General features: G+C 49.2%; 63 protein-coding genes and 4 pseudogenes. 15 read left to right on the top strand and 52 right to left on the bottom strand.

All coding sequences use genetic code 11. The features are described 5' to 3' along the window. Positions 1 to 235 precede the first annotated feature (235 nt). From FYJ45_RS16180 to FYJ45_RS16200, 5 genes and pseudogenes are all read right to left on the bottom strand, one after another. The gene (locus FYJ45_RS16180) at positions 236 to 2581 is read right to left on the bottom strand and encodes a helix-turn-helix transcriptional regulator (RefSeq protein ID WP_154465759.1); all 2346 of its coding nucleotides are present in this window, start codon (positions 2579 to 2581) and stop codon (positions 236 to 238) included. A gap of 395 nt (positions 2582 to 2976) precedes the next feature. Continuing rightward, positions 2977 to 3222 (bottom strand): glycoside hydrolase family 95-like protein, encoded by a 246-nt coding sequence (locus FYJ45_RS33210; RefSeq protein ID WP_408609505.1) that lies wholly within the window; start codon positions 3220 to 3222, stop codon positions 2977 to 2979. A 6-nt stretch (positions 3223 to 3228) separates the two neighbouring features. After that, positions 3229 to 5117: pseudogene (locus FYJ45_RS33215) on the bottom strand (glycoside hydrolase family 95 protein); the annotation flags it as partial. An 88-nt stretch (positions 5118 to 5205) separates the two neighbouring features. Beyond that, positions 5206 to 7575 carry a glycoside hydrolase family 31 protein gene (locus FYJ45_RS16195; protein WP_154465765.1) on the bottom strand — a complete coding sequence of 790 codons (2370 nt, stop codon included), beginning with the start codon at positions 7573 to 7575 and terminating at the stop codon, positions 5206 to 5208. A 411-nt stretch (positions 7576 to 7986) separates the two neighbouring features. Continuing rightward, on the bottom strand, positions 7987 to 9243 hold the full coding sequence (locus FYJ45_RS16200; RefSeq protein ID WP_154465767.1) for a uroporphyrinogen decarboxylase/cobalamine-independent methonine synthase family protein: 1257 nt from the start codon (positions 9241 to 9243) through the stop codon (positions 7987 to 7989). A gap of 151 nt (positions 9244 to 9394) precedes the next feature. Between FYJ45_RS16200 and FYJ45_RS16205 the strand changes: the two genes are divergently transcribed. Further along, the gene (locus tag FYJ45_RS16205; protein WP_154465769.1) at positions 9395 to 10318 is read left to right on the top strand and encodes an AraC family transcriptional regulator; all 924 of its coding nucleotides are present in this window, start codon (positions 9395 to 9397) and stop codon (positions 10316 to 10318) included. A gap of 694 nt (positions 10319 to 11012) precedes the next feature. On the opposite strand, the gene FYJ45_RS16210 is transcribed toward FYJ45_RS16205, so the two are convergent. The 16 genes from FYJ45_RS16210 to FYJ45_RS16285 form a co-directional block, all read right to left on the bottom strand. Then, positions 11013 to 12524, bottom strand: a complete 1512-nt coding sequence (locus tag FYJ45_RS16210) for a GH39 family glycosyl hydrolase (protein ID WP_154465771.1) — start codon at positions 12522 to 12524, stop codon at positions 11013 to 11015. A gap of 36 nt (positions 12525 to 12560) precedes the next feature. Next, positions 12561 to 13733, bottom strand: a complete 1173-nt coding sequence (locus FYJ45_RS16215) for a serine hydrolase domain-containing protein (RefSeq protein WP_154465773.1) — start codon at positions 13731 to 13733, stop codon at positions 12561 to 12563. A 23-nt stretch (positions 13734 to 13756) separates the two neighbouring features. After that, a complete protein-coding gene (locus tag FYJ45_RS16220) occupies positions 13757 to 15577 on the bottom strand; it encodes a family 43 glycosylhydrolase (RefSeq protein WP_154465775.1) in 1821 nt (606 codons plus the stop codon). 50 nt (positions 15578 to 15627) lie between these two features. Continuing rightward, complete coding sequence (locus tag FYJ45_RS16225; protein WP_320620680.1) at positions 15628 to 16425, bottom strand: glycoside hydrolase family 31 protein; 798 nt, start codon at positions 16423 to 16425, stop codon at positions 15628 to 15630. Between the two features lie 160 nt (positions 16426 to 16585). Then, entirely contained in the window at positions 16586 to 18073 is a 1488-nt protein-coding gene (locus FYJ45_RS16230) for a carboxylesterase/lipase family protein (RefSeq protein ID WP_154465777.1), read from the bottom strand. A 4-nt stretch (positions 18074 to 18077) separates the two neighbouring features. Continuing rightward, the gene (locus FYJ45_RS16235; RefSeq protein ID WP_276892726.1) at positions 18078 to 19595 is read right to left on the bottom strand and encodes an alpha-N-arabinofuranosidase; all 1518 of its coding nucleotides are present in this window, start codon (positions 19593 to 19595) and stop codon (positions 18078 to 18080) included. A gap of 123 nt (positions 19596 to 19718) precedes the next feature. Next, positions 19719 to 20783 (bottom strand): beta-xylosidase family glycoside hydrolase, encoded by a 1065-nt coding sequence (locus FYJ45_RS16240; RefSeq protein WP_154465781.1) that lies wholly within the window; start codon positions 20781 to 20783, stop codon positions 19719 to 19721. Between the two features lie 9 nt (positions 20784 to 20792). Continuing rightward, a complete protein-coding gene (locus tag FYJ45_RS16245; protein ID WP_235930838.1) occupies positions 20793 to 23783 on the bottom strand; it encodes an endo-1,4-beta-xylanase in 2991 nt (996 codons plus the stop codon). Positions 23784 to 23981: 198 nt separating this feature from the next. After that, positions 23982 to 25784 carry an extracellular solute-binding protein gene (locus FYJ45_RS16250; RefSeq protein ID WP_154465783.1) on the bottom strand — a complete coding sequence of 601 codons (1803 nt, stop codon included), beginning with the start codon at positions 25782 to 25784 and terminating at the stop codon, positions 23982 to 23984. A 161-nt stretch (positions 25785 to 25945) separates the two neighbouring features. Next, positions 25946 to 26869: a carbohydrate ABC transporter permease gene (locus FYJ45_RS16255; RefSeq protein WP_154465785.1), complete on the bottom strand. Its 924-nt coding sequence runs from the start codon at positions 26867 to 26869 to the stop codon at positions 25946 to 25948. An 18-nt stretch (positions 26870 to 26887) separates the two neighbouring features. Beyond that, the gene (locus tag FYJ45_RS16260) at positions 26888 to 27808 is read right to left on the bottom strand and encodes an ABC transporter permease subunit (RefSeq protein ID WP_154465867.1); all 921 of its coding nucleotides are present in this window, start codon (positions 27806 to 27808) and stop codon (positions 26888 to 26890) included. Positions 27809 to 28368: 560 nt separating this feature from the next. Beyond that, a complete protein-coding gene (locus FYJ45_RS16265) occupies positions 28369 to 29421 on the bottom strand; it encodes a LacI family DNA-binding transcriptional regulator (RefSeq protein ID WP_154465787.1) in 1053 nt (350 codons plus the stop codon). A 256-nt stretch (positions 29422 to 29677) separates the two neighbouring features. Then, a complete protein-coding gene (locus tag FYJ45_RS16270) occupies positions 29678 to 30760 on the bottom strand; it encodes an SGNH/GDSL hydrolase family protein (protein ID WP_195841843.1) in 1083 nt (360 codons plus the stop codon). Positions 30761 to 30840: 80 nt separating this feature from the next. Beyond that, positions 30841 to 32256: a family 43 glycosylhydrolase gene (locus FYJ45_RS16275; protein WP_154465791.1), complete on the bottom strand. Its 1416-nt coding sequence runs from the start codon at positions 32254 to 32256 to the stop codon at positions 30841 to 30843. A 200-nt stretch (positions 32257 to 32456) separates the two neighbouring features. After that, entirely contained in the window at positions 32457 to 33347 is an 891-nt protein-coding gene (locus FYJ45_RS16280) for a sugar phosphate isomerase/epimerase family protein (protein WP_154465793.1), read from the bottom strand. Positions 33348 to 33639: 292 nt separating this feature from the next. After that, a complete protein-coding gene (locus FYJ45_RS16285; RefSeq protein ID WP_154465795.1) occupies positions 33640 to 33843 on the bottom strand; it encodes a hypothetical protein in 204 nt (67 codons plus the stop codon). 408 nt (positions 33844 to 34251) lie between these two features. On the opposite strand from FYJ45_RS16285, the gene FYJ45_RS16290 reads away from it, so the two are divergent. From FYJ45_RS16290 to FYJ45_RS16315, 6 genes are all read left to right on the top strand, one after another. After that, positions 34252 to 36054 carry a sensor histidine kinase gene (locus FYJ45_RS16290; protein ID WP_154465797.1) on the top strand — a complete coding sequence of 601 codons (1803 nt, stop codon included), beginning with the start codon at positions 34252 to 34254 and terminating at the stop codon, positions 36052 to 36054. Between the two features lie 51 nt (positions 36055 to 36105). Then, positions 36106 to 37728: a response regulator transcription factor gene (locus FYJ45_RS16295; RefSeq protein ID WP_154465799.1), complete on the top strand. Its 1623-nt coding sequence runs from the start codon at positions 36106 to 36108 to the stop codon at positions 37726 to 37728. 361 nt (positions 37729 to 38089) lie between these two features. Then, the gene (locus FYJ45_RS16300; protein ID WP_154465801.1) at positions 38090 to 39808 is read left to right on the top strand and encodes a type 2 periplasmic-binding domain-containing protein; all 1719 of its coding nucleotides are present in this window, start codon (positions 38090 to 38092) and stop codon (positions 39806 to 39808) included. A gap of 80 nt (positions 39809 to 39888) precedes the next feature. Continuing rightward, complete coding sequence (locus FYJ45_RS16305; RefSeq protein WP_021638505.1) at positions 39889 to 40833, top strand: ABC transporter permease; 945 nt, start codon at positions 39889 to 39891, stop codon at positions 40831 to 40833. Between the two features lie 16 nt (positions 40834 to 40849). Continuing rightward, on the top strand, positions 40850 to 41773 hold the full coding sequence (locus tag FYJ45_RS16310; protein WP_330588710.1) for a carbohydrate ABC transporter permease: 924 nt from the start codon (positions 40850 to 40852) through the stop codon (positions 41771 to 41773). A gap of 131 nt (positions 41774 to 41904) precedes the next feature. Next, on the top strand, positions 41905 to 43077 hold the full coding sequence (locus FYJ45_RS16315; RefSeq protein ID WP_154465803.1) for a glycosyl hydrolase family 8: 1173 nt from the start codon (positions 41905 to 41907) through the stop codon (positions 43075 to 43077). A gap of 200 nt (positions 43078 to 43277) precedes the next feature. Here the strand turns inward: FYJ45_RS16315 and FYJ45_RS16320 are convergent, their stop codons facing one another. Then, positions 43278 to 44048: a nucleoside phosphorylase gene (locus FYJ45_RS16320; protein ID WP_154465805.1), complete on the bottom strand. Its 771-nt coding sequence runs from the start codon at positions 44046 to 44048 to the stop codon at positions 43278 to 43280. A 635-nt stretch (positions 44049 to 44683) separates the two neighbouring features. Here FYJ45_RS16320 and FYJ45_RS16325 point away from each other — a divergent pair. Further along, positions 44684 to 45187 (top strand): glycoside hydrolase family protein, encoded by a 504-nt coding sequence (locus tag FYJ45_RS16325; RefSeq protein WP_154465807.1) that lies wholly within the window; start codon positions 44684 to 44686, stop codon positions 45185 to 45187. A gap of 133 nt (positions 45188 to 45320) precedes the next feature. Here FYJ45_RS16325 and FYJ45_RS16330 read toward each other — a convergent pair whose 3' ends face one another. Beyond that, positions 45321 to 45530: a glutaminase domain-containing protein gene (locus FYJ45_RS16330; RefSeq protein WP_154465809.1), complete on the bottom strand. Its 210-nt coding sequence runs from the start codon at positions 45528 to 45530 to the stop codon at positions 45321 to 45323. 110 nt (positions 45531 to 45640) lie between these two features. Here FYJ45_RS16330 and FYJ45_RS16335 point away from each other — a divergent pair, with 110 nt between their 5' ends. Next, positions 45641 to 46780: a hypothetical protein gene (locus FYJ45_RS16335; protein ID WP_154465811.1), complete on the top strand. Its 1140-nt coding sequence runs from the start codon at positions 45641 to 45643 to the stop codon at positions 46778 to 46780. 557 nt (positions 46781 to 47337) lie between these two features. Beyond that, a complete protein-coding gene (msrB, locus tag FYJ45_RS16340; RefSeq protein WP_235930844.1) occupies positions 47338 to 48336 on the top strand; it encodes a peptide-methionine (R)-S-oxide reductase MsrB in 999 nt (332 codons plus the stop codon). A 727-nt stretch (positions 48337 to 49063) separates the two neighbouring features. Here msrB and FYJ45_RS16345 read toward each other — a convergent pair. Together FYJ45_RS16345 and FYJ45_RS16350 are read right to left on the bottom strand one after the other, a co-directional pair. Next, a complete protein-coding gene (locus FYJ45_RS16345) occupies positions 49064 to 49384 on the bottom strand; it encodes a hypothetical protein (protein WP_235930839.1) in 321 nt (106 codons plus the stop codon). A gap of 66 nt (positions 49385 to 49450) precedes the next feature. Beyond that, positions 49451 to 49618 (bottom strand): hypothetical protein, encoded by a 168-nt coding sequence (locus FYJ45_RS16350; RefSeq protein ID WP_235930840.1) that lies wholly within the window; start codon positions 49616 to 49618, stop codon positions 49451 to 49453. A gap of 120 nt (positions 49619 to 49738) precedes the next feature. Between FYJ45_RS16350 and FYJ45_RS33220 the strand changes: the two are divergent. After that, positions 49739 to 49975: pseudogene (locus FYJ45_RS33220) on the top strand (NUDIX domain-containing protein); the annotation flags it as partial. A gap of 66 nt (positions 49976 to 50041) precedes the next feature. Here FYJ45_RS33220 and FYJ45_RS32730 read toward each other — a convergent pair. The 17 genes and pseudogenes from FYJ45_RS32730 to FYJ45_RS32735 form a co-directional block, all read right to left on the bottom strand. Then, positions 50042 to 50895 (bottom strand): annotated as a pseudogene (locus tag FYJ45_RS32730) (ABC transporter ATP-binding protein). A gap of 77 nt (positions 50896 to 50972) precedes the next feature. Then, positions 50973 to 51812, bottom strand: a complete 840-nt coding sequence (locus FYJ45_RS16360) for a carbohydrate ABC transporter permease (RefSeq protein ID WP_154465815.1) — start codon at positions 51810 to 51812, stop codon at positions 50973 to 50975. A gap of 63 nt (positions 51813 to 51875) precedes the next feature. Next, positions 51876 to 52736: a carbohydrate ABC transporter permease gene (locus tag FYJ45_RS16365; RefSeq protein WP_154465817.1), complete on the bottom strand. Its 861-nt coding sequence runs from the start codon at positions 52734 to 52736 to the stop codon at positions 51876 to 51878. After that, a complete protein-coding gene (locus FYJ45_RS16370; protein WP_154465819.1) occupies positions 52714 to 53961 on the bottom strand; it encodes a hypothetical protein in 1248 nt (415 codons plus the stop codon). Before FYJ45_RS16370 ends, FYJ45_RS16365 begins: the two co-directional genes overlap by 23 nt. Then, positions 53951 to 55942, bottom strand: coding sequence for a biotin/lipoyl-binding protein (locus tag FYJ45_RS16375; RefSeq protein ID WP_154465821.1), 1992 nt, complete (start codon positions 55940 to 55942; stop codon positions 53951 to 53953). Before FYJ45_RS16375 ends, FYJ45_RS16370 begins: the two co-directional genes overlap by 11 nt. Before the next feature lie 22 nt (positions 55943 to 55964). Then, entirely contained in the window at positions 55965 to 56621 is a 657-nt protein-coding gene (locus FYJ45_RS16380; protein ID WP_154465823.1) for a hypothetical protein, read from the bottom strand. Positions 56622 to 56641: 20 nt separating this feature from the next. Beyond that, positions 56642 to 58753: an extracellular solute-binding protein gene (locus FYJ45_RS16385; protein WP_276892876.1), complete on the bottom strand. Its 2112-nt coding sequence runs from the start codon at positions 58751 to 58753 to the stop codon at positions 56642 to 56644. Positions 58754 to 58887: 134 nt separating this feature from the next. Then, positions 58888 to 60033: a sensor histidine kinase gene (locus FYJ45_RS16390; protein WP_154465825.1), complete on the bottom strand. Its 1146-nt coding sequence runs from the start codon at positions 60031 to 60033 to the stop codon at positions 58888 to 58890. Next, positions 60020 to 60727: a VanR-ABDEGLN family response regulator transcription factor gene (gene vanR, locus FYJ45_RS16395; RefSeq protein ID WP_154465827.1), complete on the bottom strand. Its 708-nt coding sequence runs from the start codon at positions 60725 to 60727 to the stop codon at positions 60020 to 60022. Before vanR ends, FYJ45_RS16390 begins: the two co-directional genes overlap by 14 nt. Positions 60728 to 60871: 144 nt before the next feature. Then, on the bottom strand, positions 60872 to 61384 hold the full coding sequence (locus tag FYJ45_RS16400) for a GNAT family N-acetyltransferase (protein ID WP_154465829.1): 513 nt from the start codon (positions 61382 to 61384) through the stop codon (positions 60872 to 60874). Between the two features lie 27 nt (positions 61385 to 61411). Beyond that, positions 61412 to 62110 (bottom strand): DUF1266 domain-containing protein, encoded by a 699-nt coding sequence (locus tag FYJ45_RS16405; protein ID WP_195841846.1) that lies wholly within the window; start codon positions 62108 to 62110, stop codon positions 61412 to 61414. Further along, positions 62034 to 62585 (bottom strand): hypothetical protein, encoded by a 552-nt coding sequence (locus FYJ45_RS16410; protein WP_408609504.1) that lies wholly within the window; start codon positions 62583 to 62585, stop codon positions 62034 to 62036. Before FYJ45_RS16410 ends, FYJ45_RS16405 begins: the two co-directional genes overlap by 77 nt. A 507-nt stretch (positions 62586 to 63092) precedes the next feature. Beyond that, a complete protein-coding gene (locus FYJ45_RS31820) occupies positions 63093 to 65297 on the bottom strand; it encodes an AraC family transcriptional regulator (RefSeq protein WP_195841847.1) in 2205 nt (734 codons plus the stop codon). Between the two features lie 159 nt (positions 65298 to 65456). Beyond that, positions 65457 to 67124, bottom strand: coding sequence for an extracellular solute-binding protein (locus FYJ45_RS16420; protein ID WP_195841848.1), 1668 nt, complete (start codon positions 67122 to 67124; stop codon positions 65457 to 65459). A 66-nt stretch (positions 67125 to 67190) separates the two neighbouring features. Then, positions 67191 to 68108, bottom strand: a complete 918-nt coding sequence (locus FYJ45_RS16425; protein WP_154465837.1) for a carbohydrate ABC transporter permease — start codon at positions 68106 to 68108, stop codon at positions 67191 to 67193. Between the two features lie 25 nt (positions 68109 to 68133). Beyond that, the gene (locus tag FYJ45_RS16430; protein WP_276892864.1) at positions 68134 to 69075 is read right to left on the bottom strand and encodes an ABC transporter permease; all 942 of its coding nucleotides are present in this window, start codon (positions 69073 to 69075) and stop codon (positions 68134 to 68136) included. Positions 69076 to 69377: 302 nt separating this feature from the next. Then, positions 69378 to 69826, bottom strand: a pseudogene (locus tag FYJ45_RS32735) (response regulator); the annotation flags it as partial. 96 nt (positions 69827 to 69922) lie between these two features. Between FYJ45_RS32735 and FYJ45_RS16440 the strand changes: the two are divergent. Next, positions 69923 to 70459, top strand: coding sequence for a response regulator transcription factor (locus FYJ45_RS16440; protein ID WP_154465841.1), 537 nt, complete (start codon positions 69923 to 69925; stop codon positions 70457 to 70459). Next, positions 70456 to 70971 carry an ATP-binding protein gene (locus FYJ45_RS16445; RefSeq protein WP_235930841.1) on the top strand — a complete coding sequence of 172 codons (516 nt, stop codon included), beginning with the start codon at positions 70456 to 70458 and terminating at the stop codon, positions 70969 to 70971. Before FYJ45_RS16440 ends, FYJ45_RS16445 begins: the two co-directional genes overlap by 4 nt. A 75-nt stretch (positions 70972 to 71046) precedes the next feature. On the opposite strand, the gene FYJ45_RS16450 is transcribed toward FYJ45_RS16445, so the two are convergent. The 6 genes from FYJ45_RS16450 to FYJ45_RS16475 all read right to left on the bottom strand — a co-directional run bounded on the left by FYJ45_RS16450 (position 71047) and on the right by FYJ45_RS16475 (position 77953). Then, a complete protein-coding gene (locus tag FYJ45_RS16450) occupies positions 71047 to 71487 on the bottom strand; it encodes a hypothetical protein (protein ID WP_154465843.1) in 441 nt (146 codons plus the stop codon). A 46-nt stretch (positions 71488 to 71533) separates the two neighbouring features. After that, positions 71534 to 72370 (bottom strand): carbohydrate ABC transporter permease, encoded by an 837-nt coding sequence (locus FYJ45_RS16455; protein ID WP_154465845.1) that lies wholly within the window; start codon positions 72368 to 72370, stop codon positions 71534 to 71536. Beyond that, positions 72367 to 73251, bottom strand: coding sequence for a carbohydrate ABC transporter permease (locus FYJ45_RS16460; protein WP_025489284.1), 885 nt, complete (start codon positions 73249 to 73251; stop codon positions 72367 to 72369). The genes FYJ45_RS16455 and FYJ45_RS16460 overlap by 4 nt, the downstream gene beginning before the upstream one ends. Positions 73252 to 73324: 73 nt before the next feature. Then, positions 73325 to 74686 (bottom strand): ABC transporter substrate-binding protein, encoded by a 1362-nt coding sequence (locus tag FYJ45_RS16465; RefSeq protein WP_154465847.1) that lies wholly within the window; start codon positions 74684 to 74686, stop codon positions 73325 to 73327. 173 nt (positions 74687 to 74859) lie between these two features. Next, positions 74860 to 76170 (bottom strand): response regulator transcription factor, encoded by a 1311-nt coding sequence (locus FYJ45_RS16470; RefSeq protein WP_154465849.1) that lies wholly within the window; start codon positions 76168 to 76170, stop codon positions 74860 to 74862. Next, entirely contained in the window at positions 76148 to 77953 is a 1806-nt protein-coding gene (locus tag FYJ45_RS16475; protein WP_154465851.1) for a cache domain-containing sensor histidine kinase, read from the bottom strand. Before FYJ45_RS16475 ends, FYJ45_RS16470 begins: the two co-directional genes overlap by 23 nt. Positions 77954 to 78510: 557 nt before the next feature. On the opposite strand from FYJ45_RS16475, the gene FYJ45_RS29650 reads away from it, so the two are divergent. Together FYJ45_RS29650 and FYJ45_RS29655 are read left to right on the top strand one after the other, a co-directional pair. Next, complete coding sequence (locus FYJ45_RS29650; RefSeq protein WP_195841849.1) at positions 78511 to 79152, top strand: hypothetical protein; 642 nt, start codon at positions 78511 to 78513, stop codon at positions 79150 to 79152. 129 nt (positions 79153 to 79281) lie between these two features. Further along, on the top strand, positions 79282 to 79545 hold the full coding sequence (locus tag FYJ45_RS29655) for a hypothetical protein (RefSeq protein ID WP_195841850.1): 264 nt from the start codon (positions 79282 to 79284) through the stop codon (positions 79543 to 79545). Between the two features lie 220 nt (positions 79546 to 79765). On the opposite strand, the gene FYJ45_RS16500 is transcribed toward FYJ45_RS29655, so the two are convergent. The 4 genes from FYJ45_RS16500 to FYJ45_RS16515 form a co-directional block, all read right to left on the bottom strand. Continuing rightward, positions 79766 to 80542 carry a DUF2971 domain-containing protein gene (locus tag FYJ45_RS16500; RefSeq protein ID WP_195841851.1) on the bottom strand — a complete coding sequence of 259 codons (777 nt, stop codon included), beginning with the start codon at positions 80540 to 80542 and terminating at the stop codon, positions 79766 to 79768. Positions 80543 to 80961: 419 nt separating this feature from the next. Next, positions 80962 to 81216, bottom strand: coding sequence for a glycosyltransferase family A protein (locus FYJ45_RS16505; RefSeq protein ID WP_330588719.1), 255 nt, complete (start codon positions 81214 to 81216; stop codon positions 80962 to 80964). A gap of 19 nt (positions 81217 to 81235) precedes the next feature. Then, the gene (locus FYJ45_RS33225) at positions 81236 to 81706 is read right to left on the bottom strand and encodes a dTDP-4-dehydrorhamnose 3,5-epimerase family protein (RefSeq protein ID WP_154465861.1); all 471 of its coding nucleotides are present in this window, start codon (positions 81704 to 81706) and stop codon (positions 81236 to 81238) included. 103 nt (positions 81707 to 81809) lie between these two features. Beyond that, positions 81810 to 83819: a right-handed parallel beta-helix repeat-containing protein gene (locus tag FYJ45_RS16515; protein WP_154465863.1), complete on the bottom strand. Its 2010-nt coding sequence runs from the start codon at positions 83817 to 83819 to the stop codon at positions 81810 to 81812. Positions 83820 to 84156 lie beyond the last annotated feature (337 nt).

An 84156-nucleotide genomic window follows, 5' to 3' on the forward strand; every position in this document is an offset into this window, starting at 1 on the left:
ATTTGAATTACATTTTAAAATCCCATGGCAATGGGTTTATTAAGGTTACCCTTTTTTACATCAGCTGCTTGAAAAAAACTTTGTAAACATTTTTCATTTTACCTATTGACATTTCTTAGCTGGACTTTGCCTTTCGTTGGCCCAATTATGTTTTATATCCGTTGAAAAGTCCATATACAATCCTTTTTCTCTTTTATACAATTCTTAAGACTGCCCGTTTTATGCGGGTTTCCGGCTATTTCTTCCGGTATTCGGAGGCACTTAAGCCGGTCACCCTTTTAAACGCACGGCAGAAAGAATTTACTGAACCATACCCTACCAACTGCGCAATATCCCCAACGGACAATGCGGTTGTTTTCAGGAAATCCTTTGCCTTGTCGATTCTGATTACCTCAACATAGGTGGAGAAATTAATTCCCTGCGTCTGTTTGAAAATGCTGGACAGATAAGGCTCGCTGATGCCAAACTGATCCGCCACGCTTGTCAGCGACAGACAACAGTCTCCGTAATTCGTATCTATATAGGAAACAATTGCCGACGCCACTACCTCGGAATCCTGAAGCTGTTTCTGCCTGCCCACATAATCACATACCTGTTTGTATAAATTCAGCGTAGTGGTAATCTGGGTGATCAATGCCGCATTGTGATTTTCTTCCAGCCCCGTATAATATTTCCGGTATTCCTCCTCTTCCATGCCTACGCGCCCCAAAATCCGGAAAAGTACTATCTGCAGCTCGTTTAAGAGCATGTGCTGTAAATACACAGAAAGATTATTTTCAATAATATATTTCTTCATGATATCTTCAAGCAAATCATGCAGGCCGTCCCCATCTCCCGCCGTAACGTAATGAGTCAGCTTTACAGACAAATCCTGAGGCGGATAAACAGGGATGCTTCCGGCGGCCTCCCGATACCAGATTACCGCGTTTTCTATCTGTCCGCTCTCGTTATTGAACATGTATGCAGCATTATGGAAAGAATCATAGATTTGATCCAGCCTATCCACCTCATTTCCGCCATAGGCAAACAGCTTTTCCGAAATATTGGAAGGCATGGCTTCCTTAATCGAAAGAATCATTTGTTCTGCATTTTGCCTGAAATACAGCTTCTCCTTCTCCGGCATATTAAGAAGCAGAACAACCTGTTCATCCCCCAAATTTGTATACAGGCTTCCGGGCAGTTCCCTTTCAATCACCTCCAGCAGGGAAAAAACACAGGAACTCATCAGCTGCAGATTTTCTTCCCTGATGCTTTCCGATATCAGATGGAACCGGAAAATAATAATTCCATATACTCTGCCCGCGCAGGGAAATCCTATATGCTCCGCAATCTTGTCAGCTTCCTCCTCTTTAATAAAGCTCCCGAAAATCAATCTGTTAATAAAGGCATTTCTGATATAAGGTTTCTGGCTCTCTATCGCATCCGCCAGCCTGGAATTGGTGGAAACCAGATAATTAAAGGTGGTTTTCAGGCTGGAAAAAACATTCTGATGTCCTTCAAACCGTTCCGTGACCTGGGATACCTGATTTAAAATATCATTTATCGGCGTCGCGCTCTTTACCGACATATGGTAGCTGAGCAGGAGGCCTACCGTCACCCCAAGCAATATAAACAGGCTCAGGATCATAATACTGGACATCATTCTGTCATTAATTACCTTCTGGGGAAGCAGCATGGAATAGATAAGACCGGATTTGCCGGAAGAATAGCTCAGCATCATATACTTTTCCCCCATAAAACGCACCTCTTGCTGCCAGCTACCGGTTTCGGGTGTTTTTACCCCCCCCCCTAAAAAATCATGCATTTCTTCCGCCGTCCATGGCTTCTCCGGATTTCCATTCCGCAGATAAAGCAGCCTCCCGGAAGCATCCGTAATAAATTGTATGCTGTTATCAGCGATGGCCGGCATTAATGTTTCCATTACTGACTCTTCCAGATAAATATGTATTCTGCCGTTCCCTGCCCCATCCGGCATCATAAGCGGCCTGGTATAATCAAGCATATTGATCGACTGCTCTTTTTTATAGAGATACTCTTCCATCGGCATCAAGCCGAATGAGCAATCATCATTTTTTATATGCTCGTACCACTCCTCATAGCTTCCGTACTTCTTCTCATGCAGATACAGGTGGTAAAAATCCTCGTAGGTATATGCAATCGTCTTATTAATCACCGTCTCGCTTCTGTCAAAAAAAATAAAATAGTCAAATACCGACTGATTTATCAGGTATAAATCTGGCAGTGATTTTCTCAGTTCATATACTTTATAGGTATTGGCATAACCGAATACTTCCTTTGTCCGTTTAAAGGAATTGACCTGCAGATTGGCCGCCAGGGAATCTCCCAGGTATTCAAATTCATTTAGTACGGTATCCACCAATACCGCCGCATGTTCCAGTTCACTTTCTCTTGCCTTACTATCGTCTTCACTCAAAAGGGAAAGCATCCGGATATAATATAGGCTGCAAATCAGCAACGGTATAAACAGAACCGTAAAATAAGTCAGAAAATAATGCTGAAGCACCGTACTTTGTCTGTTGTCCTTCCTGCGTTTATGTTTCTTGTTTCTGCTGTTTACCATATCCGTATCTCCTGTTTTTTATTGACAGCCACATATATTTAGCTATACTATTCTCATTTTATTTCATCATCCCAAATGCTGGCTGAAATGTATATATTCTACTTTTAACATGGATTATTCAATTCTTAAGATATCTGGAAAGTTCCCGGTTTTCCGGGATTTTTCACTGTCTGTTGCAGCAAAAAACCGGACTTCCCATACTGCCGGAAGCGCCGGTTTTTTTTCACAAAAATGAATTTTTATCTGATTTTGTCTGTTGTAAGATACAGCAGCATATAGCTCTAATCTGGTTATTCTTGTCTTTCCGAGTCGCTTTCATACGGGCAGGGCAAAGCGTTGGTCTGTCCGGTTAAATCCACTGCCTTACGGAACATTTCCCCTGACGTTTTCCTTCCTCAATACGTTCTCTCCAGACTCTCCCCCGCTGCCAAAGCTATGGATTCTTCCGTCCCATTCACCTCAAGTTGCGCCTTAAACTCGTCCTTTGCATCCAGCTTCAGCCAGGTTACCCTGCCCTCATGCCAGCGCATGGAAAGGCTGGCGCCGCCCTTCAGGCAGATCCCGCAGACACTTCCGCCGTTCAGCTTTTCCGGCAGCGCAGGCAGGAGAACCACACGCCCCTGTTGGCTTAACACCAGCATTTCCAATACGGCTGCGGCAGCTCCCAGGTTACCGTCAATCTGGAATACAAAGCCGTCTCCCATGGGGTGATTATCCATCAGGTTCGGGAAGGTCCCTTTTGCCAGCAGCGCCTGCAAATTCTCGTACACCTTTTCCCCTTCCCCGAAATGCGCCCATAAACCGATGATCCAGGCCCGGGACCATCCGGTGTGCCCGCCGCCGTTTTCCAGCCTGCGATCCAGGGAACGTCTTGCCGCCCTCATCAGCTCCGGCGTTTCCTGCCAGGTCAGGGTGGTTCCCGGATAAACGCCGTAAAGATGGGAGATATGGCGATGTCCCGGTTCCGGCTCCTCATAATCCTCCATCCATTCCAGCAGCTGGCCGTAACGTCCGGTTTTTAATTTCGGGAATCTGGAACATACCTCCTGGGCCTTCCTGATCCGCGCTTCTTCCTTGCCCAGCACGCCGCAGGCCCCGATATAGCACAGGAACAGCTCCTGGAGAATTTCCACATCCATGGTTGCGCCTTCGCAAAGATGCCCTTCCTTTCCGTCTTTTGTACGGTATGTATTTTCCGGGGAAATGGTAGGCGAGGTCACAAGCGTACCATCCGGCCCCTCCGTCAGGAAATCGTAAAAGAAGCTGACGCTCTGCTCCAGGATATCGAAATGCTTTTCCAGAAAATCTTTATCTTTGGTATACAGGTAATGCTCCCATACATGTGTAGCCAGCCAGGCTTCTCCCATAACCCAGAAGGTGGAGGTAATACATAAATCCTGAGGCGCGGTGTCCGCATAGATATCCGTATTGTGATGGGCTACGGATCCCCGGCAGCCATACATGCGGCGCGCGGTTTCCTTTCCGTTTTCCTTTATCCTTTCCAGCAATTCAAACAGGGGAAGATGGCATTCCGCCAGGTTTCCGCTTTCTGCAATCCAGTAATTCATTTCCGTATTGATATTTATGGTAAATTTGCTGTCCCAGGGGGGCGTCAGGCTTTCATTCCAGATCCCCTGCAGGTTTGCCGGCAGGCTTCCTTCCCGGCTGGAAGCGATCAGCAGATATCTTCCATATTGGAAATAGAGTGAAACCAGGCCGATATCCTCTTTGCCTTCCTTTACTGCCTGCAGACGTTCATCCACAGGCAATGCCTCCAGCCCGGGATCTTCCTGCGCAAAGGCCAGCTCCAGACGTCCGAAAAGCTTCCGGTAATCACGGCAATGGGCGCTTCGGATTTCTTCATAGTTTTTTTCCCACACCCGATCCAGCCTGTCCCTGCATGCCCTGACAAAATCCTCATGCCGGAAGGAGGTTTCCACCGCAAGGTAGATTTCCGCATTCCGGGCATTTTCAACCGTCAGCGTCTGCCCGATGATTCCCACAGTTCCTCCCGATATGCGCACACGGGCTGCGACGCAGAAGGATATCCCTCCTTCCCCGCAGCCGGAGGTAAACCAGATCGTATCTCCTTCCCTTCCCATTTCGTCCGTCCAGTTATGGCACCTGCCAAGACGGCAGTCAAAGGAAATGCCTTCCCTGCCCTCCGCCTCCAGTCGGACGGCAACCCTGCCGGCTGATAGGCTCTCTGGGAATCCGGCACCCCGGAGAGGGCGCACATGGCCAGTCTTTCCGCTTCCTCTATCTGCCCGTCATGCAGCATTTCCCTGATTTTCTGCAAATTTTCCAACGCATCCGGATTGATTCTGTCCAGCGCTTTTCCGCTCCAGATGCTGTCCTCATTCAGCTTGATTAGCTCGTGAGCACATCCTCCGTACACCATACCTCCCAATCTGCCGTTTCCCACCGGCAGAGCCTCGCACCATTGCCGTGCAGGACTTGAATACCATAGCTTCATTTTTTTCCCCTTTCTTTTAACATTCCATCCGGTTCCAGAATAGCAAACTTTATGGAACATGTATCTGTTCGATTCTTAATGATCCCTGTTCTTTTCTTAAGAAATGCTGCCGCCGATAAGTGACGGAACCCCTGCTGAATGCTTACTCTTATCCAACAATCTCCACCCTGAATTCACCTCTCCTGAACTCAGTCCTTCCTTCCGTCTTCCATTCCACTTTCCGTTCCTTATCACAATAGGTAATCTGTGTCACGCAGTATTCCCCCTTCTCGTAGCCGTAACCGTCCCCGGCGTCTTCATACAGGGTAAAGCTTCCGTCCGCTCCGGCATAGGCCTGAAGGAGAATCTCCTCCTGCATATCCGCCGTGCTGCTGCCGGGCTTGGCCAGGGGCAGGATGGAACCGGCTTTTACGAATACGGGAATGCTGTCCAGATCAGCGGCTGCCGTTATCGTCTGTCCGCCTTCGTATTTTTTCCCGCTGCGAAGATCATACCAGGAGGTACCTGCGGGCAGGTATACTTCCCGGCTTTTTTCCGTTTTATCAAGGACTGCGCCGCCCGCCTCATAATACATGGGCTGCGTTACCGGGCAGACCAGCAGGGACGGACCGAACATGTACTCGTCCGCAATGTCCAAAGCCCTCTTATCCTGCGGGAAATCAAAGGCCAGAAGGCGCATCATGGTTCCGTCCTCCCGCCATACCTGTCCGGCCAGCGAATAAATATACGGCAGCAGGCGGTAACGAAGATGGATCGACGCAAGGATTGCATCATAAAACGGCTCGCCCTTTTTCCCGAAATTCCAGGGCTCCCTTCTGCAGTCCGTACCGTGGCTGCGGAATATGGGCAGGAATGCGCCGTACTGGAACCATCTGACATACAGCTCCCGGTATCCGGGATCCGCGCAGCCTTCTTCATAATCTCCGTTCCAGAACCAGGGTTCCCCCTTCTTTACAAAAAAAGCACCGATATCAAGCGTCCAGTAAGGCAGGCCGCTGGCACAGAAATGCAGGCCCGCCGCAATCTGCTTTTTCAGGGTATCCCAGCTGGCATAAATATCACCCGACCACAGAATCGTTCCGTATTTCTGGCTTCCGGCATAGCCGTTCCTGGTCAGGTTAACCACCCTTTTTTTCTCTGTACAGGAGCGCTGCCCTTCATAGAGCGCGCGGGCGTGATACAGTCCGTAGGCGTTGCTTTTCTGGAGGGGCATGCAGCTGCCGGCAGCCTCCACGAATTCCCGGTACATTTCTCCCGGCTCCGGTTTGCACCGTCTTCCCCATTCCGGTGTGACCGGCTCGCTGGAATCGCACCACCAGGCGTCCACTCCATGTCGGAACAGCCCTCGTTCCGCCTGCTCCCAGTACAGCCGGCGGCCTTCCTCGGAAAAGGCATCGTAGATTTCGCTGGCGGGCAGAAGCAGGCCTTTTTCCAAAAATTCCTGGTAGTTATCGCTCAGTTCACTCATATTCGGCCAGATGGAAATCATAAAATGCACCTTCTGTTCATGCAGCTTTTGTATCATGTCCGCCGGATCCGGGAAACGTTCCCCGTCAAAGGTTTTCTGTCCCCACAGATTCCCCTTCCAGGACATCCAGTCAAGGACAAGGGCGTCCAGCGGGATTTCCTCCTGCCGGAACCGTTTTGCCGTTTCCACAAGCTCTACGGCGCTTTCATATCTTTCCTGGGACTGGATATAGCCGAAGGCCCAGCGGGGAAGCATGGCGGCCTTCTCGGTAAGCAGTCGGAAGCCTCCTGTCACCTCATCCGCACACTCTCCTGCCAGGAAGTAATAATCCAGATATTCATCCGCTTCTGTATACAGATAAGTACCGTACTGTGTATCGTTAAATATGGCAGGGCTCTGGGTAGACAAAAGGATGCCGTAGCCTTTATCGGAAAGCAGCATGGGAACGGCGATTTTCAAATTGGCCTGGTGCAGATACTGGGTGGTGTGGCGCAGGTTCCATACGCCCTCCTCCGCCTGTCCCAGTCCGTAAAGATGTTCCTCCGGTGCAAAATCAAGGTGCAGCCTGGTGTGATAGAGTTTTTTATCAAAAACGCGGTCAGCCTCCCGGATCCTGCGTTTGATGCCGTCCGGCGTCTGTATCTCTTCTATCTGTGTATTTTCATTCACCACCATGCGGTAGGAATCGAACGCCTCCACGCATTTGCTTTCCCTGTCCCGTTCGGCAAGCAGCAGGCTGCCGTCCGCCCTTTCATAAGAAATGGAACCGGTGCCGCGGGCAATCCTCATCCGCAGAAATCCGGTGTCCACCCGGATTTCCTTTTCTTCTTCCTTCCAACTCCAGAAGCTGCCGCCTTCCAGGGACAAATCGGCCAGCTGCGCCCCCTGTTCCGACGCAAAACCGCCGTTTTCCGTATAGGAAACCCGGATAATCCTGTCCGTCTGCGGCAGGATGCGGATAAGCCCTGATTCCTGTTCCAGATACAGCGCCTTCCCTTCCTGATATACTCTGTTTATTTTTCTTCCTTTTCTGTGCTGTACTTCCAGCATATGCATATCCTCCCCTAATCTTTTTTCTGCCTGCCGGGCATCCTTCCCGGCAGGATATCAAAGTAAGCCTTAAAACTATAGGAATATTTTTTCATACACGCCCTGGCCCTGCTGCCTGAAATATCAAAAAACAGATGCCGTACGGTACTTCACAATTTCCGTAAACCATACCTTCATTATAAAGAATATGCGCAGATTTCTTTATAGAGAAATACGACAGCTTTTCACCGCTGATGTCGCATTAACACATATTTGAAGCTGCCGGCAGCGCTTCTGTCTGAAGGGCTTTTGTTTTACAGGACATGCTTACCAAAAAACAAAAAAATGCTCTTTGCAGCCGCTTACAATTGCGACTGCAAAGAGCATCTTGCTGAGGCGTGTCTGAGAATTCATTCCTGCCGCCTGCAAACACTAACCCTTCCAGTGATTCTCAATTTCTTCTTTAATAATATCTACATACCGTTTTGCCTTGCCCACATCATGATTGATGGTATAAACATCCCTCTGTGTAATTTCCAGCTTACAGCCCTGCGCCGCCTTCAGCGTCTTGCGCATGGCGGCCCTGAGCGCGTCCTCATCCAGAACGGTGCCCAGCCCCAGAATGTTGGGCGAAGGCTTTCTGTGGAAAATTATTTTGCTGCCTGCCAGGCGTTCTCCCATATACTCTTCATTGCACCAGGGTGAAATGGAAACCTTTCTCAAATTATCCAGCTTGCTGATACAGGACTCCCAAATCGGATCCACCGGCTCACAGCAGCCGTAAGAAAGCAGCCCGTACTGTCCTGCAATTTTTTGATAACAGGGGAAAATAAATTCTTCATACATGGCAGGCGACAGTCCAACCGTCTCCTGGGAATCCATAAATCCCCACACATCTTTCGTGGTAAAGGGACGTTTCCCATGTTCCTCCCAGCCAGGCAGTTCATGGTTATAGCACCAGCTGCCCTGCCCCAGCGATTCTCCTGCAACGGTGGGAAGAATGAGCCTCTTTTCCTCCAAAAAGCGGTAATACTCCAGTGTATCCTCGGCAATCCTGTCCATCATTTCCTGAAACAGCTCCGGATAGTCGTAAATATTGTACATCATCTGTTCCATCTTCATGATATGTACAATCATCTGCGTGGGCACACTGTAAAGGCACCCCATGCTCATGCGCACCGGAAGAATATCTCCAAAAGCCTCCTCCAGCGCAACGCGTCTCTTTTCTGTCTTTTCCAGATCCACGCCGTAGGTGGATTTCTTCAGCTTACCATAATCCTCCTCCAGCTCCTCTATCACCGGTTCAAACTCATGGCCCACAGAACCCTTCAGGTGGTGAATACGAACCGGAATATCAAACAGGGTAAACCAGGTATCATACGATATCGGGAAATAATCCGGCGTCACTCTGTCATCATCAAACAACTCCTGATTCAGAAAATTGCTGTATAAATCCTTTTCGATTTTCCTGGCAAATTCTCCTTCGCATCTGAGCCTGTCGGGAATGATTTCCTGTTCAAAGGTACCAAGCTCCAGATGGATCATAGGCCTCTTTCCCTGCAGTGAATTGTGCTCGTACCATTCCCCGATACGCTTCTGATTCTTCTCCGCCTGGGAAAATTCCAGCTGCTTCTTCGCAAGCTCTCTGAGAATTTCACGATCCCCCGGGCTAATATAAAATTCATCCATTTCCTTATCCCCTTTTCCTGATATGATACTCTTTACAATTTCATTATAACCGCATAGAATAAAATTACATCGAATGAAATTGCCCTAAAATATCAGAAAATTGCTCAATATAATTCAGGCCTGCAACGGCCCACCGGAAAGGAAGCTTCTCATGAAAAACATAAGGCAGAACAAATTCATGGAAAAGGGCCTCACCTCCTGGAGCGCAGATTCCTGGTCGCTCTTTTCCAATCCCAGCCAGACCGCCCAGAGCATCTTTTTCTATATGCAGGAAACCGGTTGTTTTCATACCTTTTACCCCTACTATACCGAGCGGGAAAACCTGAACTCCTTTTTGATTCTGCATACTATTTCCGGCCGCGGCATCCTGTGCTGTCAGGGGCAGGAATACGAACTGGGCCCGGGGTCAAGCTTTTTTATCAACTGCATGGATTACCATAAATATTTTACGCCCGAAGGCTCCCACTGGGACTTTTTATGGCTGCATTTTAACGGAAGCAATGCCCTTGGCTATTTTATGGAATTTACAAAAAACGGCTTCGGCATCCTGGAAAAACAGGAGGGCGCGGCTCCCTCGCGGATAGAAAGCGGTATCCGGCAGATCATGGAGCTTTATTCAAAAAAAAATATCACTACCGAGGTACTTTCTGCCCAGCTGATCACTTCGATTCTGACGGAGTTCCTCCTGCGCCGCAGCGCCGGCACAGGAAGCGCTTCCGCCGCAGATGCCCATTCCCCCGACGATATCCTGATCCCGCCCGGCATCCGGGAGGCGGAACGCTATATCAACAGGCATTTTCAGGAGCCGCTGCTTCTGGATGATCTGGCCCGGCAGCTTCATGTGAGCAAATACCACTTTATCAGGGAGTTTTCCCGGTATGTGGGCAGTTCTCCTCATGAATACCAGATTGAGCTGCGTCTCTCCTATGCCAAGGAGCTTTTGAAATATACGGATTTGCCGGTAAATGAAATTGCAGAACGCTGCGGGATCAACCAGGCATCCCATTTTATTAATCTTTTTAAATCAAGGGAGCATATTACCCCGCTGCAGTTTAGGAAAAGCTGGAAACCATGAAGAAGAGGGAACTAATGATTTGCATGAAGGGAAAAATATTATATAAAGAGCTAATTCGTAGTTAGTATGGAATTACGTTTATGGATATTAAAATACTCTATCATTTTGTTGTATTTATTTTTTGTTATGTTAGAATATTTACGTATAATTGAATAGAAGTCAGAGGATAGTCTGTTGGTTTTCCTTCGGAAATAAATGAAGGAGGAAATGTGGTATGAATACTCTTGAAGTATTGACGCTGGTGCTGGTGATTTTCGCCGCCCTCGCCTACATAGATAACCATCAGGACAAAAAATAGCTATCCTCTACGCCCATAGAGGATAGCCGGTAACTATAAATTACTACGATATCCGAAGCGCAATCATCAGACACGCAACAGTCTTTTGATAACTTCTAAATAAATTATACACTGGGGACTTGAATATTTCAAGTCCCTTTTTTATCTTGTTTGCAGGCCATATTATAGCTATATATTGATATCATTCAGCCGTTTTACAGTTATTACCCAAATCCATCTTTAATCACTTTCGACGACGAATTTTAGCACTCCTGCATCACTTTCTTACAATCTGCGCAGTAAATGCGCTGGCCTGTTTGAATCGTCACCTATATCATCGACTTTTTTATAAGGCCGCAACAGCACAGGCAGAAAGTAACTGGTGCACAGATTTCCGTATTGGATCAGCCTTCCTGTTTATTTACCAATCACTCTTTTATAGCAATACCCTCTGTCGCTCTTATTCTCCACAGCCTTAACCTCAAAATACACCACGCCGTTTTCACGCGCGGTAATATTTACCTGCGCACAGCCATCCTGAACCGCGGCTCTGTCCGCTTCCACAAAGGGCTTTGCAGCTTCCTTCAGCAGCTTCTTCTGCTCCTCTGAAAGGCTGGAGGGTTCGCCCATGGCATGCCACAGCTTCAGGGGATTGCAGGTAGCCTCATCCACAGTTTTGGTCAGGATAAAGCATTCCTTTCCTTCGATGGGCAGCTGGTAGGTATGGCATATATCCTCGCCGGTTCCTTCCAGGGTCATATTCCACACAATTCCCCTGTAGCTTCCGTCCTCCCGTTTCACGATAACAGCCTCATCCGAACGGTACACGCAGGTTCCCTGCAAATCCTTGAAGAATTTAAAGGTCCAGAACGTGGGCTTGGGAATCCCGCCGTTTGCCACCAGTCCGAAGCCGCCGTGGAAGGGTGTAAAAGGAACTCCCAGCTCCTCAAAAATATCTCCGAAGGTCCAGTAGGAATAGGATTCGTTCACATCCCCCAGACGGGACAGCTGTCTTGCAATATAGGCGGCGTTCCTATTGGTATCATGCAGCGGGCAGTTGGGAATATAGGAAGTGTTGAACTCTGTAATATGAATCTCCATTCCCTTAAATTCCTCAAAGCTGTCAACAATATCCCTGGTCGTCTGCAGATTGGCAAAGCCTTCCTCCGGCTCCCTCAGCTTTGCATAGCCGTAATGGCCGTCCTTCTCCGGCAGCTCGGTGGTATAATGATGGCGGGTTACAAAATCCACCGGGATGCTTTCCCTCCGGCAGAATTCCATAAACATGCGTATCCACTTTTCATCCTCCACGCCGCAGATGGCGGGACCGCCCACGCGGAACCGGGCATCCACTTCCTTTATGGCCGCAAAGGTACGGGCGAACAGCTTAAAATACTCCTCCATGTCCGCATCCTTCCAGAAGCCCGGCAGGTTCGGCTCATTCCAGACCTCGATGGGCCAGGTTACCACCTCTTCCTCCCCGTAACGCTCCATCAGATGACGGAGGGTTGCCTGCACCAGCGCGCACCATGCGTCATAGCTTGCCGGCGGCGTCACATTCCCCTTCCAGTAAAACACGGTCTGCTCTCCCGAAGCCATCTTGTCCGGCATAAAGCCCAGCTCCAGAAAAGGCCTGATATTCAGCTTCAGGTAGCTGTCCATCACCAGATCCAGATAGGTAAAATTATATTCCGCATGCTTCTTCCCGTTTTCGTCCGTGTACTCCTGATAGATGGCCATATCGTCGGAAAACAGGCCGTGGCCGCGGATATGGGAAAATCCGATCTCCTCCTGCACCAGGGCCAGCTGTTCCTGATATTCCTTCTGCAGCGCCAGCCCCATGCGGCCTGTGCCGATGCAGTAATCTACTTTGTTGTTAAAAGGGATTTGCGCATCCTTTTCAATCCTGAAACATTTTGTACTATCCATTTTTTTGTCTCTCCTTATATTTGTTTTTTATACTTTTTATAACCCTGACCAGATAATATTGCTCACATTCCAGAGCCCCTCTGCATACCATTCCCCGGGCCGAAATGGTACAAACCATGCCGCAGCAAGCTGTTCCTGGGGATCGATTACCAGCGAGCAGGAACCGTAGCCTTCATGCATATAGGTCCCTTTGGAATAATGAAATCCCGGGCCTTCCCTCCGGTCAAAGCCTATCGCATATTTTCGATCCGGCTCATTGGCTCCCCAGCAATAATCAGGCACCTGGAAAAGAGAAGAGGCCGTCATTTTTTCCACCGTTTTTCTTCCCAGTATCCGAACCCCGTTCCAGGTCCCCATGCCAAGCATCATATTGGCAAATCGAATCAGATCACAGGGAGTGGAGAAAAGACCGCCGCCGGTTTGGGGAATCTGTTCCCAAACTGTAGGAATCTGACTGCTGCTGTCTGCCGATCTTTCTATCTCCTCCTTCTCTTCTTCCGCAAGAAGGTTTATCCTTTTTATTTTATCCGCCTTGGCCGGTAAGAAAAAGGTATCCTGCAGTCCCAGCGGTTTTAAGATATTCTCATCTATATAGTTTTCCGCCTTCATCCCGCTTACTTTTCCTATTACCGCCCCAAGGACCGCAAACCCAAAACTGCAGTATTGCCATTCCTTTCCCGGTTCTCTTCTCATTCCGCAGGACAGGGCCGGCGTAAGCCAGTCAAATTTTTCGCCCGCTTTCCAATTTTTTGCCGCTTCCTCAATATATGCCCATGGGGAGGGGGAATGCTCCTCCGGGAAGCATCCCCCGTCAGGCTGAAGCCCTGAGGTATGTGTCAATAAATGAAATAGCGTAATCTGGTCAAAAGGCGCTGCAGCAAACTGCGGCAGGATATCCCCGACCCTCATATCCAGCCTTATCAGGCCGTCTTCTGCCAGCTTCATCACCGCAGCCGCGGTAAAGGTCTTGCTAATGGATGCGATTCCATGAACCGTATCCGGCCGCATGTCTCCGGGGCCATCAAAATAATGGGCAGTTCCCATACTATTGCAGGCAATGATTTTCCCTCTGCGGGATATGCAGTATGCCGCCCCTTCTATCTCCTTCTTTTCCATCATGCGCAGGAAGTGGCCGTTCAGTACGGCAATGCGTCCCGAATCATAGCCAGCCTCCTCCGGAATACAGTCTGCAGTTCCTTTGATTATCATTTCCCCTCTCCCTTCTGCAGCCCTCAGCCCACAATCACTTCCATCTCCACCTGCGAAAGCGCCGGATCCAAATCCCGTTTTGCAGACAGATCAAAGACCGGTTCCCCATGGATGTTAAAGTGCACTCTGTGGATTCCATCGCAGCGAAGATGATGCTCCAGCGCGTCCTCCGCATGATAGGCTATCATCAGATTTCCCTGTGCGTCCGTGAAAAAGGAATTGTGGCCGGGGCCGTAGATTCCTTCCACCGAATAATAGGAAAGAACAGGCGTACACCGTTTCTTCCATACGGAAATATCCAGCAAATCATCCTTTGCATCCGCGGTCAGCAGGCCCAGCGCATAGGTGTAGCCGTCCGCCGCACCGCCTGAATACGTCAGGTACACTTTTCCGTCCGCAATAAATGCATAAGGGCCTTCATTATTGATGGTATGGTTCACATTCTCCCAGCCATAAAGCGGCCTGGTAAGCAGCACCGGTTCGCTGGAAAGCTGCCAGGGCTGCTTCTCATCCACTTCTGCAATATACAGCATGGAACCCGTATCATATGGTGTGCCGATATTCCTGCGGTAAGACCAGACCACATAGGAGCGCTCCCCTGCTTTCAGGTATGTCATATCCAGTGTGATGCCGTCCTCCGTCAGAAAACTGCCGTCCTTTTTACGTATCCTCACTGGCTCTTCCCAGCTTTCCGGATCGATCAGGCTTCCGCCCTTTTTCAGCTTCATCAGATGGCACTGCGGCCCCCACTTTTTGCCGCTTATGGCAAACAGGATATACAGCTCTCCGCCGATTACATGAAATTCCGGCGCCCAGAAGGTCTGGACAAACCCGCGTTCTTCATCCAGGCCCAGTATCAGATGCTGCTGCGTATCCTCCCGGAACAGTCCTGCCACATCCTCCGACTCCCTCACATAAAAGCCCACATCATTCAGGTTGTCGTTGGTGGCAATAAAATAATAACGGCCTTCCCATGGGAAAATAACAGGATCCCCGAAGCCGCAGGCCAGCGGGAACTGATACTGCTCATTCTGCACGGTCCCGCGGGTGCGGAAGGTTCCCTGATGCTGGAAATCCAATCCGTCCAGCTCCCATTTTACCTGTTTTTGTACGGAAGAGCCATCCGAATACAGCACGGATGCCCGTACTTTTTCGACCTCTGAAGCAGTGCGGGCCCAAATACGTTTTGGCACCTGCACTTTTACAGAATACAGCCTATTCCAGTAAAGCGCCGTTTCATCACACAGCTGTGCGCTTATCTCCACGGAATTTCCTTTTTCGGCTCCCTCCGGCGCCTGTCCCGGAAGCTCCTCCGTATAAACGCCCGGATGCGCCGGGGATATGCCGGTTAAGCTGCAGATATCCTTCACTTCATTTTGATAGCTGTTTCCCAGATCATCCTGCCACAGGATGCAGTACCCTCCCGTATTTTTATCATACCTGCACTGCGCCCGCTCCACATATGCGTCCCCATGAAGGGGCAGGAAACCGATTTTCTTAAATTCCTTAAAGTCAGCGGTTGTCCAGAGCAAAACGCTCCCTCTGCTGTCTTCATCCGCGCTGCCGTCCTCATTGACCCTGACGGCAACAATGCCAAAGCCGCCCTCCGGCATTACAAAAATCCGGGGATTCTTTACCCCCTTTGCATGAATGATATCCGCATCATCCACCGCCGCTTCCGCAAACAGGATGCCATAATTATTGTTCAGCGCCTCATAATATTTCCCGTCCCTGCTGCAGGCCAGATGGATGCTGCGGGAAAGCCCTGCGGGATATTGTGCAGCGTCCGTTTCCCTGGTATATACCATGATCCGGGCTTTCGTTTTCGTATAATTTTCTGCCATGCTGTCTTTCCTTTCCGCGTAAAATTATCCTTTTTCTATTGCGATGCGTTTTAAATCCTTCCTATCCATTCCGAATGGCTGTGTCCGCGCAGGAATACGGGAATCCGACTGATATCCGCAGGCACGGTCACGCTTGTGCCTCCCTCATACTCCGTTCCGTCGTAAATCAAGGTCCACATGGCGCCTTTTGGCAGATAAACCTGGCGTTCCCAGGTATTCTCATAAACAATCGGCGCAACAAGCACATCCGGGCCGAACATATACTGATCCTTCAGCTCCCAGCATGCCTTATCCTCCGGGAATTCATAAAACATGGTCCGGATTACAGGGCTTCCTTCCTCATGCGCTTCTTTCATCAGTTCACGTGTGTACGGCCGCATCCCTTCCCTGAAACGGATATACTTTTCCAGAATCGGCGTGTTTTCGTCACCGAAGCTCCAGATCTCGTTGTCCGCCCCTGTGGGCATGGTGGGCGAACCGTCGCTATGGGTTAACGGCGTCTGGGGCACTCTGTCTCCGTGAAGCCGCATCACCGGGCAAAACGTCCCCCACTGGAACCAGCGTACCAGCAGCTGCCGGAATGCAGGATCATCCGGGTTTCCGCCGGAAAAGCCGCCGATATCGGTAGTCCACCAGGGAATTCCCGCGATACCCATATTCAGTCCGGCGCAAAGCTGTTTCCTGAATGTCTCCCAGTCACTGTGAATGTCCCCCGACCAGACAAGAGCACCGTATCTCTGGCTGCCTGCCCATGCGCAGCGGATAAGGTTCACGGCAGTTTCCATCCCGGCCTTCCTCTGTCCCTCGTAAAAGGTTCTGGCATAAAGCTGGGGGTAAATATTTCCGATTTTAGTTGCCGCCCCATAAAATAACGGTAGTTATCATAATCGTAAACAGAAAATTCCGGCTCCGCCTCATCCAGCCAGAACACCTTAATTTCGCATTATTTTCCATTCTGATGTAATCCATCTGTTTTCCTCCTGCCGCATCCGTGCAGCTTATCTTTTCCTATTTTGTCAGGAAAGCCATGATTTCCCCTTCCGGCTTCTTTTCCGCCGCCGGCTTTTCGAAGAAGGTCATCATTTCGCAATCCTCCCGGGAAAACGCCTCCCAGCGCTCCATCTGTGTGCCGTCCGCGTCCGCGCCGTTGGGGTCTCCCTTTTTAATGAACTCCGCCCAGTAGTTACACATCTGCCGGGCCAGATCATAATGCTTTCCGGTGAAGGGCCGCCAGCATTTTGCCAGGGTTTCAAAGAAGAACCACAGGTCGGAGGAATGGAAGGCTCCCGGCTGATCCCATCCGGGGATCTCGGGGCCAAACTCATACACATAGCATGGCTGCACGGCTCCTGCCGCCCTGCGGACCTCGCACATTCTGCGGATTCCCATCTCAACAGAATTGACCAGGCAGTTTTCCTTTGCCGCCTTCAGGCCGTCCTCCGCCTTAATAAGGGAAAGAAACTCTCCCGCCCTGTCCCCAAACTTTTCCTGCGCTTCTTTTTTCAGCGCCTCCATCGTTTCCGCCTGGGGCATGGTCAGAAATTCGTTGTTGGTAAAGCCTGTCATCATCGGCACATCCAGGAATTTCCCTGCCGCCATGTTGTTCCAGTAGGTATCGGTCTGATATACGCCGTCGGGAATGGTTCCCCAGAACGCGCCGAAGGCATCGTTTTTATCCCGGATATACTCCGCGGGAAGCGCCCTTGCTTCCTCAATGGTCTTTACACCCAGGAAATCCAGGAAGCGTCTTCCCTGATCCAGAGCCTCTTCTCTGGAAAGCTTCATGCGAGCCACGAAAGGATCATGAAAAATACCGCTCTCCACGATGGCCTTCTGTATGTAGCCTTCATTTTGCAGGCAGTTCAGCTGGGTCAGGACGCTTCCGCCGCCCGCCGACTGTCCGCCGATGGTAATATTCTCCGGATCCCCGCCGAACGCCGCAATATTCCGCTTCGTCCAGAACAGGCCGTACTGCTGATCCAGATTTCCGAAATTAGCGGGCGCCTGGGGCGATTCCTCCCACAGCTGCGGGTGCGCCAGAAAGCCGAACACATTCAGCCGGTAATTTACCGTCACCACCACAATGCCGCGGCGTGCCAGCCGCTCTCCGTCAAACTCCATTTCCGCAGGGTTTCCCCACTGCAGCCCGCCGCCAAAATACCATACATACACGGGCAGCTTATCCGTTTCGCTCACAGCGGGTGTCCACACATTCAGGTACAGGCAGTCTTCATTCATGGGAATGGTGGGATCCACATTCCATTCCCTTGTATAAATATTTTCTTCATTCAGCCCCGGGATGCTCTGCATGGAAATGGGCGCAAATTCCAGGCAGTCCCTGACTCCTTCCCAGTCTTTGGCAGGCTGCGGCGCCCTCCACCGCAGCTCTCCCACCGGCGGGGCGGCAAAGGGAATTCCCTTAAAGGAAATCACCCGGGGATCCGCCGCAGGGATGCCGCGCACATATCCGTTTTCCGTTTTTACTGTTTTAAGCATTAATTCACCCCTCCATTTCCACTCTGAACATAAGCACGCTGCAGGCCGGGATGGTAAAGGTAAGCCCTCTGTCCGTCAGGCGGAAATCAGTAAAGTCTTCCTCGGTTACCCGCTCCGGCTCCTCAAAGCTATTATAAGCCTGCATCTTCCCATGTACAATACGGGCGCTTACATGCGCAGGTTTCTTTTTGGTCAGCACCAGTTCTATTTCCTTTTCCGCCTCCGTGCACAGGTTGTTTAAGGTGACGGTCAGCACGCCGTTTTCATCCACAGAAACGGATTCCTGTACCTCCGGCACCATTTCCGTCTCCTTCACGCCGGTTTTGCCTGCTCCCTCCAGCCAGCTTTCCACAAGATCCGCATCCTGATGATACTTATACATATGGAATACATGGTAGGTAGGGGTGAGCAGCATTTTCTTCCCTTCCGTCAGGATTACGGACTGAAGCACGTTTACAATCTGTGCGATGCAGGCCATTTTAATCCGGTCGCAGTGCTTATTGAAAATATTCAGGGAAACGCCTGCAGTGAGCGCATCCCGCATGGTGTTCTGCTGATACAGAAAGCCCGGATTTGTGCCCGGCTCCACATCATGCCAGCAGCCCCATTCATCCACCATCATGCCGATCTTTTTCTCCGGATCATAGTGATCCATGATAGCGCTGTGGCGCGTGAGCACTTCTTCAATTCCGTAAGCCCTGGACAGGGTATTGAACCAGGCTTCTTCGCCAAACTCTGTGGCGCTTCCCTTATGCAGTCCCTTTTCCACGCCCGCATAATAGTGTACGGACAGGCCGTCCATAAAACCGTGGGCCTCCGCAGGGGCAGGGCTTCTGAAGCACTCCCGCAGCACCGTATCCGTCCATTCATAATCGTCCGCGTTGGCCCCGCCGCAGATTTTGAAAATGGAGGCCGTCCGGTCATAGCAGCGGATATAGGTCTGGTATCTGCGGTACAGCTGGGCATAATAGTCCGGCGTCATGTTTCCGCCGCAGCCCCAGTTTTCATTGCCCACGCCGAAATAATCCACCCTCCAGGGCTTTTCCCTGCCGTTTTCCCGGCGCCAGTCCGCCATGGGGGACACGCCGTCCAGGGTCATGTATTCCACCCATTCGCTCATCTCCTGTACAGAGCCGCTTCCCACGTTTCCGTTCACATAGGTTTTGCAGCCCAGCTGTTCGCACAGCTCAAAAAATTCATGGGTGCCGAAGCTGTTATCCTCGGTGACGCCGCCCCAGTTGGTGTTCACCATTTTCTTCCGTTTTTCCTTCGGGCCCACGCCGTCCTTCCAGTGGTATTCATCCGCAAAACAGCCGCCCGGCCAGCGCAGTACCGGAACCTTCATTTCCCTTAACGCCTCCACCACGTCAGTGCGCATGCCGTTCACATTGGGGATTTCGGAATTTTCTCCCACATAAAGCCCTTCATAGATGCATCTACCCAGATGCTCGCTGAAATGTCCATAGATTTCCGGGTTGATGTGTCCCAGTTTTTTATTCTCGTTAATATATAATGTAATCACTTTCCTGCCTCTCCTTTTTCCTTCTGTCATTTTCCTTGTTCCGCCGGGCGCTCCTTTGCGGCCGCTCCAAAGCGCCGCCCGCAAAAGGCGCTGCCCGGTACGGATATGTCCCTTGCCGGACCGTCACAGCCCTTTTACCGAAAAGTCCCTGAAATCTCCATGCCCTCCCGTACTTTTCAGGGCATAACAGAAAATTCCGATCCGGTATCCTACAAACATATCCAGTGTAAAAACCATATCCAGCGGACTTCCCACCGTCTCCCAGTCACCCGGCGCCTGACGGAAGGCAAAATATGCCTTATCCGCGCGTTCTCTGTAATCAAATACTATCTGCAGCTCAACAACCGCCTCTTCTATCGGTTTCCTGTATTCCAGAATGCCGCCGTCTGCAGCTTTCTGCAGATACAGCAGTTTTTTCTTCCCGTTTTCCACGGCAATTCCTATCTGCCCGTACCGCCCCTGCAGCGCGCACAGTCCGGCATAATCCCCTTCCTTCAGGCCGGAGGAATCCAGTGTCACCTGGCAGCCGCAGCCCGGCTCCAGTGTCCGCTGGGTCAGGGTATTCCTGGCGTCAGTCAGTCCGGCGGCCACATGGCCTGTTGTCAGCCGCAGCCATCCGGGCCGGGCCGTAAACGACCAGCAGGACGGGATGAGATTATGGTTCCACTGCCAGGGAACGCAGTCATCATCCATCAGCACCCGGCGCATTCCGCCTTCCCTGACGCCGCTCAGATCCGGCTCCAGTTCCACGATGCAGATTTTTCCGTTCCCATACACCAGATAGGGGATCCCCTCCCAGAACAGGAAGGACATATCGTGGAACACCTCCCCGATTTCCGCCCTGTCCCAGCCGCTCTTTTCTATATCATCCGTAGAAAAAATATAGGTTTTCCTGCAATCATGGCTGACAAAACAGGCGTAAAAGCGTCCATTGTGCCTGGTAAGGCTGGTGGCCCACTGCCCTTTTCCATAGGCGTTCCTGCCGTTTTCCAAACGGTAAATCCCGTTGTCTTCCAGCGTTTCAAACACATAGGAAACGATTTCCCAGTGACACAGATCCTTCGAACGAAGGATCGGCGCTCCGGGAGTGTAAAACATGGTAGTGGATACCATATAGTAGGTGTCCCCTATCCGGAGCAGATCAGGGTCCGGCATATCCGCTCCGATAATCGGATTTCTGACTTCCATAATGACTCCTTACTTTCTGTATTTTCTTGGGTCAAGCTCATATACTTTCCCTTCTTCCAGCTTTGCAAAAGGCCCGGGCACCCGGCAATCCCCATAATATGGACCGTAAAAATCATCCGCGGTTTCCATGGAAGCAGCCACCGGAAGCACCTCCTCCGGCTTTGTCACATATTTCTGTCTTCCGGTCCCGTGATGCCTCATCTCCGGCAGGCTGTCCGCCCCGGCAAATTCCAGAGTCAGCTTTTCGGTATCCACATTGACGTTAAACCAGCCCTCCTGCCCTTCCCTGTCAAAACCGTAAAATTCCCTCCAGGCATCCAAATCCAGACAGTTTTCCGGCGCGGGATACAGAATCCGCAGATAACCGCCCGGCATTTTCACATACAGATTGCCCTGGGAATCGTTGTCCCTGGTCGGGAATTTGATTGCCGCCTCCCCGCAGTCATAGAACAGGTTGTTCATAATCCTGGCATCCCTGGAGGTTCCGCCCCTGCCGTTTCCGGCAATGCGGAAGGCCACCGGCTTGACAAAATATCCCGCGCTGCGGCATCTTCCGATCAGATTGTTCACCACATGCAGACGGTCCGTTCCTTCCCCGTAAACCGCATATCCGTTGATAACTCCCTTTTCCTCCATCTTGTACCAGCCCGTGGAGCCCGGCTCTGCCGGCACATCATCCGGACGGAACCTGCCTTCCACATTCCAGAAAATATTGTTGTCTATCAGGTTGATCCCGTCCCTGGAGCATTCTATGAAAATCGCTTCCCGCTGTTCCAGTCCGTCCAGGAACAGGTTCCGGGTGATTCTGTTATTTTCATTTCCCACATCCATCCACAGATGGTCGGCACGGAAGGTCTTGGTAAAAATATTGCGTCGGATCAGGCTGTTGACGCTGTTATGTACTTTGATGCCCCCTGCTTCCCAGGAAAGCTCCATTTTCTGCCAGCCGGTTCCTTCTATATGATTGTCTTCAATCAGCAGATCCGTGGCAAACATGCCCGCGATGCCGCAAACTCCCACATCCTTTATTTCACAGCCTCTGATCACCGTATGGCCGATCACCTGATCCGGATCATAGGTGTGGTGCCAGCATTCATTTCCGATATCGATCCCCACGCCGTTGGACCAGTCAATTTTACAGTTCTCAATGATCCAGTGGTGTCCCCGGTAACAGGATATGGCTCCCCGCTGGGGAACCGGGGCGCCGGTGGCCGCGTGGGCGCAGGTCAGCCCCTTCACCCGGATATAAGAAAGGAACGGCACCTCGGGAGCAAAGCACTGCTCCCTGCAGGTAAGCTCTATCAGATGCTCCGCCGGATCCCCGTCATCCTCCAGACGGAAATGCACGGTCTGTCCGTTGGCCTCCACCCAATAGGAACCGGGCGTCTCTCCCAGCTGATAATACAGCGCCACCTGCTTTAACGGTTTCCCATCGCAGAATACCATGCCTCTGCGGTTTAAATAGGTGGTCATGTCCGTTTTTTCATATTCGATAAAAAGGCGGTCATGTAGGATGTTAACTGCGCAGAAGGGGTTATAGCCCTTAAACTCCTCCGGATTCAGCCTGGTTTCCCAGATCCGCATTCCCTCCGGCAGTTTTTTTCCCAGGCCGGGGATGCGCAGATTCCAGCCTTCGCTTACGCTGAAAGTATCCGCAATTACAGAAGCTTTGATAATTGCCTCGCCGTCCCCGAAGGCTTCAAAGCTCACCATTTCCTTCGGGCCGTTCCCGCCTCTGACAGGCCGGACGCATTCCCGGTAGACGCCGCCGTGTATCCAGACCCTCGTTCCCGGCCCGGCCAGATTGGCCGCCGCCTGAATAGTGGCAAAGGGATGCTCCGGGCTGCCGTCATTTTCATCACCGGCCTGAGGGTGCGGCGGGTTCACATGATATTCCTTGGTAAAAACCGGCGTTTTTTCCCAGAAAGCAAACCGCTCCCCGCCCGGCAGGCGGTCCTGTCCGTCCTCCTCCACTCTTCCGGGCACGCTCAGCACCGCCTGATAAGCGCTTTTGGGGCGAAAGCCGTCAGCGAACAGAAGAGGATAGCTTCTTACCTTGCGAAAGCCGGTCAGCCAGCTGTCTTCATCCTGCATTCCCCAGAAGGTGACTCCGGTGATGTCCGCAAGGCCTTCCTTTTTTGCCCGGGTGAGTATGGTGAACACCTCCCTGTAGCGTGCAGCCAGCGCTTCCATGGATGGACGGGACGGATCCGGATTATGGATGTCCAGCTCCGTAACCTGCACCTGGAGCCCCAGCGCGCCGAATACGGAAACTGCCTTCTCATATTCTCTTAAAGAGGGCGTCTGCATGGTCATATGCGACTGCATGCCGATGCCGTCCACAAGCCCTTCCGCCATCAGCGGCTTTAAAATCAGCTCACAGATAACGTCCCTCTTCCAGGGCACAAAGGTATCATAATCATTATAAAATAAATCCACTCCCGGGGCGCAATATTTCCTGGCAAACCGGAAAGCCTGCAGGATGAAATCCTCTCCCACGGTTTCCGTCCACCAGGATCTGCGCAGCGCCCCGTCTTCCACAGCTTCATTCACCACATCCCAGGCATAGATGATTCCCGGATACTCCTCCTGGACAAAGCAAAGCACGCTGCGGATATACCCTTCCAGCCTGGCCAGCATGGTTTCCCGGTCCACAAGGGGCGCATCCTCTCTGTCGCTGTAGCTTTCTGTAAAAAACCAACGGGGCGTCTGGTTATGCCATACCAGCGTATGTCCCCGCATTTTCATGCCGTTTTCCCTGGCAAAATCCAATGCCCCGCGTATTCCCTGAAAGCTGACTGCGGGACAGCGGTCATGCGCCGCGGGGTTTCTCCTGTTTTCTTCTTCATCTAACAGATGCTGCGGCTTCATTTCATTTTCACATGTAAAGGAATCGTACTGGCAAAGAAGCGCTTCCTGAGTCCTTGCGTCGGAAAAAGCCTTTGCGGGCACTGCCGCGCCTATTTTGAAATAGGGACGGTACACTGTTTTCAGGCTCATTTTTTCTTCCTCCTGTATATCGCGGATCTGCCTGCGATACTTCCATGAATCAATTCTCCTGTCCGCGGGCCAAAACACAGATTTAAACCTCTAACAGGAACTGTTACGGAAAAAAGGGGCCGGCAACCGCCAGCCCCCACTATTTTCGCCATTTTAATGATGCTTATGCCTTATTTTATGCTTCAAAGTCCATGCTGCTTATTCTGCTGCTTTTCTTGCATCAATGACAGCCTGATATTTCTCAGTGTCAAAGGCAACCAGGTCGTTCCAGCCGAAGCCTTCCAGCTGTGTGCACATATCGTCCCACATCTGATCGAACTGTGCTTCGTCCGCTGCAAATACCATACGCCAGGAAGCGTCACATACTACGCTCTTGCACTGGCTTCTTACCAGGGCGATATCCGTGCTGTCGCTTCCAAGAGGAATATTTACGTTGGCGACCATACCAAGCTGGTCTTTATTTCTCATATATTCCACTTCATTTTTTGCTCCGAATTTCTCGGACCACTCATTGATGGTTGCAGTCTGGTTCATTTCAATGGTAGAGGACCACAGATTGGGCTCGAAATATTCTCCGGTAACCGGGTTCTTTTCTGCGCTTCCTACAATCCACTGATTGATCTGGTTGTTGCCGTCGCTCCAGGTGCCGCCGCCCAATTCTTCGGGAACCTGAAGATCTCCGGTAAAACGATCCTGTCCTTCTTTCGTCAGTGTATAGGTGCCGTCGTCATTTACCGTATAAATGAAGCCTTCCAGGCTGTTGTGCTGATAGGTCAGTCCTTCAGGGGATGCCAGCCAGTCAAGCAGTTCCATAATTCTTAACTTCTTCTCTTCATCAACCTGGGAACCAACACCCCATACACGGCCATCGCCGTAATAAGAATCGGCTGTCTGGAAGAAATTCAGTTCTTCTACCGGTACGTACATATAGTTTTCACGGTTCTGTCCATGCTCAGGTGTATTCCAGAAGCCATTCTGCCAGTTATACCAGAACAGGTAAACTCTCTTCTGCTTCATCTTGCTGTCGCAGGCGGTGGTCCAGTCCTGTGTGGCAGCGTCAGAATCTACCAAGCCCATCTGGTTTGCTTTAAAGAAGAACTTGAGGGCTTTATAGTAGCCGCCGTTTTTGTCTGTCAGAGGCATGATTGTATTGTCATTTCCAAGCAGTACGGATTCCTTTACCTGCTGCCCGAACCAGTTGGTCAGAAGGTTTGCATTTTCAATGCTCGTGCCGTCCCAGTCCTTCCACATGGTAATGGCAAACGCCTTGTCCCCGGCCGCATTGGTGGGATACTTATCCTGCATATCCTTCAGCATGTTCAGCAGGTCGTCCGTAGTCTTCAGTTCCGGGCAGCCAAGGCCTTCGTACAGATCCCACGGAACCCTGGGGGCACTTGTCACTTCTGTCCCTACAAACGCTGTAGGTCCGTTGCTGTTCATATTACAGGGAATTGCATATACGCTTCCCGCTTCCACACCGTTCATGGTGCCATTGAACAGGTCAATCTGCTCTTTGTACTTTGTCAGATTTTCATAACTGCCGATGATATCGCCGATATCCATGATCAGGCCGGCTTCCACACAGTCCTGCATTTCGGAATTGTCAATGATAACGATATCTCCCAGATTGCCTGACGCACTGCGCGTCTGATAAAGGGAGTTGGCGTCTCCGGATACCTGAGGTGCGATGATGTTCAGCTGGATATTGAATTTGTCCTTAAGCACCTTGCCGAACCAGCCTGCCTGGATTCCCTGATAGTTGGCCGCCTTATCGTAGATTTCAATGGTCATCTCCGTATCGTGGGATACTACAGGAGCAGCTCCCTGGGCAGCTGCGGCTTCCGTACCGGCTTCTGTCCCGCTTTCCGTGCCTGCTGCTGCCGGCTCCGTGCCGCTGCTTGCCGGCGCCTGTGTTGTTTCCCCCTGTCCGCAGCCTGCAAAAACGACAGATGCTGTCATAACAGCTGCAAGCGCCAGGGATGCTAAACGTTTCCTTCTCATATAAAAACCCTCCTTTTGAGTCTATGTATAACGGAAGGTCTGCCCTGCGTAAAAGGTCCGCCTTCCGTTATTTACTTTTTCTGTAACTGTCCATTTTTTCACAGTTACCTTTTTAAACCGCCCGTTTCCTTCCTTACAAAATTCCTTTATGGCAGCGGTGTTCAGCCCTTTACGGCTCCAATCATGATACCCTTTACGAAATATCTCTGGAAAATCGGATATACCAGGATAATCGGTATTACTACAATAATCGTTACTGTCATACGCACGCTGGTGGGTGTCTGGCTGGTAGCCACCGCCGCCGCCATGGACGCGCTGTTATTGGTATTGGCAAGGCCGGCCAGCGAGCTTGCCTGGTTCAGATACTGATACAGGATGAACTGCAGCGGATAGAGCTTGGTATCCGTTACCAGAAGCAGGGTATCCTGGAAGGAGTTCCACTGGTTGACCGCGGAAAAAATAGCTACGGTAGCCATAATGGGCTTGATAACCGGCAGCATGACGCGGAAGAAAATTTTCATAATTCCTGCGCCGTCAATCTGGGCCGCTTCCTGCAGCTCCTTGGGCACCGACTCCACAAAGGTCTTGGTCAGGATAATATAAAACGGTGAAACAACAGCCGGAAATATATAACCCCAGAAATTATTGGTCAGGTGCAGGTTTCTCATGGTCAGGTACCATGGAATGATTCCTGCGTTAAAATACATGGTAGCCACCACCAGCCTGTACCACAGCTTCCTGTGCCACATATTGTCCTGGGTGAACATAAATCCCAGAAACGCGGAAGCCCCTACCGTGCCTACCGTACCGACAATCGTCCTCAGCACGGATATCTTGGCGGCCTGGAAAAGGCCGTCAATCCGGAGCGCACTGATATAGTTCTGGAAATGGATTCCTTTGGGCCAGAAGAGAATCACACCCCGCGCGCTTAAATCATTGGCGCTTATGGTGTTGATGAAAATATAGTAAAAGGGATAAATACAAACCAGGGCGCAAAGGGCGAATATGATGTAACAGACAACGCCCAGCATGTTATCGCCGAAGCTGTGATGCATTTTCGTTTTGCGAACCGTTTCTTTGCTCATCTTTTCTCCTCCTCTCCCTTACAGAAAGCTTTCGCCGCGGATCAGCTTGGACATTCCGTTTGCAAAGAACAAAAGGATGACGCTGACTACGCTCTTAAGCATACTGATTGCAACGGATACGGAATAGCTGCCGCTTCCCATTGCCGTATTGTACACATACAGGTCAAGCACCTGGATGGTTTCTTTGTTGAAAGCATTCTGGAACACGTAGTACTGCTCCATACCGTTGGAAAGGAAGTTGGCAATGTTGAGCATCAGCAATACGAAATAGGTGGGAAGGAGGCTGGGAATGGTGATGTACCAAATCATCTGCATTCTTGATGCGCCGTCCACCTTGGCCGCCTGGTACATTTCATCATCAATTCCTGAAATCGCCGCTATGTACATGATGGCCGACCAGCCCAGGTTCTTCCATGTGAGCCACAGCCACATCGTCAGCCATACATGCTCCGAGGACTGGAGGAAAAGGACTGGCTCCGTGGTAATCCCCAGTGTCTGCAGCAGGGTGTTTGCCATGCCCGTGCTGTTGAAAAGGCTGTACGCTACGGAATAAACGAGAACCCAGCTGATGAAGTTGGGAAGCGTGGTAACCGTCTGTACAAACTTCCGGAAGGGCACGCACCGCAGCTCGTTCATAAATACTGCAAACAGCATGGGCAGCCAGGAGGTTGTCAGCGTAATGCCGCTCATGGCGAAGGTATTTTTAAGGACCTGCAGGAGCTGCTGGATTTTAATCGGGTTTTCCACCAGGGATTTAAACCATTTCAGGCCTACAAAATCATGGATAGAAAAGGGCTTGGGCGGCTTATAATCAAAAAAGGCGTATACCCAGCCGTATAACGGATAATATGAAAAAACCAGTACCAGTGCAATAAAAGGCAGAACGTAAAGGAACATTTTAAAAGAGTTCCATTTTTTCTTGTTTTGGAAAAACTTCATTTTCACTCTTCCCCTCTCCTGAAAGTTTCATTTTTTGTTTATCGTTAAACCTATTGTTTAGTTGGATTATAGATCATTATTCTTGTAATTGTCAATAAGACTTTTTATATTCTGTATTTTTTATAAATTATATACATTTTAACATAGGTTCTGCAGACATACAAAACGATATTTTTGTTCAAATTGTATATAGTGTTGTCTGTTATGCAATAGTACAACGTTAAACACCATCACACATTTAATTTAACCGCCCGCTTTAAACAGGCCGGCAACCGCCTGCTGCTTCTTCCACCGGCATATTCACCCAATTCCCTGCCCTGTTGCCAGGAAAACCCGAAAAAAAGCCGCTTTCGCTCCGGTTATATCCGGTCAAAGCGACATAAAAAAAGATTGCGGAGTTTTCCATCCGCAATCCCTCAGGTTCGGTTTTTCAGTATTTCTTATCAACAGGCGCTTTCAATCAACATTATCTCCGGGTCATTTTTACCAGGACAGCTTCCCCGGTGCACTGTCTTTGGCGCCCGCAAAGCTTTTTCGGCGCGCCGGCTGACCGGCCGGCTTCAGGCCTCTATTTTCCCCACCGATTTTCTGACCACTAGAGTACAGGGAACCCCGATTTCCACCGGCATTCCTCCGGAAGCAGCCTTCCACTCCCCATCAATTTCCTTCAGCAGAATTTCCGCGGATTTGTGCCCTATTTCGGACAGCGGCAGCGCCATCGTCGTCAGCGCGGGACGGAAATATTCCGCCACATCCTGATTGTCAAAGCCCGCCACGGACACATCCACTCCCGCTTTCAGGCCGCATTCCTCCAGATAGTCATATACGCCTCCCGCCATACGGTCCGCCATGCAGAAAATAGCAGTCACTCCCGCGTCAATCAACGGCTTTGCCATCTCATAACCGGAATCCCTGTCCCATGCGCCGTACCTGACCCAGTCGGGATTATACAGCACCTGTGCCTCAAACATGGCCTTCTGAGCGCCCAGAAGCCTTTTCTTGGTATGTATATTGTCAGCACGGCCGCCGATAATTCCTATCCTGCGGTGTCCCATGGACAATACATACTTCATGATATCATAACCGCCCTGCTCGTCTTCAATCACTACCGCAGGCACCGCCGGAGAATCCGTATAAGCATATGCCATGACCGCAGGCATGGAAAGATCCTCTTTGAAAAAATGGATGATCCTCGCATGTCCGGCCACATAAATCAGCCCGTCCACCTTAATGGAACGCAGCTCCTGCAGAGCCGGCTCCAATACGGATCTGTAGGCCTCCTCGTTGTTGAACCAGGACTCCTGCCATCTGGCATAAAGACGCAAGTTCTGCACAATTGTCCGGTATCCCTTTTCTTCGCAGAACGCCATAATGCTTTCTATCATCCCGGGCGTACTGAACTGCGCAATATCCTCCGCAATGATTCCTATCGTCCTGGTTTTCTGATTTCTTAGGCCCTGGGCAATATAATTGGGCTGGTAGCCCCTTCTTTTTACAACATCAAGAACCTTCAGCCGGGTTTCCTCGCTCACCTTGGGCTTCCCATTGAGTATATTTGAAACCGTGGTAGCGGAAACATTGCATTCCTGTGCAATTTCCTTTAACGTAACCATAACCTTGCATGTACCTTCTTTCTCTAAATTAACACGAGTAAGTTTAACGATAAACACAGCCGAATTCCATTAACAGTCAGTCCTCCAGCCCCACATTGCTAATTTTTAAAGGAATTATAGCATTGCTACCGTCATAACGCAAGGATCATTCACTTTTTCGCTTTGTTTTCTGTAAACCAAATGAATTTCATGTTTACAGAAAAACCGGAAAAATACAGGTTATTGCCTAAAATTTCACAGCTTTCCATCTTCGCAGTCAGGGCTTTAATACCGTATCCAATACCTGTCCCTGTATTCTGGCAAGATAATCATTGGGGTGATTTAATAAATTTCCCGTAATATCAATATACCTTTTTCTTTTCATCAGCTCCTTCTGCACTCCCTGTACATCTGCCACAACCACACCGGCGCCGGCAAGTGGGTACAGGCTCTGTGCATATTCCTCCTGATGGGCGCTGAAATACATAGGCGCCGTATGTGCCAGCGGATTGGGAAGAGTGGTAGCGATAAGCACATATTCCGTATCCGGACATTCCCCGGCGATTTTTTTCAGAAGACGTTCTGTTTTCTCCCGATACTCTCCGCCCGGACACCTGTCGTTCATTCCAAAGCCCAGCAAAACCAGATCCGGCTGATGGGAAATCGCTCTTTCCCCGGCATTTTCCAATGCCCATTCCGAATCCGTCCCGCCCACGGAGGTATTGATAAATTCCACGCTCCCGCCATAATAATCCCGCAGGCTGTCAATCAACAGTTCGGACCACTGCGGCTGTCCCGGTTCCAGCCCATAAAGTCCGCTGCAGTCACAGCCGCAGGATATGCTGTCACCGTAAAGGACAATTTTTACAGGCTCCTTCCGTTTCAGCCTGCCGTACAGCCGGGGCAGCCGTTCAATACCGGATACGGGCCGGAAGCCCTGCCATTGCTTCTGTGTGGTATAGGTAACGGCCAGCTGCCAGCGGGTAATATACTCCGGATTGCCCACGGCGCTCAGATTCAGGAACTTACCGTCCGTCGTCTTGACCGGTCCGAAATCCGGCCCCGGCTTCCCATCACAGGAAGGCGTCTCCTGTGATGTATAAAAAGTCTCCCAGCCCGTCTGCGGGATCCGGCTGTCCCGGGTAAGGAACAGCCTTCCATCCTTTACAAAACAATCCCGTCCTAGTTCATAGACGTTTTTTCCGTCATAGCTTTCTATCCTGATTATTTTCTCAGGGCTGTAAAGAAACGGGGCGCTGCGCTGTCCGTTTTCTTCAATCATGGCAAAGGTTTCCCGCCAGATGGTTCCCCCTTCCCATACCGGCGCAAGCAGCGGGCTGCTGTCTCCTGTCATTCCCATATCCATCCTCCCCCTTTATTCCGGCATCTTTTCCGATGTCATTTTAAAGCGCATCATTTAAGCATTTTATTCCAGGCATTTTATTCCAGCGTAAAGGAAGCCAGGCTTGCCCCGCCCTCTCCCTGATATACAAAGTAGAGCGCCTGCACGCCGTCCGGAATGCTGATGTCCGCACTGTATTCTTTCCATACATTGGAAAATCCCACAGGAATCCATCCAAGCACAAGATCGTCCCATGCAGTTTTCACGCCGAATGCCCCTTTGCAGTAGCCGCGCACCCGGATTGATACCCGGCTGATGCCTTCACAGGCAAAATATTTGAAGCCGGCGTGGGCGCCGTCCCGCATATTGGCAATATATCCGGTTTCCTCGTCTCCGTCCCTGCCGTCCTGGGTAATCTTCGGGAAACGGCAGTCCATCCATTCACCCGGCGCTCCTGTGGTAAAGGCTTCCTCCTTTGTGAAAAGATGGCAGGCCAGATAAGCCGGATATTCCCCTTTTCCCAAAAGCGGCCCTCCATTGGCGCCGCAGGAAGTGATCTCCGCCTGTATAATGCTGCCGTCCTCCCGGAAGGTAATCGGCTCGATGCAGCCCTGTCTGCTGAAATTCGTGCCGTCCGTGTGCCTGTGATAGAAAATATACCATTTTCCATAGATTTCCACGATACTGCCGTGGTTGTTTCCGCCATAGCACATGGGTTTCCCCGCCGGCTTATAAGAATCGATATGCATATCGTTATTGCTTACAATCACGCCTCCGTAAACAAAATCCTTCATGGGATGCCTGCTGGTTGCATAGCACAGCTCATGCATGGCAATAGAGGAATAAATAAAATAATAAGTATCTCCCTTTTTACGGATGGAAGGTGCTTCAAAGAACTCGTGTCCCTCAAAGCTGCTGCCTTTACTGTATGGCTGGCTTGGCGCAATATTTACCGGTCCCTCCAGTATGGTAAGCATGTCAGGCCCCAGAACCGTGCCCATCGGGCCTGTCCTGGAGGTATCCCCGATGGCGCAGAAGCCCGTATACAGCCAGGTTTTGTCCCCTTCCGTCATCACGCCCGGATCAAACTGAGGCTCATCCCCTTCTTTTTCTCCCAGACGCACGCCGTCCTGATAATGCACATAGCCGTAAAATTCATAAGCGCCGGCCGGCGTATCGCACACCGCCACGGAAACCACCGGCACCTTGTCCAGCACATAGTACAGATAATACCTGCCGTCCGGACCCACGGTGACATCCGGCGCGTACAGGCACATATGGCCGTCCGGATTCAGCGGATCCTGGGTTTTCTTATAAATCACGCCCTCATACCGCCAGTTTCCCAGATCATCCTCCGGGGCCGACCAGCATACATAGTCGTTAAGACAGTAGGCATGGCCGCGGAAACGATCATGGGATCCATACACATATACTCTTCCGTCGAATACATAAGGTTCGCCGTCGGGGATATACTCCCAGGACGGCAGATAAGGATTAAATGCCTGTTTTTTCATTGCTGTTCCCTCCGTACACTGTTGTGAGCAACTTTCACATTTTCTTTTTCTGCACTTTTCCGGCCAAAGGGCGGATGCTCCGGCCGGGAAAACTGTTTTCCAACTGTTTTCTGCAGCCTGCTGCCTCTATTCTTTCACAGACATTTTTCCAAAGCAATGATATATTCTAAGAAAAAATTGATTTATTCTTATATTGCCTGTTAAGCCAGCACCTTTTTCCCCGCTTCATACGCACGCTTCAGATAATCCATTGTGTCCTCGCCTGACGGTTTCACAACCTCCATCACCCAGGGTTTTTCATACGCTGACTGATTCAGCACCGCCATCAGCGCTTTCCAGTCTATGCCGCATTCCCCGGGAAGCATGTGCGCATCGCCATGACCTTTTCCCTCACCCCATCCAAAATTGTCATGGATATGGACAGAATACAGGCGATCCCTGAAGCGATCCGCAAATTTTGTAATAAATTCATTTCCCCATACCAGGTTCGCATGTCCGGTATCCAGGCACAGCCCTAAAAATTCCGCCGGATAACGCGCAAACAATGTGTCAAACTGCTCAAGCTGCATCTCTCCCGGCGCTTCAAATAAATTTTCAATACAAATGCGCACCTTTTTCTCCAGGCAGAAGGGCTGCAGTTCATCCAGCGACTTATATGCCTGTCCGTAAAAAATTTCCTTTGTCTCCGGTTTTTCCTCAAAATCAAGATATGGCAGATACATATGCAGTACAATTTCCGTGGTTCCCAATATATGCGCAAGCTCCACACGGTTTTTGATAAGCTCTACCCCGGCAACCCGGTTATACTCTATCGTGGAAGTGTAATCCTTGCGGTAATGCACATCCATGCGGCCGTTGCCGACTCCCCGGCTTCCCTTGCTGGAATGCAGGGATTTTGCCTTAAGGCCGTACTTATCCATCCACCCCCTGATCTGTTCCATCTCCGAACGGGAATAAATATAATCGCCGTCCCACTCGTAACACCAATGCATGTGGGAAAACCCTGCCGCCGCAATCCTGCGGATGCTTTCCTCAATCTCTTCAATTTTTACGTATTCCGCTTCGTAATCCGTGTTGATTCCAAGTTCCATGTTGTTCTCCTTTTTACCTTTTTATTTTTTGAGTGCATATGAGTGCGCTTTTAACAATATAAAATGTCAGAACGAAAACGCCAGTTAGCAGCACAATAAAACATTCATATAATATTTGTATAATGTCTATAACCTGACATTTCCGAACCGCTTTTTTTACAGGCGGCACAGGATATGAACCTGCCGGCTGAACAGTTATATTTTACCATTATTTTCAGCGACAGGACAGTATAACATTTATTGTGTTCATGTTTTATATTTTCTTAAATCAAATTATTCCGTTCCATCTGTTTTACCACAGCAGACAACTATGGACGCAGCACCTTTCTGTTTTCGCCGCCCGGATTTCCACTTTCACCATCCTGCAGCCATCTTCTGTCACACGCACTGCCGCCAGGAAAAACGCATCAGCGCAGGCGCCGTCCTCCCGCCGTCCAAGGCTGGGGCAGCCGGCCGTCTTTCTTCCCGGAGGGGATGGGGGTGTTGGCTGATCCATACGAAAAAACGGCGGATATTTCTTACTGTCCCGGGGAACCAAAATTATGCCGCCCTTAGCAGCCTGTCTGACGAACGCAGCAGACGCAAGTCGCTGCGAGAGGAGTTTTGGCTGCGTTGGCAGAATTTTGGTTCCCCGGGACAGTTAGAAATACCCCGTTTTTGAAACCGGATCAGCCAACACCCCCATCCCCTCCGGGAAGAAAGACGGCCGGCTGCCCCAGCCTTGGACCGCGGGAAGGACGGCGCCTGCGCTGATGCGTTTTTCCGCCCCACTTCCACGCCCCCGGGAGGCCAGGCTTGTCTCACGCTGGTGAATATGTTACAATTTGTTGAACGTTTTACGAAAACAGTCCGGCCTGCAAAACCGCTGCCGTTTTGCATCTGCATCATCCGGGGAGGGGAATACATGGAAAATAAAATAAAACTTTTCTTCCAAAAAGTGCCGGAGCGCTTTCATCCGGGGAAAATCCTGGACAATCTTCCGCTGACCAGAAAACTGATGCTGTTGTATCTCTGCTGTGTCCTTCTGCCGCTGATACTCACGGACAGCATTATTTTTTCCCTGGTAATCAAGGCGGAGCAAAGCTCCAGCCAGCATGAAATGGAAAATATCGCCGAGGCCATCCACTATACCCTGAGTAACAGGATGGACAACGCAGCCAATCTGTCGCTGAACATCTACAGTAACAAATACATCAATGAATTCATGGATGCAGAATACGCTTCGCCCCTTGATTATTATGAAAGCTACCGGGATTTCCTCAAGGATTCCCTGTACGAAGCCAGCGTGGGCACAAGCAATTACAATATCGTCATGTATGCTGACAACCCCGGTATCGTAAACGGCGGCAGCTTCTGGAATCTGGACAGCGCAAAGGATAAGCAGTGGTACCGGGACTTCGTGGAATCCGGCCGCGACATCCTGGCCTATCCATATTATGAAAACACCGCCACCTCCACCCAGAGGAAAATTTCCATCATCCGCCGCATGGATTATTACCACAAAGGAAGCTGTCCCAATCTGATGAAAATGGACATGGATTACAGCGGCATGTCCCAGAGCATCATCAATTCCAAATACCGTTTTCTCGTATATATCTGCGACGGCGATACCATCCTTTTTTCCAATGACGGGCACGGCGGCATGGGAAAGCCCTATGAAACCTTTTTGCCGTCCATGAACAGACGGGTGGGCTATTCCAGGGATATGAACGTATACGGCAGGGTCTGGAGCATTTATGTTATGAAGGAGGAACTGAACGTCCTCTCCATCATCCGCAACAATTTCGCACTCCTGCTGTTTCTGATACTGGTGAACCTGCTGCTTCCCGCGCTTTTAATGAAGGGCATCAACCACTCCTTCACCTCCCGTATCAGGGAACTGGGCGCTGCTTTTGATAAAGGGGATATCCATGAACTGACCCAGCTACCCGCTGTCAGGGGGAAAGATGAGATCGGGGTGCTCATGGCCAGCTATAACCACATGGCCGGACGTATCAACGATCTGATCCAAACCGTTTACAAGGACAGGCTGAAGGAGCAGGAAATGGACATTGCAAGGCAGAATGCGGAGCTTCTGGCCCTCCACAGCCAGATCAACCCACATTTTCTCTTTAATGCCCTGGAAAGCATCCGGATGCACAGCCTGATTAAAAATGAAGAGGAAACGGCAGGCATGGTAGAGCGCCTGGCCCTCATGGAACGCCAGTATGTGGACTGGGGTACGGACACTATCAGCATCCGGGAGGAGTTTCAGTTTGTGGAGGCCTATCTGGAGCTGCAGAAATACAGGTTTGGCGACCGCCTCTCCTACAAAATTGAAGCGGAACCCGACTGTCTTCGTTATTGCGTGCCCAGGCTGACCCTGGTTACCTTTGTGGAAAATGCCTGTGTACACGGGCTGGAAAACAAAACGGCTCCCGGCTGGATTTTCGTCAGATGCTGCTGCCGGGACGGCCATCTTTACATGGAAATCGAGGATACGGGACACGGGATGGATTCCGGGCTTCTCCTTACGCTGCAGGAAAAAATGGAAAATGCAAGCATGCAGCTTCTGAAGGAAAACGAACGGGTCGGGATTCTTAACGCCTGCCTGCGCCTGCATATGGCAACGGACAACACGGTAAAATTCCAGCTGGAAAGCGAAGAGGACTCCGGAACCATCGTAACCATCAGCATTCCGGAAGAAAAATTGCGCATCAACACCTGAAAACAGGATTCCAAGCGATTCTGTTTCCGGTTCAAAAAGGGAGGGACAAGAATGCTTCAGGTTTTATTAGTAGATGACGAACCTTTTATACTGCAGGGTCTGGCCATGCTGATTGATTGGGAAAAAGAGGGCTTTACGCTTGCAGGAACGGCGGCGAACGGTCTGGAAGCCATTGCATTTCTGGAAAAAACACAGGTGGATCTGATTATCGCCGACATCAAAATGCCTGCCATGACGGGCATAGAGCTTCTGGAAAAAATAAGGGCGGAACACATTTCCGACGCCTATTTTATCATCCTCAGCGGCTACAGTGATTTCGAATATGCCAGAAAGGCCATCCAGTACAGCTGCATGGATTATATTCTCAAGCCGGTCCGCCAGGCGGAGCTTCTGAGCGTGCTTAACAAGGTCAAGGCCGACAGCACCAAATCCCTGCAGCGCCGGGAAGAGGTCGCCCTTCAGGAAAAAGCTTATTTTGCCAGAAATCTGATCGCCCTGATCTGCGGAAAATTCGATCAGCTGAACCTGGAACATGTGAAAAGCAAAATGCGCACAGAGGGCGGCATCCGGTATATCGATATTGAAATCGATGATCGCCCGGAGGATGAATCCGGAAAGCTTTTACTGAAATCAGAGGAAGAAAAAAGACAGCAGCAGCGCCTTTTATACCAATACTGCCTGGATTTCCTCAAGCAGGACGGCTGGCACTGTATCTTCGATGTGTCCAGCAATGAAAAGGATTATGATATCGGCCTTGTTTACTGTGACTATATGGCACAGGAGGCGGGCATGGACGAGCAGGGATATCTGGATTATTTTCTGCAAAGCATCCAGCAAAGGATGAAGCAGCCTGTAGTCATGTTTGTAGGAAACCGGGTGGACGATATTTCCCTTCTGTCCGAATCTTACCGAACGGCCAACATCGCCCGTTCCTTCCAGAACTTCCATGTGGAGGGCATGACCCAGCGCATCTCCTGGTATGAGGAGCAGGAATGCGCGGAGGAAAGGACGCTTCTGTGCAAGTCCAGCCTGGACGAACTGATAAAGGCCGTGGAACAGAATGAAAAGGAACGCATCCCCGAGCTGGTTGACAGCCTGTATGAGGAGATCAACCGCAACAGCCTGGATGCCAAGCTGGTCAGCATGAATATAGACTATCTCCTGTTCCAGCTGGTGCATGCGGCCCAGGCCCAGGATATCAATGTAAACCAGGAGGAAATCCTGGAATTTATCAACAGGAACGCCTTTGATTCCGGCACCATGCGCGGCAGCCGGATGCATCTGAAGCGCTTTGCCGAGGAATACGCGGACTATCTCTCACAGCTGCGCGGCAAAAATATCCGCGGCAGCGTCATGAGCGACGTGGAACAGTATATCAGGGAGCACTACGCACAGAATCTGACGCTTAAGGATCTGGGACTGAAATACTATATCAACAGCGCTTACCTGGGCCAGCTCTTCAGGAAAACCTACGGAGTATCCTTCAAGGATTACCTGAACAATTACCGCATTGAAATGGCCGCCGCCCTCCTGCTGCACACGGATTTGAAAAATTACGAGATAATGGAGAAGGTCGGCTATCATGACCTGGATTATTTCATCAACAAATTTATAGCCCTGAAAGGCTGCACTCCCGCCAGATTCCGCAAAAAAAGCCGGGAGTCCAATACCTAGGGACAGGCGGCTGAATATGCAGCACTGCCGGCTGTTACAAGCATTTATTTCAAAAAATCCGGACAAATTAGAGTTTTTTTGTGCAACTATAATTTGCCCGGGTTTTTTATGTATTTTATCCGGTTGTTGTTTTGTTCAATTAGTATAGAATCAATATATAAGCAGTTACCCGGGTATACATATTAACAACTACAAATCAAATACCCCGCTGCAAGCAACAAGGCATTAAACTTGCAGCGGGCAGAGCAGCGGGGTATTTGACCCTCGCGGCAGTCGCCAAATATCCATGCAAGCATGGCTACTTGGCTCGTTGCCCGCGGAAATAAAGCAACAGGAATGAATAAAATCAGGAGGATCAAACATGAAAAAGAATCAACTGACAGCGCTTCTTTTAACTGCCGCCATGTCCCTCTCCCTTTTGGCAGGCTGCGGGAACAGCGCGGATACCAGCACTCCGCCCGCAGGCACCGCTTCCGGGACAGAAGGCTCTGCCGCAGCGGCAGACGACGGAACCATAAAGGAATTTACTGCATTTTTTGCAGTTCCGGGTACGGAAATCAACGATGACAACGAAATACAGGCTGAAATTGCCAAAATCACAGGCGCTAAAGTCAAAGAAACCTGGCTGACAGGCCAGACCGCACAGGAAGCTGTGGGGACCATGATTGCCGGCGGTGAATACCCTGACTTCATAGACGGCAGCGACGGACAGATTCAGCTGTATGAGGCAGGCGCCCTGGTTGCCCTGGATGATTACCTGGATAAATATCCCAACATCAAGAATTTCTACTCCGATGCGGAATGGGATAAGGTACGCCAGGACGACGGTAAGATTTACTGGATTCCCCAGTTCGGAAACGTCTGGGAAAAGGACATGAGCGCCGTACACGGCGATGAAGCTTTCTGGATTCAGACCCGTGTCCTGAAATGGGCGGATTATCCTGAAATCAAGACCATGGATCAGTATTTTGACCTGATTGAGCGTTACAATGAAGCCAATCCCACCATGGAAGACGGTACGGCAAATATCCCTTATACCATCCTCTGCGATGACTGGAGATATTTCTGCCTTGAAAACGCGCCCCAGTTCCTGGACGGCCATCCCAATGACGGATCCGTTATCGTAGATACAGAAACCATGAAAATTGTGGACTATAACACCACTCCTACCGCAAAAAGATACTTCCAGAAGCTGAATGAAGAATTCCAGAAGGGCATCGTGGATCCGGAATCCTTTACCCAGACCTATGATGAATATATTGCAAAGCTTTCCACCGGCCGTGTGCTGGGTATGATTGACCAGTGGTGGAACTTCGCTTACTCCGTTAATGATTCCTTAAAACAGCAGGGACTTGACAAGCAGGGCTGTGACTACGTTCCGCTGCCCATCACCATTTCCGAAGATATTAAAAACATGTGGCATACCTCCGACGGCGCATTAAATGTGGCAAACGGCCTTGGCATAACCACAAGCTGCAAGGATGTGGAAGGCGCGCTGCAGTTCATCAATGACCTGCTCAGCCCTGAAGTCCTTACCCTGCGCAACTGGGGTATGGAAGGCGCAGACTATAACGTAGATGAAAACGGCCTGTTTTACAAAACAGAGGAAATGCGCGTTAACGCATCTGACCCTGCTTACAAAGCATCCCACTTATGTACTTATTCCTACTTCCCCAACTACAGCGGCATGAGCCAGGACGGCATCAACGCTGCAACTCCTTCCGAACAGCCCCAGGAATTCCTGGACGGCTTACAGGCGGATGTGAGGGAATGCCTGGAGGCCTATGGCTGCTCCACTTATGTGGAAATGATTGGAACCAACACGTCTCCCGGACCCTGGTATCCTATGTACTCTTACAGCAATACAATGACCACTTCCACCCCCGGCGGCACAGCCTGGACGAAGATGGGCGAAATCAAGCACGAATACCTTCCCAAGGTAGTTATGGCTTCCGATTTTGAAAGCGCCTGGGAAGAATATCTGAAGGTTTACTCCGACTGCAAGCCCGAAGATTTCCTTTCGGAAATGCAGACTGAGCTGGACAGAAGAATCCAGCTGGCAAAGGACAACGGAGAATAATAAATATCAGGCAACTGCCTGCAGGCAGCGGCGGTTACGTCAAGTGATTGCGGCTGCCTGCCGCATGTAAAGGAGTTAAAATGGCAGCAAAGGGAATAAGAAAAAACAAGAAGAAAACACAGATTACATGGAAAGAAATAAATCGGCAGAAGGTCCTGATTTTCTGGGCCGCAGTTTTCGTAATATACGGCTTTATCTTCTGCTATCTGCCTCTGGGCGGCTGGCTGATGGCTTTTCAGAATTATAAACCAAAGGACGGCCTTCTGCATTCCCAGTTTGTAGGGCTGGCAAAGTTCCAGCAGCTTTTTTCAGATGCCACCTTCCTGCGGGTCATCCGGAACACCCTGGCCATGGGAATCATCAACCTGGTCTTTACCTTTGTTATGGCAATTGTCTTTGCCATTTTACTCAATGAGGTCAGATCTCGTTCCGGCAAAAAAGTGGTTCAGACGATCTCCTACCTGCCCCATTTTCTTTCCTGGATTATCGTTACGGGCATTCTCCACGACGCCCTTTCAGGAACCGGCATCGTAAACGAGCTGCTGTTAAAATTCCACATTCTGGACCAGCCGCTGAATTTCTTTGCCTACCCAAAATACTTCTGGTGGATCGTCGCCTTCGCCAACGTGTGGAAGGAAACCGGATGGAACGCCATCATCTACTTATCCGCCATTACGGCCATCGATCCTTCGCTTTATGAAGCCGCTTCCATCGACGGCGCCGGACGCTGGGCCAAAATCAGGCATATCACCTTCCCCGGAATCAAGCCGACCATCATGATACTTCTTCTGATGAATGTGGGAAATGTGCTCAATGCCGGATTTGAAGTTCAGTACCTGCTGGGCAACGGGCTTGTGCAGAGCGTATCCCAGACCATTGATATCTACGTGCTCAAGTGGGGCATCAGCCAGGGCGACTATGCGATTGGTACCGCAGCCGGTATTTTCAAGAGCGTGGTCAGTATCATACTGATTGTAGTTGCAAACCAGATAGCGAAGCATACCGGCGAAGAGCGGCTGTTCTAGGGGGGTGAAGGAAAAAATGGCAAAACTAAAAGAATACGAATCCAAAAGTGTAAAATATAATACCTTGGTATCTGATAAGATTTTTACCGTAATCAATACCCTGTTTATGATCGCATTTGTAGTCATCACCCTGTATCCGGTGCTGAACACCCTGGCAATCTCGTTAAATGACGGCACCGATGCCCTGCGCGGCGGAATTTATCTGTTCCCCAGGAAGTGGACCCTGCAGAATTACAAAACGGTTATCCATAAAAACAACCTGATAAACGGCGCCGTTGTTTCCGTTGCCCGTACCTTTATCGGTACGCTGACGTCCCTGGCCGCCAACGCTCTCCTGGCCTTCATCGTCAGCCGGAAGCGTTTCCTGTTCAAAAGCCAGCTTTCCCTGTTCTGGGTGGTTACCATGTATGTTAACGGCGGCCTGATTCCTGTGTTCCTGCTTTATAAGGGACTGAACCTGACCAACAGCTTCTGGGTATATATCGTGCCCGGTATGCTCAGCGCTTTCAACATGCTGGTTATCCGAACCTACATGACAGGAATTCCGGACAGCCTGGAGGAATCCGCCCAGCTGGACGGCGCAGGCTACATGACTATTTTCATAAAAATCGTTTCACCGCTGTGCAAGCCGGTATACGCCACTGTCGCGCTGTTTGTGGCGGTAGGCCAGTGGAACTCCTGGTTCGACGCCATGCTGTACAACAGAATGAGCGACCAGTACACCACCCTCCAGTATGAGCTGATGAAGCTGCTCTCCTCCGTAACCAACCAGGGGGCAAGCGCCGAATCCATGAAAAACGCCACAGCGGCAAGCGCTGTAACCCCTACCTCGGTACGTGCGGCAGCCACCATACTTACCATGCTCCCCATTGTCTGCCTGTATCCCTTTTTACAAAGATATTTTATTACGGGGCTTACCATCGGCGGCGTAAAGGAGTAAAATAGCTTATGTTGTAGTTTACAGTATGGACTCACATTTTACCGCAAAACAAGGAGGAAATTCCTCTGCTCGTCAGAGGACAAATTTCTAAAGAAATTGCATTTTGCTCCGCAAAACTAGGAGGAATTATTATGTCGGGCGCATTTGAAACAGGAATCTACAGAAATGTATTTGCTGAATGCGGACTGCCGGAGGAGGAAATTGAGAAAAGGGTCAGGGATTCTTTCCGGACCATGTTCTACGGCAGTGAGGAAGAACGGATTTACCACGAAGTTGGTGCGGATATGGGTTATCTTACCGACACCGGCAACAACGATGTACGCACGGAAGGCATGTCCTACGGAATGATGATGTGCGTACAGCTCGACAAAAAGGAGGAATTCGACCGGATTTGGAAATGGACGAAAACCTACATGTATATGGATGCCGAGACACTGAAAAACGCGCCCCACGGCAGCAGTCGGAATGAAGGCTATTTTGCCTGGTCCTGCGCGCTTGACGGCACGAAAAACGCCTGGGGCCCGGCGCCGGACGGGGAAGAATTTTTTGCCATGGCGCTTTTCTTCGCTTCCCACCGCTGGGGAGACGGCGAAGGGATTTTCAATTATTCCGCCCAGGCGCGCACGCTGCTCCACGACTGTATACATAAAGGGGAACAGCCCGGCACCGGAAAGCCTATGTGGGACCCGCAGAACCATCTGATCAAATTCATTACGGAATGCGATTTTTCAGACCCTTCCTATCACCTGCCCCATTTTTATGAGCTGTTCGCACTCTGGGCAGAGGAAGAGGATCGGCCTTTCTGGAAACAGGCTGCCGCCGCAAGCCGGGAATATCTGAAGAAGGCCTGCCACCCTGTTACCGGGCTGTGCGCCGAATACGCGGAATATGACGGGACTCCCGTGAGGAGCCAGCCGGGACAGAAAGACCGCCATGACTGGTATTACAGCGATGCCTACCGCACCATCGCCAACATCGGCCTGGACTACCTGTGGTTTGCCTGCGATCCATGGGAGAAGGAAAACGCGGACAGGCTGCAGACCTTTTATTATGAAACGGCACGGGACAATCAGGACGGCGTGTTTCTCATAGACGGCACTCCGGTGGATAAAAAAGCGCTTCACCCTGTTGCAGTCATTGCCACTAACGCCCAGGCTTCCCTGGCTTCAGACGGAAAGTATGCAAGGGATTGTGTTATGAAGTTCTGGAATACACCGCTGCGTACAGGTGACAGACGGTATTATGACAATTGCCTGTATCTGTTCGCACTGCTGGCCCTGAGCGGGAAATACAGGGTTTGGTGACAGCGGGACGGCTGAGAAAAGTTTACGGGTGCCTGAAAGTATACTTCATGGCATGCAGAGATATAAAATATAGAAAAAGAAACGGCAGCCCTGGCAATGGAAAAACAGCCAGGGCTGCTGTTATTTTTATATCTTGTATATATTTATTTTACAGACCAAAATCGTTTTATAGGCCTTTACCAGTGTTTAAAGAATATATTTCAGCGGATAGGTTTATCAGAAACAAAGCAGGCAAGGTCAAGTGCCATCATAAAATATCGAGGGTCGTGTTGTGAACCGTTATTGCCTAATTCAGACCGCGGATCCCATTCGGGGGCATCTAAAAGGTCGCCGCTTTTCAAAAAATTGTAGAACTCCACACCTCGGAAATCACACACAGCCTGAACAGACGCACATTCCATCTCCACAGCGATACAGCCGTCTTGTTTACGCTTTTCAAAGTTACCTCTTGTTTCGCGGTAAATGGCATCGGTAGTCCATGTTTTCCCAAGAACATACGGAATACCTGCCTGTTTCATAAAGTCGGCTACAACATGGGAATTTTTGAGGGTAATATAATCGGCGGCAGGAGCATAATGATAGGAGGTTCCTTCGTCACGGTAAGCCTCTGTCGGAATCACAATTTTCCCTCTTGCGATATCCTTATCAAGACAGCCTGAGCCGCCGAACATAATGATTTTATCCGTATCAACCTTCGACAGAGCCTCCTCAACAAGACCTACCGCACCAGGACCACCTATATATGTCTTGTAGAATCCGATCTTTTTGCCCTTATAGTCTATCTGATAAACAGGTGTAAGTCCCGTAGCAGAGAACAGCGTCTCAATCTGCGTGCAGTTGAAATGTTCCTTTATGTATTCCTCGATGATATATGAAAATGTGATAATCATCACATCGACTGAAGGTATACCTGCATTTCTCTGCGGCTCGATAATAGCCTCCGTTTGATTGTCGAAAGAATCTGTTATCATTTTAGCGTTTTCCTTTCATAAACTCCATTTTGTCGGTTCCTTATATATATTTTACCATCAGGCTGTAAATTTTTCTATCATTTCTCCGCCTTTTGATAAACTTTTTATATCGTTTTTTAACAAGAAGGCATATCTGGCAAAATGCTCACACGCTAAAAGGAATATCATACCCTTTTTGAACAGAGAACGGCACGACCTGATCAATAACTTCCAATGCACCATTTCGTCCACATTTCTCCGGCGTACCTCCCGCATTTCCTCGAACGCCCTTTCCGGAATAAACCTTGCCGCAAATCCGACCATGGCATCCGGAATCGGAATGAACAGGCGAATATTAATATTCTTAACTGCTCATCCATAGCCAATCTCCTTTTTTTGAAACAGTCCGGACGAATCTGTACTGTTACTCTATTTTTTCTATATTTCTTCTATTTCAGCTGGGCGATAGCCTGTTCCGCGGCATTCTCCAATGGGGTGTCCGCTGCTATTCCTCAGAAGATTTATATAACTGGAAGGACGAGGGACTGCTGATTCCGCCTGATACCCAGGACACCGGCTCTCTCCTGCCCCCTTCCTCCAAAGCAGAACGGCCGCACATTATATATAATGAAGAAACAGGAAAATACGTCTGTTGGATGAAGGTCATACGAAAGGAAGAACAACTGGCTCTCATCCTGACGTCGGACAGCTTCTTTGGTCCATACGCTGTCATCCAAAACGGCATACGCCCTTTGGGAATGTGCATGGGGGATTTTGATCTGGTAAAATTGCCTGACGGCCGTGCCTGCTGCTATTTCGAACGGGTACATAAGGAAATTATCTGTGCGGAGCTTACCACGGACTATACGGATGTTACCGGTTTTTACACCGCACATTTTCCCCACGATAATCCTCCCTATGTAAGGGAAGCCCCTGCTTATTTTACGAAAGCCTTTGACAGTGGAGAAGCCTATCGAAAAATCAAACATAATTTTGAATGGAGTTTTTCCGACGACCCGGAACTGAAAAGCAATATTAACTGGAGTGTTCCGGCGCCGGATACCTCCCTGGCCGGTTATGTATGGCTCCCTGTTTCCTTTGAGCAGGGCCTGCCTGTACTTCATTGGTATGACGAATGGCGGATTGAAAATTTTGAATGAGCCGTAAAAGAGGCTGCGCACTTTTCCGTGCCGCAGCCTCAGTTCTTTTTATGTATCTATTCCTGTTTGATTAAAATCGGCATAAAAATACCGCCCTGTGCACTTCGCGCCTTGAAGTGGCAATACTCCCCCGTCACCATATCATACATAACGGTGCGGAAGGATAACTGATATCCACGGTGCCAATACAGCCATTGGAATCGTTTTCTTTGGAAAGGAAAATCACTTCTCCCTTTTCATCCATGATCAGCTTGTGGGCCGCAATTACATGACGATAACTCATGTTACACAAAAATACGTAATCCGCGCCGCCGATGGTCTTCGCCTTTTTTAAAGGCTCCATATTACAGCCAATTCTAATATCACAATAAAATATTTCTGCCAACTTTCATCCATATAAATAATGCACAATTAATTCTGATTTCTCTACACACTTTTAACAAAACCGAATACTTGAACGGCACTTACCAGATCAATGAACTGGCAAATGTTATTTTTATCATTATCCTTGCTGCGGCGCTGCTCATCATTGCACTTATGCTCCCTGTCTGCCGGAGAACCTTCCGTCCGCTACGAAACATGATAACAGAAATCAAGCAGAAAGCAATGCTGGAGGATGACGGCTACGATGAAGTACAATATTTAAACCTATATTATGAAAAACTGTCGGATAATATCAGGCAGTTGAATTACAGGGAAGAAAAGAGCTTTATTGTAAAAAACCTCCTGGTAGGCAGCCAGGGTCAGATTATCCAGTCACTTTTGCTGAAAAACCATGTCACTGATGAAAACAGAAGCTATTATGCCATCGCCGCTTATCTATCCGCCCCGGAAGAAGAGCCGTTAAGCATGCAGGCCTATGATATGCTCAAGGACACAGTAAGCGAGATTTACAGCACGGCGCTGGGCCAGGCAGGGCACTGTACTTATTTTGAAACCGGCCTCCGCCGTATGCTTTTTATTATATCGGAAACTGAAGATCACAAACCGGAGGAAACACAGCTCCTTCAGATACTGGAGCATACCGGCTGCTCCGTGGAAGAACTGACCTACAACAAGGTCACCACTCTTCTGTCCCAAAAGGCGGAAAACGGCCATACCCCCTGCGTCGGTCTGGTAAAGGATCTGGAAAACCGTCTGAAAACCAGACTTATCCTGGAAGAATACCAGGGAACCGGCCTGCCGGAATCCCCGAAGGCTGCGACAGATACAGAAAAAATCACAAAGGAAATCATGGAAGCTGTAAAAAAAGGGAAAAAAGCGGACTACGAACTTCTGCTGGCGCGCCTGCTTCACAGCTGCAGGGACATGACCTACGAAGCTTTTTCCAACACTATTCTGAATGCTGCGGAAAAAATCATCCGGATCCGCCGGGAAACCGCTGCTGTAAACGGAGAGTTCCCCAAACAGCGGGATAAATTAAAGGAGCAGTTTGAAAAGCTTTCCTCCCGCCAGGAGCTTCTTGGCTGGCTGCTCTCTCTGTTTGACGCGGCCTGCCATTCCACAGCAGCACAAATGGAAGAAGCCACCGCTTTGTACCGTTGCCGTTATAAATTATACACCGAAGGGAAGAATACCAATGAAAGATTATGACTTACCTCTGTCAAACATCATACGCGACCGAGGAATGATGAATATTTTCCGCTCCGTCGGCTGCATCGGAAACAGAACTGCTATGTAATGAACTGTATTCCTATGCGCCGCTCTACGACGAGGCTTTCCGGAAAAATATTTCTGCGGCCACATGAACGCCAAGGGATACCTGCTGACAGCACATTTTTTTATGACTTATATTGACTGTATTATCAGACACAAACCGGAGGACTTTACATATATACAGTTTATTGGAAGCAGTTTCAGATCGTATGCAGAATAAAACAGCCGCCAGACAGACGATACTATAGATAAATACTGTTGATAGATTGATGCTATGGATAAGAGCGATACTTAGATAAAAGCTGCTTGACACTCCATACTGTAACTGCTATTATTACAGTATGGAGTGAGGGATTCTTATGAAACTAAAGCGGATTATTGTATCTATTATCTTATTTTCATTGTTTCTTTTTATCTGCTCTGCAGTATTTAAAGGCACAGCAGATAATTTGCAGGCAGATTCAGCCTTAACGGCAGAAAGCGAGGTATCTTCCATGGGAGAGAGTAATACGGAAAAGACAGAAATAAACCTGGAAAATTTAAAAGAAATTTATTTTGCAGGCGGCTGCTTCTGGGGTGTGGAAGAATATTTTTCAAGAATTCCGGGCGTCTATGACGCGGTTTCCGGCTACGCCAACGGCAATACTGAGCAGCCGACCTACGAAGAGGTCTGCTCCAATACCACGGGCTTTGCGGAGACGGTACGCGTCCGGTATGATCCGGCGGTGATTTCCCTGCGCGTACTGACCGGGCAGTATTTTAAAATAATCGATCCCGTCAGCGTCAACCTGCAGGGCAATGACACAGGCACACAGTACCGGACCGGAATCTTTTATACACAGGAAAAGGACCGTGCTTCCATTCAGCCTGTCATGAATGAAATACAGAATGATTATTCCGAGCCGCTGGCGGTAGAGCTTGCGCCGCTGGAAAACTTCTATCCGGCCGAGGATTACCACCAGGACTATCTGCAGAAGAACCCGGGCGGCTACTGCCATATAGATTTTTCCAGTCTGGAGGATTTGACGGTACGCGCCAACGGCACCGTGGGAATCCGCATTTCGGAAAAAGAACTGCGGGAAGAGCTGACTCCGCTGCAATATGAAGTAACCCGGAATGCCGCCACGGAAAGGCCCTTCACCGGAGAATATTGGGACAGCAATGAACCGGGATTATATGTGGATATCGTCACAGGGGAACCGCTCTTTACTTCCGCCGACAAATTCGATTCCGGCTGCGGCTGGCCCAGCTTCACGAAGCCTGTGGAGCCGGAAGCCATAACACAGCTGGAAGATAACAGCCACGGCATGAAGCGTATTGAGGTGCGCAGCCATGACGGTGATTCCCACCTGGGACATGTGTTTGAGGACGGCCCCGCAGAATCCGGCGGACTCAGATACTGTATCAACAGCGCCTCCCTGCGTTTCATACCGCTCTCCCGGATGGAGGAGGAAGGGTACGGAGCCTATATCCCGCAGGTGCTGGCGCAGTGAGAAGCTTTTCCTATCCTCAAGTCAAAGCTTAGAATTTCCTAATATGAGACAATGCGCAGAAGCCTCCGCGCATTGTCTCATTTCAGCATAACAGGGAAGGGGGTTCACTGCCTTTTCAGTTCTCCCATTTATCACTGTCTGCTGTATTACTATGTTACTGTATTACCGTATTACTGTATTTCTAATGTTACAGTCCAAGGCTCTCCACCCAGGCCTTAAGCTCCGCCTTATCCGCATACGGGCTGAAGCGTCTGCCGTTACTGATTATAATTATAAAATTGGGGATCGGTTTTGTCTAATGCCTATTTTAACTGGCGTGTTATTCATTTTTTGTATTGCCGGACTTCCTGTGAGGCCTGTAAAATACCAGGGACACCACAGTCATTCCTTTTATCGTTGGCAAGGATGGCTGATGTGGCCGATTCTATGTAATGGCAGGCTCAATCCTTGTACCAAAGTGCAATATCTGAGACCATTAGAAAATCAGCAAAGGATATGGTATAATTTTCTCAGACAAAAACTGTATAAGTCAATCGAAACGCAAACCGGAAAAATATTGCTTATTACAAAAGAAATGCTGTTAGATGAAATTACACATTATCATGGAACACTTGTCGAGTATATGAGTGAAATTGAAAGGAAATATTGTTATATTGAAGTGCAATTGTGGTTTGATGATTTGATAAGAAGATATTTGTAAGATACTTATTTCATAGCATTCTTATCTCTAACTGTCATTATCCGATGAGAAATGTTCCATGAACTTTCCAAAATTACTGCTTCCTTTGATTAAATCATCTGTTGTTCCAAATATTACAACCTGATCTGCTGCATGTTCTGTTCCATGGACCTCATTAATTTTTCTTTTGATATCTCCATACTGCTCATACGGCTTTTTATCCGTATCGCAAAATACAAGGACCAAATCATAAGAGCCATTCTGATATTTATCTTGATATCGGGCCGGGATGTTTCCATTTCCTTCCGCATTCTCCAAGACAAACTCATAAGTTGTGCTCCAAACTTGCAGCGATATTAATTTATCCAAATATTCGTACTCTTCATCACTTTACAGATAATACAAATCCTACTGCCTGAAAAAAACCGGGGAATTTTATTTATCATTGGCCAAGTCCCCTTTCCGGTCTCCTTTTATGCTTAACAAAGAATATATCAGCTCAGGATCAGGAACTGCCCCCAACACACCTTTTCTATATTTTTCCATGATATCGGTTGTATCTCTTATTCCCTGCCCCGCTGTAAATTGTGCCAGCGAATACACATAAATTCCTTCTTTATTTTTATGAATAAACCAAGCTTGCGTTGCTGTCTCTATATAGAGGCATGCTCATTAGAAGAATTTATTTTTATATCACAATCAGCGGTACAATTAATTCTTTTTATGTCAGCCCTGATCTTCCTAATCCCGTTTTACACAAACGATAATGGATTCGCTTTTCCAGGAGGACATGCTGCGTTTGGGGAAACAAACGAGAAAACGTTAATCTGGGAGTTCAAAGAGGAAATCGGCGCGGATATTTTAGTCGGTGAATTAAAATGGGTTGGTGAAATTTTCTTTCCATGGGGAGAAAAACCTTGTCATCAGATTTGTTTATATTATACTGTGGTAATTGAAGACGGATATACGCCAAAAGAAGGCACCTTCCTGGCGCAGGAACAGCTTGAGGGCCGAAAGCCGAACCAGCTATCCCTGGCAATGGCAAAATGCCCGTCCCGTTTCTTTATGGAACAGATGGATTTTCTCAGACAGAAGGCGGACATATACCGCCTGCCCCAGCCTCCCGGAAAAATCAGCGCCTGTTATCATTGTAAGATCCGGCATCCCGGGAGCTGTGAGAAAAACCGCTGTCTCCCGCCCGGTATTTTCCACAATATTGATTTCCATCCGTATAGCGCCAGGTTCTCCCGGGCCGGCAGGTTTGATATGCTCCGGACGAATGCCTGCCGTTATTTCCCCTTGCACAGGTCCCGGCGGCAGCTTATCTTCATCCACAGGAATCCTGCGCTCTCCCAGGGTAAGGTAACAGCAGCCCTGCTCTGTGACAGGCCCTGTATCCCACAGGTTCATATGGGGAGAGCCTATAAATCCCGCAACGAACAGATTCGCAGGATGTCCATATATCTCCTGAGGTGTCCCAAGCTGCTGCAGGACTCCTTCATTTATCACGGCAATGCGTGTTCCCTTTTAATTTCCTTTTTTCCGGAATGCCGCATTTTAAGGGGAAATGCAATATTGTCCTTCACTTTCATATTGGGATACAGGGCATAGTTCTGAAAAACCATGGCAACATCGCGGTTCTTCGGCGGTACCTTGTTCATGCTCCTCCCATCCATAATGATTTCTCCGCCACTGATATTCTCAAGTCCTGCTATCATGCGCAGCAGCGTTGTTTTTCCACATCCGGAGGGACCGACAAAAACAATAAATTCACCCTGATTTATTTCCATATCCATGTCTATGACAGCATGGACATTGCCCGGATACCATTTGTTTACCTTTCGAATCTGCAGGCTTCCAGTTAAACTCTCTTTTTCCATAAAACCTTCCTCCATTTCTGCCCCGTAACCGTCCCTCTCTATTCAGTCTTTATCCTTTACAGACTTTTCCCGTTACTTCAATCCTTCATCCCGGAGGAAATAATGCCCTGTTCCAGATATTTCTGCCCGGACAGGAATATCAAAAGAGGCGGCATCAGCGTGATCGGTGAGGCAATCAGCGATACCCCTGCATTGTCGGCAGTAATATTTGCCATATACAATGACAGCGGCCAGAGAGCCTGATTCTTCAGAAATGCCTGCGGTGCTTCCATGGCATTCCAATATTCCAGGAATCCCAATACTACTGCGGAAAGAATCCCTGATGCCCCCAGTGGAATTCCAAGCCGGACAAAGCTCTGGAAGGGCGAAGCCCCATCCACCGCCGCTGCCTCCATAACCGTTTCCGGTATCACCATAAAGAAACGTGTCATAATGAATACGGGAAAGGTTGACGCCGCCCCGGGCAGGATGACGGCCCATACGGTATCAATCAGCCGCAATTTATCCAGTACAAGATAGCTTGAAACCATGGTCACCTGGAAAGGCATCAACATAAGAACAATATATAAGGTATAGAGCAGCTTTTTACCCCGGAAATTAAATCTTGCAAACGCCCATGCCGCAGGTGCCCCTAAAAATATCTGCCCGATTACAACAGGGAAAACCTGCCTGCAGGAATTCCAGAATACTGCAAAAAACTGAGGCGTATCCAAAAGCAGCTCCACATAAGCCTGCAAAGTAGGATACTGCGCAATTACAGGCCATACGGCAGTCCCTTCCCCTCCTTCCAGAACCGGAGCGAGATTTTCAGACAATTCCGCACTTCCCATAATAGTGCCGGATAACAGCATCCAAAGAGGTATCCATATAAAAAAGGCAATAAAAACAAGTATCAACCCTGTCAGCCACTTTTTCATTTACGCTCCCATCCGCGTGCAAGGCACGCATACAATTCAAGGGGGCTGAAAGGCCTTTTCCCTTCAGCCCTTATCCTCCCGGCCCAAAACTTTCTGCAGCAGCATGATCAGTATAAATACAAAAAGCGCCATCATTACGGCTCCCGCGCACATTTTATCCACATCCAGATTGCCGTACCAGTTGTTGAACAGATGCTGCAGCATATAGATGCTTTCCTCCGGGTAGCTTCCGGCAATCAGATAAGCCTCCCGGAACACCTTAAAAGAGTTCAGCAGCGAAAGCACCGTAGTGGTGAAAAAAACCGGCATAAGGTTTGGCAAAGTAATTTGCGTAAACCGCCTGATGCTTCCGGCTCCATCTATCTGCGCCGCCTCATATAAGGCCGGATTTATGGTGCCAAACCCGGAAAGCCACAGAACCATATCATATCCGAAGTTCTTCCACAGATAAGCAAATACCAGCACCCCAAAAGCAGCCCTGCTCCCTATCCAGTCCACCGGCGCTGCATCCCAAAGCGCAAGAAAGGCATTGAGCAGACCGTTTTTATGAAAAATCACACGCCACAAAAGGACAATCGAAGCCACCGGTATTGCCATAGGCACAAGAAATGAGGTTTTGAAAATTCCGTGTGATTCCCTGAAGGCAGTCAGCAGCAGCGAAACCGCCAGTGAAATAACCAGCAGCAGCGGTATACAGACAAGGACAAATTTCAGTGTGTTTCCCGCAGCCAGCTTGAAAGCGCTGTTGTCCAATACTGCCAGATAATTTTGAAATCCCACGAACCTGCCGCCGGCAGCCTGAAAAAAGGAACGCCGCAGCACATCCAGAAGGGGAATGAATACCATAATACTTACAAAAATCAGGCTCGGCGCCAAAAACAGCCATGGCACGATACGTTCCCTAAAAGAAACTTCTTTTCTCATCTGAAAACCTCCCTTCCCCGGGAACAGCGGTAAGCTTCTCCTTCTGCCTGTAAAGCATGAAATCCACAGACAGCCACAGGCAGGGCATCAGATACATTTCCCTGCAGAATATCATATGGCAAGTCCGGGCCATGGAAAGGGACAGCAGGCTGAGCGCCAGCGTATATGCCGCACAGCCCAGCGACATGCCACCATAAGACCTTATGGATACCCGCATTGCGGCTATTGTCCCAGGCACAGAGGCGGCTATGGAAAATAATACTGTCATAATTACAGCGGTCATAAGCTCCATATCTCGGAAGGTGGAGCCTTCCGATATCCATGTAACCACATTTTTTCCATGTCCCATAACTAAATTCTCCCAAAACGCAAAGTCGGACAACCTCGTAGGAATAAATCCGGCAGGGAATCCCGGCAGGTCCATACAAAAAAGCAAACCAGCCAGAACCAACAGGGCCGACGGCAGCCAGAAGGCCAGCAACACAGGATAATGCCAAAGCCATTTCCCGCGCCTTATGACACGGCCGAGAATACCTGCTGCCAGAATAACGGCAGGAAACCTGACAATAATACCAAGCGCCCATTCTATCAGCGGCTGTTCAAGAATCATCCCCCCGGAGAAATCCGCGGCCAAAAGATAGCGCTCTGCCTTCTCCCTGGTTCCCGTCCCGGAAAATATCAGCTGCATATGGGACAGAGGCTCTTCTGACCCAGCCTGTGCCTGACGGAATATCCGCGGCTCCTCCCCCTCAAATACGCCGCGCACATAGAGCCTGTCTCCATCCATTATTACCGGCATCCCGCAAACGTCTGTGCTTCCCCACAAGGAAAACGCCAGCCCCGAGCTGACCGCGCATCCTGCCAAATCGTTTCCGGCCGGGAAGCCGCCGGAAAGCATGGCCGCTGCTGTAACAGCCCTGCAGTCGCCAAATACCACCACCCTGTCTGCTGCCATGCTTTTCCTGTCCCCGCTCATAACCTCATATCCTGAAGCCGCCTGCCATAGGGTGACCTCCAGCTGTTCTGCCGCCCCATCCTGCCGCGCAAAGGTCTGCTGTTTCACGAGAGCGGCCGGGCTGACGCCGCCGTTTTCCCATTTAACCTCCACACCCGGACAGAGGTTTACGGCCTTGCTGTAAAAAGTGCAGGCTATGCACCAGAAAAAAACTGCCGTCAAACCCGATATCACCAGCGCCGGCCAATGAAAATGTCTTTCAGTTTCCAATACGAACCCTGTCTCCTTCCGTTATCGCCTTATTTGAACCTGTGATCACCTGATCCGCGTAGGTAAGGGCGCTCTCAACGCACATCATCTGTCTGTCCCTGTCTTTCACGGTTATATCAACTCTTGCAGTGACCCACTCCGTTCCCAGTACGGAATTCTGTTTGCGTATCACCAAAACGTGATCTCCCCTGGAATCGCTTCTGAGCGCCGTAATGGGAAGGCAGTTATGATAAATCTCACTTTTCTTACTCAATGAAAGCTGTGCGGTCATACCGGCCGGATAGTCTCCTTCCTGCAAAACAGCAGTCAGGAAAACCTTCCCCTCCTCATCAGGCATGCCTATAGAACTGATCTCTGCCGCTGACCTTTGAGTGCTGCCGTCAAGCCTGAACATAAGCTCCCCCTTGTCTCCCGCCAGGAAATACCGTGCGGATTCTTCCTCCAAAAAACCTTCGAACAAAAATCCTTTATCATTGCAGGCAAGGGTAACCACCTCTTCTCCTGCTTTTGTCCTGAATCCCTTTTCCACAGTACGCAGTACCGTTCCGGACACCGGCGCTGACAGGTATCCTCCATTATTTAAAATTTCCTGCAATTTATCCCGCAGTTTTTCTTTCTCCGCCAATTCGGATTCGCAGGTCAGTCTTGTGATTTTCCTTTCTTTCTGTGACATCACCGCCTGCTGCTGCGCATTTTCCAACGCCAGCTGCGCCGCCTCGACCGCCCTTTGCGCTTTATAAAGGGCTTCTTCTGCCAGGTACTGATTGTCCTCAAATTCACGCCAGACATCGTTCAGGGTTCCCTTTGCGGCATCAATCGCTGCCCGGGCCTGCCTGACTGCGGCTTCATCGGAAAAATCCGTACGCTCTTTTGCCGCCGTCAGCGCCGCGTTTGCATCATTGAGAGAAGCCTCGGCTCTCTCTGTTTTTGTTTTCCAGCGTTCTTTTATGGCATTCAGGTTTTCAGCGGCGCTGTCGTAGGACGAGGTTTTATATTCCGCATCTGACAGGTTTTTTTCTGCCTGCGTAAATTCCTCCTGTGCTTTGGAAAGCTCTTCCTTTGCAGCATTCAGCTCCTCCGTATAATCCGTGTCGCCGCCGGGCTCCTGCTCCTCAATTGCTTTTTCAATATCGCTGACCGCCTGCTTTGCGGCATCAAGCGTACTTTCCGCCTGTTTGTATGCCTCCAGCAGCTTCTGATAGGCATTCTTTGAAGCGTCCAAATTTTCCGAGGCTTCATCCAGCTCCTTTTCTGCGGCATGGATGGCATCCTCCGCCGCTTCCCTGACGCTATACAGATTTTCCTCCGCCTCCTTAACGACTGCCTCCGCTTCCCTGATAAGCTCCTGCTTTACCGCAGCGGCCGCCCTGTCATCCTCCGTCTCAGCAGCCGCCAGCTTCTCTTCACTTTTTGTATAGTCCTCCTTCAATCTTGTGTCTGACCGGACATATTTTGAAGCCAGGCGTTCATACTCCCTTTGGGCATCCTCAAGGGCGCGTTGCGCCGCAGCCACCTCATTACCGCCCCCGCTTTCGGAAAGATCAATTCTGAGAGTGAGGATATGGATTTCCTCTTCCAGCTTCTTCACCTGCGCTTCCATGGAAGGCACTTCAAAGGCAAGCAGCGGATCGCCCTTGTTTACCTGACTGCCTTCCTGAGCATTGACCGCCGTTACCCAAAGCCCTTCCGGCAATCTAATGCTTCTGTCGGCTGCCGCCTGGATCCTCCCCTCCACGAAAGCCCTTTCCGTAAGCGTCCCGCTTGCAAGAGTCGATACGGAAACGCTTGCTGTTGTGATGGAAAGGGAAACACGGGATATAACCGTGCATACAAACATCAGTGTAAAAAAAACGATAAGAGACTGTACGGCCATGCGCTGCATACTTTTTTTAATGACAGGCCCGTTTTTCTCTCCGGAAGCAAGCATTTCCTTTTGCTGCTGAATGATCCTGTTTATTTTTTCTTCCCTATGTAATCGCATCGCTGTTCAGTCTCCTGCATTCTTATTTGAATTCAACCGTAATAATTCTGTCCGCCAGATAAGTACCGTCTGCCTGCTGCTTTCCAAAGCATAATACGATATCCTTATCCTTCACTTCGCTTTTTCCGCAGTCTTCCAGAGAATAACTGCCCCCATCCGAGCTCACGATTCCTTTTTGAAACACTGTTTCGTCCGTATAAGCAACCTTTATGAAGTGCGGCTCCCTGGAGGCTGCAGTTCCATCTGCAAAGGGGGAGGTATTGATCACCAGGCCCGTTTCTGAACACTCGCTGGCCGCACCGTTTAAATCCGCTGAATTGAACATTTCGTTCGCATCTGCAAAGGTTTCCATTTCTGAATCCTCTTTTCCTGCACCGGTTTCCGTTTTTTCTGAAGCTTCTTCTGAAGTTTTTTCTGAAGTTTCCGCTGAAGCTTCTTCTGAAATCTCCGCCGAAGCTTCTTCTGAATTTCCTTCTGAGATTTTCTCCACGCCGGCCGCTGTACCGGAATGAGCGGCAGAATCACTATCCTGATAATTGGCTGCTTCTGTTTCCGCAGCTCCGTTTTCTGTCCCCATATCTGTCATATTTGTCCCGGCACAGCCGGTAAATAAAAGCATCCCGGCACAGATAACTGCGTACCGTCCAACCATTTTTACTTTTCCATCCTTTTTTTTCATTGTTTAAAATCCTCTCCTTTTTACATTTGTTCATTTATATAAAGGGTGGCGCGGCTCTGGATTGTTTCAGCCGCTTCCTTTACATTCTTTGCTCCCGAAAAATACGCTCCGGCTTCCTCCAGTATGATATTTTCCAGTGCCTGGTTATCATTTACCACATAGGCCGCGCTGCTTAGAAGCTGCCTTGTTGCCTCCGCGTCCTCTGCCGCTGCGCTGCCGTTTTCATAAATCCATGCCCAGACGGATTTCCCTTCCATGGCGGCCTGCATGACGGCATCAAAGGCTCCCTTATGGACAGGAAGCATACTGCAGGACTTCTGATGCTCCTCACTCAGCAGCGTCCTGACGAATTCCCATGCGCCGTCCTTCCGGCTGCCGGCCTGAGCGATTCCTATTTTTACCTCGGGTATGAGCGCATGGTACTTACCGTTACTGCCCGGAAGGCCAAGCAGCTTCAGATTCCCATGAAAATAGTCCCTGTATTTGGCGATATGGTAAATACTGAGAACAGCTTCATAGGCTGCCATGCAGGCGCTGTCCGGCTCTTCTCCAATGCCCTTTTGGTTGCCTTCCTGAATCTTGCCGGCAAACTCCAGCAATTTTATGAATTCAGGCGAATCAAAGGAACATTTGCCTGAAGTCCAGTCAACAAAGCTGTTGTCCGTCTGGAGCATAATTTTGAGAAAAAAGGCGCCCGACAGGTTGCTTACGGAATCCGCCCCATATGTATTCAGCAGCTCCTCCAAATCCTGAAGCGTCCATCCGGTTTTGCCATTCATGCTTTCCCCATCGGCCAGCATTGTGGATACGCCCACCCCATCTGTAATATAAGGAAGTTTTCCGTCCAAGCTTATGGCGGTAAACACATTTTCAAAATAGTCTTCCCTGTGAATGTCCGGATCGTTCTCCATGTATGGATAAAGGTCCTCCAGCAGCCCTTTTTTGTGATAAACCTGGACCGGCAAATTGCTCATATCCAGAATATCCGGCATATCGCCTGAAATAATGCGGGTGTTAAGATTCAAAACAGCACTGTCCCATTCCTCATCCGACACGTTCTGCTCATATGGAAAATATTCCGTCAGTTCAATCCGGTACCGGCTGTTTGTCTTATTAAAATCAGAAACAGCCTGAACCACCCCCGGCCCTGCCGTCAGGCTCACCATGCTCAGGGCAACACGTTCATCCACCCCCTGGGAAAGCACGGCCAAATCATACGAAAGCTCTGCCCTCTGATCCGGGGAAGCTGTCAAAACAAGAAACCGTCCATCCGAAAGCTCGCCCAAATGCACATCCGACGCGCCCAGCCCCACATCCGTCCAGCTAAAGAGCTGCCTTCCTTCCCGCGCTCCAGCAGGATAGCCATACAGGCTGGAGGAATCAAACCGGTAAAAATTACTTGTGCTCCCCCCAAACAGGCCCGCCGTTGCTCCCAGATGAATCCTGTCCTCACTCCAGTCCCTGCTTTTCATATCCACATGAAGCAAATCATAACTCATCCGATCCGCTGCGGAGGCACACACTCCAATCTGTCCTTCGGCAGTTGTTATTGTGGTCATAAGATTTCCTTCATAGCTAAGAGGAAACAAAAACTGCCCCGCATTATCAAACATATATGCCAAGGTATTTCCGCTTTTTTCCGCCACACAGATATTCCCCTGCGCATCAATGCTCATAAACAGCTCACTTTCAATGGAAGAAGGGGCTGAAGCATCCAGCAGTTCCGTCAGCTCAACGGTTTGGGCCTTCCTGCCGTTTTTATCGAATTTTTTCAGATGATAGCTTCCTGCAGCCTCCATGGTAACCGCCCATATATTGCCCTTTGGATCAAAGGCAAAATCCAAAAGGGATTCTGAGGCTTCCATAGTTAACGGCAGCTTTTGAAATCCCCCGTCATCAACCGTCATTGATGCCAGATAGGAGACGCCGTTTGCCTCCGAGCAGCACATATACGCTGCATTGTCTTTAATCAGGAGCCTTGAGATACCTGTCACGGTATCTGGGATATCGTAAAAGCTTGCAACATAGGATGCATCGGACTTTTCGATACCGGCCTGTTTTCCGCAGGCGGTCAAGCCCAAAAGCATTGCCGCCAGCCCCAGGACTGTGATGCCCTGCCTTGTCATTTTTATTTTCAATTTCTGCCTCCTTAAAAAAAAATTGCCTGTCCCCTCAGGCATATTCAGCATACCATTCAGGAACAGGCAGTGTTTTAAATTCATATAAACGATTTCTAAGAAACGGTAAATGAATTCTTAAGAAAACGCTAAGGAGCCATGGTGAGTTCCTCCCGTATCGATGGAAGCTCAATCACAAAAGAGGTTAATCCATTACTGCTTTCCGCTTTTATCCGGCCGCCGTGTAAGGTGACAATATCCCTGGCGATGGCAAGCCCAAGCCCGGAGCCTCCGGTTTCACTCTGCCTTGCACTGCTCAGGCGATAGAATTTGTCAAAAATCAGGCCGAGCTTATCGCCCGGAATCTCCCCCCTGTTTTCAAACCGGATCACCGTTTTTTCGGGAAATTCCTCTGCAAAGACAGATATGACGCTTTCATCCTCGCTGTAAGCTATGGCATTTTTCAGAATATTATTGAAAACCCTGGCCAGCTTCTCAGAATCCCCATACACGGATATATCCTCGCCCACATTGTTTTCTATGCGCTTTTTGCAGGCGCTCAGCTGAGGATACAATTCTTCTGAAATCTGGACAAGCATATAATAAAGATCAATTTTAACCTTTTGAAGCGATATAGGTTCAGAATGATTGCGGGTAATTTCAAAAAATTCATTCACCAGTATCCGCAGTCGGTTTGCTTTTTCCCATGCAGTATGGATATATTTTATTTTCTTATCATCGGGCATGTCAGGATTTTCATCCAAAAGACTTAAATATCCGATTACGGATGTCAGGGGGGTCTTAATATCATGGGCCAGATATACGACAAGCTCATTCTTCTGCCGCTCGGTTTTCCTGGCTTCGTCCGCCTGTGTTTTAAGCGTTTGTTTTGCATAATTCAATTTGCGTTCAACCGTTTCCAGCTCCGGAGACAGCGATATGGCGTCCCCATCCTCCATAAGCTTATCAATTCCGGATAAGACCTCATCAAAGTATCTTTTATAGGAATACAGAAGCATATAGAACAGCAAAAATACAAATATAATGATCACAATACCAAGAATAAACTGCATATTCGCCGTAACTGCCTTAAAATATATCATATCGGCCTGATCCTCATTCAGGGAAAAAATACGTGTAATCCATAGGACAATAGTATCCGCCAGATGCCCTCTGGTCATCGCCCGCAGCAAAAGGACAGCGGACACCGCCCCCAGCATAATTCCCAGTCCCCTGAAAAAAGTAATACGGTTAAGCTTTGTATAATCCGAATTTGTTTTTCTAAATTTTTTCAATCTTATATCCGACCCCCCATACCGTTTTTATATATCTGGGCCTTTCTCCGGTATCATTCATTTTTTCACGAAGATGGCGGATGTGTACGGTAATCGTATTATTGCTTTTGCTGTAATATTCTTCCTGCCAGACTTCATGGAATAATTCCTCTGAACGGACTACGCTGCCCCTGTTTTCCAAAAGTATTTTCAGTATCAGAAATTCCGTGGGAGTCAGCGTCAGGCTTTCTTCATCAATCCAGCATTCATATGTCTTGAGGTTCATAACCAGCCCGTCATGCTTAAGAATCCTCTCTGCCGGCGGGAAAATGGAATTTACATTATATTTCTTATACCGGCGAAGCTGGGCTTTTATTCTCGCGGTCAGCTCAAGAGGGAGAAAGGGCTTTGTAATATAATCATCCGCGCCAAGCGTAAGCCCGGTGATCTTATCCGTCTCCCCATCCTTTGCCGTAAGCATGATTACCGGATATGTGTATTCCTTATTTCGTATAAACTGGCATATGGAAAGCCCGCTGACATCCGGCAGCATGATATCCAATATGGCCAAATCAAAATCCACACTCTCAATACAGGCAAGGGCCTCCTTCCCCGTGTAGAATTTATATACCTCCATATTTTCGTTTTGAAGATACACTTCTATCAGATCCGCAATTTCTTTCTCATCGTCAACGACAAGTATTTTTTCCTTCATCACCGCTCTCCTTTTTATTTTTTATAAATCCGTTCTTTTTTTGCAGTTGCTTTTCTATACTTATTATATTGAGTCCGAATGCTTCATTTATTATTTATTGATATAAAATTTATTAATTATTTCCTAAGATGCCGTCTGTGTATCTTAAATTTTCATCTGTCGGGCGTTTCCTCCGGTTCCCGTCCTGGTATAAAAAAGGTTGGAGAAAGGCCGCCGTAAAGGTATGCCATTCTCTCCAAGCAGCGGAATTTGCGGCTTCAATCGCCTCGAAGCATCTAACGCGTTATGGTATAGTTTTACCATGTCGAAGCCGCGCTTTTGATAAAAGCGAATGGCATTAATATTGTCATTCGTCGTAATTACAATAACCTTTTTACAATGCTTTTGACGCGCAGCCGCAATAATTTTTTCAATCAGTGAGGAAGCAATGCCTTTGCCTTCTGTCAGACTATCCAAAGAAATGATTTCGCATACATCTGTGTTAACCGCAAAAGTCAGCAGCGCGATAATTTTCTTATCCTCTAATACCGCAATTCCATCAACCTTTGTCATGTCAACAATAGCACCACGGATGACCATTTCTGCTGACAGCCAGTGTTCAACGATAAAGTCTGTCACTTCTTTGCGGTTTTCTTCATTAATGAATACATATTCCATAGCTTCTCCTGACCCCCAAAGAGGGAATTACACACGGAACCCAATTCTGCGGGCTTCCGGCCATGGGCATTCCCTCCATTGTCCTTCGTCCTCCTCAGCGCTTCCGGTAAGAAGATCGGTTGCGGCATCTGCCAGATAGCCAAGATAGCTCGCCGCGCCATCGCCGCAAATAAGCTTCCACATCAGGCCGCCAAATATGTATGACCGGGCAAACTCCCGCCAGCTGTGCAGCTCCTGGACAGCCTTTTGTGAAAGCTCCCACAGAATACCCACAGCCTCGCCTTCGGTGATCCAGCCCAGATAGCGGCCCCAGCGGGCCAGCATAGCCGCCCGTCCTATGTCCCAGCCCAGCAGAAATTCAGGGCGGTACCGGCTCTTAAAATGCTGCACAAACCGCCAGCCCCGGCAGATCGACTTGCCGAAACGGCTCCACCTGGGATCATTCTTTGCATAAGGAACCGATTCCGGCTCCGGCAGTGTGTCCAGCCAGGCCAGCTTTTCCTCCAGAACCCGGTAAAGCTCCTGCTCCAATGCCAGGGTAAGCTCCGGTTCCTCCTCTTCATCATCCTCATCTTCTTCCATGGCCAGAGTCTCCATAGCCGCAGAGATGATTCCCATATCCTCACCGAAAAGCTGGTTCATCATGTCCTCAACGCCCATGGCTGCACAGTCGGCAACCTGGCGGGCTATCTCTGCCTGAATCTGCTCCTGGTTGGCCGCCTCCACTTGGCGCTGTTGGTTGGCAGCTTCCTGACCAGCGCTGTTCCTCCGCCTTCTGTTTTTCGGCAACTCCTTCCATGGCCGTTTTTTTGGCGGCCGCTTCCTCCTGCATGTATACATCCGCGCCAAGCATTAAATCCACCTTGCCGCTTTCCAGGCAGTTCCCATACTCCGTCGTATCCTCATAGTATACGAGCTCACAGGAAATATTATTGAATGTCAGAAATTCCTGCAGCCGTTCAATTTTCTGGACCGCTCGTTTCAAAACGCCTATCCGTTTTCCATTCAGCGTATTATAGTCATAGCCTTTTATATCCGTATCTTCCTGATGATAGATAAGCAGGGAATAATTGGATCCCATTATATAAGAGGGGTAATTATAAAGATCCTTGAATTCTTCCCTGTAGAACATGCCCCCCATCAGGTCATATTCACAATTGGCCATTTTACTCAGCTGTTCTGATGCATTTCCTTCTGTCATAAATTCATATTGCCAGCCTGTATACTTGGCAATCTCAATCAGCCAGTCATATACACAGCCGCCATAAGTGCCGTCATCATAAACCTCATTGATACCAGAAGTATAGGGAAATGCAACCTTCAGGACTCTCGGTTCCTCCTCCTGCGCATTTACCTCCGGGCAATAAGCATAAAAGGGGCGAAAGAGGCCAACAGTACAGCAAAAAGAAGCAGGACCTTCCGATACTGCTTCTTTTTGCCATATATTTGATTTATCCCCGTTCTTTTCCCTCTTTTACCTAACTCCGTTGTATGTCCATCCTGGAAGCCTCCCGTCCCGTATCCGAGCAGCGTTGACAGCTCTGATTGTCTGCAGCCTCCCCGGTTCAGGCAGGAGATCTGCTGATTTACATTATACCAATCAGGCAGTAACAAAACAAGACACTTCGTATGTATTCGGCAATTCTGTGTTACTCAATAAGACGGACGGCGGAAAGCTTTTCAACTTTCCTGTTAATTTTCCGTAAAACTATATCGTATGCTCCTCCCGGTACTGTCCCGGCGTTTTTCCCGTGTACTTCTTAAAACGGCGGGTAAATACATGATCGTCCTCATAGCCCACCGACAGGCTGATTTCCCGGACGAGCATATTGGTGGAAACGAGAAGCTCCCTGGCCCGTTCCATCCTCAGGTTGGCAAGATAATCCGAAGGCCGTATATCCATCTGGTTCTTGAATTCCACCGCCAGGGTAACGGAGCTGATGCCCAGATAATCCGCCAGCATGCTCATGGTAAGCTCCGGCTTGGCAAAATTCTCTTTCATATAAGCCGCCGCTTCTTCCACAATCCTGGAACGATCCACGCTTTCCTCCGGCTTCGTCTCAATGATTCGGCTGCAGGCCTCGCAAAGGAAATCGTTAAAATCCTGGATGGTAAGGCACTGGGAAAGCGTGAATACGTTGTAAATGCTTTCCAGCCCGGTATTTTCTGCCTTCCATTCTGAAATCAGCACATGGATAATATCATTGTACAGCAGGCGGAACAGGGGCAGGGACGGGCTTTTCTTCGTCATTCTCCTGCAGATATCCTCCACGGCCTGCTCTACTGCGGGTTTATCCCGGCTGCGCAGCGCCGCCTTCAGCTTCTGCAGATAGGAATCGGGAAGCACATTCACCACATCCGTCAGCGCCACGTCGCCAAAACGGATGATTTTGTTATTATCCTGCAGGAAACGGTTGTCAAACGCAGTATCCGCCTCCAGATAAGCCGCTGAACCTTCCATGAAATCCTGGTGATAATTGCTTACGGACATTACAAATTCCCCATGGCATTCCTTGCCGATGGTAAACAGCATACCCAGCGTCTCTTCGATCCGTTCCGCCGAATCGGAAAAAAGGACAAAAAGGCTCTGGTTATTGCTGACCAGATGGATGCCGTAGCCGTCAAGATGCGCCGCCTGCGCGATCACATCCAGCATCATCGCATGGGCGCGGCTTTCATTGCTGTCGCTGCGCTCTCCCAGCAGGACGGCCAGGTACATGGTGTTTTCAATCTCTATGGACGCTTTCTGCGCCGCCTGAAGCACTTCCTCCCAGCTTTTGAAGTCATTCCGGATAAAATTCCTGACAAACCGGGTCTTCTTCAGCTGCAGATTTTCCTTCTCCTTCTGCTCGTTCGCCTCCACCAGCATCTGGATGCCGCTTTCTATGCTGCTTAAGTTATAATTTGTTTCCTCCTGGGAATCCAGCAGCTGGTTCATTTTTTTCACCTTTGCCGCCATGCGTCTGGAAAATACCATGATAAAAAACGCCGCAGGGATGGCGCATACGCTCAGCAGCACAATAATCCCCCACTGTCCGGTTACAATTTTATCGTAAAAAACTTCCATCGACTGCAGGGAGCAGTAAGTCAGGCCGCTTGTCCCCTGCCGGACGCTCAGCAGGTATTTTTTCCCATCTATCTTTACCTGGCGCTGTCCCTCCTCTTCCCCTGACAGCGGCAGGATCGCATCGGAAGGCAGCTCCAGGCTTCCCCGGGAAACAATGACTTCATCCTTATAAATAATAAAATCTTCCCTCAGATCCTCTTCGTCTTTTTCCATCAGCGAATCATAATAGGAACCCGGCACAACGAACAGAAGCGTTTCCTGGAAAGCCGGAGGAATGGCCTGCATATAAAGCACCATGTCCTCCCCGCCCATATACTTCTGAATCCAGAAGCCGGAAACAGATTGTTCCGGCCAAATGCGCAGTTCTTTGTCAGTGGATCGGATCTCCGCTTTTACCTCTTCCGCGTCCAAAAGCTCCATCACACAGCCCTGTTCCGCAAAATAGTCCATTCCCACCGAAGTGGTTCCGGTGTACATATAATCGTCTTCATGATACTGGTAAAGCAACATTTGAAAAAACTGGCTTACCGTTATATATTGAAACAGGTGCTTCTCCAGCTGGAGAGCCGCCTGCGGGTTTTCCGAAAGTCTGAATTTGGTCACATCCTCAGTTATACCCATTTGATATACGATATTCCTGATAATCTGCATATCATTTTCATGTCTGTTTATCTCTGCGTCAAGATGTTCCTCATTAGAAATAAGGAAGTCCGAATAAATCGTCTTATAATAAAACTGGTATAGATAACTCCCCAGCGATGTAATGATCAGTATTACAATGATACTGAATACAATAATATAGTAAAAAATATTTTGTGATTTTAATTCATCCCATATTTTTTTCACAAAAGCCTCCCCCATTTCCCTGTTATATTTCTTAACGTGACCTGCAAAAAAATGCAACAGTCAGGACGTCCATACTTATTTTTTATTATAGCACACAATATTTATAGCGCACAAACGGCTCTGCCGCCTACCGGCAGCAGAGCTTTTTTTGTGTTATTATTATTCCAGTTCCATAGTATCAATTGCACCCTGATACATCTGTACATAATCGGCAACGCCCATTCCGTCAAACATGGAAACAAAGGAATTCCAGTTGTCATCGGTTACACCGCCGGTTACAAAAGCAGCGATATTTTCAACAACAGCGTTGTTAATATCTGTTTCCTTCAGCGTGCTTTCCTGAAGCTGCTCGGAGGTCAGAGGCGCCATATCAAGATAGTCGTTGGAATATTTCTGGATATTGCCGGCCTCGTCATACTTCTGGCAGTACTCCGTTTTTTCGGTACGCTGCAGAGGCATATTGAAGGTTTCGCTCAGGTATTTGCCGGGTGCGAAGAACAGGGTATTACAGTCAATATAATTCTTAACGTCAGCGCTTCCATCGTTGGTAACGGTGATCTTGCCGTTGTCATCATATTTCCAGCCAAGGGTATCGCCTGCATCCTTTTCGCCGTAGTACAGGGAGAACATCATTTCCGTATCAAGCAGGGCGTCCAGCCATCTCATGGTAGCGGGTACGTTTTCATTTGTGCTTGTCACGAAAGCTCCCTGTTTGCACAGTTCCAGATAACGGTAAAGCTTTGCATTGCTGTCGGGCATCCAGAGAACGGAATTGGAAGCCACGCCGTCGTCATAAGCCATGGCAACCAGGCGCCATGCGGTAAAGAAGCCCACATTTCCTTCTTTTAACTTGGTTTCTACTGTATTGAAGTCCTGGGATACCAGTTCCGGGTCAACAAGGCCTTCATCATAGAGCATATGCAGCCATTCCATGCAGTCACGGAAGCCTTCCTGTGTAGGCAGGAACTGTACTTTTTTATCATCGTCGATATAAATCCATTTGTCAGGGTCGCAGGGAAGGCCGAACAAAGGAAGCATATATCTGATGCCGTTAAATCCGGTATCCAGACCCATTTCCAGAGGTATCTCATCTGCTTCGCCGTTGCCGTTGGGATCGCCAGTCTTAAATGCGCGGAATACTTCGGTCAGCTCGTCCACATTTTTGGGTGTTTCCAGGTTCAGGGCATCCAGCCATTCCTGATTGATAAAAAAGTGCTGGTTGGTATTGATATTCTGCCCTACCAGATAGCCTACGGAATAAATTTTCCCGTCGCTGGCCACCAGGCTGACTGTAGGGTCATTGTCTTCCGCATCTCTTCTGGAAGTGAAGTTAGGCATATACTGATTAATCAGGTCGTCCAGAGGGATAACGATTCCCTGTGTCACGCCGTATTCCTCATCGTCCACACCGCCGTTTCCGCCATTGGTTGCAAGGATAACGTCAGGATATTCGCCGGAAGCAAAAGCCAGGTTCAGCTTTGTGCTCCAGTCGGAGCCTTTGATGGGTTCCCATTCCACATGGATGCCGGTCTGCTCTTCCAGACGCTGTACAGCGGGCATTTCATCAAAGCTTGTCAGGGAATCGTTGTCACGCACCGCAATCATAACCTTTAAGGTGATGGGTTCGTTTACTATCGGATAGCCTGTCTCATTAAAATTACCATCCGCTGCCGCAGCAGCTTCTCCTGTTCCTGTGCTTCCCGCCTCGGAAGCAGCTTCGCTGGAAGCATTTCCGGCAGTTGTTGTCCCGGACGAACTTCCACAGCCGGCCAGGGCCGTGATTGTCATGGCTGCCGCCAACATAAGTGCAATTGCTTTCTTCTTCATAAAGAAAAACCTCCTTTTTCTATTACAACACATACTGTGCTTATACCATAATTTTACGATGGTGCATCAGCCCTTAAGAGAGCCGATCATAACACCCTTTTCAAAATACTTCTGCATCACTGCGTAGAGAATCACCACAGGGCCTGTTGCCACTACAATGATACAGTATTTGGAAACATTGGCAATACGCATTGCCTCACTCATGGACGCCGCGCTGTCCGCCATGGACATCATGTAATCCCCGGATTTGTCCACCTGCAGCGTTGCCAGGATTTCACGAAGCACTGTCTGCAGCGGCAGCAGGCTTCTGTCTCTTAAATAAACCAGGCCGTTAAAGTAATCGTTCCATTTCGCCACCCCGTAATACACAGCCAGAACTGCAATAATCGTTTTACTTAAGGGCAGAACCACTTTGGAAAAATACTGGAAATGCGTGGCGCCGTCCAGCATGGCCGCTTCATACAATTCTCCGGGAATATTGGTCTGTATGTAGGTTCTTGCAACCATCAGATTCCAGACGCTGACACAGCCCATCAAAATAATGATCGCTCTGGTATTATATAATCCCAGGTTCTTCATGACAAGGAAGGTGGGGATCAGGCCGCCGTTGAAAAACATGGTAAATACAAAGAATAAGTTAATAACTCCTTTTCCCACGAATTTCGGTCTTGACAGCGCATAAGCCGCCGACAGCGTTACCAGAATACTGATGACTACGCTTGCAAAGGTATAGAAGATAGAATTCGCATAGGAAGACCACAGTTCCTTATACTTAAAAACCGCCTGATAGCCAATCAGGGAAAAATCCACCGGGTGCCAGATTACCTGCCCTCTTACAATCGCATCCGGGTCGGATACGGAGGCGATGCACACCAGATAGAGCGGATACAGGATAATCAGCATGATGACAATCCAGAATATCGAATTAAACATGTAAAAAATACGATTGCTGAAGCTCATCTGTTTTTTTGCTTTCTTTTTCATCGAAAAAACCTCTCAATCACTTTTATCAGAACAATCCCACGTCTGTCATACGTTTGGATACCTGGTTGACGGATATTATCAATATGAAGTTGATGATATTGACAAACAGGCCAATGGCCGCCGTGTAGGAGAACTGTCCGCTTCCAAGACCTACATTGTAAACATAAACGCCGATGATATCTGAGGTAGGAATATTGCCGGGCGTCTGCATAACCAGCGCTTTGTTCGTATCGGAGGCAAGCATCTTGCCGCAGTCCAGGATGAACACCATCATGGCCGTTGGAATCAGGCTCGGGATATCTATAAAGCGTATTTTCTGCCAGATGCTGGCGCCGTCGATTTCAGCCGCTTCATATAATGACGGGTCAATGCCAGTCAGCGTGGCAATATAAAGGATGGTTCCGTAGCCCGCCGCCTGCCAGATACCTGAAATAATATAGATAGGACGGAATGCCGAAGCCTCGGACATGAAGTCAACCGCCTTCAGGCCCATAGCCGTCCTGGCAAAATTCAGGATACCGCTGGTAGGTGAGAGGAAAATATAGAGCATACCTGCCAGTACGACGGTTGATATAAAGTAGGGAACATAAATACTTGTCTGTATAAACCTCTTCTTCTTTTTTCCCCGGATCTGATTCAGGAATATTGCCAGAATCAAAGGAACCGGGAAGCTCCACAGCAGATAATACACGTTCAATAATAAGGTGTTGGACAATAACCTCTTAAAATAGTAGGCGTTGAAAAAATTCTTGAAATGCTTCACCCCCACCCAGGCGCTGCCTGCAATGCCATCCACCGCCTTATAATCCTTAAAGGCAATCTGAATCCCATACAGAGGCAGGTAATTGAAAACCACAAAATAAATGATAGCCGGCAGTACTAATATGTACAGCTGCCAGTTGTCCCTCATGGCTGCCGCCAGGCTTTTCTTCTTTCTTATGGCTTTCGGTTTTCCGGATGCTTTCACTAAAAACCTCTCCCTTCTTTTTTTGTAACTTTCTTGCATGTTGCATGGTTAGAATATAATAAATGTCCAGCATATTATCAACGTTATAAATTTTTATACCCCGGTTTTTATTCGAAAATTGCCTGTTTTCCTGGGAAATGCAGGTTTATTTTATGCATACTACACATAGATCGAAAAGGGCATGGAAATGTGATTTCCATGCCTTACAAAAATTTATACCGTTGTTTTTTATTCCGTCACTATTGCCGGCTTACGCCATTCTGTTAAAACTGCCCTATAGGCATCGTTCATAATCCTGCCGCCTATCTCTGCCCGGCCATCGTCTCCGAAATCACCTGATAAAGCACCTTCTGATCAATCGGCTTTGCAATATGTCCGTTCATGCCGGCAGAATAAGCCCGCATAACATCTTCATGAAATGCATCCGCAGTCATGACGACAATCGGAATGATCCGCGCCCGGGGATGCTCCGACTTCCTGATGGCATCCGTCGCCTGGTATCCGTCCATTACAGGCATCTGCACATCCATCAGTATCAAATCATAACGTTCCCGACGAAGCAAAAATCGGTTTGGATAAAAAAGCATTGGCTCCGGCCTCTCGCGCGCTTTGTTCAATCACACTCCAATCATAGGCAGTAATGATGATAATTGTCGTATCCGGCCCTGATACCTCACGGATGGCGCGTTACCTCCACCCCGTTAATATCCGGCATTCTCCAGTCCACCAGACAGACATCGTAGTCTGTGCCTTCCCGGCTCTTATGAAAAAATGGCGCAGAAATATCAGGTATCCATGAAGCTATTACTGGTTGAAGATGATCCGGAAATCTGCGGAATGCTGAAAGATGCTGCCAAAAATCAGCGGCATGGATGTGCTGCAGCAAATCCGTGCCCAAAGTATGGTGCCGATTATCATTATGTCCGCAAAAGATACGGATTCCGATATCACGCTTGGGCTGGGTCTGGGCGCTGACGATTATGTGACCAAGCCCTTTTCCATGGTCCAGGTACTCGCCCGGATCAAGGCCAATCTGCGAAGGACCGGCCAGTATGCCGCTTCCTCCCCTGCCCGCCCCTCCCTGCTTACTGTGGGAGAACTGCGAATGAATCTGGAGGATTACACCGTTTCAAAGCTGGGAAAGGAAATTGAGCTCACGGCGAAGGAATTTGAAATTCTACGTCTCCTTCTGCAGAATCCCAGGAAAGTATATACCAAGGAACAGATTTATTCCCTCATCTGGAATGACGCCTATCTTGGCGATGAAAACGCGGTTAACGTCCATATCAGCCGGCTGAGGAATAAAATTGAAGATATCCCCCGTTCTCCCAAATATGTGATTACGTTGTGGGGTATCGGTTACAAGTCAGGAGAATTCAAATGAGCGAAGCTGCAATCATATTTCTTCTCATTCTCTGCATTATCCTTCTTTTTTCCATTATCCTTTACCAGCGGTTCCATTTTAAAAAAGGGATACACGCAAGGCTGAAGGAAGCGAGCGACAAGCTGGAGGAGAGCCTTGTATCGGGAAGTGATGAAAAAGTCATGGTTTTCACGGACGACAGTTGCTGCCGGGAAGCGGTTCTTGATTTCTATGAGCTGCTGACCCAGAAAAATTTCCAGGTAGAAGTTGATATCCCGGAGCAATCCGTGTGCATTATGGGAAACAGGGACGCCCTGGGACGGATTCTGGAAAATCTCATGTCAAATGCCGTCCGTTATGGCGGGGACGGCAAATATCTGGGAGTTTTTCTTCATTCGGACGAAAAGTATGTCTATATCGACATATCCGACAAGGGCAAAGGTATCGACAAAGCCTTCTCCCGGATTTTCGACCGTCTCTTCACCCTGGAGGATTCCCGGAACCAGGAAATACAGGGTAAGGACTCGGCCTGACCATCGCCAAAAGCCTCGCAAACCAGCTTGGCGGCGATATCTTACTCAAAAGCGATCCCCACATCCTTACCACCTTCACATTGAAATTCCGGAAACTGATATATTAAAGGAAGCAAAGCAGAATGATCCCGCAGCGCTGAGCTTATATTCTGCCCTGCTGCGCGTTCCGTCCTGAAAAGTTATTTCCTTTATATTGATTTCGAAATTTCTTGCTTTTGCATTGCTGAAAAAAACCGGAGCCCTGTCGCCAAAAAGCTCGTTCCGGCCCGCCTTCAGGTCTGTATATGTATAGTCCAAGGTTTCAATGCATTTCCCCAAAAAATCAAGGCAGGCAATCTCAACGACTGCCTCTCTTATTTCCTTTTCAGCCAGGCAGATAAACTGCAGCTGCAATATATGGTTACCGGTCACTGTATCCTTTAAAACAGCGCCTTTATTCAGCATAACCGGAGATCCGGCACTCCACTGCTTTTCCTGCAGGTACTTCACCGTCTTATATCTTCTGTTTCCGTCCATTACAGCTGTGCACGCCAAAATCATCCGCTTTTTACTTCGGGCGCACTCACCCCTTCACTGCACCTGCAACGACGCCCTCAATGATCTGCTTCTGCATAATCAGATAGAAAATGACCAGCGGCAGGGTTGCCGCCACAAGCATGGGGAAAAACGCCGTCCAATTCGTGGAAAACGGTCCCACATTACGGTATACCTGCTGTAAAAGCACCTGTTTTTCAGGACTTTGCAGAAACAGAAGCGGCGTCATAAAATCATTCCAGATAGCCAGGGTATCCAGTATCGCTACGGTGGACACGATAGGCTTTAAAAGGGGAAAAATTATTTTCCAGAAGCAGCGGAATATCCCGCTTCCGTCTATCAGCGCCGCTTCCTCCAGTTCGGCGGGCACCGTATTGATAAAGCCCTTCATCAGGAAAATGGAAAGGGGCAGGTTAATGCAGAACACGTCCACAAGAATAACTCCCAGATGGCGGTTCATCAGGCTCATCCCGGAAATGATTTTATACAGGGGGATAATGGAGGTCTGGAAGGGAATGATCAGCCCTACCATAAATACGGAATACATAAAACGGAATATCCGCCGCTTGCCTCTAGCCACAACATAAGCCGCCATAGAAGCAAAAATAATCAGGCAGATGACGGATACCACCGCAATGATCAGGTTATTTGCAAGGGAACGGCCATAGTGCATGGCCCCGATGGCATTTACATAATTGTCAAAGGTCAGATGCCGTGGAAGCCCCAGAGGGCTAGCTGCCGCTTCTGCCGGGGTCTTAAAGGTCGTGATAAGCAGATAGTAAACAGGGAGAAGCATAATAATGGACAGCAGGAGCAGAAAAATGGCATACAGTATTTTTCCCGATATCTTTTTTATATTCGTCATCCTTGAACCGCCTCCTCCCATTTATCCAGGAACCAGGTCACAGCCCTGGAAAACAGAAATACCAATATGAAAAAAACTACCGCAAAAGCGCAGGCATAGGCATTGCGCCCGCTGTTGAACCCTTCTCTTATCATGGTGGTCATAATCGTTTCTGTAGCATAGCCGGGGCCGCCCTTGGTCATGACAAACACCGCGTCAAACATCTTCATGCCGCCGATCAGGCTCATCAGGACGTTAAAGGACGTCGCGGGATGCAGAAGAGGCAGCGTCACCCGGAAAAACAGCTGTACCGGCCCGGCGCCGTCAATATTTGCCGCCTCATACAAGGCGGAATCGATGCTTTTCAGATTGGCGATATAGATGACCATCGACCACCCGGTCCACTGCCAGACCTGGGTGATGAGCACGGAATATAACGCTATTTTGCTGTCTCCCAGCCAGTTTACCGGTTTTCCCCCGAAAAACATAAGGATGCTGTTTAAAAGCCCGCCGTCCGCAGAGGTCATAATATACTGGAACAGATAGCCCACCACCATGATGCTCAGCACGGCAGGAAGGAATGTAATGGATTTCACAAAGTTTGCCGCTTTTGATTTTTTATTCAGAAGGACCGCCAGCACGATGGCAAACACATTCTGTATTACAGTAATAAGAATGGCATATTTAATTGAGTGCAGGATGGGAGCGATTGTCTTGTCGTCGGAGAACAGCTTCCGGTAATTGTGCAGCCCCACAAAATGGATTTCCTGGCTGTATACGGACCAGTTTGTCATGCTGTAGAAAAAGCTCATCACCGTAGGGACAATAAAAAGTCCGGTAAAACCGATAAAAGCCGGCAGTATCATAAACAGGTATATCTTATCCCTCTTATTTCCTTTCATGTTGTACCCTTTCCATTTAACAGGGGATGCCTTTGCGACATCCCCTTTGCTCTTTCTTTTCTTTATGAAAAAATCAGTTGCCCACGGCTTCCCTCAGGTCATCATTAATGGCATCCGCATCAGCCAGCGCTTCCTGAACCGTCTTTGTTCCCGCCAGCACCTCCTGCAGGGATTTTCCATATCCCTCTGTTACCGCGTTTCCGTTCGTCCATACCGCTGTCCAGGGTGCATAGACATGCCCGGCCTTAAAGGCTTCGTCACAGTCTGTGTAAAGATCTCCAAGATCCACCTCTACGCCAATGACAAAGGAGCTGCCTGCATTATCCTTTACCAGCGCCTGCTGCGCCTCCTGTGTTGCCGTCGCTTCCAGAATCTGAAGTGCTTCCTGCACATGCTCTGATTTTGCATTGACTGCAAATGCGGAACCAGGGCCTCCTACCAGCCAGCCCGGTTTATCAGCATCCGGCCCGGGGATAGGGAACATGCCGAAATCCAGATCCGGATTCTTCTCTTTCAGGGTTTCCACCGCCCAAGGTCCGCACTCCCACATAGCGGCCTTCTCTGTGGCAAATTCATCCAGTGCCTGATCATAGCTGAGTCCCAGCATATCAGGGGTGAGGCAGCCTGCTTCTATAATCTTATACCATTCAGTAACCGCCGGAAGCCATGCTTCCTCCAGTTTTCCTTCCCCGGCATTGAATTTCTCATCAAAGCCCTTGCTTTCGTCCGTGGAATAAAACATATTGTTTACCAGGGCAATGCTCTGCTTCATCATAGGCTCATAGGACTGGGCGCCCATGGTCTGGGCCTTGATCCCCTTTTCCTCCAGCTTCTTATGCAAATCGATGAATTCCTCCCATGTTTTCGGCACCTCCAGGCCGTTGTCCCGGAATATCTTCTTATTATAGAAAATACCCTCATACCATGACTGAAGCGGCGTGGCATAGATTTTACCGTCCACCGTATAAGGCTGCAGGCCGGCGTCCGCATAGTTGCTTATAAAGCCCTGATCCGTCAAATCCAGCAGATAACCGGCGTTTGCCAGCAGCTTGGTCTGCCCGCCCACCTCGATGATATCCGGTCCTTCACCGGCCTGAAGCTGCGTATTGAGGATGTTGTCAAAATTATCCTGGGAAACAAATTCAAACTCAATCTTAATATTGGGGAATTTCTCCTCCAGGTACTTCAGATAAGTAGCCCTGGTAGCTTCCGCATTATAGGCCATGAGCCGCAGCGTAACCTGCTCCGCCGTCTGTGCTTCCGGTTCCGCCTCCGTCTTTTCCTCAGCCTTTGCCGTTGTTTCCTCCGCCTTCTGTGAAGCTGTTTCCGCTTTGGCGCCGGACGCGGTATCTGTGCTGTCTTTCCCGCCGCAGCCCGCCAGGCTTGCCGTCACAAGAGCCGCCGCCAGAATGCCTGCTAACATTTTCTTTTTCATAGAGCACCTCCGTTTTCTTTGATAGCTTCATTATAGGGAAATTCCCTCCGCGAAGAAATCAACTATATTCCTTAAATATAGAAAAAAATTACCGTGCTCGGCGGACCGGCACGATAATTTGTCCTCTTTTGGAAAAATATCACAATATTACGCCGCCGCACCGTAACATAATGCTATTTTCTGTTTTCCCGGTATTCATTCGGCGTCATCTGTTCATATTTTTTAAAGATCCTGGAAAAATAACTGGGATTGTCATAGCCCACCTGAAAAGCGATTTCATAGCTCCTCAAATCCGTCTCCTCCAGCAGCTTCTTAGCCCTTTCCATCCGCAGCTGTGTCAGATAGTTCCATACGCTGACCCCCACCTCACGCTTGAAAAGATAGCAGAAATAGTTCCTGCTCACCGCCGCCTCCCTGCAGATTTCATCCAGTGAGATATTCCGGTCGTAGCTTCCCTCAATCAGCTGCAGGCTCAGCTCTACAGGCTTACTGTACCTTTTTCCCTGCCCCGAAGCCATATCCGTATCCTTCTGCTCCTGCTCCCGCATGGCTCCTATGGTCCGGATTTCTTCCATTTCCTTCTGGCTGCAGTTATAATCATAGCCCAGTATCGGCTCCTCTCCCACAAAAAAGCCGTATTTGCCCAATGCGGTAACTTCCTCATAAACCATCGGCAGCTTATCCAGTCCCTGCTGTCTGGTGCTGAAGCAGATAAAACCGCGGACATCCAGCTCTCTTTTAAGCATTTCAAGAATGCGCTGGGCGCATGCCGCCTTATCCCGTCCGTTCAGTCCCTCAAGCAGCAGAAACCAGTTCTGGGCCTCGTAATCAAAGATGAGAAAATGCTCCGTTTTTTCAGAAAGAATCTCCTTCATCAGGCCGGTAAGATATCCGCTCTGCACCGGCTCCATGGTGCTGATGCTGTTAAATTCGTCAATGGTTTCATTTTCCAGCCGTACCATCATCAATGAATAAGAGTTAAAATCCACTGGCAGATACTGTTCAAAATTGAGGATACTGTTCAGGCTGCACCCATTTTTCATATACTGGTATAGCTTCATTGCCCGCAGCTGGGCCTCGCTTTCGTTAATGACCGACTCCTGCTCCTTGCGTCCCCGGATTTCCTCAACCGTCCTACGCAGGGCCTGTTCCAGCTCCGCCTCATCAATCGGTTTCAGGATATAATCACTGCAGCCCCTCTTCATGGCCTCCTTCACATAGCCGAAATCCGCATAAGCGCTCATGAGAAGGACGCGGATATCCGGGGAATAGCCCTGGATTTTCTTTACCAGCTCCAGGCCGTTCATGGTATCCATTTTAATATCGGTCAGCACGATATCCGGCGGATTCTCCATTATCATATGGAAGGCTTCCTGCCCGTCCCTTGCATAGCCCATGACCTCCAGCCCCAGCTGCTCCCAATGAATCAGATTTTGGAGCATTTTGATCGTAAACATCTCATCATCTACCAGTAATATTTTCATTGTCCTTCCCTTCCCCGTTCTCCGGCAGCCTGATTATCACCGTCGTTCCGGCCCCTTCCCTGGAAATCACTTCAATCCCATACCTTCCGCCATATTTTCTTTTCAGCCGGGCGTTGACATTGAGTACTCCGATACTTTTCTCCTGCAGATAAACCGTCTCCGCCTCCAGCTTCCGCTTCATATCCGCAAGCTCCGGCTCCGGAATGCCGGTTCCGTTATCATTTACAAGGATACAGATGCTGTCCCTTTCCCGCTCCGCGCTGATGCTGATCATGCCCCTTCCTTTGCCCTTAATCCCATGTTCGATTGCATTTTCCACCAGCGGCTGGATCAACAGCTTGGATATCCTGACATTTTCAAGCCCCGGCTCACAGTCAATGGTATAAAAAATCCGGCCGCCGTAGCGGAGGTTCTGGATTTCCATATAATTTTTTACATACTCCAGCTCCTCCTTCAGTTCCACATCCTCATAGGGCTGATATACCGAATATGCAAGGATTTTGCCAAGCAGCGTGGAAAGCCTTGATATTTCCTCTGTTTTTTTCCCCTCCACCGCCATTCCCTTTATCAGCTGCAGCACATTGTTCAGAAAATGAGGATTGATCTGATGCTGCAGCGCCCTCAGCTGTTCCTCCGACAGCTTCTTTTCCTCCTCCACCACCTTCTCCGAAAGCCGGAATACATTGTGGATCATGGTCTGTACCGTTTGGGAAAGCACATGGATTTCCTCGCTCTTTCCCTCCGGGAACTCCACCTCATAATTACCCACCGCCACCTGGTTGCAACAGTCCACCAGTCTGTTCATCGGCGTCAGTATGCTCTTTGACACGATTCTGGATACGAGGGCAACCAGCAGGACGGATAGCAGCAGGATTCCTGCCAGAATGCAGGACAGCTTCCGGTTGATGCTGTGGATTTCATCCAGTGAACGGATTCCCACCAGATTCCATCCAAAAAACCTGGATTTCATCACCACCACCAGGCGGTCCGTTCCCCAGGGATCCCCGCCCAGCTGAAACGAGGACTTTTCCTCATCAATCCGCGCCAGGATCTGTTCTTCCTCTTCTTCTGCCAGGTGCCTGCTTTCCTTTGCATAAAGCAGCCGGCCGGAGGCGGCCAGCGCCAGGCCTACTCCGCCGTCCTCCGACCTGGAGGACTGCAGGACAGCCATAGGATCAATATCACAGACAAGGTAGGCCGCCGCCGAAAACGCATACTGGTTCTCCCTTGTGATGGGCATGACCATGGAGATACACTCATTTTTCTGTTCCGTAAGCAGATACCGCTTGTCATGCATTCCGGACACATAGGAGGTGTTCAGGTAGATGGAATCCACAATATCCTTCAGCCACTCCTCCTGCATCAAATTGTAATCCTTCCTTACGGAGGCACGGTAGCTGTAAAGGCATCGGCCGTCTGCGCTTACAATGTATGCATTTTCAATCTCCGGGTTCTCGGACAGCATATACAGCTTATCCGCCACATCCCTCTGATGGTACAGCTCTATGGAATAGTCCACCGTTTCATTTTCCACCTGGTATTCCACAGCGTTCCGGATTACAGAATCCGCCGCAAGGACGCGCTGCTTTGTCTGGATTTGCTGCAGCCTGCTGTCCAGGATATTCAGGTTCAGCTCCACCTGGCTGACGCAGAACTGATAGGCCTGCTTGCGGTACATGCTGCCGCTGATCCCTGCAAACAGCCCCGCCGCAAGCAGCAGGACCACCAGAAATGCGGCCGTGAACATTCTTTTCATCTTCTGATCCAATGCATACCTTTTCATCCGCCGACCTCCCCCGCAGCCGCAGCCATGGCTGGATTTCACAGGATGCGCTTCCCTGTGAAATAAAAGAATCAGGATAACATGGCTGTTATCCTGTTCCGAATTACTATGCTTCTGTCATTATATCAGAAATGGACAGCCCCCGCAATCAAATACCCCGCTGCAAGCAACAAGGTATCAAACTTGCAGCGCTGCAGAGCAGCGGGGTATTTGGTCTACGCTCCGCTTCGGTCGGTGCAAAACATGTGCCACTGGCACATAGCACCCCTCGCGGCAGTCGCCAAATATCCATGCAAGCATGGATACTTGGCTCGTTGCTCGCGGAAATAAACCGCAGGCCTGTGGAAAACCTTTCATCCACTGTAAGTGTCCTTACCACCGCCTGAGCATTTCCCTGACGGCAATCCTGTGGACAGCCATTGGGTTCGCCCTGATCAAGCTGGCCGCCTTTATGATACTCAGCGGACGCATCGCAGGGGAGGAAATCGGAAGCCTGCTGACCGGCTTTTTGGGCACTCTCCTGTTCTTTTTCGGCCTCCGCTCTTTCCTGGGGCTTGTTGGCAGGCCGCGCCGGCCGGGAAAAAAAGCTGCATACCTTCACCTTCCGTCAGCTGCAGGAAAACGTAATCCACCGTTCCCACGCCCTTGCCATCAGCTCGCTGCTGATTCTGGCTGCGCTCTGCTGCTTTGGCACAGGGGTGGCAGTCGCGCTGGTTTACGGGGATTCCGAGCAGCATGTCCTCGATTACACCTTTCCCTGCCCGGACGCCCCTTCCGTCATACGGGAACAACTCTCCGCCGCCGGTTTTTCCGATACGTTTGGCAGCCTGTTTGAAATGAAGGTCGGGCATATCCCTCCCGCAGAGGATAACACACCGTGCTTTTCCATGGACGCGGTCCTGAAGGCACTGGAAGGCCTGCCCGAATCTGAAGACAGGGATGTCCTTCTGAACAATTTTTCCGATGGATATACGCCGCGCCTGATCGCCCTGTCCGGATATAACCAGCTGCTTGCTGCCGCCGGGCTTCCAGAGATAACGCTGTCCGGCAATGAGGCGCGGTCTATATGGATACGGATTTCACCGGCTATAACCGGCTTGCCCTTTGCAACGGGATCCTTGACGGACGCCCTGAGGTACAGATTGCAGGCGAAGCCTTTTGGCTCACCGGCAATGTCCATACCGCCAATCTCGTCGTAGATCGTTCCATTACCCTGGCCCTGGCGCTCATTGTGCCGGACGAAGTCTTTGAACGCATGACAGTCGGCAATTATGCCGTTTATCTGAACGCGGTGCTTTCTCCCGACAGGCTGAAAGGGCAGAGCCTGCTTGGGGCGGTTTCCGACCAACGACAGGCTTACCCGGGCCGGCATTCCCTATGAAAGCTACCTGCAGAACATAGGTCGGCAGCTTTTTTATGTGGTATCCATCAGCTATATTACCATTTATCTGGCAATTATTTTCCTGATCGTTGCAAATACGGTCCTCGGCGTACAATTCCTTACACAGCAGACTGAAAAGAACCATGCAGGATCTGGAAATGCGCCGGAAAATCATTCCCGTGCGCGGTGTGGGCTATCAGCTTATCCCTGAGGAAAATAATGATGAAACATAACTGGAAAATCTGCAGGCAATACCTGCCCTGGCTTCTGCTGCTTCTCAGCACGGACGGCGTCTTCGTCCACCGGCATGGGACTGTACCTGGCAAAAGAGATTGCCGGGGATCTTAAGCTGATACTGGAAGCGGACTCCCGGTGGGGAGAGGGCTTTGTGATGAAAATTGAATTTCCTGTAGTAAATTAAGGTGCCTCTCTCACCTTATCTTCAGCCTGCTGTCCATAATCACCGCATCCTGGCAATACGTATTCACAAGACATTCCAGAAGTATCCTGTCTCCCTGGCTGAACTTGGGCGCGCACAATATTTCAAGCTCATCGAAGCACTCTTCTCTGATTTTCAGGAAATAATCCTCTCTGGCCAGGCTGATGCTGTTTCTGATATTATCATCAATTTTTCGTTTGGCCTGTTCGGGATCCTTGAGCAGCTCCTCCAGGGAAACCGGCATAAAATACAGCAGATACCGCCATTCCTTCTGAAACCCCCATGCACTGTTTTTATTCTTTCCTAACCGGGTAAGCTCAATGCCGGCACAGTCCTCTCCGCCGTGCCGGATCTGCCGCCTGAGACTGGGGTATAACAGTCTCTCGTCCTCCGTATAATTGACTTTATGAAGAAGCTCTTCTTCCATTACCGGAAACATGTTTTCCTGATATAAATCTTCTTCGGGAATACAGCTGGTTACAAAGCGGCCCTTCTGCCTGGGATCCTCCCAGGTATATTGTTCAAAGGGATTTAGAGGGAGCCGGATTCTTACGCCGTCCATTTTTGAGTACATATTCCACATCGGTATGGATTCCTCTTTTTCACTGGTCCATGAGCTTACAAAACAATATTTCCCGGCTCTTCTGAAATCAGCGCTTGCCAGTTCATTCGGATCGTCCACATATTTCAGGGAATTCAGCCGGATTGACCGGGTTTTTACTATCTGGGCCAGCGCGCTCAGGCTTGTATATTGATATAAATAGTCCATATCCACTGTGCCTTTCTTTTCTGCCTGGATTTGTGGAAAATACATTGCCTAATGCAGAATAATTATCGGTTCTCTGTGAAGTATTTCCTATGTTCTTCCCCTTATTCACTTTTTGGCGGACCGAACATTTTGTATCTGATAACACCACAGAAAGTTCGGCCGGTATTACTCCCATTTACAATATTTGGTTGATTATGATGACATCAGGAAGCTAACTCTCCATATATAATAAGTAGTTTCTTAAAATGATAAGGTAATGAAAATTCCTCCTTTGCTTTAAAATAAGCTTCTTGACTATATGAAATTCTTTCTGCAGTGTAATAGCCAGGTTGGAAATAGCGCCGGATTATATATTAATCCTAAGGAATCACGGAAAGCAAACAAATCGTTGTTCATCACATATTCCGGCAACGGGCCAGTTAACAGTACTGTTGAGGTTCCGCCCCAAGGGCCTCCCCAATAAAATCAGTCATGATCTCATCTCCTGAGTAAATTAATTTCTCAGGAGGAACTCCTGCCCTTTCTTCCCCATTTATCGATACATCCAAAAATCCGCTGTAGCAAATGTCTGCCTGCTGTATAACAAGTGTCTGCAAAAGTTTTTCTGCCATAACCTTATCCACATAATCGTCCGAATCAACAAAAAGAAAATATTCCCCCTCCGCCGCTATAATACCGGAATTGCGTTACTGATTAATGGATGTTTATGAGGAAATGGTAATAATATTCATCCGGAATATCAGCAATAGTCTCAAATAAATCATGTGCTTCCTTAGGAATAAGAAATGCAGGACTCTCTAAGATTATGCCCGCAACATTTTTTTCACATCTGGCTGCCGTAATTGCCGTGATAATCCCCCCCTGACTAAAACCTGCCAGAACAATTTTATTTTTATCGATCGCATTCCATTTTCTCGCTGAGTTTAACACAGCCTCCAAATCAGACACTTCTGTCATAGCATGGATATTCTTAGGCTTCAAGACCACTTCCTCTGAAAACGGCAAATTCGAGGAATCTCTTTCCGACGTAATTATCTGCATATCTTCAGTAATTGGCCATTGTATTCCCAATCGTTCATCGTTCCATAATACACCGCTTTCATCCTCAGGATGGTAAAAATCCGACAGCTTATAGGAAAACTCGGCAACGTCGGATAAAACCAAAAGGCCGGCATCCTTTTACGAATACCGGCCTTTGATTATGTAAAGCTCTGTCATTATTCAACTGCCCTGCGCATTTACAGTGCCGGCCGTAGTCCGTTTATCTTCAGTCTTCCCAGAGAAGCTTAGCAGCCGCTTCCGCAGATGCAAAAGGCCCGGGGATGGATGCAACGCCCCTGTGTTCGCCCAGATAATCCGTATCGAACAGGATGGAGGTACCGTCCGGATTTTCGAAGCGCTGTTCCGGCTCAAAAGCACAGCCCAGCAGATCACTGTCGATGAGTCCTACTTTGAAGGCTTTCATCACGTCATACACATTTGTCTTAAGATAATACTTTCCATCCTCTTCCACCAGCTCAACGGATACCTGATTCTGATCATCCACCAGCTTATCCTTCTCATTTTTCCAGGCTTTGGCGCCGTTGAAATAAGCGTTGCCGTTTACCCATACGGGAAGGTGTGAGAAATGGTACTTTGCCAGCGCACCCATATCAGCGGGCTTATCCATTTCAAACCAGCCAATCCATTCATCATAAGTAGGGTAATCGTCAAATACATGCGTTCCCACTTCCCGGTTATCAGAGGTTTTAAAGCCCATATCTTCTTTTTCCTCTGCCGCTGCAGCAGGCCAGTTCTGGATGAAGATATTGTTGTACATACGGTCGTCTCCGTGAAGGATCGACATAAAGCCGGCCACTTCGGTACGGTGACGGATGTGGTAAGGGGTATAACGGGGCTGGTTGATACCGTTTACGGTATTGTCCGTTCCGCCGCCTACCGCCGTAAATGCGCCCAGAATCAGATTATGTACACAAGCCACGCCTTCGGTTGCAATCCGCAGCGCCGCTTTGGAAAGCAGCACATTGTTGTCAATCAATGTGGGGCCGTGACCCACTTCCACGAAAATATCCTGGCTCATCATAGCGCCCTGCGCCATGGGAGTGCCTTCCGGCGCATGGTTGTCATGAAGCAGGTTCTGTGTGATCCGAGTGCCCTGCGCCTGCCAGTCACACCAGATTCCCATAGTGGAATGATGGATATGGTTGCGGCGGAACACAACATCGATGGCTGCATGGAATTTGATACCGGAAATCTCCGCGCCGCCCAGCTGCTGCATATTGTTGATATGATGAATGTGGTTGTCCTCAATGAGGCTGAACACGCATCCCATACGTCCTACAATACCTGCCTGTTCGCAATGGTGGATATGGCAGCGTCTTACGATATGGCCGCCCACCTTTTCCTTCAGCCAGCCATGATACTGTCCGCGGCAGACCGCATCCCTCTCCATCTGGGTTGGGCTTTTCACATGTTTGTTGGTAAAATAATGATCATTTTCCGGATCGTAATATTTTCCCAGAGAAATACCGCAGCATTTACTGTTGCTGATTTCACAGTCTTCAATGATCCATCCCTTTGACCAGTGGGGGCCTACCATGCCGTCCTGATAAGCGGCGGGCGGCGCCCAGGTGGTTGCAGCCTTGTTTACATTAAAGCCGCTGAAGGTGATATAATCCACTCCGGTTTTGGAGGGCATAAAGCAATTGCGGCGCACATTGATATCCACATTTTCCTCGTTGGGGTTATGTCCCTGGAAATTGGCATAAATCACTGTGGTATTGCCTTCCTGCTCGGTATACCATTTATAAATGGAGAAATCATGATCCCAGGAAGGGGGATATACCTCACCCTTGATGCATTCCTCAAGAGTCTGGGTTTCATACAGCTGGCGGTCATTTAAGTATACGGCGCCGGTATGTCTTACGACAGGAGCGAAATACCAGTCCCCTCCCACAAAAGTGGTATAAGGGTTATAGCTTCCGAATACACCGTTATCAATGCGGCAGACCCATACATTTCCCTGATAAGGTTCCCAGGAATCCACCGGTTCCGCACCGGTAATAACTGCCCCCAGAGGCTGCTCGCTACGATAGGTAATTCTGGCATCCTCCGTTCCTCCATTCACCGGATCCACATATTCCCGGTAAATGCCCGGCGCAACTAAAACCTCATCCCCGGGCGCGGCAACCTTCGCTGCCTCGTTAATACGCCTGAAAGGCCTTTCCTTGCTGCCGTCGCCCTCTCTGGCCGCGGCTGCGTTCACATAATAAATCATACTTGATCTCCTTTCCTGTCGTGCGTTTTCTGTTTTTGTAACTGCCTGCTCCCTTCACAGCTGCACCAGTTACTTTTGCCTTTATAAAAACCGCCTGACTTTTCTTGCTAATCTTATAAAGCCATTATATAATCATTATATTAACCTGGAAATGTCGTATCCAGAAGGAATCCGTGTTTTTTTGTATCCAAATCAGACTATCTTTGGAAGGATAGTGTCAAATGATGTATGAAAAAAAAGAGTCAAAAAAATAGGCTCAAAAGAACCTTGAAAACTGCAGATATTGATACTTGAAAGCTCTCCGAGGGCATAGGGCTCTGCCCTATGTACCCGCAAG

Origin of the sequence: Eisenbergiella porci (assembly GCF_009696275.1) — a bacterium.
Lineage (GTDB): Bacteria > Bacillota > Clostridia > Lachnospirales > Lachnospiraceae > Eisenbergiella > Eisenbergiella porci.

Excerpts from the sequence above, each read along its gene's own strand:
- FYJ45_RS16410 (WP_408609504.1), bottom strand. The coding sequence starts at position 62,585 with ATGACAGAAGGAAATGCATCAGAACAGCTGAGTAAAATGGCCAATTGT.
- FYJ45_RS33210 (WP_408609505.1), bottom strand. The coding sequence starts at position 3,222 with ATGCTGGTGTTAAGCCAACAGGGGCGTGTGGTTCTCCTGCCTGCGCTG.
- FYJ45_RS16380 (WP_154465823.1), bottom strand. The coding sequence starts at position 56,621 with ATGAAAAAAAAGGATGGAAAAGTAAAAATGGTTGGACGGTACGCAGTT.
- FYJ45_RS16360 (WP_154465815.1), bottom strand. The coding sequence starts at position 51,812 with ATGAAAAAGTGGCTGACAGGGTTGATACTTGTTTTTATTGCCTTTTTT.
- FYJ45_RS16465 (WP_154465847.1), bottom strand. The coding sequence starts at position 74,686 with ATGAAAAAGAAAATGTTAGCAGGCATTCTGGCGGCGGCTCTTGTGACG.
- FYJ45_RS16265 (WP_154465787.1), bottom strand. The coding sequence starts at position 29,421 with ATGGTTACGTTAAAGGAAATTGCACAGGAATGCAATGTTTCCGCTACC.
- FYJ45_RS16300 (WP_154465801.1), top strand. The coding sequence starts at position 38,090 with ATGAAAAAGAATCAACTGACAGCGCTTCTTTTAACTGCCGCCATGTCC.
- FYJ45_RS16180 (WP_154465759.1), bottom strand. The coding sequence starts at position 2,581 with ATGGTAAACAGCAGAAACAAGAAACATAAACGCAGGAAGGACAACAGA.
- FYJ45_RS16375 (WP_154465821.1), bottom strand. The coding sequence starts at position 55,942 with ATGCGATTACATAGGGAAGAAAAAATAAACAGGATCATTCAGCAGCAA.
- FYJ45_RS16195 (WP_154465765.1), bottom strand. The coding sequence starts at position 7,575 with ATGCTGGAAGTACAGCACAGAAAAGGAAGAAAAATAAACAGAGTATAT.
- FYJ45_RS16245 (WP_235930838.1), bottom strand. The coding sequence starts at position 23,783 with ATGAGCCTGAAAACAGTGTACCGTCCCTATTTCAAAATAGGCGCGGCA.
- FYJ45_RS16515 (WP_154465863.1), bottom strand. The coding sequence starts at position 83,819 with ATGATTTATTATGTGAACGCAGCCGCGGCCAGAGAGGGCGACGGCAGC.
- FYJ45_RS16255 (WP_154465785.1), bottom strand. The coding sequence starts at position 26,869 with ATGAGCAAAGAAACGGTTCGCAAAACGAAAATGCATCACAGCTTCGGC.
- FYJ45_RS16440 (WP_154465841.1), top strand. The coding sequence starts at position 69,923 with ATGCTGCCAAAAATCAGCGGCATGGATGTGCTGCAGCAAATCCGTGCC.
- FYJ45_RS16320 (WP_154465805.1), bottom strand. The coding sequence starts at position 44,048 with ATGATAACAGATTCTTTCGACAATCAAACGGAGGCTATTATCGAGCCG.
- FYJ45_RS16475 (WP_154465851.1), bottom strand. The coding sequence starts at position 77,953 with ATGAAAAGGTATGCATTGGATCAGAAGATGAAAAGAATGTTCACGGCC.
- FYJ45_RS16500 (WP_195841851.1), bottom strand. The coding sequence starts at position 80,542 with ATGGACTATTTATATCAATATACAAGCCTGAGCGCGCTGGCCCAGATA.
- FYJ45_RS16270 (WP_195841843.1), bottom strand. The coding sequence starts at position 30,760 with ATGGGAATGACAGGAGACAGCAGCCCGCTGCTTGCGCCGGTATGGGAA.
- FYJ45_RS16220 (WP_154465775.1), bottom strand. The coding sequence starts at position 15,577 with ATGGCAGAAAATTATACGAAAACGAAAGCCCGGATCATGGTATATACC.
- FYJ45_RS16295 (WP_154465799.1), top strand. The coding sequence starts at position 36,106 with ATGCTTCAGGTTTTATTAGTAGATGACGAACCTTTTATACTGCAGGGT.
- FYJ45_RS16285 (WP_154465795.1), bottom strand. The coding sequence starts at position 33,843 with ATGGATCAGCCAACACCCCCATCCCCTCCGGGAAGAAAGACGGCCGGC.
- FYJ45_RS16455 (WP_154465845.1), bottom strand. The coding sequence starts at position 72,370 with ATGACGAATATAAAAAAGATATCGGGAAAAATACTGTATGCCATTTTT.
- FYJ45_RS16420 (WP_195841848.1), bottom strand. The coding sequence starts at position 67,124 with ATGAAGAAGAAAGCAATTGCACTTATGTTGGCGGCAGCCATGACAATC.
- FYJ45_RS16365 (WP_154465817.1), bottom strand. The coding sequence starts at position 52,736 with ATGAGAAAAGAAGTTTCTTTTAGGGAACGTATCGTGCCATGGCTGTTT.
- FYJ45_RS16200 (WP_154465767.1), bottom strand. The coding sequence starts at position 9,243 with ATGGATGAATTTTATATTAGCCCGGGGGATCGTGAAATTCTCAGAGAG.
- FYJ45_RS16260 (WP_154465867.1), bottom strand. The coding sequence starts at position 27,808 with ATGAAGTTTTTCCAAAACAAGAAAAAATGGAACTCTTTTAAAATGTTC.
- FYJ45_RS16230 (WP_154465777.1), bottom strand. The coding sequence starts at position 18,073 with ATGCTTAAAACAGTAAAAACGGAAAACGGATATGTGCGCGGCATCCCT.
- FYJ45_RS16215 (WP_154465773.1), bottom strand. The coding sequence starts at position 13,733 with ATGATAATCAAAGGAACTGCAGACTGTATTCCGGAGGAGGCTGGCTAT.
- FYJ45_RS16325 (WP_154465807.1), top strand. The coding sequence starts at position 44,684 with ATGAAGGTCATACGAAAGGAAGAACAACTGGCTCTCATCCTGACGTCG.
- vanR (WP_154465827.1), bottom strand. The coding sequence starts at position 60,727 with ATGAAGGAAAAAATACTTGTCGTTGACGATGAGAAAGAAATTGCGGAT.
- FYJ45_RS16210 (WP_154465771.1), bottom strand. The coding sequence starts at position 12,524 with ATGGATAGTACAAAATGTTTCAGGATTGAAAAGGATGCGCAAATCCCT.
- FYJ45_RS16290 (WP_154465797.1), top strand. The coding sequence starts at position 34,252 with ATGGAAAATAAAATAAAACTTTTCTTCCAAAAAGTGCCGGAGCGCTTT.
- FYJ45_RS16305 (WP_021638505.1), top strand. The coding sequence starts at position 39,889 with ATGGCAGCAAAGGGAATAAGAAAAAACAAGAAGAAAACACAGATTACA.
- FYJ45_RS16425 (WP_154465837.1), bottom strand. The coding sequence starts at position 68,108 with ATGAAAAAGAAAGCAAAAAAACAGATGAGCTTCAGCAATCGTATTTTT.
- FYJ45_RS16315 (WP_154465803.1), top strand. The coding sequence starts at position 41,905 with ATGTCGGGCGCATTTGAAACAGGAATCTACAGAAATGTATTTGCTGAA.
- FYJ45_RS16445 (WP_235930841.1), top strand. The coding sequence starts at position 70,456 with ATGAGCGAAGCTGCAATCATATTTCTTCTCATTCTCTGCATTATCCTT.
- FYJ45_RS16280 (WP_154465793.1), bottom strand. The coding sequence starts at position 33,347 with ATGGAACTTGGAATCAACACGGATTACGAAGCGGAATACGTAAAAATT.
- FYJ45_RS16240 (WP_154465781.1), bottom strand. The coding sequence starts at position 20,783 with ATGGAAGTCAGAAATCCGATTATCGGAGCGGATATGCCGGACCCTGAT.
- FYJ45_RS16310 (WP_330588710.1), top strand. The coding sequence starts at position 40,850 with ATGGCAAAACTAAAAGAATACGAATCCAAAAGTGTAAAATATAATACC.
- FYJ45_RS16450 (WP_154465843.1), bottom strand. The coding sequence starts at position 71,487 with ATGGACGGAAACAGAAGATATAAGACGGTGAAGTACCTGCAGGAAAAG.
- FYJ45_RS16205 (WP_154465769.1), top strand. The coding sequence starts at position 9,395 with ATGAAAAACATAAGGCAGAACAAATTCATGGAAAAGGGCCTCACCTCC.
- FYJ45_RS16470 (WP_154465849.1), bottom strand. The coding sequence starts at position 76,170 with ATGAAAATATTACTGGTAGATGATGAGATGTTTACGATCAAAATGCTC.
- FYJ45_RS16460 (WP_025489284.1), bottom strand. The coding sequence starts at position 73,251 with ATGAAAGGAAATAAGAGGGATAAGATATACCTGTTTATGATACTGCCG.
- FYJ45_RS16400 (WP_154465829.1), bottom strand. The coding sequence starts at position 61,384 with ATGGAATATGTATTCATTAATGAAGAAAACCGCAAAGAAGTGACAGAC.
- msrB (WP_235930844.1), top strand. The coding sequence starts at position 47,338 with ATGGGAGAGAGTAATACGGAAAAGACAGAAATAAACCTGGAAAATTTA.
- FYJ45_RS16250 (WP_154465783.1), bottom strand. The coding sequence starts at position 25,784 with ATGAGAAGGAAACGTTTAGCATCCCTGGCGCTTGCAGCTGTTATGACA.
- FYJ45_RS16330 (WP_154465809.1), bottom strand. The coding sequence starts at position 45,530 with ATGGAGCCTTTAAAAAAGGCGAAGACCATCGGCGGCGCGGATTACGTA.
- FYJ45_RS16275 (WP_154465791.1), bottom strand. The coding sequence starts at position 32,256 with ATGAAAAAACAGGCATTTAATCCTTATCTGCCGTCCTGGGAGTATATC.